The organism is Pseudomonas sp. 15A4 (assembly GCF_016925575.1).
Lineage (GTDB): Bacteria > Pseudomonadota > Gammaproteobacteria > Pseudomonadales > Pseudomonadaceae > Aquipseudomonas.
On sequence record NZ_CP068986.1, the window covers coordinates 2,838,574 to 2,953,916 of the forward strand.

97 protein-coding genes and 9 pseudogenes (2 of these 106 only partly in view) are annotated in these 115,343 nt (G+C 61.2%); 86 read left to right on the forward strand and 20 right to left on the reverse strand.

Annotation, left to right across the window (positions count from 1 at the left end; translation table 11 throughout):
- Nucleotides 1–996, forward strand: the 3' portion of a protein-coding gene (locus tag JN403_RS12800) for a tartrate dehydrogenase (protein WP_205487187.1). Its footprint begins 87 nt before the window's first position; only the last 996 of its 1,083 coding nucleotides appear in the window; its start codon lies beyond the left edge, outside the window; it ends in the stop codon at nt 994–996.
- A 439-nt stretch (nt 997–1,435) separates the two neighbouring features.
- Here the strand turns inward: JN403_RS12800 and JN403_RS12805 are convergent, their stop codons facing one another.
- From JN403_RS12805 to JN403_RS12815, 3 genes and pseudogenes are all read right to left on the reverse strand, one after another.
- The gene (locus JN403_RS12805; RefSeq protein ID WP_074887955.1) at nt 1,436–1,669 is read right to left on the reverse strand and encodes a hypothetical protein; all 234 of its coding nucleotides are present in this window, start codon (nt 1,667–1,669) and stop codon (nt 1,436–1,438) included.
- Entirely contained in the window at nt 1,666–2,676 is a 1,011-nt protein-coding gene (locus JN403_RS12810; protein WP_205487188.1) for a colicin E3/pyocin S6 family cytotoxin, read from the reverse strand. The genes JN403_RS12805 and JN403_RS12810 overlap by 4 nt, the downstream gene beginning before the upstream one ends.
- 762 nt (nt 2,677–3,438) lie before the next feature.
- Nucleotides 3,439–4,362 (reverse strand): annotated as a pseudogene (locus tag JN403_RS12815) (glyoxylate/hydroxypyruvate reductase A).
- 215 nt (nt 4,363–4,577) lie between these two features.
- Between JN403_RS12815 and gabT the strand changes: the two are divergent.
- The 6 genes from gabT (at nt 4,578) to JN403_RS12845 (ending at nt 12,075) form a co-directional block, all read left to right on the forward strand.
- Complete coding sequence (gabT, locus tag JN403_RS12820) at nt 4,578–5,882, forward strand: 4-aminobutyrate--2-oxoglutarate transaminase (RefSeq protein WP_205487189.1); 1,305 nt, start codon at nt 4,578–4,580, stop codon at nt 5,880–5,882.
- Nucleotides 5,883–5,958: 76 nt separating this feature from the next.
- Nucleotides 5,959–6,603 carry a 2-haloalkanoic acid dehalogenase gene (locus JN403_RS12825; RefSeq protein ID WP_205487303.1) on the forward strand — a complete coding sequence of 215 codons (645 nt, stop codon included), beginning with the start codon at nt 5,959–5,961 and terminating at the stop codon, nt 6,601–6,603.
- A gap of 44 nt (nt 6,604–6,647) precedes the next feature.
- Nucleotides 6,648–7,136 (forward strand): Lrp/AsnC family transcriptional regulator, encoded by a 489-nt coding sequence (locus JN403_RS12830; RefSeq protein ID WP_003174918.1) that lies wholly within the window; start codon nt 6,648–6,650, stop codon nt 7,134–7,136.
- A gap of 174 nt (nt 7,137–7,310) precedes the next feature.
- The gene (locus JN403_RS12835; protein WP_205487190.1) at nt 7,311–8,270 is read left to right on the forward strand and encodes an omptin family outer membrane protease; all 960 of its coding nucleotides are present in this window, start codon (nt 7,311–7,313) and stop codon (nt 8,268–8,270) included.
- Between the two features lie 335 nt (nt 8,271–8,605).
- On the forward strand, nt 8,606–9,667 hold the full coding sequence (locus JN403_RS12840) for a YCF48-related protein (protein ID WP_240356968.1): 1,062 nt from the start codon (nt 8,606–8,608) through the stop codon (nt 9,665–9,667).
- Nucleotides 9,668–9,693: 26 nt separating this feature from the next.
- Entirely contained in the window at nt 9,694–12,075 is a 2,382-nt protein-coding gene (locus tag JN403_RS12845; protein ID WP_205487191.1) for an RND family transporter, read from the forward strand.
- 276 nt (nt 12,076–12,351) lie between these two features.
- On the opposite strand, the gene JN403_RS12850 is transcribed toward JN403_RS12845, so the two are convergent.
- Both JN403_RS12850 and JN403_RS12855 read right to left on the reverse strand, forming a co-directional pair.
- Entirely contained in the window at nt 12,352–13,203 is an 852-nt protein-coding gene (locus JN403_RS12850) for a 3-hydroxybutyryl-CoA dehydrogenase (protein ID WP_205487192.1), read from the reverse strand.
- Between the two features lie 12 nt (nt 13,204–13,215).
- A complete protein-coding gene (locus JN403_RS12855) occupies nt 13,216–14,400 on the reverse strand; it encodes an acetyl-CoA C-acyltransferase family protein (protein ID WP_205482686.1) in 1,185 nt (394 codons plus the stop codon).
- Between the two features lie 189 nt (nt 14,401–14,589).
- Here JN403_RS12855 and JN403_RS12860 point away from each other — a divergent pair, with 189 nt between their 5' ends.
- On the forward strand, nt 14,590–15,651 hold the full coding sequence (locus tag JN403_RS12860) for an AraC family transcriptional regulator (RefSeq protein ID WP_205482688.1): 1,062 nt from the start codon (nt 14,590–14,592) through the stop codon (nt 15,649–15,651).
- Between the two features lie 87 nt (nt 15,652–15,738).
- Here the strand turns inward: JN403_RS12860 and JN403_RS12865 are convergent, their stop codons facing one another.
- From JN403_RS12865 to vioA, 8 genes are read right to left on the reverse strand one after another with little or no spacing between them, the layout of a single operon-like run.
- The gene (locus JN403_RS12865; protein ID WP_205482691.1) at nt 15,739–16,320 is read right to left on the reverse strand and encodes a methyltransferase domain-containing protein; all 582 of its coding nucleotides are present in this window, start codon (nt 16,318–16,320) and stop codon (nt 15,739–15,741) included.
- A 3-nt stretch (nt 16,321–16,323) separates the two neighbouring features.
- Nucleotides 16,324–17,073 (reverse strand): TylF/MycF/NovP-related O-methyltransferase, encoded by a 750-nt coding sequence (locus JN403_RS12870; protein ID WP_205482693.1) that lies wholly within the window; start codon nt 17,071–17,073, stop codon nt 16,324–16,326.
- Nucleotides 17,070–18,341, reverse strand: coding sequence for an ATP-grasp domain-containing protein (locus tag JN403_RS12875; RefSeq protein ID WP_205482695.1), 1,272 nt, complete (start codon nt 18,339–18,341; stop codon nt 17,070–17,072). Before JN403_RS12875 ends, JN403_RS12870 begins: the two co-directional genes overlap by 4 nt.
- A gap of 49 nt (nt 18,342–18,390) precedes the next feature.
- The gene (locus tag JN403_RS12880) at nt 18,391–20,442 is read right to left on the reverse strand and encodes a glycosyltransferase family 2 protein (RefSeq protein ID WP_205482697.1); all 2,052 of its coding nucleotides are present in this window, start codon (nt 20,440–20,442) and stop codon (nt 18,391–18,393) included.
- Complete coding sequence (locus JN403_RS12885) at nt 20,439–21,929, reverse strand: hypothetical protein (protein ID WP_205482698.1); 1,491 nt, start codon at nt 21,927–21,929, stop codon at nt 20,439–20,441. The genes JN403_RS12880 and JN403_RS12885 overlap by 4 nt, the downstream gene beginning before the upstream one ends.
- 7 nt (nt 21,930–21,936) lie before the next feature.
- The gene (locus JN403_RS12890; protein WP_205482699.1) at nt 21,937–22,935 is read right to left on the reverse strand and encodes a hypothetical protein; all 999 of its coding nucleotides are present in this window, start codon (nt 22,933–22,935) and stop codon (nt 21,937–21,939) included.
- A complete protein-coding gene (locus JN403_RS12895; protein ID WP_205482700.1) occupies nt 22,928–23,701 on the reverse strand; it encodes a WbqC family protein in 774 nt (257 codons plus the stop codon). Before JN403_RS12895 ends, JN403_RS12890 begins: the two co-directional genes overlap by 8 nt.
- 12 nt (nt 23,702–23,713) lie before the next feature.
- The gene (vioA, locus tag JN403_RS12900; protein ID WP_205482701.1) at nt 23,714–24,832 is read right to left on the reverse strand and encodes a dTDP-4-amino-4,6-dideoxy-D-glucose aminotransferase VioA; all 1,119 of its coding nucleotides are present in this window, start codon (nt 24,830–24,832) and stop codon (nt 23,714–23,716) included.
- Nucleotides 24,833–25,274: 442 nt separating this feature from the next.
- Here vioA and JN403_RS12905 point away from each other — a divergent pair, with 442 nt between their 5' ends.
- Complete coding sequence (locus tag JN403_RS12905) at nt 25,275–26,516, forward strand: glutamine synthetase family protein (protein WP_205487305.1); 1,242 nt, start codon at nt 25,275–25,277, stop codon at nt 26,514–26,516.
- A gap of 54 nt (nt 26,517–26,570) precedes the next feature.
- Nucleotides 26,571–28,049, forward strand: a complete 1,479-nt coding sequence (locus JN403_RS12910) for an MFS transporter (RefSeq protein ID WP_205482702.1) — start codon at nt 26,571–26,573, stop codon at nt 28,047–28,049.
- 283 nt (nt 28,050–28,332) lie between these two features.
- Here the strand turns inward: JN403_RS12910 and JN403_RS12915 are convergent, their stop codons facing one another.
- From JN403_RS12915 to flgA, 4 genes are all read right to left on the reverse strand, one after another.
- Entirely contained in the window at nt 28,333–29,073 is a 741-nt protein-coding gene (locus JN403_RS12915) for a flagellar brake protein (protein WP_122534840.1), read from the reverse strand.
- A gap of 75 nt (nt 29,074–29,148) precedes the next feature.
- Nucleotides 29,149–29,616: a flagellar protein FlgN gene (locus tag JN403_RS12920; protein WP_074893095.1), complete on the reverse strand. Its 468-nt coding sequence runs from the start codon at nt 29,614–29,616 to the stop codon at nt 29,149–29,151.
- A gap of 49 nt (nt 29,617–29,665) precedes the next feature.
- Nucleotides 29,666–29,983 carry a flagellar biosynthesis anti-sigma factor FlgM gene (flgM, locus tag JN403_RS12925; protein WP_122534841.1) on the reverse strand — a complete coding sequence of 106 codons (318 nt, stop codon included), beginning with the start codon at nt 29,981–29,983 and terminating at the stop codon, nt 29,666–29,668.
- Nucleotides 29,984–30,153: 170 nt separating this feature from the next.
- Nucleotides 30,154–30,915, reverse strand: a complete 762-nt coding sequence (flgA, locus tag JN403_RS12930; protein WP_205482703.1) for a flagellar basal body P-ring formation chaperone FlgA — start codon at nt 30,913–30,915, stop codon at nt 30,154–30,156.
- Nucleotides 30,916–30,988: 73 nt separating this feature from the next.
- On the opposite strand from flgA, the gene JN403_RS12935 reads away from it, so the two are divergent.
- From JN403_RS12935 to JN403_RS12965, 7 genes and pseudogenes are all read left to right on the forward strand, one after another.
- The gene (locus JN403_RS12935) at nt 30,989–31,921 is read left to right on the forward strand and encodes a chemotaxis protein CheV (protein ID WP_122534843.1); all 933 of its coding nucleotides are present in this window, start codon (nt 30,989–30,991) and stop codon (nt 31,919–31,921) included.
- Between the two features lie 44 nt (nt 31,922–31,965).
- A pseudogene (cheR, locus tag JN403_RS12940) lies at nt 31,966–32,791 on the forward strand (protein-glutamate O-methyltransferase CheR).
- 1,080 nt (nt 32,792–33,871) lie between these two features.
- Nucleotides 33,872–34,279, forward strand: coding sequence for a flagellar basal body rod protein FlgB (flgB, locus tag JN403_RS12945; RefSeq protein ID WP_074893064.1), 408 nt, complete (start codon nt 33,872–33,874; stop codon nt 34,277–34,279).
- 3 nt (nt 34,280–34,282) lie between these two features.
- The gene (flgC, locus tag JN403_RS12950) at nt 34,283–34,726 is read left to right on the forward strand and encodes a flagellar basal body rod protein FlgC (protein ID WP_133775926.1); all 444 of its coding nucleotides are present in this window, start codon (nt 34,283–34,285) and stop codon (nt 34,724–34,726) included.
- A gap of 15 nt (nt 34,727–34,741) precedes the next feature.
- A complete protein-coding gene (locus JN403_RS12955; RefSeq protein ID WP_122534848.1) occupies nt 34,742–35,461 on the forward strand; it encodes a flagellar hook assembly protein FlgD in 720 nt (239 codons plus the stop codon).
- A gap of 28 nt (nt 35,462–35,489) precedes the next feature.
- On the forward strand, nt 35,490–36,824 hold the full coding sequence (gene flgE, locus JN403_RS12960) for a flagellar hook protein FlgE (RefSeq protein ID WP_122534849.1): 1,335 nt from the start codon (nt 35,490–35,492) through the stop codon (nt 36,822–36,824).
- A gap of 256 nt (nt 36,825–37,080) precedes the next feature.
- On the forward strand, nt 37,081–38,817 hold the full coding sequence (locus JN403_RS12965; RefSeq protein WP_205482704.1) for a flagellar hook protein FlgE: 1,737 nt from the start codon (nt 37,081–37,083) through the stop codon (nt 38,815–38,817).
- A gap of 356 nt (nt 38,818–39,173) precedes the next feature.
- Here JN403_RS12965 and JN403_RS12970 read toward each other — a convergent pair whose 3' ends face one another.
- Entirely contained in the window at nt 39,174–39,353 is a 180-nt protein-coding gene (locus JN403_RS12970) for a hypothetical protein (protein ID WP_205482705.1), read from the reverse strand.
- 271 nt (nt 39,354–39,624) lie between these two features.
- Here JN403_RS12970 and JN403_RS12975 point away from each other — a divergent pair, with 271 nt between their 5' ends.
- The 63 genes and pseudogenes from JN403_RS12975 (at nt 39,625) to JN403_RS13275 (ending at nt 108,539) form a co-directional block, all read left to right on the forward strand.
- Nucleotides 39,625–40,365, forward strand: a complete 741-nt coding sequence (locus tag JN403_RS12975; protein ID WP_122534852.1) for a flagellar basal body rod protein FlgF — start codon at nt 39,625–39,627, stop codon at nt 40,363–40,365.
- Nucleotides 40,366–40,412: 47 nt separating this feature from the next.
- On the forward strand, nt 40,413–41,201 hold the full coding sequence (gene flgG / locus JN403_RS12980) for a flagellar basal-body rod protein FlgG (protein WP_122534853.1): 789 nt from the start codon (nt 40,413–40,415) through the stop codon (nt 41,199–41,201).
- Nucleotides 41,202–41,298: 97 nt separating this feature from the next.
- On the forward strand, nt 41,299–42,012 hold the full coding sequence (gene flgH / locus JN403_RS12985) for a flagellar basal body L-ring protein FlgH (protein WP_122534854.1): 714 nt from the start codon (nt 41,299–41,301) through the stop codon (nt 42,010–42,012).
- A 13-nt stretch (nt 42,013–42,025) separates the two neighbouring features.
- The gene (locus tag JN403_RS12990; RefSeq protein ID WP_074893047.1) at nt 42,026–43,135 is read left to right on the forward strand and encodes a flagellar basal body P-ring protein FlgI; all 1,110 of its coding nucleotides are present in this window, start codon (nt 42,026–42,028) and stop codon (nt 43,133–43,135) included.
- Nucleotides 43,136–43,147: 12 nt separating this feature from the next.
- On the forward strand, nt 43,148–44,434 hold the full coding sequence (gene flgJ, locus JN403_RS12995; protein WP_122534855.1) for a flagellar assembly peptidoglycan hydrolase FlgJ: 1,287 nt from the start codon (nt 43,148–43,150) through the stop codon (nt 44,432–44,434).
- A 10-nt stretch (nt 44,435–44,444) separates the two neighbouring features.
- Nucleotides 44,445–46,487, forward strand: a complete 2,043-nt coding sequence (gene flgK, locus JN403_RS13000; RefSeq protein WP_122624316.1) for a flagellar hook-associated protein FlgK — start codon at nt 44,445–44,447, stop codon at nt 46,485–46,487.
- A 13-nt stretch (nt 46,488–46,500) separates the two neighbouring features.
- Complete coding sequence (locus tag JN403_RS13005; protein ID WP_205482706.1) at nt 46,501–48,105, forward strand: flagellar hook-associated protein 3; 1,605 nt, start codon at nt 46,501–46,503, stop codon at nt 48,103–48,105.
- 123 nt (nt 48,106–48,228) lie between these two features.
- A pseudogene (locus JN403_RS13010) lies at nt 48,229–51,809 on the forward strand (glycosyltransferase).
- A 261-nt stretch (nt 51,810–52,070) separates the two neighbouring features.
- A complete protein-coding gene (locus JN403_RS13015; protein WP_240356537.1) occupies nt 52,071–54,947 on the forward strand; it encodes a TIGR00180 family glycosyltransferase in 2,877 nt (958 codons plus the stop codon).
- Nucleotides 54,948–55,023: 76 nt separating this feature from the next.
- A complete protein-coding gene (gene pseB, locus JN403_RS13020) occupies nt 55,024–56,025 on the forward strand; it encodes a UDP-N-acetylglucosamine 4,6-dehydratase (inverting) (RefSeq protein ID WP_122534860.1) in 1,002 nt (333 codons plus the stop codon).
- Complete coding sequence (pseC, locus tag JN403_RS13025; protein ID WP_205482710.1) at nt 56,022–57,200, forward strand: UDP-4-amino-4,6-dideoxy-N-acetyl-beta-L-altrosamine transaminase; 1,179 nt, start codon at nt 56,022–56,024, stop codon at nt 57,198–57,200. Before pseB ends, pseC begins: the two co-directional genes overlap by 4 nt.
- 30 nt (nt 57,201–57,230) lie before the next feature.
- Nucleotides 57,231–57,937: pseudogene (gene pseF, locus JN403_RS13030) on the forward strand (pseudaminic acid cytidylyltransferase).
- Complete coding sequence (gene pseG / locus JN403_RS13035) at nt 57,937–58,779, forward strand: UDP-2,4-diacetamido-2,4,6-trideoxy-beta-L-altropyranose hydrolase (protein ID WP_240356539.1); 843 nt, start codon at nt 57,937–57,939, stop codon at nt 58,777–58,779. The pseudogene pseF and the gene pseG overlap by 1 nt, the downstream one beginning before the upstream one ends.
- On the forward strand, nt 58,689–59,024 hold the full coding sequence (locus JN403_RS25480; RefSeq protein ID WP_240356541.1) for a nucleotide disphospho-sugar-binding domain-containing protein: 336 nt from the start codon (nt 58,689–58,691) through the stop codon (nt 59,022–59,024). The genes pseG and JN403_RS25480 overlap by 91 nt, the downstream gene beginning before the upstream one ends.
- Nucleotides 59,025–59,094: 70 nt before the next feature.
- Nucleotides 59,095–60,146, forward strand: a pseudogene (pseI, locus tag JN403_RS13040) (pseudaminic acid synthase).
- Nucleotides 60,147–61,018: 872 nt separating this feature from the next.
- On the forward strand, nt 61,019–61,951 hold the full coding sequence (locus tag JN403_RS13045) for a ketoacyl-ACP synthase III (RefSeq protein WP_122624335.1): 933 nt from the start codon (nt 61,019–61,021) through the stop codon (nt 61,949–61,951).
- A 101-nt stretch (nt 61,952–62,052) separates the two neighbouring features.
- Nucleotides 62,053–63,348 carry a 6-hydroxymethylpterin diphosphokinase MptE-like protein gene (locus JN403_RS13050; RefSeq protein WP_205482711.1) on the forward strand — a complete coding sequence of 432 codons (1,296 nt, stop codon included), beginning with the start codon at nt 62,053–62,055 and terminating at the stop codon, nt 63,346–63,348.
- Nucleotides 63,345–63,593: a hypothetical protein gene (locus JN403_RS13055; protein ID WP_205482712.1), complete on the forward strand. Its 249-nt coding sequence runs from the start codon at nt 63,345–63,347 to the stop codon at nt 63,591–63,593. Before JN403_RS13050 ends, JN403_RS13055 begins: the two co-directional genes overlap by 4 nt.
- A 288-nt stretch (nt 63,594–63,881) precedes the next feature.
- Nucleotides 63,882–65,012: a flagellin gene (locus JN403_RS13060; protein WP_205482713.1), complete on the forward strand. Its 1,131-nt coding sequence runs from the start codon at nt 63,882–63,884 to the stop codon at nt 65,010–65,012.
- Between the two features lie 295 nt (nt 65,013–65,307).
- Nucleotides 65,308–66,156: a flagellin domain-containing protein gene (locus JN403_RS13065; protein ID WP_037011586.1), complete on the forward strand. Its 849-nt coding sequence runs from the start codon at nt 65,308–65,310 to the stop codon at nt 66,154–66,156.
- A gap of 71 nt (nt 66,157–66,227) precedes the next feature.
- A complete protein-coding gene (locus tag JN403_RS13070; protein ID WP_122534869.1) occupies nt 66,228–66,617 on the forward strand; it encodes a flagellar protein FlaG in 390 nt (129 codons plus the stop codon).
- A gap of 77 nt (nt 66,618–66,694) precedes the next feature.
- Nucleotides 66,695–68,134: a flagellar filament capping protein FliD gene (gene fliD / locus JN403_RS13075; protein ID WP_205482714.1), complete on the forward strand. Its 1,440-nt coding sequence runs from the start codon at nt 66,695–66,697 to the stop codon at nt 68,132–68,134.
- Nucleotides 68,135–68,255: 121 nt separating this feature from the next.
- Nucleotides 68,256–68,651: a flagellar export chaperone FliS gene (gene fliS / locus JN403_RS13080; protein WP_122534871.1), complete on the forward strand. Its 396-nt coding sequence runs from the start codon at nt 68,256–68,258 to the stop codon at nt 68,649–68,651.
- Nucleotides 68,652–68,662: 11 nt separating this feature from the next.
- Complete coding sequence (gene fliT / locus JN403_RS13085; RefSeq protein WP_122624327.1) at nt 68,663–68,959, forward strand: flagellar protein FliT; 297 nt, start codon at nt 68,663–68,665, stop codon at nt 68,957–68,959.
- A gap of 169 nt (nt 68,960–69,128) precedes the next feature.
- Entirely contained in the window at nt 69,129–70,604 is a 1,476-nt protein-coding gene (locus tag JN403_RS13090) for a sigma-54 dependent transcriptional regulator (protein WP_205482715.1), read from the forward strand.
- Between the two features lie 120 nt (nt 70,605–70,724).
- Complete coding sequence (locus tag JN403_RS13095; RefSeq protein ID WP_205482716.1) at nt 70,725–71,996, forward strand: ATP-binding protein; 1,272 nt, start codon at nt 70,725–70,727, stop codon at nt 71,994–71,996.
- On the forward strand, nt 71,993–73,399 hold the full coding sequence (locus JN403_RS13100; protein WP_205482717.1) for a sigma-54 dependent transcriptional regulator: 1,407 nt from the start codon (nt 71,993–71,995) through the stop codon (nt 73,397–73,399). Before JN403_RS13095 ends, JN403_RS13100 begins: the two co-directional genes overlap by 4 nt.
- A gap of 250 nt (nt 73,400–73,649) precedes the next feature.
- Nucleotides 73,650–73,979 (forward strand): flagellar hook-basal body complex protein FliE, encoded by a 330-nt coding sequence (fliE, locus tag JN403_RS13105; protein WP_065987290.1) that lies wholly within the window; start codon nt 73,650–73,652, stop codon nt 73,977–73,979.
- Between the two features lie 14 nt (nt 73,980–73,993).
- Entirely contained in the window at nt 73,994–75,772 is a 1,779-nt protein-coding gene (gene fliF / locus JN403_RS13110) for a flagellar basal-body MS-ring/collar protein FliF (RefSeq protein ID WP_122534876.1), read from the forward strand.
- Nucleotides 75,765–76,781 carry a flagellar motor switch protein FliG gene (gene fliG / locus JN403_RS13115; RefSeq protein WP_122534877.1) on the forward strand — a complete coding sequence of 339 codons (1,017 nt, stop codon included), beginning with the start codon at nt 75,765–75,767 and terminating at the stop codon, nt 76,779–76,781. The genes fliF and fliG overlap by 8 nt, the downstream gene beginning before the upstream one ends.
- A 15-nt stretch (nt 76,782–76,796) precedes the next feature.
- Complete coding sequence (gene fliH, locus JN403_RS13120; RefSeq protein WP_122534878.1) at nt 76,797–77,612, forward strand: flagellar assembly protein FliH; 816 nt, start codon at nt 76,797–76,799, stop codon at nt 77,610–77,612.
- Nucleotides 77,602–78,959, forward strand: a pseudogene (fliI, locus tag JN403_RS13125) (flagellar protein export ATPase FliI). Before fliH ends, fliI begins: the two are co-directional and overlap by 11 nt.
- Before the next feature lie 6 nt (nt 78,960–78,965).
- On the forward strand, nt 78,966–79,415 hold the full coding sequence (fliJ, locus tag JN403_RS13130; RefSeq protein ID WP_122624330.1) for a flagellar export protein FliJ: 450 nt from the start codon (nt 78,966–78,968) through the stop codon (nt 79,413–79,415).
- 931 nt (nt 79,416–80,346) lie between these two features.
- Nucleotides 80,347–80,649 (forward strand): STAS domain-containing protein, encoded by a 303-nt coding sequence (locus tag JN403_RS13135; protein ID WP_205487306.1) that lies wholly within the window; start codon nt 80,347–80,349, stop codon nt 80,647–80,649.
- A gap of 2 nt (nt 80,650–80,651) precedes the next feature.
- Nucleotides 80,652–82,357: pseudogene (locus JN403_RS13140) on the forward strand (SpoIIE family protein phosphatase).
- A gap of 29 nt (nt 82,358–82,386) precedes the next feature.
- On the forward strand, nt 82,387–82,779 hold the full coding sequence (locus tag JN403_RS13145) for an Hpt domain-containing protein (RefSeq protein WP_240356543.1): 393 nt from the start codon (nt 82,387–82,389) through the stop codon (nt 82,777–82,779).
- 139 nt (nt 82,780–82,918) lie between these two features.
- On the forward strand, nt 82,919–83,749 hold the full coding sequence (locus JN403_RS25485) for a hypothetical protein (RefSeq protein WP_240356545.1): 831 nt from the start codon (nt 82,919–82,921) through the stop codon (nt 83,747–83,749).
- The gene (locus tag JN403_RS25490; protein WP_240356547.1) at nt 83,683–84,342 is read left to right on the forward strand and encodes a flagellar hook-length control protein FliK; all 660 of its coding nucleotides are present in this window, start codon (nt 83,683–83,685) and stop codon (nt 84,340–84,342) included. The genes JN403_RS25485 and JN403_RS25490 overlap by 67 nt, the downstream gene beginning before the upstream one ends.
- 236 nt (nt 84,343–84,578) lie before the next feature.
- Nucleotides 84,579–85,085, forward strand: coding sequence for a flagellar basal body-associated protein FliL (gene fliL, locus JN403_RS13155; RefSeq protein WP_122534884.1), 507 nt, complete (start codon nt 84,579–84,581; stop codon nt 85,083–85,085).
- A 9-nt stretch (nt 85,086–85,094) separates the two neighbouring features.
- A complete protein-coding gene (fliM, locus tag JN403_RS13160) occupies nt 85,095–86,063 on the forward strand; it encodes a flagellar motor switch protein FliM (RefSeq protein ID WP_074892976.1) in 969 nt (322 codons plus the stop codon).
- 62 nt (nt 86,064–86,125) lie between these two features.
- Nucleotides 86,126–86,584, forward strand: coding sequence for a flagellar motor switch protein FliN (gene fliN, locus JN403_RS13165; RefSeq protein WP_122534885.1), 459 nt, complete (start codon nt 86,126–86,128; stop codon nt 86,582–86,584).
- A gap of 78 nt (nt 86,585–86,662) precedes the next feature.
- A pseudogene (gene fliO, locus JN403_RS13170) lies at nt 86,663–87,067 on the forward strand (flagellar biosynthetic protein FliO); the annotation flags it as partial.
- Nucleotides 87,068–87,186: 119 nt separating this feature from the next.
- The gene (fliP, locus tag JN403_RS13175) at nt 87,187–87,930 is read left to right on the forward strand and encodes a flagellar type III secretion system pore protein FliP (RefSeq protein ID WP_065987303.1); all 744 of its coding nucleotides are present in this window, start codon (nt 87,187–87,189) and stop codon (nt 87,928–87,930) included.
- A 25-nt stretch (nt 87,931–87,955) separates the two neighbouring features.
- Complete coding sequence (fliQ, locus tag JN403_RS13180; protein ID WP_065987304.1) at nt 87,956–88,225, forward strand: flagellar biosynthesis protein FliQ; 270 nt, start codon at nt 87,956–87,958, stop codon at nt 88,223–88,225.
- A gap of 7 nt (nt 88,226–88,232) precedes the next feature.
- Nucleotides 88,233–89,018, forward strand: coding sequence for a flagellar biosynthetic protein FliR (gene fliR, locus JN403_RS13185; protein ID WP_122534887.1), 786 nt, complete (start codon nt 88,233–88,235; stop codon nt 89,016–89,018).
- 1 nt (nt 89,019) lies between these two features.
- A complete protein-coding gene (gene flhB, locus JN403_RS13190) occupies nt 89,020–90,159 on the forward strand; it encodes a flagellar biosynthesis protein FlhB (protein ID WP_205482719.1) in 1,140 nt (379 codons plus the stop codon).
- 589 nt (nt 90,160–90,748) lie between these two features.
- Complete coding sequence (locus JN403_RS13195) at nt 90,749–91,291, forward strand: DUF3455 domain-containing protein (protein WP_205482721.1); 543 nt, start codon at nt 90,749–90,751, stop codon at nt 91,289–91,291.
- A 111-nt stretch (nt 91,292–91,402) separates the two neighbouring features.
- A complete protein-coding gene (locus tag JN403_RS13200) occupies nt 91,403–91,966 on the forward strand; it encodes a sigma-70 family RNA polymerase sigma factor (RefSeq protein ID WP_205482723.1) in 564 nt (187 codons plus the stop codon).
- On the forward strand, nt 91,963–92,694 hold the full coding sequence (locus tag JN403_RS13205) for an anti-sigma factor (RefSeq protein WP_205482724.1): 732 nt from the start codon (nt 91,963–91,965) through the stop codon (nt 92,692–92,694). The genes JN403_RS13200 and JN403_RS13205 overlap by 4 nt, the downstream gene beginning before the upstream one ends.
- Nucleotides 92,695–93,426: 732 nt before the next feature.
- Nucleotides 93,427–95,556, forward strand: a complete 2,130-nt coding sequence (gene flhA, locus JN403_RS13210; RefSeq protein ID WP_065987309.1) for a flagellar biosynthesis protein FlhA — start codon at nt 93,427–93,429, stop codon at nt 95,554–95,556.
- A gap of 11 nt (nt 95,557–95,567) precedes the next feature.
- Entirely contained in the window at nt 95,568–96,911 is a 1,344-nt protein-coding gene (gene flhF / locus JN403_RS13215; RefSeq protein ID WP_122536796.1) for a flagellar biosynthesis protein FlhF, read from the forward strand.
- Between the two features lie 118 nt (nt 96,912–97,029).
- A complete protein-coding gene (gene fleN / locus JN403_RS13220) occupies nt 97,030–97,863 on the forward strand; it encodes a flagellar synthesis regulator FleN (RefSeq protein ID WP_062385964.1) in 834 nt (277 codons plus the stop codon).
- Entirely contained in the window at nt 97,860–98,603 is a 744-nt protein-coding gene (gene fliA, locus JN403_RS13225; RefSeq protein ID WP_122536797.1) for an RNA polymerase sigma factor FliA, read from the forward strand. The genes fleN and fliA overlap by 4 nt, the downstream gene beginning before the upstream one ends.
- A 240-nt stretch (nt 98,604–98,843) precedes the next feature.
- Nucleotides 98,844–99,218: a chemotaxis response regulator CheY gene (locus JN403_RS13230; RefSeq protein WP_172612850.1), complete on the forward strand. Its 375-nt coding sequence runs from the start codon at nt 98,844–98,846 to the stop codon at nt 99,216–99,218.
- 19 nt (nt 99,219–99,237) lie between these two features.
- Nucleotides 99,238–100,026 (forward strand): protein phosphatase CheZ, encoded by a 789-nt coding sequence (locus JN403_RS13235; RefSeq protein ID WP_122536798.1) that lies wholly within the window; start codon nt 99,238–99,240, stop codon nt 100,024–100,026.
- 143 nt (nt 100,027–100,169) lie between these two features.
- Nucleotides 100,170–102,488, forward strand: coding sequence for a chemotaxis protein CheA (locus tag JN403_RS13240; protein ID WP_205482725.1), 2,319 nt, complete (start codon nt 100,170–100,172; stop codon nt 102,486–102,488).
- Nucleotides 102,489–102,922: 434 nt separating this feature from the next.
- Nucleotides 102,923–104,080, forward strand: coding sequence for a chemotaxis response regulator protein-glutamate methylesterase (locus JN403_RS13245; RefSeq protein WP_205482726.1), 1,158 nt, complete (start codon nt 102,923–102,925; stop codon nt 104,078–104,080).
- A complete protein-coding gene (locus JN403_RS13250) occupies nt 104,080–104,820 on the forward strand; it encodes a flagellar motor protein (RefSeq protein WP_122536801.1) in 741 nt (246 codons plus the stop codon). Before JN403_RS13245 ends, JN403_RS13250 begins: the two co-directional genes overlap by 1 nt.
- A 7-nt stretch (nt 104,821–104,827) precedes the next feature.
- Nucleotides 104,828–105,709, forward strand: coding sequence for a flagellar motor protein MotD (motD, locus tag JN403_RS13255; RefSeq protein ID WP_122536802.1), 882 nt, complete (start codon nt 104,828–104,830; stop codon nt 105,707–105,709).
- Between the two features lie 36 nt (nt 105,710–105,745).
- Nucleotides 105,746–106,534 carry a ParA family protein gene (locus JN403_RS13260; RefSeq protein ID WP_122536803.1) on the forward strand — a complete coding sequence of 263 codons (789 nt, stop codon included), beginning with the start codon at nt 105,746–105,748 and terminating at the stop codon, nt 106,532–106,534.
- Nucleotides 106,535–106,646: 112 nt separating this feature from the next.
- Nucleotides 106,647–107,588, forward strand: coding sequence for a CheW domain-containing protein (locus JN403_RS13265; RefSeq protein WP_205482727.1), 942 nt, complete (start codon nt 106,647–106,649; stop codon nt 107,586–107,588).
- A 72-nt stretch (nt 107,589–107,660) separates the two neighbouring features.
- Nucleotides 107,661–108,140, forward strand: a complete 480-nt coding sequence (locus JN403_RS13270; protein WP_172612844.1) for a chemotaxis protein CheW — start codon at nt 107,661–107,663, stop codon at nt 108,138–108,140.
- Entirely contained in the window at nt 108,141–108,539 is a 399-nt protein-coding gene (locus JN403_RS13275; protein ID WP_205482728.1) for a DUF2802 domain-containing protein, read from the forward strand.
- Between the two features lie 363 nt (nt 108,540–108,902).
- Here the strand turns inward: JN403_RS13275 and JN403_RS13280 are convergent, their stop codons facing one another.
- Together JN403_RS13280 and JN403_RS13285 are read right to left on the reverse strand one after the other, a co-directional pair.
- Entirely contained in the window at nt 108,903–109,223 is a 321-nt protein-coding gene (locus JN403_RS13280; protein WP_205482729.1) for an EscU/YscU/HrcU family type III secretion system export apparatus switch protein, read from the reverse strand.
- The gene (locus JN403_RS13285) at nt 109,223–110,842 is read right to left on the reverse strand and encodes a flagellar hook-length control protein FliK (RefSeq protein WP_205482730.1); all 1,620 of its coding nucleotides are present in this window, start codon (nt 110,840–110,842) and stop codon (nt 109,223–109,225) included. Before JN403_RS13285 ends, JN403_RS13280 begins: the two co-directional genes overlap by 1 nt.
- Before the next feature lie 161 nt (nt 110,843–111,003).
- On the opposite strand from JN403_RS13285, the gene ccmA reads away from it, so the two are divergent.
- The 6 genes and pseudogenes from ccmA to JN403_RS13315 all read left to right on the forward strand — a co-directional run.
- A complete protein-coding gene (gene ccmA, locus JN403_RS13290) occupies nt 111,004–111,639 on the forward strand; it encodes a cytochrome c biogenesis heme-transporting ATPase CcmA (RefSeq protein WP_205482731.1) in 636 nt (211 codons plus the stop codon).
- On the forward strand, nt 111,636–112,307 hold the full coding sequence (ccmB, locus tag JN403_RS13295; protein ID WP_205482733.1) for a heme exporter protein CcmB: 672 nt from the start codon (nt 111,636–111,638) through the stop codon (nt 112,305–112,307). Before ccmA ends, ccmB begins: the two co-directional genes overlap by 4 nt.
- A gap of 165 nt (nt 112,308–112,472) precedes the next feature.
- Entirely contained in the window at nt 112,473–113,252 is a 780-nt protein-coding gene (locus JN403_RS13300; RefSeq protein ID WP_205487309.1) for a heme ABC transporter permease, read from the forward strand.
- Nucleotides 113,249–113,425, forward strand: a complete 177-nt coding sequence (gene ccmD / locus JN403_RS13305) for a heme exporter protein CcmD (protein ID WP_122536811.1) — start codon at nt 113,249–113,251, stop codon at nt 113,423–113,425. Before JN403_RS13300 ends, ccmD begins: the two co-directional genes overlap by 4 nt.
- A pseudogene (ccmE, locus tag JN403_RS13310) lies at nt 113,422–113,888 on the forward strand (cytochrome c maturation protein CcmE); the annotation flags it as partial. The gene ccmD and the pseudogene ccmE, both read left to right, overlap by 4 nt.
- A gap of 10 nt (nt 113,889–113,898) precedes the next feature.
- On the forward strand, nt 113,899–115,343 hold the 5' portion of the coding sequence (locus JN403_RS13315; RefSeq protein ID WP_205482735.1) for a heme lyase CcmF/NrfE family subunit. Its footprint extends 529 nt past the window's final position; only the first 1,445 of its 1,974 coding nucleotides appear in the window; its start codon is at nt 113,899–113,901; its stop codon lies beyond the right edge, outside the window.

Here is a 115,343-nt window from a genome sequence, read left to right on the forward strand (position 1 = left end):
GCCGCGAAAAAATGGGAGCTCAACCTGAGCATCGACGTGCTCGACTGGGCCCACTGCGATTACTACCTCGCCCACGGGAAGATGATGCCCGACGACTGGTTCGAGCAGCTCAAGGGCTATGACGCGATCTACTTCGGCGCCGTGGGCTGGCCCGACAAGGTGCCGGACCACATTTCCCTGTGGGGTTCGTTGCTCAAGTTTCGCCGTGATTTCGACCAATACGTGAACATCCGCCCGGTGCGCCTGTTCCCCGGCGTGCCCTGTCCGCTGGCCGGACGCAAGCCGGGGGATATCGACTTCGTGGTGATCCGGGAAAACACCGAGGGCGAATACTCCTCAGTGGGCGGCAAGATGTTTGAAGGCACCGAGCACGAATTCGTCCTGCAGGAATCGGTGTTCACCCGCCGTGGCGTCGACCGCATCCTCAAATTCGCCTTCGAACTCGCCCAGACCCGCCCGCGCAAACGCCTGACCGCCGCGACCAAATCCAACGGCATTTCCATCAGCATGCCGTACTGGGACGAACGCACGGCCTTGATGGCGGCAAATTACCCTGAGGTGACGTGGGACAAGCAGCACATCGACATCCTCTGCGCACGCTTCGTGTTGCAGCCGGACCGGTTTGACGTGGTCGTGGCGTCGAACCTGTTCGGCGACATCCTCTCGGACCTCGGCCCGGCATGCGCCGGCACCATCGGCATCGCCCCCTCGGCGAACCTCGACCCGGAACGGCGGTTTCCGTCATTGTTCGAACCGGTGCATGGCTCCGCGCCGGATATCTACGGACAAAACATCGCCAACCCCATCGCGATGATCTGGTCCGGCGCGCTGATGCTCGACTTCCTCGGCAACGGAGACGAACGCTACCGCGCGGCCCATGACGGGATATTGAAGGCGATTGAGGAAGTGATTGCAGAGGGGCCAATCACCCCGGATTTGGGCGGGAAGGGCTCAACCCAAAACGTCGGGGCGGCGATTGCCGGAAGATTGGTTTAACGGAGGGCCGTCAGGCTACGCGTTCCAATAGTGGGACCGGCTTCAGCCGGGAAGAGGCCGGTGTGTGCAATATCAATTTTTCGATATGGCCGCTGACGCCTTCCCGGCTAAAGCCAGTCCCACAGGGACGCGGAGCGTCCGGGGCTGCATTACCACGCAGAGCGTGGGAACGATCTGCATGTGTCTGGCTCACCGATTACAGGTTTTGATCTCAGTGGGACCGGCTTTAGCCGGGAAGGCGTCGGATGCTACACCGAGAAATTGATAGCGATTGCGCGAGCCTCTTCCCGGCTAAAGCCGGTCCCACTAAATGCAAGCGTTGTGTCAGTAGGACCGGCTTTAGCCGGGAAGACGTCGGATGCCACACCAACGGACCGGGGACAGATTAATTTATGGAGAAGCGCTGTAAATAAATCAGTCCCCTTTAAACGATCGAGCTTTAAGCGACATTGCATGTAAGTTGGAAGATATGAACCTCATCAAAGAATTTTCTTCCAACCAATGCCTCAATGGCTGAAGCCTGATCGCGGTTCAGGTCGTATCCTTCGTCGCCGCGTTGCGGTTCCGACCACTCCATGATTTCGCTCAATTGAGCGTCGCAACCGTCGGGCAGATTGATTTCAAGCTTGAGCTGTTCGCTCTCTCTGTCGAATACCTCAACGATGTATTTCAAGGTTCAACCTCGCGTGTGCTGTCTGCACTTTTGGTTTGAGTGTCTGTTTCTGCGTCGAACTCTCCCAAGTGTTTTCCTCGCTTGTTGTATTTTTCAATTGCCCCGTGCTGGCTGTCCCATTCGAAAATCTCGCCTGCCTGGGTTTTCCAGCGTTTGCGCAGACCTCCACCGCCCTTGACCGATGTCTTCCGGGGCGCAACCTTTGCGTCGGGAAATGCGGCGAGTTCTTTCGGAGGCGGATGATACCCATGATCCCCATTAAACGGCCTTGCATACACCACATACATCGACCTCAGCCCCGAGTCAGCGGGGAAGACGAGGATGCAGTCTTCGGCGGTGATGTCGTCGCCGGGGAGGCCTTCGAGCTGGCTGTCGGTGTCGTCCGGGATCGGGTGGACGAGGATGGTGCCTAAACGGGCATCGCTGTTTTCGGGGTAGACCAGCGGTTCCAGCGTCCCGTATCGACCCCGGCGGCGCGTCATGAGAATAGTGATGCCGTTAAGATGGGCCTCCATCGCGCTTTTGTCGGCATTCCAGCGGGCTTGCACAGTGCGGACCGAGTCGTCGCCGGATGCTTTGGAGTGAATGCCGTAGATCTGCAACTCGCCCTCTGCATCACGGCGCAGCTGAAAGCGCACCCGCGTGGTTGCCTGAGTCAGGTTGCGCAATTCGTCGTCGGTGTAGAGCGTGCCGTCGCCCATCTTCGCCGGGAGCATGCCGACGATGAACAGACTCGCCGGGCCGCCTGCTCCGCGAAGCAGCCAGGTGTGGCTGCGCTGCATGATGCCGCCACCGGCCATACGGCCCAGTCCCATGTCTGCGCCGAGTGCGGCGGCAATGGCGTCGGAGGCGGAAGGCAGCAGCATGGCGCCCGCCATCATGACCGCGCCGAAGTTGGAGGCGGGCTCTACGGTGGTACCGGCGTCGGTGCTGCACCATTCCCCGTTACAGGATTTGGCGAATACCTTGTCGGTACGCGCCTTCGGCTCGGGCCAGCGTTCAGGCATCGAAGTGGGCACCCGCACGGGTTCGGGAGGCGGGTTCCATGCGGCCCACGACGCACCTCCGTTGGGAAGCCCTTTGAAAATCGAGTCGTCCCCAAAGGGATCTTTTTGTCGTCCTTGAACATGACCTTCCTGAAGTCCGCCAATTTAGGGCGGCGGAGGATGCGGTCGGGTCGACGAGTGGTCAACGGCGTGGGGGTTACGGGATGTTGCCGGACGGAAAGGCTTTAGATTTCAGTGGGACTGGCTTCAGCAGACAAGACGTAAGGTTTCACGTCACATAATTGTGGGCGACTGGACTGGCCTCTTCCCGGCTAAAGCCGGTCCCACTAAAAAGCATGCGCGGTGTCAGTGGGACCGTCGGCGATCCCCCGTAGGACCGGCTTTAACCGGGAAGCTGTTGATCTGCTTTTGATCTGCTTCTGCTCTTCATACAAAGCTAGCCCAATCGACACCAATCGCGACTTTGGTGCAGGCTGAACGCAGGTCTCGCGGAGTGGGCCGAGCGGCATGGATGCCGCGAGAGCCGCCCCCGCCATGGATGGCGGATGGCGGCGGGCCCACGGAGCGAGACCGGAGTGAAGGAACCCTGACGAAGGAAGGGCCCAACCGAGAGCAAGCACCCTTGGTTACTTGGGGTGCTTTTCCAAGTAACTCGCCGAAGGCGAAACAGTCTGCCCCCAGGCAGACGCCCTTGATCTTGATCTTGATCTTGATCTTGATCTTGATCTTGATCTTGATCTGGCTTGTGATCTGAAAAACAACTCAATAACCGCGGTTTCGATCTATCTGACCGACCATCCGCTCCCCCGCTCAAACCGCCGAATATTCTCCAGCAACACCCCAAACGCACTCGCCGGCTGCGTCATCGCCGCCACATGCGGCGTCAACACCACCTGCGGGTGCCCCCAAAACGGATGATCAGCCGCCGCCGGCTCCACCTGCAACACATCCAGAATAGCGCCGCCCAACTGACCACTTTCCAGCGCCTCCAGCAAATCCCCTCCACCAGATGCCCGCCGCGCCCCATATTGATCAGCCCCGCACCCCGCGGCAGCAACGCAAACAGATTCCGGTCCAGAATCCCCTCCGTCTGCTCCGTCAACGGCAACACACACAGCAAAATATCGCACTGCCCCAAAAACGCCGACAACTGCGCCTGACCCGCAAAACAGTCCACCCCCTCAATCTCATGAACGCTGCGCGCCCAGCCCGACAAGGCAAACCCGAACGGCGCCAGTGTTGCCAGAATCTGCTGCGCCTGCGTGCCCAACCCCATCACACCCACACGGCGGTTCTCCGCCGGCTGCAACAGATGCGCCTGCCAGCAACGCGCCGCCTGCTGCTCGCGGTACCGAAGCATATCCCGATGCAGACTCAACACCGCCCACGTCGCGTACTCGCACATCCCCCGCGTGATGCCCGGATCCAGCAGCCGCACCACCGGCAGGTCCGCCGGCAACCGCGACAGATCCAGCTGATCGACCCCGGCCGACAGCGCGAACAGCACTTTCAGATTGGGCAGCAACTGCGTCAGATCATCCGGCGCCTGCCAGGCGGCCAGATACTCGACCTCCTCGGGATTGCCGACGTCCGGCCAGGCGCGCCATTCGATGTCCGGTGCGTGTTCGGCGAACAGCGTCTGCCAGTGTGGCGCGCGCGCGGGTCGGCTTTGTAGAGCAAGGCCATGGGCTTCTCCTGCTAAAGGGAGGCTGAAGGGAAGGGGTAGGGAGCTAGCCCACATCATCCTCCAAGCCCGACGCAGGATCTGTTGAAAGGCGGGGCCAAAACAGTTGATCCGAATTTCTCACGGGCCAAGTTCGGCTAAGTGCGTTGCCCGCACGCCGTAACCTGATCAGCATCGCAACCGCCTCCAGGTTGCCGGACTCACGATGGGAAATGCCATGAACAGCAAAGTCGACGAAACCCCTCTTTTGCTCCGTCAGCGCGAGCAATTTGTGCCCCGTGGTCTGGTCACCGCGCACCCGCTGGTGATCGACCTTGCCCAGGGCACCGAATTGTGGGACGTGGATGGCAAGCGCTACCTGGATTTCGTCGGCGGTATCGGCGTGCTCAACATCGGCCACAATCACCCGAAAGTGGTCGCCGCCGTGCAGGCTCAACTGCAAAAAGTCTCCCACGCCTGCTTTCAGGTGGCGGCCTATACGCCTTACCTCGACCTGGCACAGCGCCTCTGCGAAATGATCGGCGGGCAGGAAGCCTACAAGGCTGCGTTCTTCACCTCCGGCGCAGAAGCGGTGGAGAACGCCGTGAAGATCGCCCGTGCCCACACCAACCGTTCGGCAGTCATCGCCTTTCGGGGCGGCTTCCACGGGCGCACCTTGCTCGGCACCACGCTCACCGGCATGAGCCAACCCTACAAACAGAACTTCGGGCCGTTTGCGCCGGAGGTGTTCCATACGCCGTACCCGAACGCGTATCGCGGTGTCAGCAGTGTTGACGCAATCACTGCGCTGAATGAATTGCTCGCCACCCAAGTGGCACCGGACCGAGTGGCTGCGATTCTGATCGAACCGGTGCAGGGCGACGGCGGTTTCCTCACCGCGCCGCCGGAGTTTCTTCAGGCGCTGCGGGCATTAGCCGACAAGCACGGCATTGTGCTGATCCTCGACGAAATCCAGACCGGTTTCGGCCGCACCGGCACCTGGTTCGGCTACCAGCACGCCGGCATCCAGCCTGATCTGGTCACTGTCGCCAAGAGCCTCGCCGGTGGCCTGCCGTTATCGGGCGTGGTCGGCAAGGCGCACATCATGGATGCGCCGCTGCCCGGCGGCCTCGGCGGCACTTACGGCGGCAACGCCCTGGCGTGCGCGGCGGCCCTGGCGGTGATCGATGCGTTCGAGGAAGAGCAACTGCTGGCGCGCAGCCAACTCCTGGGCGAGCGTCTGCGCCGCGGCCTGATCGGTTTGCAGGCGCGCTACCCGCGCATCGGCGACGTGCGCGGCACCGGTTTCATGCTGGCGATCGAGCTGATCAAGGATGACGCCGCGCGCACCCCGGACGCCGACCTCAATGCACGGGTGATCGACGAAGCCCGGGCGGGTGGTTTGCTGGTTATCAAATGCGGCGTTTACCGCAACGTGCTGCGCTTCCTTGCGCCATTGGTGACGACAGAAGCCCAGGTCGATGAAGCCGTGCAGATCCTCGACGCCGCCTTGGCACGGGTCTTGAACTCGAATTTGAAGTAGTGCCTTGCCCGCTACGGGCCAGATGCATCCAGGAGGTTCAATCCACATGGGGCTGACAGAATTGGGGCTGACCGGAATCGGGCTAACAGAGTACCGAGCGTTACTGATCGATTGCGACGAAGTGCTGGTGGATCGCGATTCGGGCGTCTGGGCCGCGCTGCAACCGCTGCTCGACAGCCGCGGCGGGCAACCGGCCAAAGATGAAGTGCTGGCGGAATTCAACGCCGTCGTTGCGACCCTGTATCCGCGCTTCGCCGAGCTGGGCTTCAGCGGCCTGTTGTGCTTCGCCCATCGCCAGCTCGCCGAAAAGTGGGGCCTGCACGCCAGTTGGGAGGAGGGCATGAGCTTCGCTCGTTCGGCGGCCAACTGGTCGCTGTTCGAAGACGCACCGGGGGCGATGCTGTACTTGCGCAAGTTCTATCGGCTGCTGGTGCGCGGCGACCGCGATGCCGAGGACCGTGGCGTGCTCTGCGAGCGGCTGGGAATTGCACCGGAAGATTTCATTTCCCTGGCCGAAGGTCCGCAATGGCTCACGGATCAGGGCGATCAGGTGCAACCGGTCCTGCACGTCACGGGACCGTCGGTCGACACGTTCGCCGGTCTGGACCGCTGCCTGATCGGCCGCCACCGGGCGCGTCAGCCTTCGCCCTGCGCGGCGGAATACTGCATTAACAGCATGGCTGACCTGGTGGCGCAGCATCAGCTGTCTTTACGGCGCTGATTTTGCTAGAAGATTGTCTTACAACGGCAGTCAAGAGGTACGTGATGGAAGGGCTCGTAAAACTGGATCGGATCGACATCAGTATCCTGGTCGAACTGCAGAAGGACGGCCGGATGACCAATGTCAGCCTCGCCGATGCCGTCGGCCTGTCCGCCAGCCCGTGCCTGCAACGGGTCAAGCGGCTGGAATCGGCTGGTTATATCTCCAGCTACAAAGCGCATCTGAACCTGGCCAAGATCACCGATTCGGTCACCGTCTTCACCGAAATCACCCTCAGCGACCACAAGCGCGAAGACTTCGCCAAGTTCGAATCCAACATCCGTCTAGTGGACGAAGTGCTGGAATGCCACCTGATCAGCGGCGGCTACGACTACCTGGTGCGCTTCATGACCCGCAGCATCCAGCACTATCAGGAAGTGGTGGAAAGCCTGCTCGACAAAAACATCGGAATCTCGAAGTACTTCAGCTACATCGTCATCAAGTCGCCGGTGCTCAAGGATGGGGTGCCGTTGCGCAAATTGTTGCGTCACTGAACACACCTTCGACGGCTTTGTAGGCAATTTCCCAACGCCAACGTTTAGCTTTCACGCAGTTCCTTCAGAACCGCCCGGCAGAGATTTCCTTCGCGGCGCTTCATCCTTTCGCTCCTTGTTCAGCTGCGTGCGGCGCTGGACAAAAATCTCAATAAGAAGAGTGCGGAGTGGGTGATGAAGGGCAGGAATACGCTGTTATGGGTAGGGCTGGCTGCGTTTAACGCCGAGGCGTTGGCCGAGGCGCAGACGACCCGCGAGGAGCGGTTCCAGCTGGGGGCGGTTGGGGTGAGCCTGGGGGTCGGGCTGTTGAATGGTCAGGCGCGGGAAAAGGTGTACGACGTTGAAAGCGGGCAGAAGATCAGCCAGTTGAACTGGAGCATGAAGCAGGTGCCGACACTGCATCTGGGCGTGAAGTACCAGCCGATAAACTGGCTGTCCCTTGATCTGAACGGCTGGACGCGGGTGGCGAAGGGCGATGGGCATCTGAAGGATTACGACTGGCTGGAGGAGGATCGCGGCGACTGGAGCCACTATTCCGATCATCCGGACACTCAGGTCAGCAAAGCCTGGCAGGCCGATTTCGCCGCCACCGCGTGGGCGCTCAAGCGTGAGGATGTGGCACTGGGTGTGATGCTCGGTTATCAGCGCAACCAGTTTGGTTGGTCGGCGAAAGGCGGGCGTTATACCTATTCGTCGGACGAAGGGTTCCGCGACGAGTCCGGAGAATTTCCGGCGGGGGAGAAAGGCATTTCCTATCAGCAGACCTACGACACGCCTTATGTGGGGCTGGTCGGTCTCTACCATTTTCGCAACTGGACGCTGGAAGGCAGGTTCAAATATAGCCAGTGGGTTCGGGCGCGGGATCACGATCGGCATCATGTCACCGGCGTTACCTACGACGGTGACTACGGGAACGACGGCCGCATGCAAAGTCTGGCGGTTGCGCTCAGTTACCGCATGAGTCCGCAGCTTTCGGTGAGGGCGGGTGTGGATCATCAGGTGTACGCCGAGGCGAAAGGCAGCACGCTGATCAAGGACACCCACAGCGGCGATCGCTTCCGTATCGCAGGTGACCCGGGCAGTCAGTCCGCCAGGACGACGATGTCCACGCTGGCGCTCACTTACGCTTTCTGAGCCAAGCCGACAACCGTGCTGGTGCCGAGCGGCCCGGCACCGTTGACGCCTGAATGGGAGCTCCACGGCCCAGCGATGCTACGCACGGTGAATTCGCTCAATCACTCCCAGTGATAACACGCCAATCAGCGCCCGCTGCTTAACAAAAGATAACGTCATGTCGATTGTCATACGTTTCCAAAGCTGACTAGGATGGGGTCGCTTCGGTACGGCCACGTCGCGTGCAGGCTAGAGCATCTGCGCGGCTGAAACGGCCTTCTGAAGCACCCAATAAAAATAAAGAAAGGGGTAGCTTCATGCGTGAGCCTGTCATTCGGCGCACTCGGTTTGCGGTCATTCGGGGCCAGTTCAACGCCCGGATGCTTTTCAAGAGCCTGCCTCTCCACGCTGCTCTGTCCCTGCTTCTCTCCTCGAACTTCTGCGGCGCCGCCCTGGCCGCTGATGGCACGCCCGCTGAGGCTCCTGCCAACGCTGGCGATTCCGCCGTCTACGCCCTCGAATCCGCGAAAGCTTCCCGCAGCCTGCTGCTGGACGTAACCCATGCCGGCAAGCGCATGGTCGCGGTGGGGGATCGTGGTCACATTCTCTATTCCGATGACCAGGGCAAAACCTGGACCCAGGCCAAAGTGCCAACCCGCCAGATGCTCACGGCGGTGTATTTCGTCGATGACCAGCACGGCTGGGCGGTGGGCCACGATGCGCAGATCCTCGCCAGCAGCGATGCCGGCGCCAGCTGGACAAAACAGTTCGAAGACCTCAAACGCGAAGCACCATTACTGGATGTCTGGTTCAAGGACCTCACTACCGGGATTGCCGTGGGTGCTTATGGTGCGGTGCTGGAAACCACCGACGGCGGCCAGCACTGGGAAGACATCGGCGACCGGCTGGACAACGAAGACCAGTTCCACCTCAACGGCATTGCCTACGTGAAGGACGCCGGCCTGTTCGTGGTCGGGGAACAGGGCAGCATGTTCCGCTCCCCGGACGACGGCCAGACCTGGGAAAAGCTCGAAGGCCCTTACCAGGGCTCGCTGTTCGGTGCGCTCGGCACGGCTGAATCCAACACGCTGTTGGTTTACGGCTTGCGCGGCAACCTGTTTCGTTCAACCGATTTCGGCACCACCTGGGAGCCCGTCCCGCTGCAGGGTGAGCGCGGCCCGCTGGAGTTCAGCATCGCCAATGCCTCGCTGATGCCCGACAACGCCATCGTGCTGGTCGGCAACGGCGGCAGCGTGATGCGCAGCACAGACGATGGCAAAAGCTTCACGGTTGCCAATCGCCCCGACCGGCTTTCCTTGTCCGGGGTGGCTGAGGACGATAAAGGCAATCTGGTTCTGGTAGGACAGGGCGGCGTTCGCGTCACCTCGCCGACGGGCGCTGACAGCGCTCAACAATAAGAACAAGCAGGCGAGGAACCGTTTCTATGAGCAACCTTCAACAGCATCACGACAAGCCGACGCGCCTGGAGCAGTTGATTTTCAACAACCGCAAGACGGTGATCGGCATCTGCCTGCTGGTCAGCGTCTTTCTGTTCTGGCAAGCGACGTTGGTGCGCCCGTCCACCAGCTTCGAAAAGATGATCCCGCTGGGTCATCCGTTCGTTCAGAACATGATGGAGCACCGCAACGACCTCGCGAACCTGGGCAACACCGTGCGCATCTCGGTGGAGGCCAAGCAGGGCGACATCTTTTCCAAGGAGTACATGGAGACTCTGCGCCAGATCAACGACGAGGTGTTCTACATTTCCGGCGTGGATCGCTCCGGGCTCAAATCGTTGTGGAGCCCCAGCGTGCGCTGGACCGAGGTGACGGAGGAGGGCTTTGCCGGCGGCGAGGTGATTCCGCAGAGCTACGACGGCTCGCAACAGAGCCTCGACAAGCTGCGCAATAACGTTCTCAAGTCGGGGCAGGTCGGGCGTCTGGTGGCCAACAACTTCAAGTCGAGCATCGTCGATGTGCCGCTGCAGGAGTTCTACCCGGACCCCAACGACCAGAGCAAACTGCTGCCGCTGGATTACCGCCAGTTCTCCCACCAGCTCGAAGAAAAGATCCGCGACAAGTACGAAGCGCAGAACCCCAACGTCGAGATTCACATCGTCGGTTTCGCCAAGAAGGTCGGCGACCTGATCGACGGTCTGATCATGGTGGTGATGTTCTTCGGCATCGCGTTCCTGATTACCCTGGTCCTGCTGATGTGGTTCACCCGCTGCGCCCGCAGCACCATCGCGGTGTTGAGCACCACGTTGATCGCCGTTATCTGGCAGCTGGGCCTGATGCATGTGGTGGGTTTCGGGCTCGATCCCTATTCAATGCTCGTGCCGTTTCTGATCTTCGCCATCGGTATTTCCCACGGCGTGCAGAAGATCAATGGCATCGCTCTGCAATCCAGCGACGCCGACAGCGCCCTCACCGCAGCACGTCGCACCTTTCGCCAGTTGTTCCTGCCGGGGATGATCGCCATTCTTGCGGACGCCGTCGGCTTCATCACGCTTCTGATCATCGACATCGGCGTGATCCGCGAGCTGGCCATCGGCGCGTCCATTGGCGTGGCGGTGATCGTGTTCACTAACCTGATCCTCTTGCCGGTGGCGATTTCCTACGCCGGCATCAGCAAAAAAGCGGTTGTGCGCAGTAAAGAGGATGCCGTGCGCGAGCATCCGTTCTGGCGTCTGCTGTCGAACTTCGCCGCACCGAAAGTTGCCCGGGTTTCTGTGGCCCTGGCACTGGTCGCGCTGGTGGGTGGCCTCTGGTACGGCCATAACCTGAAGATCGGCGACCTCGACCAAGGCGCGCCGGAGTTGCGGCCGGATTCGCGCTACAACCAGGACAACAGTTTCATCATCAACAATTATTCGACCAGTTCCGACGTGCTGGTGGTGATGGTCAAGACGCCGCCCGAGGGGTGCTCGGCGTATCAGACGCTGTCGGCGATGAACGAGCTGTCGTGGAAAATGGAGAACACGCCGGGGGTGCAATCGGCGATTTCGCTGGTGACCGTGTCCAAGCAGGTCATCAAGGGGATGAACGAGGGCAACCTGAAATGGGAGTCGCTATCGCGTAACAAGGACGTGCTCAACAGTTCGATTTCCCGCGCTGACGGTTTGTACAACAACACCTGTTCCCTGGCGCCGTTGCTGATTTTCCTCAACGACCACAAGGCGGAAACCCTCGATCGGGCCGTACATGCGGTGCAGGCGTTCGCTCAGCAGAACGACAAGGACGGCTTGGAGTTTCTGCTAGCGGCGGGTAACGCCGGGATAGAGGCGGCCACCAACGAAGTCATCAAGCAGGCCGAGCTGACCATTCTGATTCTGGTTTACGTGTGCGTGGCGGTGATGTGCATGATCACCTTCCGTTCATGGGCGGCGACGTTGTGCATCGTGCTGCCGCTGGTGCTGACGTCGGTGCTGGGTAACGCGCTGATGGCGTTCATGGGGATCGGCGTGAAAGTCGCGACCCTGCCGGTGGTGGCGCTCGGGGTGGGGATCGGGGTCGATTACGGGATTTACATCTACAGCCGACTGGAGAGTTTCCTGCGGGCGGGGTTGCCGTTGCAGGAAGCGTATTACCAGACCCTGAAATCCACAGGCAAAGCGGTGTTGTTCACCGGCCTGTGCCTGGCGATCGGGGTGTGCACCTGGATTTTCTCGGCCATCAAGTTCCAGGCGGACATGGGCCTGATGCTGACCTTCATGCTGCTGTGGAACATGTTCGGCGCCCTGTGGCTGCTGCCAGCGCTGGCGCGGTTCCTGATCAAGCCGGAGAAGATGGCGGGCAAGGTCGGCAATTCGCTGTTTTCCCATTGACGCACGCAGAGCTCTTGTAGGACCGGCTTCAGCCGGGAGGAGGCCGGTAGGATCATCCCAATATTTGCGGCGTGGCCACCGACGCTTTCCCGGCTAAAGCCGGTCCTACATTCGAGTACGCCGGAAGCTCACTGGATGCATGCGCTGTCCTAGTGGGACCGGCTTCAGCCGGGAAGAGGCCGGTAGGGTCATCCCAAAATTTGCGGCGTGACCACCGACGCTTTCCCGGCTAAAGCCGGTCCTTCCAGAAACACGCCGTCCCACATCCGGATTCACTCAGTTGTAAACAAAAAACCCACGCCCGGTCTTGCGGCCCAGATACCCCGCCGCGACCATTTCCTTGAGCAGCGGAGCAGGGCGGTATTTGCTGTCGTTGAAGCCTTCGTGGAACGCTTCGACAATCGCCAGCAAGGTGTCCAGCCCGATCAGGTCAGCCAGCGCCAGCGGGCCGATGGGCTGGTTGCAGCCCAGTCGCATGCCGTCGTCGATGTCCTGAGCGGTGGCCAGACCTTCCTGCAACACCAGAATCGCTTCGTTGATCATCGGCACCAGAATCCGGTTGACCACGAACCCCGGGCGGTTGCCGGCGGTGATCGCGGTCTTGTTCAATCGCTCGGCCAGCTTGATCGCCGCGATGTGGGTGGTGTCCGCCGTCTGCAGACCGCGAATGACCTCGATCAGGCTCATCATCGGCACGGGGTTGAAGAAGTGCAGGCCGATGAACCGGTCCGGGTGTTCGACGCTGGCGGCCAGTTGGGTGATCGACAGCGACGAGGTGTTCGAGGCGATAACGCAGTCGCGGTCGACATGGCTGGCGATCTGCTTGAGCAGGCGCAGCTTCAGCTCAAGGTTCTCGGTCGCCGCCTCGATCACCAGTTGCGCGCCATTCAACTGGCCGTAATCAGTGGTGACGCCGATGCGCCCCAGCGCGGCTTCGGCAAGCTCGGCGGTCACCGTCTGTTTGGTCACCTGCCGCTCGAGGTTCTTGCGCACCGTCGCCATGCCGCGTTCCAGTGCCGTGTCGGAAATGTCCAGCAGGGTCACGTCGAAACCGGCCACGGCGCAGACCTGCGCGATGCCGTTGCCCATGGTGCCAGCGCCGATTACAGCGATGTGTTGCATGCTCATCGACAAGCCTCCTTACACACGTTCGAAAATGACGGCGATGCCCTGGCCGCCGCCGATGCACATGGTCACCAGCGCATAGCGGCCTTGAATCCGGTGCAGTTCGTGAATCGCCTTGGTGGCGATGATCGCCCCCGTCGCGCCCACCGGATGGCCGAGGGAGATGCCCGAGCCGTTCGGGTTGACCTTCGCAGGATCAAAGCCTAGCTCACGGGCGACGGCGCAGGCCTGGGCGGCGAACGCTTCGTTGGATTCGATAACGTCCAGGTCCGCCACGGTCAGGCCGGCACGTTCCAGCACTTTGCGGCTGGCCGGAATCGGCCCCAGGCCCATCATCGATGGATCAACCCCGGCATGGGCATACGCCACCAGACGCGCCATCGGTGTGAGGCCGTGCTCGCGGATCATGTCGCCATTGGCCATGACCAGCGCCGCCGCGCCGTCGTTCAGGCCGGACGCGTTGCCGGCCGTTACGGTGCCGTCCTTCTTGAACGCGGTTTTCATCTTGTCCAGCTGTTCGGCGGTCACGTCGCCACGGACGTGCTCGTCCTGGGCGAAGGTCACCGTGCCTTTGCGCGTGGCGATCTCGATCGGCACGATCTGGCCCTCGAAACGCCCTTCGGCGATGGCGTGGGCGGCGCGCTGCTGGCTGGTCAGCGCCAGGGCGTCCTGATCGGCACGGGTGATGCCGTAGTGCTCGGCGATGTTCTCGGCGGTGATGCCCATGTGGATGTTGGCGAACGGGTCGTGCAACGCGCCGAGCATGTAGTCGTACGCCTGCACGTTACCCATGCGCGCGCCCCAACGGGCCTGGGGCATGATGTACGCGCCACGGCTCATGGATTCGGCGCCACCGGCCAGCACGGCCTGGGCGTCGCCGAGCATCAGCGATTGTGCCGCCGAGACGATGGCTTGCAGGCCCGAACCGCACAGGCGATTGACGTTCATGGCAGGCGTTTCTTTGGTGAGGCCGGCGTCGAGGGCGATGACGCGGGAAAGATAGGCGTCGCGCACTTCGGTGGGGATCACGTGGCCCATGACCACATGGCCGATGTGCTCCGGTGCGATCCCGGATTTCGCCAGCGCGGCGCGGCTGACCTGGGTGCCCAGTTCGATGGGGGAGACATCCTTGAGGGAACCGCCGAATCCACCGATGGCGGTACGCAGTGCGCTGACGACGAAAACTTCGGGTGTGCTCATGGCGACTCCTGACACGTATTGGAATTGTGGGGGCCGCACCGCGAAACGGGATTTCGGCCGGTGCTGACTGCGGGCAAGTCTAGATCGGCGTTCGGGACGGGCCTATGCCGAAACTGTCCAGATGGGCTGGCGTTCTTTACCATCAGCGCCTGATCCGTGGCGCACCATTGAAAAAAGGGAAAAGCGGTCATGCGGGAAAAGGATTCAGTGTCGATCTACTTCGTCCAGTTGATCGTCCATGCGCTGCGCGACCAGCCGCTGCGTTTGCAGTCGGTTTTGCAGGCGGCGGAAATCGACATGGCGCTGCTCGACGACCCCACGGCGCGGGTCTCGGCCAGTGCGTTTGCGGCGTTGTGGCTGATTCAGATCAAGGAACTGGGCGACGAGTTTTTCGGCCTCGATTCCCACGGCATGCCCCTGGGCAGCTTCGCCCTGATCTGCCGGGGGTTGATTCAGGAACCCAACCTGGAAAAGGCCCTGCGCCAGTGCCTGAGCAATTTCGGCCTGTTCCTGCGCGACTTTCGCGGCAGCCTCATCATTCGTGGCCCTCGCGCGCTGCTCGCGGTGGACACCACGACGGACGATCCGGTCCGGCAGCGCTTCGGTGAAGAGACGTTTCTGCTGCTGATGATCAGCCTGCTGTGCTGGCTCGGCGGGCGCCGCATCAGCATCGACCGCGCGCAGTTTCGCCAGCGCCGTCAGCGGCTCAGCGACGATTCTCTGTTGTGGGGTTTCAACCTGAGTTTTGGCGAGCCGCGCACCGAGATCGAGTTTTCCAGCCACTACCTGCGTCTGCCGGTGGTGCAGTCGTTGCCGTCGCTCAAATCATTTTTGCGCACCGCGCCGCAGTGGCTGGTCATCCGCTACCGCAACCAGCGCGGGCTGGCGGCGCAAGTCTATCAACGCCTGCGCAACAGCCATTACGGACACTGGCCGACGCTGCTGGAAATGGCCGACGAGCTGAAGCTCAGCGCCACCACGTTCCGCCGTCGGCTGGAGCGTGAGGGCTGCGCGTTTCAGGGGATCAAGGACGACGTGCGGCGCGGCATCGCCCAGCAGAAGCTGCGCGACACTGAACTGAGCGTGGTCGAGATCGCGTCACTGGTGGGGTTTCAAGAGCCCAGCGCGTTCCACCGGGCGTTCAAGAAATGGACGGGGAAAGCCCAGGGGCGTATCGATCGCGGGATGCAGGGCTCACGCTCCGGGCTGTCGAGGATCACGGTCTTTCATAAACGCCGAGCCAGGAACTGATGACCTCGAGGCGCCCGTCGCTGGCGCGCCAGGCCATGTCGAAAAGCGTGTTCACCCGCTGAGTGAAGCCGTGCCACGGGCTGCTCTTTACGTAAAACGACCGCCACTTGCGGGTGCGGTATGGGTCTTTGAAAAATGGATGTCGCGCAGCACCAGTCGTTCGGAGGCGCCGAACGACAACGGCGAGCTCGACTGGCCGAACGCGTGGCGGATGCTCTGGGGGTAGTAAGGTCTGATGTGGGAGAAATCGTAGAAGAACCGTTCACCGAGCACTGGACAGACAATGATCAAGCGGCCCTTGTCGGCCAGCAGCGTGATCAGGCGATCAAGCAGGGGCATCAGTTTTTCCGGTGGCAAATGCTCGATCAAATGGCTCAGGAAAATCACGTCGAACGTCCCCGAGAAACGGGACATGTCATCTTCGTGGCTGGCGTCGATGCCCTGGCTGATGGCTTTCTCGATGTACTGGGGATTGACGTCCACGCCGCTGATTTTCATGTTGAGTGACTTGAACAGCGGCCAGTATTTGCCGGTGCCGAATCCGTAATCAAGAACCGTGAGTGGCCGGTCAGCTGCGCCGGCCCAGCCACTCAGCAACTCTTTTATGCGAATCCCTTCCAATGTCTGGTAATGGGCCGGGTGCAATCGTTCAGCGCTGTCATGAGCCATAGGTCACGCCCTCAACTTGATGAAAACGGCGTGGCCATTCAGATTCTGGAACAGAAAGAAGTCCGGATTCTTTGCAATTTCCTGTACCAGCTCGGCCACGCCCTCGCAGCCCCAGGTGCCGTAATCGTCAAACACCACCACGCCGTGCACGCTCAGGCGCGGGCTGACCCATTCGAAAACGTCCTTGGCTGACAGGTAGGTGTCGACGTCGATATGGCAGAAGGCGAACAGATTGTGCTCGATCCGGTGAGCGCTTTCTTCCGGAAAAATACCCGTGAGGATCTCGACGTTCGCCGTCACCTCCAGTTTGCCCATCAGCCCCATCACGGCCTCTATCGAGGTGTCGGCGTGTTCGCCACCCCGGTAGAGGGTGTCATTTGCGCCGGCCTTGACCACCCCTTGAAAGGTGTCGCACAGGTAGATCTTCCGGGGCGATGAAAAGCGTTTAAGCATGCTGGCGATCAAGCCACCTGTGCCGCCTTTCCAGACGCCCACTTCGAGCGCGGCGCCGGGGACGTGCTCAAGCTGGCGCACCAGCGTCCAGAGTTCGTAGCAGCGATAGATATCCACCAGCGTGGCGTGCTGGAGGGTCTCGTAGGCCTTCATGAACGCCTGATCGCTGTACCAGGGCGAGTACGTTGCACGGGAAATCAGCACCGAATGCGGGTGTTGTTCCGCCAGCGGCTTGATCTCTGTGTCACGTAACGCGCGCAGAAGATAACGGCGCAGCTTGTCGAACTTGAATGACTTCAAAGGAAAAACTCCAGGGCATCTACATCAAACACCGGGATGCCGCATGTCGTCGCCACGTCCAGTCTTTCCGGAAAGTGGTTGTCAACGAAAATGGCGCGTCCATGAATGAAAGCTGATTTCTTCTCGCCGTTGTCGAGGTGGATGATTTCGGCAAACAGATGCGGATCTATACGCGCCTCACCCAGTGCATCCAGAGGGTTGCCGACGTGGCGAGTGATCAGGATCAACCGTTTGCCTTTGGCGAGCATGCGGTAAAGGAAATACAGGGTCGAGGGAATGGCTCTGCCGTCCTTTATCACGGTCTCGTCGAAATCGATGTAGACCGTGTCGAAGTCTTCATCCAGTTCGGCCAGCGTGGTGATGCGGCGCTCGACCAGATTGACGCCAGACACGGGCAAAGCGATTACGTCGCGGCCCAGGTAATCGAGCACGGTCATAAGTGGCAGATTGATCCCTCTGGCACGCTGGGTGACCATTGCCCCGGCCACCCGACAGCTGACTTCCAGCAGTTTCCATGAGCCGGCAGTGTCTTTTTTAAGCTGGAAGAACCAGGGGCCACGCAGCGTCAGGCGTTGGTTGATCAGCTGCCCGATGGCCTCGATTTCCGCAGACAGTGCCACGGGACGACAACGCATGGCGATGCCGGCGCGAACGCGTTCGCGGGTTCGCGGACCGAGCCAGACGATACGGTGGTTTCGATCGGTGAAGCAGTCAACGGTGATTTCTTCCCCGGGCAGGTACTCTACGAGTAACGGCGCCGCCAGTTGCGCCGACGCAGCGTCGGCCTCTGCAACGGTCTGCACAATGCGCACGCCCTGGCCGCCCTGGCCCGTGTCCGGCTTGACCACCACCGGCCAATGCTCGACGTGCTCAACCGACCGGTACAGGGTCGGTGTCCACGGCTGGTCAGCAAACAGGTCGTAGGTCAGCGCTTTATGTCGGCTGGTCAGCGATGCCTCAGGGTCACCGTTTACCAGCGCCACCTTCCACCCGGTGACCCGTGTCGACAGATAATGCTGAACGCTGTCGTGGGTGGCGAATACCAGTTGAATGTCCCACTGAGCCAAGAGAGCTGCGAATCTGGCGTCGAACTCTTGCGCGTCGATGCGCGGCAGATCGCCTGCGTAGTGGGTAAACAGAAAGCGCCCATGGTCATCTACGCTGGAGGCGCCAAACAGATTGACGTGGACCGAGTGCATCAGGGCCTGGTGTATCTCCGAGGCGTTTTCCGATCCGCACGGAAAGACCAGCACATTCACGGCTGCCATGGCGTTGGTTCCTGTGCAGAGCACTCAAGGGTCTTGGGGTGCGTTGGCATCATTCAGGTAACCAGCTCTGGAGCGAGTCGCGCGCAGTACCTGGAGTGCTGATCCACGCGCTGCGCACTGCGGTGCACAACGTCTGGCCTTCCTGCCTGCCGGCTTCGCGGTCCGCCAGGCGCATGCGGATTTCGCGCACCCACAGCGCTGCCTCGTTGAGCAGGCGCGTCATGGGCAACGATCCACGCATGCCTTCGACATCGCTGGTGATCACTGGCACTGCGCAGGCCCCGTACTCAAGCGCCATCACGTTGCTGCGGCAGTGATTGGCAACGCTCAGCGTCATGGGCAGCAACGCCAGGTCCAGGCTCAGCGCGCTTAACGTCGCCGGGTCATCCTGCGTGTGGGCGTCCAGATGCATCTCGTGCGCGTACTTGCGCAAGGCGACCGGCGCCTTGCCCAAAAAGATCCAGTCGACCTCACCGGCAAGGGCTTTGACGATCGCTTCGACCATCAGGGTTTCGGCGCCTGCGGCCGCTCCCATGAAGCAGGCAACGCGAGGCCGCTGAGTCAATCGCGGCGTGCATTGAACCTGGCTCCAGCTGGCAGGCAGCAAGGTGGGCACCACGCGAATATCCTGATGACGCCCCGCGAACAGTCCGGCGAGGGCCGGCGTCGGTACCACCAGTCGGTCAACGTAGCCCAACGCTTCTTTCAACGATTGTTCGATGTCCACGCCCAGCCCGTTGACCTGACCTGTGATGTCCAGACCCGCCGGGTACTGATCCATGTCCAGCACCTTGAACGCGCCCGAGAACGCATGAATTTTGCGCATCATCTGCAGGCGCGGCGCGTCGATGCGCCGTTGCAGGACGATGACGTCCGGCCGGTACTGCTGCAATTCCACTTCGCTGAGCAACTGACGACTGATCATCCCGTCGACTTCGCCGCTGCTGCGCAGTGCGTCGAACGGCTGGGCGAGCCGCCGGCTGGCTGAGGGCTGCGAGTCCGCCGGATGCGCGAGCAGGACGGGAAGCGGTCGCCACGAAAGCGGGTTCCAGGACAAACGGGATCGGCGGTCAAAATGAAAGGCTCCGCCGCCGAGGGACAAGTTACGGTTGTACGCCGGGTCGGCGGCCAGAACAGGCAACCATTTCGAATACATGTAGGCCTGCTCGGCGGTAAATCGCTCAAGCTTGCTTTCAAACGTTGCGATGTCGACGGCGTTCTGGCTGACACTGCCTTCATGCAGCAGACACGCGTGCGGCGTCCACACCGTGAGATAGCCCAGCGCACCGACCTTCAGGCACAGGTCGACGTCGTTGTAGGAGACCGTGAGATGTTCCTCGTCGAGGCCGCCGACCTCCTCATAGACGGATTTGCGGATCATCAGGCAGGCCGCCGTGACGACGCTGTAATTCTGGTCCACCAGCAGTCGCTGCATGTAACCGGACGCGTCCGCCGCGAATCCGATGAACGGGTGAGCCGCAGGTCCTTCAAGTCCCACGATGACCCCAGCGTGTTGAATGTTGCCGCTGGGGTAGAGCAGCTTCGCACCGACGATACCGACTTCCGGCCGCAGCGCATGGTTGAGCAACGCGTCCAGCCAGTCATCCTGCAGGATCGCTGTGTCGTTGTTCAGCAGCACCAGGTATTCGCCGTTGGCATGGCGCGCTGCCAGGTTGTTGATCGCGGAATAATTGAAGGCGTGCGGATAGCGCAGCACGCGGACCTTCTGCCCGCCAATGGCTTCTATTTCGGAGAGCCAGGCCACGGCATCAGCAGCTGCGCTGTTGTTGTCGACGATGATGATTTCGTACTGAAAGTAGCGGGTTTTTTCCAGAATGCTTTCGACACAGCGCTGCAGCAGGTGCAGCTGGTCCTTGGTCGGAATGATGATCGAAACCAGAGGCTGATCGACATGGCCGTATTTGACATGGTAATGCCGGCCCGGGCCTTGCTCGATGGCATGCTGGGGATAACCACGGCGGTTCAAATGCTGGCTGAGGGCGGCGACTTCGTCGGGGTTTTCATCCAGGGTCGGCGTTTCGCAGATCAGCAGGGGTTCGGCCACGTGTTCCACGGACTGCAAGCCGTTTTGCTCGATCATGCGCAGGATCGTGTCGAATTCCAGCGCCTGCGGCAGGTCGGGATCAAACCCGCCGGCCGCAAAAACGCATCACGACGCATGAACCAGTGGCCGGCGGTAATGACAGGCAGGCTCAGCAGGAAATCCAGGTTCATATCAGGTCTGAACGCGGCGCCCAGGGTTTTGCCCGAGCGGTGAATTTCATCGCAGAAGATCAGGCTGGCCTGGGTCTCGGACAGGCGAGGTTCCAGGCATGTGATGCCGCTCGGCAGGAGCACGTCGCCGGCGCGTAACACCAGCAACCACTGCGCGTCGCTCTCTTGAAAACGCGCGTTGATCCGCGCTGCCGTTTCGCCAGCCGTTTCCCACTGAGTGCCGAACGTCAAGTCAGGCGGACAGGTCAGGGCGCTGTAAACCACTTGCTTCACGTCGCGTTCTGCCAGGCTCTGCCAGGCATCGAGGCTCGCCAGCGTCGCGTTCAGCGCTTCGGGTTCGGCGTCTGGGTCCACGACGGCAACGAGCACGTCCGGGCGCGGCAGCGTGGCCAGATGGTCAGCCATCAGCCGTCGCTGCGCAGGGGTCAGGGTGCGGTCTTTCAGCCAGTGTTCAATGGAGGGCTGCAACGTAAGCTGGCGCTCGCCGGCCGCTTGCTGCGTCAGGTCGATGAAACCCTGAAGCTGGCCCCAGAACGCGCTCTCCATTTCCAGCCAGATGCCATAGACGCCCGCAACAGTGTCACGGGCCCGTTCGAATCCGCCCGGCTCATCGTGCAACGTCGCGCCCAGGTCGCCGATGTAGCTGGTGAACGGAAGTGCCTGTATGTGCTCGCCCTTGAAGTAGATCACCGGGCAGCCGCACAACATGGCTTCCGTGCAAATGGTAGAGACTTCAAAGGAATACAGCGCTTTGGCGCACTTGAAAATCTCCGCCAGCTCGGCGAGGGTTTTGGCATTTTTGAAGGTGAGCAGTTCCACGTCTTCGGGCAGCAGGTCGAAGTCAATCTGGTCGTGGGGGTAGCGATGCAGATACAGGTAGCTTTTGGTCCGTTCGGTGGGCTGGTCAGGCGGGCAAAACAGCTGCGAATCGATCACCGGCAGGGTCAACATGTTGCCCTGGGACGTGCTGTCCATGAAGTCTTCGGCGTAATAGAAAAACAGATCGGTGTCGGCGGCGCCCACATCGCGCCCGTTCAGAAAACCTTCGCGATTGAGGATGTAACGCACGACCACCGCGCTGCCCAGCGGGTTGCCGTCGATCACCTCGGGGTAGACGGCAATGGGTACCCGGCTTGCTCGTCGGTGCTGTTCCATGATCGCTTCCGTCAGGAACGGCGTGCGCAGTTGCGGATTGACCACGTCGCAGAGCGCCACATAGGCCTCATGCCCCGAGACGTTGAGGGCGTGGCAGAGGTAATGCATCACGCAGATGCCGGAAGAGGTCTCACGGTAATTGGGTGCGTAGATGTAGTACGGGTTCGCGATTTGCTGATGCAAACTGTGGCGAGTCATTGTCGTTTTACTTCCAGGGTTTGATCGCAGGGCGCGGATAACTGTTGATGACGATTGCAGCGAGTCTGTTCATGTCTTCGGCGCCGTAGCGCTGATCAATCGGCAGCGGTAAGAGCCTGCCTGCCAGTTCTCGCTCCAGCGCCGGAGCGCCAGGGTCCGACAGCACTTCTCGCCAATAGCACGGCACATATACCCGCTCATTCAGCAACGCCTCGCGGATGCGTGCGGCCTCGTCGGGATCTTGCGCAATGAACGGGTAACAGAGCGCCGGTGCAGAGGCGAGGCTCATCGCACCGAGATCATTGACCGGGCCGAGGGCGTCGTGCAGCCGGGAGAAATTTTCCTGACGCCGACGCTTGATGTGAGGGTAGTCGATGCTGTCGAGCAGGCGCGTGGTGGCAGCAGACATCCCGCGCACACCTTCCGCACCGAGTGCGTGTTCAACGTCGAGAAAGGCCGCGTAGTGCGCTTCCGGTGGACCAGCGAGACGGCCGAGCAAGGCCTCGAACCGATCGGCCGATTGTCCAGGCGTGATCGATGGGAGATCGACCGGGCCGTTCACCAACCAGCCGCCGTCGGGCACGCCCACGAACTTGCGAGGGGAATAGAGCGTCGGGACGCCCATTTCGGCGGCGCTGAAGAGTGACTGCGAATTGTCGACGATCAAACCGTGACGGAGCCGTTTGACCAGGGTGTCGTGGATGTACGCGTCCTTGAGCCCAAAATAATTGACGTAAAGAAACGCGTCTTCGGCGGCCAGAGAGGGCAGGCTGGCAGGCTCCAGTGCGGCATCCAGGCCGTAACGCACAACCTCGACATCAATGGCTCGTGCGGCGTCGGGCATGACCGCGCACAAGTAATGCGGTAACCAGACCCTGCGAACCTTCTGCGCGAGCAGCAGCGCCTGAAACGCCGAGCGTGCGAGGTTGTAAGCACGGGCACCTGGTAGAAGCGCCTGACCGCTGCGCAGTTCCAGCTCGAAGAAGCCGCCCATGGCCTTATCCATCGATGACTTTCCCGCGCCGGGCCCAGGTGCTCACGGTGTCCAGTTCGTTGAACATCAGCAAGTCGAGGATCGAGAGCGCGGGCACGAACGGTTTACCCAGCTGCTCGTAAGCGCGAAGTTCGGGTTCGAGGAGTTCCAGCGCGTAACCGGCGTTGGCGAACTCAACGCTGTCATACATCGCGCCACCTGCAACCGGGTTGAGATAACGGGTGCCGCCGATCGCCCTGATCGTCTCGAGCACGCGCTCCTGCCCTTTGGCATGGGAAACCGGCGCCCATTCACTGGCCCGAACGATTGGGGTGTGAATGCGCAACAGGCTGCAGCACGAGCGCAGCGCCAGCTCATTGAACTCGGCGATGTTGTGTGCCGGCAATTTCAACAGCGCTTCGAGCCAGGTCAGCGTGCGCTCAGCGTGGGGTGCCTTGCGGTACGCAAACGCGAGGCGGCTCATGATGGCGTCGATATCAAAGTGTGGCGAAATCTGGCGTTGATTGATCAACTGCGAGTGACTGCCCTTTGCCAGCGGCAAGCCAAACCACTTCGGCTCGCCCTCCAGCAGGTAACGGTTGCGCTCGATCCAGCCGTTCTTGATGAACTGCACGTTGTCGTACAGCACGAAACAGTCGCTCGCGGCGATCAGCTGAAAGTAACCCAGGTAAGGAAGAAAGTACGGTTGCATCAGGGCCACACGGCCCTGATCCAGAAGTGCATGGTCGTTGGACCGCTGATCAAGCCCGGCAGGGCTATGGGTAGGGGCGATGAGCACGGGTTGCATCGGTCAGGCCCCGCGCGCGCTGAGCAGGATGTCGATAATGGAGTCCTGCTGCTCATCCGTCAGGTCCGGGTAGATTGGCAGGCACAACACGCGGCTGGAAATCAGGTGGGCATGGGTGAGCTTCGCAGCGTCCGAACTGGGCAAGCTGCGGTACATCGGGAACTCTGTGATCAACGGGTAGAAATAACGCCGCACCAGCACATCGCGCGCACGATAGCGGTTGTACATTTCGTCGCGGCTCACGCCAAACCGAGAACCGTCTATGAAAATCGGGCAATAGGCATAGTTCCAGTCCACGCCTGCGGGCTGTTCCAGCAAGGTGATGCCGGGCACGTCTGCCAGCGCCCTGGCGTAGCGATCAAACAGACGCTTGCGCGACTGCAGCGCAGAATCGATGTGGCGCAATTGGAGCATGCCGAACGCTGCCTGAATCTCGTTCATCTTGCCGTTGATGCCCGGCGCCATGATCGTAACTTCGTCGGCAAAACCGAAGTTCTTCAGGTAATCGATGCGCTGCTTGGTCTTCCTGTCGTGGCAGATGATCGCGCCGCCTTCGAAGGTGTTGAACACCTTGGTGGCATGGAAACTGAGGACCGAAAGGTCACCATGATTCAAGACGCTGGTGCCATTGTGCTGAACACCAAACGCGTGGGCGGCGTCATAGATGACCTTCAAGCCGTAGGTGTCGGCGATTTTTTGAATGGCGTCGACGTCACAGGGAATCCCGTAGCAATGAACCGGAAGGATGGCCGTGGTCGCCGGCGTGATCGCTTCCTCGATGCGCCTGGGGTCCAGGTTGTTGGTCAGCGGGTCGATGTCGACAAACACCGGCTTAAGGCTGTTCCACAATAACGAGTGGGCCGTGGCGACGAAGGAATACGGCGTGGTGATCACCTCGCCCGTGACGCGCAGCGCCTGGAGTGCGGTGACCAGCGCCAGGGTGCCGTTGGAAAACAGGCAGACATGCTCAACGCCCAAGTGCTCGGCCAGTGCGGCTTCCAGCTGTTCATGGAAAGGGCCACCGTTGGTGAGACGCTTGCTGGCCCAGATCTCCTCCAGAAACGGCATGAACTCTTCCAGCGGAGGAAGCAGCGGACTCGTGACAGGAATTGAATTCGACATGGACACCAAGGCTCATGGGCGGTTGAAAGCCCCACGACCCTTGCAGGCATCGAGATGGGGGGCATAGGGCCCTTTTAGACGGTGCCGAGAAAATGACGTCTAAAGGCGGCTTGCAGCTTGAATAGCAAAAATTCGGCCAATACCTGTCGAATCGGTAGCCGAGACGTGGCGGGGGCCTGCCCCACGGGTGCAAGACGCGGGATTGACAGTCGTCGGGACCGCGGACCCGGCAGCACCTTGATAGAGGGTTCAAGCTCGCCGCTTGATATTCCGAACGCCTGACGCTTACTTTGTACGCCTCGCCGCCCTGCGGCCTGCCCAACGAAAAAGGATTTGAGTCATGAGTAGCGATGACCACCATTCACTCGCGCAGCGACTGATGGGCATTGATGAAATTGAATGCGTCACGCCGGATTTGAATGGCGTGCCGCGAGGGAAGGTGATGACCGGCGAAGGTTTTCTCGAAGGCCGTCGGTTGCAGCTGGCGCGGGGTGTGCTGCTGCAATGCATCATGGGCGGCTACCCGCCGTCCAAATTCTATGGCAGTGACGATGGCGACCTGGCCCTGATCGCCGACCCGCAGCAGACCCATCGTCTGCCGTGGAGCGACGAGCCCCGCGCCCTCGCGATCTGCGACGCCGACGAGCTCGACGGCCAACCGTCGCCGCTGTCCACCCGCGGTCAGCTCAAATCGGTCATCGCCCGTTATGCCCGCCATGGCTGGTCACCGGTGGTGGCCACCGAACTGGAATTCTTTGTCTTCGCGGCCAACCCCGATCCGAGCCAGCCGTTCCAGCCGCCGGTCGGTCTGGACGGTCGGCGCGAGGACGGCCAGTCGGCGTTCAGCATCAGCTCCAACAACGGCCTGCGACCGTTCTTCAAGGAAATCTATGCCTGCATGGCCGCGCTGGGCCTGCCCCGCGACACCGTCATGCACGAGATGGGCGTCAGCCAGTTCGAGATCAACCTGCTGCACGGCGATCCGCTGCTGCTGGCCGACCAGACATTTCTGTTCAAACACATGCTCAAGGAAGTCGCGCTCAAGCATGGCCTGATGGTGGTGTGCATGGCCAAACCGCTGGCGCACACCCCCGGCAGTTCCATGCACATTCACCAGAGCGTGGTCGAGACCAGCACTGGCCAGAACATCTTCAGCGACGATCAGGGCGAGGCCACTGATCGCTTTCATCACTTCATCGGCGGGCAGCAGGCGGCGATGGCTGACTTCACCGCGTTGTTCGCGCCCAACGTCAATTCCTATCAGCGCCTGTGCCATCCCTTCGCTTCACCGAATAACGCCTGCTGGTCCCACGACAACCGCGCGGCGGGTCTGCGCATTCCGGCCAGCGCACCGGTCGCCCGTCGGGTCGAGAACCGTCTGCCCGGCGCCGACGCCAACCCGTATCTGGCCATCGCCGCCAGCCTGGCTGCGGGGCTGCACGGCATCGAGCACAGGCTGGAACCGTCGCCACCGATTCAAGGTGAGTTCGTTGTGCCCGATAATCTGTCGTTGCCATGTACCTTGCACGCCGCTCTGGAACGTCTGACTCGCAGCTCGCTGGCCAAGGAACTGTTTGGTGCCGAATTCATCGAAGGCTACGTCGCGTCGAAGACCCTGGAACTGACCAGCTTCTTCAACGAAATTACCCCCTGGGAGCGCCGCGTTCTGGCCGCTCAGGCTTAAGAATCGCTGTTCGGAAATCCTCTGAAATCGAGGGTTTCCGTCTTTTGGAAAGCTATGCGCCAAATCTGGAAGTCCTTTCGAGCGCTGTATTTTGCCTCGCTGATGATGTTGATCGGCTCGGGCCTGCTCAGCACCTACCTGGCCTTGCGTCTGGCCGCCGATCAGGTCGATGGCCTGTGGGTCGGTGCGTTGATGGCGGCGAACTATGTCGGTCTGGCCCTGGGCGGCAAGATCGGCCATCGGCTGATCGGCCGAATAGGGCACATCCGTGCGTACGCCACCTGCGCCGGTATTGTCGGCGCGGCGGTGCTCGGCCACGGGCTGTTCGATTACCTGCCGGCGTGGATCTTCCTGCGGATGATTGTCGGCCTGGGCATGATGTGCCAGTACATGGTCATCGAAAGCTGGCTCAACGAGCAGGCCTCGCCCAAGCAGCGCGGCACGGTGTTCAGCCTCTACATGATCGCGTCGTACCTGGGGCTGGTGCTCGGCCAGCTGATTCTGGTCATCCACCCGCAACTGGGCCCTGAACTGCTGATGCTCGTGGCGATGTGCTTCGCCCTCTGCCTCGTGCCGGTGGCCATGACCCGCAGCATTCACCCGGCGCCGATGCACCCGGCACCGCTGGAGCCGCTGTTCTTCATGCGCCGGGTGCCACAATCCCTGACCACGGTGTTAAGCGCCGGCATGATCATCGGCTCGTTCTACGGCCTGGCCCCGCTGTATGCCGCGCAACAGGGGCTGTCGACCGAGCATGTCGGCCTGTTCATGGCCAGTTGCATCGGCGCGGGCCTTATCGTCCAAGGCCCGCTGGGCAAGCTGTCGGACCGCTACGACCGTGCCTGGCTGATCCGCGGCGTGGCCGGCTTGCTGGTGCTGGCCTCGCTGCCCCTGGCGATCCTCCCGGATGTGCCGATGGAGCTGCTGCTGGCGGTGGGCTTCCTGGCGTCCCTGCTGCAGTTTTCGCTGTATCCGCTGGCGGTGGCGTTCTCCAACGACCACGTTGAAGGCGAACGCCGCGTGTCCCTGACCGCCATGTTGCTGATGACCTACGGCGTCGGCGCCAGTATCGGCCCGCTGGTGTCCGGCGTGCTGATGAAGATGTTCGGCAGCAACATGCTCTACGCCTTCGTCTGCTTGGTGGCGCTGGTGCTGGTGCTGCGTATCCGTCCGAAAGCCGTCACCAACCTGCACCAGGTCGAAGACGCCCCGCTGCATCACGTCGCCATGCCTGACAGCATGTCCAGCTCGCCGCTCGTGGTCGCCCTTGACCCGCGGGTGGATGAACAGGTGGTGCAGGATCAGATGCAGGACGTTGAGCCTGAGCCTGAGGTTTCGTCGGAGATTGTGCCGGATGTGGCAGCAGATGCCGAAGTACAGCCTGAGATGGTGGAGCGGGTTGTGGCGTCGGGTGAAGGCGTTGTGCGGCCAGTGGCGATTATGGACGAGGAAGTGGCTGCTGATTCTGGCGCGGCTGGGCTGGAGGAGACGACTGAAGTGCGGCGGGATGTCGGGGTGGATCGGCCGTTGTGATCGAGGCTGGGCTGATTGGGTATACCCCCGCAGCATCACAAACGTCTAGGAGCGACCAGGGTGGCGCTCCACCTTGCTCGCGAAGACGGAGTATCAGTGACATGGATTTCGCCTGACACGACGCATTCGCGAGCAAGCTCACTCCTGCAATTCCGGTGTTTCACCTGAGTCTCGTGCACTCAGAGCTACAGTGGGACGATGGCGGCTGTGCGAGGGGAGGCAGGGTAATTGCGGCAACCCGCCAGCACGCCATGGAGCGCACCGGCCGGGTTACCGCCAACGATCAGAAATCGTCGTCTTTGTCGAAGCGTCGCGCTTCGCGCTGCAGTTGATAGACCAGGCGCTCGACCTGACGCTGCACCAGGCCACTCATGTTGTGGAAGCGTACGCCGGCAAACGTGGTGTTGATCCTTTCTTCGAAGTGCAGGTAGCGCAGTTCAACGGGTGTGGTCATGTTGCCGAAGGGCAGGGAGGCGATAAAGCGCTCATAGACCTGACCCAGCTGCATGCGCTCGGACACATCGCCCTCGAAGCGCAGCTTGCACCCGGTGGCGGAGATGTCCAGCAGCTTGCCGCGCAACGGAGATTTAAGCCGTTCGCCACCGATCTCGACATCAATCAGGGAAGCCAGCTTAAGGGCCGCGCGAAAGGCATTGCGGCGCTGGTGATAGACGACTTCTTCAGGCAGCGGGCCGCGATAACTGCGCGGCTCTTCGATCACCGTCAGCCGGGCTTTGCTTTCCCAAGCGATGCGCACACCATCGTGAAAGCCCTCGACCCGGAACGGCTCACCGCTGGCCAGGAAACGCTCGCCGTCACGGGGGATCATCTCGTCGAAAATGACTTGATTGGTGTCGCGGTTGACATCGATCACGTAGCTCTGAAAACGCTGGGTGCGTTCGTGGAACGTGATGATCAACGGGTCATGACTTTCCATCAGCAGCCGCAGATTGGCAGCGATTTCCAGCGGGGTGGTCAGTACCTTCGGGGGCTGCGGAACATCTTCCGCGCTTGAGGCATTCACGGTCTATCCATCTCCAGGCAAATAACGGCAGCGGGCGGCATATTGCCACCACGGTGCGCACCTTGATACAAGAACTTACGCCTGGCTAAGCGGACGCGGCCTGGCCTTGCCCGACGTCGAGCCGCGGCTGTCATAAAGCGTGGGCGTGTCGCCGCCGTTGAGAATCCTCAACTGCTGTGCCGTGGTGAGTTGCTGGAGCTGGATAAGGCTGCCGTTTTGCTCATTGGCCGCCTGGCATTCACTCATCAGTGCGCTGAGTTCATCGCCTGCGGTCAACAAGGCTTCACCCACTGACGAATGTTTCGCCACTTCTTCAAGTCCCGCACGATTGGCGGGCAGACCCAGGCTGGTCATCAGCTGGGTACGTCGGCGTCCATGCTGCTCGAGCACGATCACCAGCGCCTGTTTCTGCGCCAGGATGTGTTCCATCTCGACCATATTGCGCCCATGAAGGGCCACTGATTCGGCCTTCAGGATGTCCAGCAAATGCCGGGTTGGCGCAATGTCGTCCGTGATCAGTTGAAGCAATGTAGTGTCTTGCATCGCATGCCCTGGTGTTTAAGCGTCCAGAAGCCCCTGCGCAGACCGGGGGCTAGCGCTGGGCTTCGAAGTTAAGCAGTTTGCTTGCAACACGATTGCTGTCGACCTTATAGCTGCCGTCGGCGATTGCCTGCTTCAACTCGGCCACACGGGCGCTGTTGACGACTGGCTGATCACGCAACGAATCACTGATCTTCTGCAACTGTTGAGCTTCGCTGCTCAAATGTACTGCCTCACCACTGCCCGGCACGCTGGAAGTGCCGCTGACCGCCGCCGTAGCTTCGGTTTTGCCGGCTTCCTTGGTGCTGGCGGTACGTGTTGTACCGCTGACGGGAGTGGAGCTATTCAAACGATTGAAGTCGATGACCATGATTGAAAAACCTCTGGGTTCTAGGACGCTTGCCTTGGTTTCGGCCCGACCCGGAATAACTTTAGGGCTCGTGCGAAAACAGTCTCGAATGGACTTCGCACGGAGCACTGGGGTTCCGAGTGTAGGAAAAGCGCAAGCGCAGCGCCAGAGGTCTTACCTTCACATGTCAGTTACATAGCGACCTCAACTTGTCCGGGTGCAACGATATTGGCCTTGATCACCCGCTGGGAATTCAGGTTCTTTACCCGTATTTGCTCGTTGAAACCGCCATCGGACAGGGCTTCGCCCGGCATGCGCACGCTCATCGAACCACTGCGCGCACTGATCACCACCTGGTCGCCCTTGTGAACCATTTGCGGCTGGTCGAGGTGGACCGGGGTCAGGATCTGGTCGATGACCGTTGGTCGGACAACTTTCTGCCCGACCGCCTGATCAAGCGAATCCAGGAAGCCTTGCCCCAGCAGGCTTACGTCACGTTCTCGCAGCGCCACATCGTTTTCAGTCACGATCGCGTCGCGTTTCATTGGTCGCACGCCGGTGACCACATTGCGGTAAAGATGTACTTGGGCTGGCACGAACACCGTCCACGGGGACGTGCCTTCGCAGCGCACTTTCACCGTCACGCGGCCGATGGGCTGGGCGGGGCTTTCCAGTGAGGCTGTCAAATCCTTGTCGCACACTGGCATGCGCAGACGCGGATCCAGCTGCTTGACTTCGATTTCATAGCGGCCGGCGGTTTGGTTGGTCGCCATGTAGTCTTCAACTGTGAATTCAAGAAAGCCCTGGGTCACGCCGATAAGTGTTTCAGGCAAGGTCATGTTGTCCGCGCGGCTCAGGCTGGCGGCACACAACAGACACAGCGCAACCAGCACGCAGAGAAAGCTGCGAGTTGCGGGTGCCGGGCGTCGGGATACTGTCGTTTGTGTGTTCATGATGAGTAAATAGCAAGGCCCGTGCCGCTTACCGATTCGGTAGCGCAATTGGTCGTTTTGGGAGGAGTGGTGCATGGCTGGTGTGATGGATTCAGTAAACCAGCGCACTCAACTGGTAGGGCAGAACCGCCTTGAACTGTTGCTGTTCCGGTTGGACGGCAAGCAGTTGTATGGGATCAACGTGTTCAAGGTAAAAGAGGTGCTTCAATGCCCGAAACTTACCCACATGCCCAAATCCAGTCCGATTGTGCGCGGCGTGGCAAATATTCGTGGCGGGACCATCCCGATCCTTGATCTGGCATTGGCGACCGGCGGCAAGCCGTTGAGCGACATCGCCAATTCCTTCGTGATCATCACGGAGTACAACACCAAGATTCAGGGTTTTCTGGTGCATGCGGTGGAACGCATCGTCAATATGAACTGGGAAGACATTCACCCGCCTCCCAAGGGAACCGGTCGCGACCACTACCTCACGGCGGTGACGCGTCTGGACAATCAGTTGGTGGAAATCATCGACGTCGAGAAGATCCTTGCCGAGGTAGCGCCAGTCTCCGAAAACATCTCGGTCGGCGTGGTCACGGCGGAGGTGCAGCACAAGGCGCTCTCGTTGCGCGTGTTGACGGTTGATGATTCCTCTGTGGCGCGCAAACAGGTGACGCGCTGCCTGCAGACTGTCGGCGTGGAAGTCACGGCGTTGAATGACGGTCGTCAGGCGCTCGAGTTCCTGCGCAAACTGGTAGACGAAGGCAAGAAACCGGAAGAAGAATTCTTGATGATGATCTCCGACATTGAAATGCCGGAGATGGATGGCTATACCCTCACTGCGGAGATTCGCAGCGACCCGCGCATGCAGAAGTTGCACATCGTGTTGCACACGTCGCTATCGGGCGTGTTCAACCAGGCCATGGTCAAGAAGGTCGGCGCTGATGACTTCCTGGCCAAGTTCCGGCCGGACGATCTGGCGGCGAGGGTGGTAGATCGTATCAAGGCGGCAGATATCAGCTGAGGAGGGGTGTTCCTCCTTGCTGTTCACATGATTTGAGAGGCGGCATGTCGACAGGTAATTTGGATTTTGATCAGTTCCGGGTATTCCTGGAAAAAGCCTGTGGCATTTTGCTGGGTGAAAATAAACAGTATCTGGTCTCCAGCCGCCTTAACAAGTTGATGGAGCAGCAGTCCATCAAGTCGTTGGGTGAGCTGATCCAGCGTATCCAGACGCAGCCGCGCAGCGGGTTGCGCGAGCAGGTGGTGGATGCGATGACCACCAACGAGACGTTGTGGTTTCGCGATACGTACCCCTTCGAGGTGCTGAAGAACAAGGTGTTGCCGGAGGCGATCAAGGCCAGCCCCAACCAGCGTTTGCGGATCTGGTCGGCGGCGTGCTCGTCGGGGCAGGAACCGTATTCGCTGTCGATGTCGATCGATGAGTTCGAGCGCAGTAACCCGGGGCAGTTGAAGTCGGGCGCGCAGATTGTGGCGACGGATTTGTCGGGTTTGATGTTGAACAATTGCAAGACGGGCGAGTACGACAGTCTGGCCATCGGCCGGGGCTTGTCGCCGGACCGTCTGCAGCGTTTCTTTGATCAGAAGACGCCAGGGCGCTGGACGGTGAAAGCGCCGATCAAGAGTCGTGTGGAGTTTCGTTCGTTCAATCTTCTGGACAGTTATGCGGCGTTGGGCAAGTTCGATATGGTGTTTTGTCGCAACGTGCTGATTTATTTTTCGGCGGAGGTGAAGAAGGATATTTTGCTGCGTATTCATTCGACGTTGAAGCCGGGGGTATTTGTTCCTTGGGGCGTCGGAGGCCTTGAACGGGTTGCCCGATCATTATCAGATGGTGCAGTGCAGTCCCGGGATTATTTATCAGGCCAAGTGATTGGCTGCGTTTTCGCTTTATTAGAACCCGCTTAGGCGGGTTTTTTGTTTTGTGTTGGCGCTGAGATTGTTGGCCGCCTCTTAGCCGGAGCGGCGCTTAGAGGGGTCTGCCTAACGGCAGACATTTCGCCTTCGGCGAGTTACTTGGAAAAGCACCCCAAGTAACCAAGGGTGCTTGCTCCTGGTTGGGCTCCTCCTTCGTCGGAGTACCCTCACTCCGGTCTCGCTCCGTGGGCCCGCGCCGAACGGGCATCCATGCCCTGACGGCGCTCTCGCCGCATCCATGCGGCTCGGCCCACTGCGCGAGACCTGCGTTCAGCCTGCACCCAAGTCGCGTTTTGTGTCGCCTGAACTTCCTGCGTAGGAAGATCAAAAACAGATCAAAGGCTTCCCGGCTAAAGCCAGTCCTACAGGTATTCGCGCACGGTCAGTAGGACCGGCTTTAGCCGGGAAGGGGCCCGTTTGGTCACCATAAATTCCGTGGCTTGCGCACTGACATCTTCCCGGCTAAAGCCGGTCCCACTAAAAGCACGCGGTGTCCAGTAGGACCGGCTTCAGCCGGGAAGCTGTTGATCTTGATCTTCATGCGCAGCCAGCCCAGACGACAACAATCGCGACTTGGGTGCAGGCCGAACGCAGACGACGCGGAGTGGGCCGAGCCGCATGGATGCGGCAAGAGCGCCGTCAGGACATGGATGTCCGTTCGGCGCGGGCCCACGGAGCGTCGTCGGAGTGAGGGAACCCTGAGGAACGAAGGGCCCAGCCAGGAGCAAGCACCCTTGGTTACTTGGGGTGCTTTTCCAAGTAACTCGCCGAAGGCGAAACAGTCTGCCCCCAGGCAGACGCTTGTGATCTTGATCTTGATCTTGATCTTGATCTCACGAGCGATAGCGGAATACGGCAAAAAAACGGCACCGTGCTTGCCGCTTTCCTCCCCAGGAGCGGAAATCCCTTGCCGCTTTTCTGTCATCACCCCGCACCAACATCCCTGCAGCCCGCGAAAAACGGCACTTTCAGCAAGTGGCACGCACCTTGCTATATCTCCTGCACGTACATCTGGTCAGCCCTCAAAGGTCCCGACATGAGCATCAGTTTTGAAAACGCCCTCGGCATCCACGAAAAAGCGCTCAACTTCCGCGCCCAGCGTGCTGAAGTGCTGGCCAACAACATCACCAACGCCGACACCCCCAACTACAAGGCGCGTGACCTCGACTTCTCCAAAGTCCTGGCCGCCGAAAGCGACAAAAGTAAAAACGGCCACTTCGCCCTCGACATGACCAACAACCGTCACATCGAAGCCGAAGGCATGAGCGATGGCGAAGCCAGCCTGCTCTACCGCACCCCGTCGCAGCCGTCGCTTGACCAGAACACCGTCGACTCCCAGGTCGAAAACGCCAACTACGCCGAAAACGCCATCGGTTTTCAGGCCAGCTTCACCTTGCTCAACAGCAAATTCAAAGGGCTGGTTGCAGCCCTGCGCGGAGAGTAATCCATGTCCCTATCCAGTGTTTTCAATATTGCCGGTAGCGGCATGAGTGCCCAGAACACCCGACTCAACACCGTGGCCAGCAACATCGCCAACGCCGAAACCGTGTCCTCCAGCATGGACAAGACCTACCGCGCCCGCCATCCGGTGTTCGCCACGGTCTTCCAGGGTCAGGAATCCGGTGGCAGCGCCTCGCTGTTCGAAGACCAGGGTCAGGCCGGCACCGGCGTACAGGTGTCCGGCATCGTCGAAGACGCCTCCAACCTCGAAGCACGTTACGAGCCAAATCACCCGTCAGCCGACAAGAACGGCTACGTGTATTACCCGAACGTCAACGTCGTCAACGAGATGGCGGACATGATCTCGGCCAGCCGTTCGTTCCAGACCAACGCGGAAATCATGAACACCGCGAAAACCATGATGCAGAAGGTCCTGACCCTGGGTCAGTGATAAAGGGCGAAATCCATGACGGTCTCAAACACAGACGCTACCTCGTCGTTCCTCAAAGGGCTGCAAAGCACGACCCCCGGGACCACAGGCACCAGCACCAAATCCAGCACGAGCAGCCTCACCGGGTCCAGCTCGCTGGGCAAGGATTCATTCCTGCAGTTGCTGGTCACGCAGATGCAGAACCAGAACCCGCTCGATCCTCAGGACAACAGCGAGTTCGTGGCGCAGTTGGCCCAGTTCAGCAGCCTGGAAACGATGCAGAACCTGAGCACCTCGGTCGACTCGATCAGCACCATGTACCAGTCGTCCCAGGCGTTGCAGGCCTCGTCGCTGGTTGGCCGTTCGGTGACCGTGGACGCAGGTTCGACCTACGTCGACACCAGCAAGGCCATGACCGGTTCCGTGGTGCTGCCATCGTCCAGCTCCGACACGACGGTGAAGATTTACGACAGCACCGGCACGAACGTCGTGCGCACCATCGACCTGGGCACACAGAAGGCGGGTACCACAGCCTTCAGCTGGGATGGCAAGGACGACAGCGGCGCGGCGGTGGAGGCGGGCAACTACAGCTTCGTCGCCAACGGCAAGCTGGACGGTAAAGGCACTCAGCTGAGCACCTACCTGCCGGCGACAGTGAACAGCGTGACCATGGGCACAACGGGCTCTGACATGACGTTGAACCTCGCCGGCGGCACCCAGGTGGCACTGGCAAATATCAAGCAAATCGGAATTTAGAGCCGACTAGACGGCGCAGGAGTTAATCATGTCTTTCAATGTTGGTCTTAGTGGGCTCTACGCAGCAAACAAAAGTCTGGACGTCACCGGCAACAACATTGCCAACGTCGCGACCACCGGCTTCAAATCTTCCCGTGCGGAGTTTGCTGACCAGTACGCCCAATCGATTCGCGGCACCTCCGGTGGCACCAACACCGGCAGCGGCGTCTCCACTGCCGCCGTGTCGCAGCAGTTCACCCAGGGCACCCTGAACACCGGTACCGGCCGCAGTCTGGACCTGGCGATCAACGGCAATGGCTTCTTCATGCTGAGTAACAACGGCGAGAAGCTGTACACCCGTGCGGGCGCTTTTCACACCGACACCGAAGGCTACGTCATCAACGAAGCCGGCAACAACCTGCAGGGCTACAGCGTTGACGGCCAGGGCAATGTTGCCACCGGCGTGCTGAGCAACCTGCGTGTCGACTCCTCGAACCTGGCGCCGAAAAGTACCGGTGTCATCACAGTCGCCTCCAACCTGAATTCCTCGTCCACCTCGCCGACGGTTCCGACCTTCTCGCCATCGGACACCAACAGCTACACCACGACCTACAGCACGCCGCTGTATGACAGTCAGGGCAACCAGCACACCCTGGACCAGTATTTTTCGAAGACGGGCACCAATACCTGGACCATGTACAGCCTGGTCGACGGCCGCAGCATCAACGATCCAACGTCTACCAAAGCTGACGCCACAGCCGTGACCTTCGATTCGTCGGGTGGCTTGATCACCAGCGGCGCCGGCGGCCCGGATACCACCAACTCGCCCAACGTGAGCGTGGGCACGGACGGGATCTTCTCTATCAACAACTGGGTGCCGGCTGCCAAGACCACTGTCGGCAGCACCACCACCTGGTCGAGCAATGGCGCGGCCGCGAATGCGGGCGGGATCAAGCTCAACATGCTGGCCACCACCCAGACCAACGCAGTGTCCGGTGCAATCAGCAAGACTCAGGACGGTTACGCCACCGGCCAGATCACGGCCATGAACATCGACGCCACCGGCAACATGTTCGCGACCTACACCAATGGTCAGTCGAAGGTGATCGGCCAAGTGTCGTTGACCAACTTCGCCAACGTGCAGGGTCTGGCACCGGCAGGCGGCACCAACTGGCGCGAGTCGTCCGCGTCGGGCATTCCGGTCACGGGCGCGCCGCAGTCGGGTACGCTGGGTTACTTGACCGGGCAGGCGCTGGAAGAATCCAACGTCGACCTGACCGGTGAGCTGGTCAACCTGATCAAGGCGCAAAGCAACTACCAGGCGAACGCCAAGACCATTTCGACGCAAAGCACCATCATGCAGACCATCATTCAGATGACCTGATAACGGTCGCTGGATACGCTCGATGAAGCCCCTCTTTGAGGGGCTTTTTTTATGCCTTTTTTTGGCAGGAAATATCGGGAGCCGTCCCACTCTACAACTGGAAACTTCCTACTTTCGTCTTTGCGAGAATCAAGTTCGCTGACAAATAAATGCCATTGAGCGGCGCCATCTACGGGGCCCTTTCGATTGCATTCCTTTGCCCGCGATCTCGATGCATCGACGAACGTGTCGTTGAACAACGACTCAGGGAGTGTTCATGTCATTCAACACAGCGGTTTCTGGTTTGCACGCGGCGCACAAGCGCATGGAAGTGGCCGGCAACAACATCGCCAACGTCCACACCTCCGGTTTCAAATCTTCGCGCGCCGAGTTCTCGGCGGTCTATTCCTCATCGATGCTCGGCGGCAGTCGTACGGCCGCAGGTGACGGCGTTCAACTGGCTAACGTTTCGCAGAACTTTGCACCCGGCGGGGTCATTACCAGCGAGGGCAGGGCGCTCGACATGCGCATTCAGGGCAGCGGTTTTTTTGTCATGAGCGACGCCGGTTCCATCAGCTACGGCCGGTCAGGGGCCTTTATCAAGGATGCGCAGAATTTTGTCGTCGACGCCCACGGCAGCCGCTTGCAGGGCTATGGGGTGACGGACGATGGAAAAGTGATCAGCGGCGTTCGCACGGATCTGAAGATTGACGCCGCCGGCATGTCGCCCAAGGCCACCGGCAAGATGGAGCAGACCCTCAACCTGAACGCGGCGTCGGCGTCACTCGGCGCCATCCCGCGCTTCGACCCCGGCGACCCGACCACGTACACCCGGGTCACGGGGCGCCTGATCCAGGACGCCGGCGTTCCGCCAACGGATCACGAGCTCAAGCACTATTTCGTCAAGACCGAAGACAAGAACTGGACGTCCTACCTTCTCATCGACGGCGTCAATCCGCTGGACCCCACCAGTTCGGCGCCGCTGGAGATGGGTTTGCAAGTGTCTGCGGCCGGCAGACTCTCGGTCACCGGCGCGACGGCGGCGGTGAAGATGATTTCCGACACCGAGTTGTCCCTGCAGACATGGCGCCCGGCCGTCAATGTCAACGGCACCTGGACCGCCAGCCCCGCGCCGTCTCCGGGACCGATCTCACTGCCGCTGGTGGACGGCGGCCTGCCTGTGCTCGACCCGGCCGACCCGCTCATGCCACGGCCTGTACCGGTGTTCGATCCTGCGGACATCACCACCTACACCAAGCCGTTTACCTACGGCGTGTTCGACAGCCTGGGCATGCGCCACGAGATGACCCAGTACTTTGTCAAAGACGGCAGCAACAGCTGGAAGATGCATACGCTGATCGACGGGCGCAACCCGCAGGACCCAGCCAGCACGGCGCCGTCGACGGCGAGCATGCTGTTCGACTTCGGCGGCTCGCTGCAGTCGCTGACGGGCAGCCAGTGGCTGACCGCCGCCAACAACACCCTGACGCTCAGTGGCTGGGTGCCGGCCAAGCCTTTGGATGGAAACAAGCCAGGCGGGCGTTGGGTGGCGAACGGCGCGGTGGGAAATGCCGACGGGATTGTCATGGACTTCAACAACATCAGTCAGCACAACGCCGCCACGGGCAGCAGCAACATCGTCATTGACGGGCACACGGCAGGGCAGGCGACTCAGTTGACGGTCGACAAAAGCGGCATGCTGATGATCGGGTTCAGCAATGGCGAGCATCGCAACGTCGGCCAAGTCATGCTCGCCAGCTTCGCCAACAACCAAGGGCTGCAGCCGGTGAGCGACACGCGATGGGTCGAGACCCTGGCCTCCGGCGTCGCCAATTACGACACCCCGGGTGTCGGCACGTTGGGCAGCGTCATCGGGCACTCGCTGGAGGGCTCCAATGTCACGTTGACCAATGAGCTGGTGGAGCTGATCCAGGCGCAGACGGCCTATCAGGCGAACTCGAAAACCCTGTCCACGGAGGCGGAACTGATGCAGACGTTGATACGCGCGACCTGATGCCGGATATAACGCGAGCGCGAATGTGGGACCGGCTTTAGCCGGGAAGGCGGGGTGTCAGGCGATTGATTCGTCACGGGCAAACCGCCTTCGCGAGCAAGCTCACTCCTACAGGTCTTGCGCCGAGCAAGGATATCCGGTCGTGCCGAGACCATTGTGGGACCGGCTTTAGCCGGGAAGGCGGGGTGTCAGACGATTGATTCGCCATAGGCACACCGCTTTCGCGAGCAAGCTCACTCCTGCAGGTCTTGCGTCGAGCAGGGATATCCGGTCGTGCCGAGATCATTGTGGGACCGGCTTTAGCCGGGAAGGCGGCGTGTCAGGCGATCAATCCGTCACAGGCGAAACGAAACAACTCAAATCGAACAATCCGACTTCACATACGCGGCGCTGATCCGCGTCCAGCCTTCGCCGGGGCTGGTCTGGGCGCAGACCGTGCGGTGGGCGCCTTGCCAGAGGAAATAGGGCGCCGGTGCCGCCCATGCGGCAAGCGAGCAAGCGATTGTTGTGAGGAGCAGGGCGATGCGCAGACCCATGACAGTTTTCCGTAGCGACTGAAGCGAATTCACAAAACGCTGCAAGTTTCGCACCCCATGGAAAGTTTTCTGGCGCTCGCTGCCGTCAATTTGCAGGAAACCGGCAGTCTGCTGTCGCGCGGCGCTGCGAGGAGGATCCAAGTCCGCGAAATACGACCGGAATCATTGAAGAATCAACGCTTTGTATCACCGCTGAAAAACTGGTTCGATTATTGCTATGACCTGTTCAGTACAGCTACAGGCGGCAAGCGTCTGTCGGAGGAGGAAGACTGTGGACAAGTTGCTATACGTGGCCATGAGCGGAGCGTCGGAAAACGCCATCGCCCAAAAGGCCCATGCCAACAACCTGGCGAACGTTTCGACCAACGGGTTTCAGCGCGACCTGGAGCAGGCGCGTTCCATGCCCGTGTTCGGCGAGGTCAACCCGTCCCGTGCGTACGCCATGAGCGAACGTCCAGGCACTGACTTCAGCCAGGGCGCGATGGTCGACACCGGCCGCGAACTGGACGTCGCCGTCAAAGGCGACGGCTGGATGGCGGTGCAGACGGCTGACGGCGGCGAAGCCTACACCCGCACCTCGAGCATGAACATCGACGCCCTCGGCGTGTTGCGTGATGGCAATGGTTTGCCGGTCATGGGCAACAGCGGGCCGATTGCCGTGCCTCCGCAGCAGCAGATCGAGATCGGCGCTGACGGCACCATCAGCGTTCGCTCGCTGGGCGAGAGCCCCCAGGTCATGGCCCAGATCGACCGCATCAAGCTGGTCAAGGGCGACCAGACCACCATGGAAAAAGGCCCCGACGGCCTGATGCACACCAAAAGCGGCAGACCGGCGCAAGCCGACGCTACGGTTCAGGTTGAATCCGGGTTTCTGCAGGCCAGCAACGTCAACGCCGTCGACGAGATGACCTCGGTACTGGCCTTGTCCCGCCAATTCGAATTGCACATCAAGATGATGAAGACCGCCGAGCAGGATGACGAGTCGATGGCTCGCGTCTTGCAAATGGGCTAATGACTGACAGCTTGCGCCGATAAACAGGCGCTCGAGGAGATTCAAACATGCTTCCGGCACTCTATGTTGCTAAAACCGGTCTGGCCGCCCAGGACACCAACCTGACGACCATTTCCAACAACCTGGCCAACGTTTCGACCACCGGTTTCAAAAGCGACCGTGCGGAATTCCAGGACCTGCTCTACCAGATCAAGCGTCAGCCAGGCGCCCAGTCCACTCAGGACAGCGAGCTGCCATCGGGCCTGCAACTGGGTACCGGTGTGCGCATCGTCGGCACCCAGAAAAACTTCACCGCCGGCAGCCTGCAGACCACCAATCAGCCGCTGGACATGGCGGTCAACGGTCGTGGTTTCTTCCAGATCCGTCAGCCTGACGGCACCCTGGCGTACACCCGTGACGGTACGTTTCACCTGGACAGCAACGGCCAGATCGTGACCTCCAATGGCTACGCCCTGGAGCCGGCGATCGTCGTTCCGCAGGACTCGCAGACCTTCACCGTCGGCGAAGACGGTACGGTTTCGGTCACCACATCGGCCAACGCCGCCACGCCGCAGATCATCGGCAACGTACAGACCGCCGACTTCATCAACCCGGCCGGCCTGCAGTCCCAGGGCGGCAACCTGTACCTGGAAACCGCTTCCAGCGGCGCACCCCAGGTCGGTACGCCGGGCCTCAACGGTCTGGGCGTGGTCAAGCAGAACACCCTGGAAAACTCCAACGTCAGCACCGTTGAAGAGCTGGTGAACATGATCACCACCCAGCGTGCCTACGAGATGAACTCCAAAGTGATCTCGACCGCTGACTCGATGCTGCAGTACGTGACCCAGAACCTGTAAGCCCTTCTTGAAACGACTGATGTCCTGCTGCGAAACACCTGATCAATTCCAAGGGGCGCCTGAAAAGCGCCTGCTACACCGCGAGGTTTTAAGTGTCATGAAACGGCTCTCTGTATTGCGGCTTTCCCTGTTGGCAGCTCCTGTGTGCGGTATCGCGCTGCTGACCGGCTGCGTTGCGCCTGCGGCCAAACCCAATGACCCTTATTACGCGCCGGTGTTGCCGCGTACGCCGCTGCCATCAGCGGCCAGCAACGGTTCGATTTATCAGGCCGGTTTCGAACAGAACCTGTATGGCGACCGCAAAGCGTATCGCGTGGGTGACATCATCACCATCACCCTGTCCGAGCGCATGGCCGCCAGCAAGGCCGCCAGTTCCGGCATCAGCAAGACCAGTAAAACCAGCCTCGGCCTGACCTCGCTGTTTGGCGCGGGCGTGAGCACCAACAACCCGGTCGGTGGCGGCAACCTCAGCCTGGACGCCGGCTACAGCGGCGACCGCGCTACCAAGGGCGATGGCAAGGCCGCGCAAAGCAACAGTCTGACCGGCTCGATCACCGTGACCGTCGCTGACGTGATGCCCAACGGCATTCTGCTGGTGCGCGGCGAGAAGTGGATGACCCTGAACACCGGTGACGAACTGGTGCGCATCGCCGGCCTGATTCGCGCCGACGACATCGCCACTGACAACACCGTGTCGTCGACCCGTATTGCCGATGCACGCATCACTTATTCCGGTACAGGCGCGTTTGCCGATTCCAGTCAGCCAGGCTGGTTCGACCGATTCTTCCTCAGCCCGTTGTTCCCTTTCTGATAGCGGGATAGCCATGATCACGTTCAAGCAACTGATAGCGGCAGCGCTGCTGTTCACCACCGCACTGGGCGCCCACGCCGAGCGCCTGAAGGACATCGCCAGCATTTCCGGCGTACGGACCAACCAGTTGATCGGTTACGGTCTGGTGGTGGGGCTCAACGGCACAGGTGACCAGACCACCCAGACGCCGTTCACCCTGCAGACCTTCAACAACATGCTCTCGCAGTTCGGCATCAAGGTGCCGGCGGGCTCGGGCACCGTGCAGCTGAAAAACGTCGCGGCCGTGGCCGTGTACGCCGACCTGCCGCCGTTCGCCAAGCCGGGTCAGCAGATCGACATCACCGTGTCGTCCATCGGTAACTCGAAAAGCCTGCGCGGCGGTGCTTTGTTGATGACCCCGATGAAGGGGATCGACGGCAACGTCTATGCCGTGGCCCAGGGCAACCTGGTGGTCGGCGGCTTTGATGCCGAAGGCCGCGACGGCTCGAAGATCACCGTGAACGTTCCGTCTTCCGGTCGTATTCCCGGCGGCGCATCGGTTGAACGTGCCGTGCCGAGTGGCTTCAACCAGGGCAACTCCCTGACCCTGAACCTCAATCGCAACGACTTCACCACCGCCAAGCGCATCGTCGACAAGATCAACGACATGCTTGGCCCTGGCGTGGCTCAGGCGCTGGACGGCGGCTCTGTGCGGGTCACCGCGCCGCTGGACCCCAACCAGCGTGTTGATTACCTGTCGGTGCTGGAAAACCTGGAAATCGATCCGGGCCAGACCTCCGCCAAAGTCATTATCAACTCGCGCACGGGCACCATCGTCATCGGCCAGAACGTCAAGGTCTCGCCGGCAGCCGTCACCCACGGCAGCCTGACCGTGACCATCACCGAAGACCCGATCGTCAGTCAGCCGGGCGCGTTCTCCAACGGCCAGACTGCTGTAGTCCCGCGTTCGAAGATCAACGCCCAGCAGGAAATGCACCCGATGTTCAAGTTCGGCCCGGGCACCACGCTGGATGAAATTGTCCGCGCGGTTAACCAGGTGGGCGCAGCGCCAGGCGACTTGATGGCGATTCTCGAAGCACTGAAACAGGCTGGCGCGTTGCAAGCCGACCTGATTGTGATTTAAGAGGCAATCTGAATGAGCATTCCAAGCGGCGGCGTTTCTTCCGGTGATTCAGGTGCGTATACCGACCTCAATCGTCTGACGGCCATGAAAACCGGTGATCGCGACAGCGAGGGCAACCTCAAGAAAGTCGCGCAGGAATTCGAGTCGCTGTTCGTCAGCCAGATGCTCAAGGCCATGCGTTCGGCCAACGAAGTGCTGGCCAAGGACAACCCGATGAACACCGCGGCGACGCGGCAGTATCAGGACATGTACGACCAGCAACTGTCGGTGAGCATGTCCCGGGAGGGTGGCGGCATCGGTCTGCAGGACGTGCTCATGCGTCAACTGTCGAAAAACAAAGGCGCTGAAATTGCACCGGCCAGCACTGGGCTTGTCTCCGGTGGCAAAACGGAGGCGAAGGTCGAGGGCAAAGCCGACGCGCCTGCGCAAGCCGGCCTGGCCACGCGTATCGCTCAACGGCCGCTGTGGGCCAGCCGTGCGGTGACGGCTCCGGACGCCGGCGACGGCGCGGTGCATAACGACGTGGCGGCGCTCAACTCCCGTCGCCTGTCGCTGCCAAGCAAGCTGAGCGACCGCATCATGGCCGGTATCGTGCCGAATGCATCGGGTGCCCAGGACCCTGCCGCCAGCGCCACCACACTGAAAAACCGGATTGCCGTATCCAATGCCGTGGCCGCCGCGAAAAGCGCGGGCTCCCAGGGCAATGGCGACTGGACGGTCGGGCCGCAATACGCCGCGGATGCCGACGCTTATGTGCGCAGCCGCGTGCAGACGCCGCTGGCGCCGGGCAAGAGTGCGTTCGCCAACAAAGACGACTTCGTCGCCACGATGATGCCGTTGGCCAAAGACGCCGCGGCCCGCATCGGCGTCGACCCAAGCGTGCTGGTGGCACAGGCCGCGCTGGAAACCGGCTGGGGCAAATCGATCATGCGTCAGTCCGATGGCGGCAGCAGCTACAACCTGTTCGGCATCAAGGCCCAGGGCGGCTGGAAAGGACCGGAAGCACGTGCAATTACCAGTGAGTTCCGCGACGGCCAGATGGTCAAGGAAACGGCGGATTTCCGTGCCTATGACTCGTACGCCAGCAGTTTCCACGACCTGGTGAGCTTCCTGCAGAACAACAGTCGCTATAAAGAAACCCTGAAATCAGCCGATAGCCCGGAACAGTTTGTGAAAGAGCTGCAGAAAGCCGGATACGCAACCGACCCGTCCTATGCCAGCAAGATTTCTCAGATAGCGAAACAGATGAAGAGCTACCAGACCTACGCATCCGCCTCGGGCTCTTCCACGACTTTATAAGGTTTGAACCATGTCACTGATCTCAATCGGGCTTTCGGGACTCACCGCCAGCAGCGCAGCGATGACGACGATCGGCAACAACACTGCCAACGTCGACACGCAGGGCTACTCGCGTCAGCAAGTGATGACCACCGCCGGGGCTCAGCAGAATATCGGCGTCGGCTTCATCGGCACCGGTACGACGTTGTCCGACGTGCGCCGCATCTACAACGGCTACCTCGATAACCAATTGCAGACCAGTACCTCGCTCAACGCCGATGCCACCGCGTACCTGAGCCAGGCCAGCAAGCTCGACTCGATCCTGTCGGACAGCTCGACCGGCGTCAGCACCGTGCTGGCAAAGTTTTTCACTGACCTGGGCGCCCTCGCGTCCAAGCCGACCGACAACGCGGCCCGCACGACGTTTCTGACCAGTGCATCGGCCCTGGCCGGTCAGTTCAACACCATCTCGTCGCAGATGAAGGACCAGAACGCGAGCATCAACACCCAGCTGACCACGGCAACAGGGCAGGTGAACGCACTGGCGTCGTCCATTGCCATCCTCAACAAGCAGATCACCGAGGCCCAGTCTTCCGGCGGTCAGCCCAATACGCTGCTCGATTCGCGTACCGAAGCGGTACGCCAGTTGAATGAACTGGTGGGCGCCAAGGTCGTTGAAACCAACGGCAGCTATGACGTTTATATTGGTACCGGCCAGCCGCTGGTGACGGGCACCACCGCCAACACATTGAGCGCAGTGCCGAGCGACAGCGACCCGAGCGTGTACGCGCTGAAACTGAAATATCAGAACAACGTCGTCGATGTCTCAAGCGTGGTGACCGGCGGCTCCCTGGGCGGTCTGCTGCGGTATCGCAGTGAAGTGCTGCAGCCAGCCGCCAGCGAGCTGGGCCGTCTGGCGGTGGTCGCCTCCGATCAGATCAACAGCCAGCTCAACCAAGGTGTGGACGCCAACGGCAATTTCGGCAGCAACCTGTTCGTCAGCGTCAATGACCCAAGCCTGACCAGCCAGCGCAGCCTTGCCAACAAGACCAACGATCAGTCGTCGGGCAACTTCGCGGTGTCCATTGCCAACAGCGGCGCGCTGCAGACCAACGATTATCAGGTGACCTTCACCGATGCCAGCGGCCAGTACAGCGTCAAGCGTCTGCCGGACGGCAAGGACATGGGTTCTTACAACACCGCCGCCACCTCGGCGCCGGTCATCGACGGCTTCTCGCTGAAATTCAACGGCACCTCCACCGAGGGTGACAGTTTCAAGATCAGCCCGACCAAAACCGGCGCTGACGGCATCAAGGTGGTGATGACCGACCCGAAAGCCATCGCCTCGGCCAGTCCGCTGACCGGCAGCTCCATCGTGAGCAAAGGCTCGGGCACGTTCACCCAGCCCGTGTTGTCGACCCAGGCCGACATCTACAACCCGACCGCGACGGCCGATCTGCGCAATGCGCTCACGGCTTCGACGCCGATGCGTTTGCTCATGGGCGATGTCACCAATGGTGCTCAGAGCTACTCGCTGGTCGATGCTCAAGGTGTGGCGGTCAAAGACAAGTCAGGCAACGCGATCACCGGCTCTGTGGTTCCGGGCTCGTCCAACGACATCAGTCTGGAAGTGGGCTACACCGATTCGTCGGGGGCGGCGCAGTCGTTCAAGTTAGGGATGACCATCGCCGGGAAGCCGAACAGCGGCGACACCTACAGCATCGCCATGACCGGCGCCGGGTCCTCGGACAACCGCAACGCGGTATCGGTGGGGACCCTTCAAACCAAACAGACCCTCGACACCGCAGCGGGCAACGGCACCGGCATGAGCCTGAGCGGTGCCAACGCCAACATGATCACCACGGTGGGCAGCAAGGCCGCCCAGGCCAAGAATGACACCACGGCGACGACCGCGGTGTTGACCCAGGCCAAGACCGCGCGCGACAGCGTTTCCGGTGTGTCACTGGATGAAGAAGCCGCCAACCTGGTCAAGTATCAGCAGTACTACACCGCCTCGTCGCAGATCATCAAAGCGGCTCAAGCCATTTTCAGCACGCTGATCAACAGTCTTTAAGGAATCGTAATCCATGCGTATCTCAACGACCCAGTTTTACGAAACCAGTGCGGCGAACTACTCGCGCACCTACGCCAACGTCACCAAGACCGGCGATGAAGTGGCCAGTCAGGTCAAGCTCAACACCGCTGGCGATGACCCGGTGGGCGCCGGCCGTGTGCTGCAATTGCAGCAAATGGGCACGATGCTCAATCAGTACAAATCCAACATCGACACCATCAACACCGGTGTCGTGCAGACCGAAACCGCGCTGACCGCCGTGACATCAGCGATTCAACGGGCGCAGGAACTGGTGCTGGCTGCAGGCAATGCGACGTTTACCGACAAGGACCGTCAGGCCAACGCAGCCGAGCTCAAAGAAGTCCAGACGCAGATTCTGGGCCTGATGAACAGCCAGGACGCCGATGGCACCTATCTGTTCTCCGGCTCCAAGGGCACCACGGCGCCCTACGCCCTCAGCACCGACGGCACCTACAGTTATCAGGGCGATCAGACCCGCAATCAGTTGGCGGTCGGCAGTGGCATCACCATGGCCAGCAACACCACTGGCTGGGATGCATTCGAGCAGGCGATCAACACCACGCGCACCTCAATGACCCTCACTTCACCGGCGGTCAATGACAACGTGATCGCGCTGTCCGGTGGCAGCGTGACCAACTCGGCTGAGTACAACACCAAATTCACCCCTGGCGAGCCCTACAGCATTTCGTTCCAGAGCAGCACGCAGTTCAAGATTCTCGACAAGGACGGCACCGACGTCACGGCAGAAGCCTCGTCGGCGGGCAAGTTCACGTCCACCAGCGCCGCCAACCAGACTGTCGGTTTTCGAGGGCTTCAAATTGACCTGAACGTCAATCTGACCGATGCCCAGTACGGCAACTCGGGCCAGGCCGACACCGCCGTGGCCGGCCACACGTTCACGCTGGCGGTGTCCAACAGCACCGTGAGCACGTCGCGTCTGCCGGGCAACCCGTCGACCACGGTGGTCACCGATTCCAAGGTCACCGACCAGACCAAATTCAACGAGACGTTTCCCTCGGGCGGCGCAATCATTCGCTTCAGCAGCGCCACGGATTTTGCGCTGTACGCGGCGCCCTACGATGCTGCCACCAGCAAGCCGGTGTCGAGCGGCACCCTGACCGGCACGCCGGTGGCCAATCAGGCGGTCGCGTCAGGTGTCACGTTCACCTTCAGCGGATCACCGGTGGCCCTGGCCAGCGGCGACCAGTTCACTGCGCAGCCAGCGAGCCAGCAGAACCAGAACATCCTCAACACCCTGTCCAGCGTCATCACCGCGCTGAACGGCAAGGTCGACGGTGACCCGGTGGCCAAGCAGAAACTGCAGGCCACGCTGACGTCGACCATCGGTAACCTGACCAGCGCTGCCAACCAGATCAACGACGCGGTCAGCGACGGTGGTGCGCGTGCGAAAACAGCGACCGACCAGAGCGTGACCAACCAGAACCTGCTGGACAACGGCTCCAACGAGTCCAGCAGCATCACCGCCTCTGACCCGGTTGACGCCATTGCCCGCCTGACCCTGCAGAAAACCATGTTGCAAGCGTCTCAACTGGTCTTCACCCAGCTGTCAGCGCTGAATCTGTTCAGCAAACTGTGATTGCCCCACTGGACGCGCACGGCGGTTGATCCCGGCGTTCGTGTCCGCTGAGCGTCAACCGTTATTGTCAGCGGTTAGGCCGGACCTTTGCGACAAAGGCCGGCGCCGCTCGTGAGTCTGCCCGTGAATTCAGTTCCCCTCGTCAGTATCGTCATCCCTGCCTACAACCCCCATTTTTTCCAGACGGCCCTGGCCAGCGCCTTGACCCAAAGCTACGAGCGTCTTGAAGTCATCGTTTGCGATGATTCGCGTGGCAACGAAATCAGCGACATCGTCGACAGTCTGAAAGCCCTGACCACGGTCGAACTGCGCTACGTGCGCAACCCGCAGCGCCTGGGTTTCGTCGGCAATCTGTTGAACTGCCTTTCTCAGGCCACGGGCGAGTACGTCAAGTTTCTGTGTGACGATGATCGCCTGTTTCCCGGCTGTATCACGATGCAGGCGCAGGCATTTGATGCCAATGCCGACGTCAATCTGGTGCTGGCCCAGCGCTTTCTGTGGGACGCCGACAGCATTCAGTTGCCATCCCGTCTGGAAAACACTCCGGTTGCGCCCAAGAATTCGCTGTTCCTTGGCACGGACATGCTGGCGATCTTCGAGAATTTCCCGTCCAACTTCCTGGGCAGCTTCAGCAGCGCGATGTTTCGCCGCGCGGACCTTGAAGAGCTGCTGCCCGCCCTGACTGGCAGCGCCCAGGGCTTCGTCGCCATGCTGGATCTGGCGCTTTACACCTGCCTGCTGCGTCGCGGTAATCTGATTGTGCTCAATCAAGTCCTGAGCGTCGAGCGTCTGCACCCGGAGCGCCTCAGTCGGCAGCAAGCCATGCGTACGGCGGCCGCCAACGAGCTGACCTGGCTGGTGGACATGCTCAAGGCCCGCACCAGTGAGCCTCCGCCCGCCCAGGGCTGGGTGCGTTACGTTGAGCTGGAACACGCTGACCGGCTCCCGCGGGTCTGGGAAGAACTGGCGCTGAGTCGTACGCTGGGCAGCCAGCAAGCGGTGCTGCCCCTCAAAGTGGGTGTCGACAGTCAGAGCTTTGCCGAGCTGTACGCACAGTGGCTGGCGTGCCGGACCTTCACAGATCACCAGAAAGTTCTGCTGCCAGACCGGCTGCGCCGATTGCCGATGCAGCCGAAAATCGTTGCCGTTGTCATCGACGAGCACGGCAGCAGCGCACGACGCAACCTCACGCTGGACAGCCTGGCCGCGCAGTTCTATCCCCCGGAACTGACGGTGATGCTCACGGGATCGGTCACCGAGCCTGAGCGGGACGAGCGCCTGTTCAAACTGCCATTGCAGGCCGATTGGGCCGAACAGCTGAACAGCGTGCTGGCGCAATTGGAAGGGGCCGACTGGTTTTACCTGCTGCGTGCCGGTGACCGGCTGGTCGCGCCGGCCCTGCTGACGCTGGCCGATCGGATCGCCACCTCGCCCGAGCTGCGCTGCCTGTACAGCGACGAGGGCGCGTTGCGTGAGGGTGAATCGGCAGAGCCGGTGTTCAAGCCGGCGTTCAACCTGGATTTCCTGCGCAGTTACCCGTACGTCGGCCGAGCCCTTGTATTCGAGCGCCAGCGGTTCATCTCGCTGGGCGGGTTCGATGCCGGCTTTGGCGAGCTGGCGCCCCACGATGTGATCTGGCGGCTGGTCGAAAGCGATGGCGCCGAGGTCATCGGGCATGTCGCTGATCTGCTGGTGGAAAGCCAGTTTGCACTGGGTCAGTGGCTCGGCTCGGACGGCGTCATCGAGCAAAACCCGCGGGTGGTGCAGGCGCACTTGCAGCGCTGCGGCATTGCTCACCAGATGCGCCAGGGTAACCAACCGCTGCTCAACCGCATTGATTACCTGCATGGGCAAGCGCCACGGGTGTCCATCATCGTCAGCCATCGCAACCAATTGGCGGTGCTGCAGCGCTGTTTCGAAAGCTTGCTGGAGAAAACCGCGTATGCCCATTACGAGCTGCTGATTGCCGACAACGCCAGCGACAGCCCCGAGGCACTGGCCTGGCTGAAGGGGTTGGCGAGCATGGGCAGCGACAAGGTCCGCGTGCTGTACAGCGCCGAACGTCTCAGTTTGACGGCACTGCGGAACTTCGCAGCCGGTCAGGCGCGCGGCGAGTACTTGCTGATGCTCAATCCCTACGCGGTCGTGACCCAGGGCGACTGGCTGGATGAGTTGTTGACCCACGCACAGCGCCCGGAAGTCGGGGTGGTCGGCGGCAAGCTGTTCGATGCCAATGGCGCCATCGTCCACGCCGGGGTGATCCTTGGTCTGCAGAACTCGGCAGCCACGCCTTTTTACGGTGAGTCTCTGAGTGCGTCGGGCTACATGCAACGGTTGCAAGTGGTTCAGGACTTGAGCGCGGTGGGGGTGACTGCCTGATGGTGCGCACCTCGGTGTTCAAGCAGGTCAGGGCGCTGGACGCCGACGCGTTCGCCGATTCGTTCAGCGAAGTGGACCTGTGCCTGCGCGTGCGCCAGCACGGTTATCTCGTGGTGTGGACACCGTTCGCGGTCATGGCCCTGGGCACCGCGCCGGTCGCAGCAGCCGACGATCAGGCGCAACAGCGCCAGACCCGGGAGCTGGAAACCCTTTACCTGCGCTGGCTGCCGATCATTGCGCGGGATCCTGCGTACAATCCGAGCCTGACCCTGGACGCTTACAGTTTTCGTCTGGACCCCGGCCTGCGCACCGGCTGGTCGCCGTTTTCCGAACGCTCGCTGCCCAGCGTACTGGCCTTGCCGATGAACGCCACTGCCGTCGGCCATTACCGGGTGACCCAGCCGTTCATCGAGCTGTCGGCCGCTGACAGGATCATCGGCCAGATCGCGTATGACGCCCCGACCACGATCGAACTGGAGCGCCGCACGCCCGACGTCATTGTGTTGCAGGGCCGCTATCACGAGGCGTCGATGGAGGACACGGTGCGGCTGAAGACCTTCTCCAATGCCCGGCGCATTTTCGAGCTCGATGACTACGTGATCAGCGTGCCGAAGAAAAACGCCCACGGTCGGCACATGCCGACCAACCTGGAGGCCGTGGTCAAGCGCGGCATCAGCCTGTGCGACCGTGTCGTGGTGTCCACCCATGCGCTGGGCAACGCGCTGTCGTCCATGCACCACGACATCCGCGTGGTCCCGAACATGCTGGCACCGCACCTGTGGACCGGCCGCCGGGCCCAGCGCCGGACCTCGTTCAAACCCAGGGTCGGTTGGGGCGGCGGTACCAGCCACGGCGGCGACCTGGAGGTGATCGCCCAGGTCATTCGCGAGTTGGCCGACGAGGTGGACTGGGTGTTCTTCGGCATGTGCCCGCAGGAACTGCGCCCCTATCTCAAGGAGTTCCACGCGGCGGTCAGCTTGGAGGCCTATCCGGCCAAGTTATCCAGCCTGAACCTGGACCTGGCGCTGGCGCCGCTCGAGTACCACATTTTCAACGACTGTAAGAGCAACCTGCGGCTGCTGGAGTACGGCGCCTGTGGCTACCCGGTCATTTGCACTGACACCGAAGCGTACCGTGGCTATTTGCCCTGCACCCGTCTGACGGCCAACACCACTGAGGAGTGGCTGGAAGCGATCCGCATGCACCTGGCAGACCCGCAGGCCAGCTACCGGATGGGCGACGAGTTGCACGACGTGGTGATGCGCGACTTCATGCTGCGCGGCGACAATCTGCAGTACTGGGTCAACGGCTGGCTGGCCGACTGATAAAACGTCAGGCGGCACCCGCCGGTGCCGTTGGCGGATTGAACCCTCTGCCAAATCAGTGACGCGTGGCCGCGTCAAGCTGGCGCGTTTCCTGCAATCCCACCTTCCAATCTGCTGTCCGTCGCGCTTTTCAGGCGCGAGGGAGGCGCGTGAGGCCGGTAATACCGACCTCGACTTCTATTTGGGTGGGGAAGGGCAATGTCCGGGGTTACGACCGAAGGATCCAGCGTCAAAAAAACAGCTTTGGCCAACGAGCAGAATATGTTGGTGGTGCTCACCCGGAATCAGCCTGATTTTCTACGCCGCACCCTGCAGTACTACCGGGCCTATGCCGGTCCGGTGTTGGTCCTCGATGCATCGATCGAGGCGCCTGCCGCTGATGACTCGCCGGCCACGAACGTCACTTACCTGCACGTCCCGCAATTTGCCGACGCAACCACCGCTGACACGTTCGCCCATGCACTGGGCCTGGTGACCACGCCGTTCGTCACCCTCGCCGACGTCAATGACTTCCTGATGGAAGACGCGCTGGCGCAGAGTGTCAGCTTCTTGCAGGACCACCCCGAATATGGGTTTTGCCACGGCTACTCCCTGAGCTATCGCGCCGTCGACAACCAGGTCGATTATTTCCGCCGCGACAAGAAGGTCCGCGAAGAGATCTCTGCCGAGCGAAGCGAAGACCGGATCCAGCAGGCCATGGCCGCCTTCATCTCCCCCTTGCATGCAGTCACGCGGACCGAGCTATTGCGTCACTGGTACAGCGCCGTCCCGAAAACCGCCGCTGCGGTCTGGCAGGACATCGGCCTGGGTTGGTACCTGGCCGCCAGCGGCAAGGGTCGGCTGTTGCCGCTGCCGTATGCCGTCCGGGAGGTGAGCGCCGCGCCGGCCCGTCAAAAAGGCCAGGTGATCGCCGCGCTGAGTGATGCCGACGCTGTGTCCCGCGCCGCCCGTGAGTCGTTCGCCGACTTCCTCGTGTCAATGTCACCTTCGCCCCTCGGCCTTGATTCAACCGGGGCTCGAGCTCTGGTGCTCGACAGCTTCAACACACTGCTTAAATGCGTGCGGGACGACACCGCGGCTGCCCACGAACGGATCGTCGAGTCCAGCTGGAAAAGTCCCCTGAACGGCCCAGTCCGGCGATTCGGCCCCAACCAGTACGTCGAGATGCCGTTTTATAACCAGCCCTTCTTTGATCGGTTGGCCGAGATCGAATTCCTGATCGGCGCGCTCCCCGCCGGGGCCGTACAGCATGACGAACTGGAAGGGATGTGGGTCTCGCAGCAGGAATTGCTCACGCTCCATGACAACGACACCCCGCAGACCATCACCGAGCGATTGTGGGAAGCGCTGGACATCAACGTATTCAACAAGGCTGTGGTCGCGCAGTTGGCCGAGCGACTCGCTCACCTCAACGAACCCGACGAAGCCCGCGGCATGACTGAGTGGCTGCATCGGCTGGAAGCGGTCGGCACTCAGGATCGGCAGCAACTCTTGCACGCCACCGCCTCCGGCCGCTTGCTGAACTGGCTGGAGCTGCGTCGACCAGACGCGGACGTCGTCGCCAGGGGGAATGCGCGCCTGGCGGCCGAGGGTGCTGGCCCGCAGTTCGGGATTTTTCTGCTGGACCTGGACGATGACCTGCGCAAATTGCAGGGCACCCTCGACAGCCTGATCGAGGGTGCCTGCACATCGTTCAGAATCGTTGTGTTCACCACGGGCGAGCCGCCAGTAGCCACCTCCGTGCAGAACACGCTGCACTTCGTCAAAGTCAGCAGAAGCAACTACGTCGACAAACTCAACCAGATTGCGCGGCAGATTGCCTCCGGCTGGCTGCTGCTGGTGGAGGCGGGTGACCGCTTCCTGCCAGGCGGCCTGTTGCGCGCAGCACTTGAATTACAAGGGGCCGATGATGTTCGTGCCGTGGCGGCCGACGAAATCCATCGTCAGCCCAATGGCACCCTGAAGGATGTCATGCGCCCCGGTTTCAACCTCGACCTCTTGCTGCGCAACCCTGCGCAGATGGCGCGCCACTGGCTGATCCGCAAGGAGGTGTTGCTGGAAGCAGGCGGGTATTCGCCGGACTTTACCGGCGCGCTGGAATTCGAGCTGCTGCTGCGAATCATCGAGAAGGGCGGGCCGTCGTGGCTGGCGCACCTGGACGAGCCACTGCTGATCACTGATGCCTCTGAGCCGGCCGATAACGGCGACGAACGCCTGGCACTGACGCGTTACCTGACTGCACTGGGCTACAAGGCTCAGGTCACCTCGGCTCGCCCTGGCACCTGGCAGATCGACTATCGGCACAGCGAGCGTCCATTGGTGACGGTGATCCTTCCCAGCCAGGACAATCTCGAGTCGTTGCAGCGTTGCCTGACGGCGGTCCTGCAACGCACGCGCTACATGCGCTACGAAGTGCTGATCGTCGACAACCAGAGCCAGTCGCCGCAGGTTCATGAATGGCTGGACCACCAGCAGCAAAACCCTCGCATCCGGATCTTGCGCAGCGACGTCGTGCTCAGCGAAGCCGCGCTGTACAACGCAGCCTCGCAACAGGCGCAAGGGGAATATCTGGTGCTGCTGTCGGCAGACAGCGAAGTGGTGAACCCCAACTGGATCGACGCCCTGCTCAATCACGCGATGCGCCCCGAAGTGGCCGTGGTTGGCCCCAAACTGGTCGATCGGGATGGCGCGGTGACGAACGCGGGCCTGATTTTGGGCATGAATAGCGGCGTCGGCTCGGCCTTTGTCGGTGAGCCCAAAGACGCCAGTGGTTACCTGCAGCGCCTGGTGCTGGAACACAATTACTCGGCGGTATCCGGTGCCTGCGTGATGGTGCGCAAAGCGCTTTTCGAGTCCGTGGGCGGGCTTGATGAGTCGGACTTCGGCGATGCTTACGCGGTGGTGGATTTTTGCCTGAAGATCGGCCAGAACGGCTATTTGACGGTCTGGACGCCGCAGGTCCAGGTCTACCACTCGGGCAGCACGGCCCAGGCGCCCCTGGCACTGGCACGCCTGCAGGACAAATGGGCCGGGGCCTTTGCTCATGATCTGGCCTATAACCAGAACCTGAGCCTGTCCGGTCGCGGTTTCACGGTCGACACGGCGTCCACGGCAGACTGGTCGCAACTGATCGCTTAAAGCCGCACCCGGTCCGCGCCGCATCCGGTTCGGACCGTCGCAGGCTCAATGTCGCTCCAGGTCAAAGGACTCCCTCATGTTCAACGGCAAATCAGTGTTCATCTCAGGCGCGACCGGCTCGTTCGGTCGCATGTTCATCCGCACGCTGCTGGCGCGTTATCAGCCCCGGCGCGTGGTGGTGTTCTCCCGGGATGAGCTCAAGCAGTACGAAATGCAGCAGGAATTCAACGCCCCGTGCATGCGCTACTTCCTCGGCGACGTGCGCGATGCCGACCGTTTGCAGCAGGGCATGCGCGGCATTGATTACGTGGTCCACGCGGCGGCGCTCAAGCACGTGCCGGCGGCGGAGTACAACCCGACCGAATTCATCCGCACCAACGTCAACGGCGCGGAAAACATCATTTCGGCGGCCATCGCCAACGGCGTGAAAAAGGTCGTGGCGCTGTCGACCGACAAGGCCGCCAGCCCGATCAACCTGTACGGCGCCACCAAGCTGCTGTCGGACAAGCTTTTTGTTGCCGCCAACAACATCGGTGGCGAGGAGCAGACGCGTTTTTCCGTCGTGCGCTACGGCAACGTCGCCGGCTCCCGGGGCTCTATCGTGCCGTTCTTCAGCAAGCTGCTGGCCGGGGGCGCGGCTGAACTGCCGATCACCGATCCGCGCATGACCCGCTTCTGGATCACCCTCGACCATGGCGTGGATTTCGTCATGCAGAGCTTTGAGCGCATGCACGGCGGCGAAGTGTTCGTGCCGAAGATTCCGTCGGTGCGCATCGTTGATCTGGCCCAGGCCATGGCGCCGGACCTGCCGCACAAGATCGTCGGCATCCGTCCCGGCGAGAAACTCCACGAGCTGATGGTGCCCCAGGACGACGCGCGCATGACCCTGGAATTCGACGACCACTACACCATCGTGCCGTCGATCCGCTTTAACAACGTCGACACCGATTTTGCAGTCGACGCGACAGGCGCACAGGGCAGGGCGGTTCACGATGAGTTCGAATACCGCTCCGACACCAACCCTGACTTCCTGTCGATCCGCCAGATCGGCGAGCTGCACGCTGACGTCAAGCCATGATTCCGTACGGTAGGCAGAGCGTTGATCAGGCGGATATCGATGCCGTCGTCGAGGTGCTCCAATCCGACTGGCTGACCCAGGGCCCGACCCTGGAGCGCTTTGAAGCCGCCATGGCCGAGCGCTGCGAAGCGGGTTTCGCGGTAGCGGTGTGCAATGCCACGGCAGCGCTGCACATTGCCTGTCTGGCGGCCGGACTGGGGCAGGGCGATTGGCTGTGGACCAGCCCGAATACCTTTCTGGCCTCGGCCAACTGCGGGCGCTATTGCGGCGCCGATGTGGACTTTGTCGACATCGACCCGCTGACCTGGAACCTCGACACCGACGCCCTGGCGCGCAAGCTTGAAACTGCCGAATCAACCGGCACGCTGCCCAAGGTACTGGTGGCGGTGGCGTTTTCCGGCCAGAGCTGCGACATGCGCGCCATCGCCGGGCTGGCCCGGCGTTATGGGTTTGTGGTGATCGAAGACGCCTCCCACGCGGTCGGCGCGCAGTACGCCGGGCGCCCGGTGGGCTGTGGCGAATTCGCCGACATGACAGTGTTCAGCTTTCATCCGGTGAAGATTGTCACCACCGGCGAAGGCGGCATGGTGCTGACCAACAGCCCCAAACTGGCCGAACACTTGCGCCGCCTGCGCAGCCACGGCATGACCCGTGATCCGGCGCAGATGGACGAGCCGAGCCACGGCCCCTGGTATTACCAGCAAGTCGAACTGGGCTTCAATTACCGCATGACCGACATGCAGGCCGCGCTCGGGCTTTCGCAGCTGGTGAAACTGGACGGTTTTCTGGCCCGGCGGCGCGAGCTGGTAGCGCGCTATCAAACGCTTCTGGCTGACCTGCCGCTGACCTTGCCGACCGCTCAAGCTGAGGCCGATTCCGCGTGGCACTTGTACGTCGTGCGCCTGCAGACCGGCCTGATTGCGCTGAGTCATCGTCAAGTCTTCGAAGGTTTGCGCGGGGCAGGCATCGGCGTGAACGTGCATTACATTCCGGTTCATCTGCAGCCCTATTACCGCGACCTGGGCTTCAAGCCGGGTGATTTCCCGGAAGCCGAGGCTTATTACGCCCAGGCCATCAGCCTGCCGCTGTACCCGGCGATGACCGATGCGCAGCAGGATTACGTCGTTGATCAGCTGCGTCGAGTGCTTGGCAAAACGGGCCGGGCACGCGACTGATGGGAACACATCCATGACAGGTCCACGCCCATGAGCGCCGTCGCGATTATTCCCGCGAGGGGTGGCAGCCAGCGCATCCCGCGCAAGAACATCAAGCTGTTCAACGGCGAGCCGATGATCGCCCATTCCATTCGTGCTGCGCTGGCGAGCGGGGTGTTTGATCAGGTTATCGTCAGCACCGACGATGAAGAAATCGCCAACGTCGCCCGTGCCCATGGCGCTGACGTGCCGTTCATGCGCCCGGCAGAGCTGGCCGATGCGTTTACCGGCACAGCGGCGGTGATCCAGCATGCGCTTTGTACTCTGGACGCCCTCGATCAGCGCTTTGATTACGCATGCTGCATTTACGCCACCGCGCCGCTGTTACAGGCCCGATATCTGCGTCAGGGTCTGGTAGCGCTCGACGCGGCGCCGGAAAAATCCTATGGGTTTTCAGTGTGCAGCTTCGGCTTCCCGGTGCAGCGCGCCCTCCTGATTGCCGACGACGGCAGCCTGAGCGCCATGCACCCGGAATTTCGCAGCGTGCGTTCTCAGGATCTGCCGGTGGCGTATCAGGACGCCGGCCAGTTCTACTGGGGCCGCAGCGATGCCTGGCGGCGCGGCGACACGGTTTTTCCGAACTCAGCCTGCCGGTGATTCTGCCCCGGCATCTGGTGCAGGACATCGACAGCCCGGAAGACTGGCTGCGCGCGGAGTATCTTTATGCTGCGCTCAAGGCCGGCGGGGAGCTGGACTGATGCGCGTGCTGATTCGCGCCGACGCCTCGGTGACCATCGGCAGCGGCCACATTGCTCGCTGCCTGACGCTCGCCAATGTGCTGCGCCGGGATGGCGCTGACGTGCGCTTTGCCTGCCGCGAGTTGCCTGGGCATTTGCTCCAGCGGCTGGCGGATCACGGTTATGCCACCTATGCGCTGCCGGCACGCTATGGTGCTGAAGAAGATCAGAACATCGAAGCGGCGTTGCCGTGGCAGGCTGACCTGTCTGCCTTGGCCGAAGAGATTGAGCATGAGCCGCCCTTTGACTGGCTGATCGTCGACCATTACGGCCTGGATGCGCGATGGGAAAAGGCGGCGCGCGGTCTCGCCGATCGGGTGATGGCCATTGATGATCTTGCCAATCGGCCCCACGCGGTGGATGTGCTGCTGGACCAGAATTACAGCGCTCAAGCGCTGGATCAGCCTTATGCCGCCTGGGTCGGGCCTGATTGCCAGACCTTTCTGGGGCCGCGATTTGCCCTGCTCCGCGACGAGTTTCAATGCGAGCCCATCGCGATCAAGCCGCGTGTGGAGCGGGTGCTGGTTAACTTCGGTGGCTTCGATGCGGCCGGGCAGGTCTACGCCACGATGCTGGCGCTTCAGGGGTTAGATGAGTTGCAGGTGGATTTTGTCGCCGGTTTGCATAACCCCCACTGGCAGGCGATGAGCGATCTCGCTGCTTCTAGACCTGAGTGGCATTTGCACAGCCTGACCGGAGATTTTTTGCGCGGATGCAGGCGGCTGATCTGTTTATCGGTGCCGGTGGCGGCACCACGTGGGAGCGCGCGGCGCTGGGGTTGCCGACGATCTGTATTTCGGTAGCGAACAATCAGCAGCTCAATGCGCAATTGCTGGCCGAGGCCGGCGTGCATGTGTATCTCGGGCCCCATGTGCAGCTTGAGGCCGGGCGCTTGCGCGCCGCCGTCGAGCAGCTTTGCGGGGATGCAGCCTTACGCCGGACGCTCGCCGAGCAATCGAGGTTGTTGGTCGATGGCCTGGGTGCACGGCGTATCGCTGATGCATTGGCGAAGGTGGCCGATAACGCGGCAAAGGGGCAGGGCGCATGAGCCGCTGCCCGTTCTTATTTTTAGCGTCCGACCCAGTGCCGGCCGACGTCAATGCAGCGAGTGAGCAACGATGAACTCTTTCAAGATCGGTTCGCAAACCATCGGCCCCGACGCGCCGCCGTTCATCATTGCCGAGATGAGCGGCAACCATAATCAGTCGCTGGATCAGGCATTGCGTATCGTCGAGGCGGCCGCCAAAGCCGGGGCCCATGCTCTCAAACTGCAAACCTATACCGCCGACACCATGACCCTGGACATCGCCGAGGGCGAGTTCTTCATTAAAGACCCCAACAGCCTGTGGGCCGGGACCTCACTGTATGCGCTGTACGAGCAGGCGCATACGCCGTGGGAATGGCACGCGCCGATCTTCGCCCGGGCTAAAGAGTTGGGGCTGCTGGCGTTCTCCACGCCCTTCGACGAGACCGCCGTGGACTTTCTCGAAAGCCTCGACGTGCCGGCCTACAAGATCGCCAGCTTTGAAAACACCGACATCCCGCTGATCCGCAAAGTCGCGGCCACCGGCAAGCCGATGATCATTTCCACCGGCATGGCCAGCATCGCCGAGCTGGACCACAGCGTGCGCGCGGCCCGGGCCGCGGGCTGCAGGATCTGGTGCTGCTGAAATGCACCAGCACCTACCCGGCCACACCGGCCAACAGCCACGTCCGCACGATTCCGCATTTGGCCGGGTTGTTCGGCTGCCAGGTGGGCTTGTCCGATCACACCATGGGCGTTGGCGTGTCCGTCGCTGCGGTGGCCATGGGCGCGACGGTCATCGAAAAGCACTTCACCCTGGACCGCGCCGACGGCGGGGTCGACGCCAGTTTTTCCCTGGAACCGGCGGAAATGGCCAGCCTGGTCATCGAAACCGAACGCGCATGGCAAGGCATGGGCCACGTGCAATACGGCGCCACCGAAGCCGAACAGAAATCGCTGCAATACCGCCGCTCGTTGTACGTGGTGCGGGACATCGCCGAGGGCGAGGCCTTCACCCCGGACAACATCCGCGCCATCCGCCCCGGCCTTGGCCTGGCACCCAAACACATCGATGCCGTGCTGGGGCGCAAAGCCCGGCACCCGCTGAAACGCGGGACTGCGTTGAGCTGGGATGTGGTGGGTTGAGTGAAGGCAGGACCGGCATCACTTGGGAATTGCGCTGTGAACACGAATGTGGGACCGGCTTTAGCCGGGAAGACGGCAGGCGTCACACCGCAAAAATGAGGCTGTACATCAGGGCCTCTTCCCGGCTGAAGCCGGTCCCACTAAAGCACGCGTGCGGCCAGTGAGATTGGCTGTGAACGCGAATGTAGGACCGGCTTTAGCCGGGAAGACTGCATTCGCCACACTTCAGAATCTCGGGTGCATATTAGGGCCTCTTCCCGGCTGAAGCCGGTCCCACTGAAACAATGCGTGCAGTCAGTGAGATTGGCTGTGAACGCGAATGTAGGACCGGCTTTAGCCGGGAAGGCGGCAGGCGTCACGCCGCAAAAATGAGGCTGTACATCAAGGCCTCTTCCCGGCTGAAGCCGGTCCCACTAAATCAATGCGTGCAGCCAGCGAGATTGGCTGTGGACGCGAATGTGGGACCGGCTTTAGCCGGGAAGACGGCAGGCGTCACGCCGCAAAAATGAGGCTGTACATCAAGGCCTCTTCCCGGCTGAAGCCGGTCCCACTAAAGCCATGCGGGTGTTCGCCGACCCGCCACAATCCCGTGACATCTTCATGTCAATTACCTGTCTGAGCGGCGATATGATGTTGCGCAGCACCCGTCGGTCAGCTAAAAGCTTGTAAAACTTTTGGTGACCTGTGGGTCATAACGGGCATCTTCACTGTATCGTGTTGGCGGGCCGTGACGTCGTCGGGCCGATTCCAGAGCGATTCTGGTATCGCTTTGGCGTGTACGTCGCCTTTTTTCAAGCCGCAAGCCCCGGATTTTCAACGCCCCGCTTAACCGCGCCGGGTGATGTTCAGCAGTTTTTTATTGGGAAGCCATGATGATTGGCATCAAGAGCATAGCGAGTTATGTGCCCACAGCCGGCGTCGACAATTACGCCCAGGGTGCCAAATTCGGAAAGGATGAAGACTTCATCCTTGGCAAGATCGGTTCCGCTTTTCTGCCGCGCAAAGACGACACCCAGGAAACCTCGGACCTGTGCGTTGAAGCGGTCAACCAGCTGTTCGCCAACAACCCCGGGCTGTCGCGGGACGCCATCGACGCCCTGATCGTCGTCACCCAGAACGGCGACGAAGAAGGTTTGCCGCACACGGCCGCCATCGTTCAACACAAACTCGGCCTGCCGACCCATGTCGCCGCGTTTGACATTTCCCTGGGGTGCTCGGGCTACGTCTACGGCATCTATGCGCTGAAAGGCTTCATGGAGGCAACCGGCCTGAAAAACGGCCTGCTGGTCACCGCCGACCCGTATTCCAAGATCGTCAACCCGGAAGACCGCAACACCACCATGCTCTTCGGCGATGCCGCCACCGCGACCTGGATGAGCGACGACGCCCCGTGGCAGTTGGGCAAATCCAAGTTCGGCACCGACGGCTCGGGCGCAGAGTTTCTCAAGACCACCGACGGCGCGTTCTACATGAACGGGCGTCAGGTGTTCAACTTCGCGCTGGTCAAAGTGCCTGCGCACCTCAACGAATTGCTCGAAGACTCCGGCCTGCAATCCTCCGACGTTGATGCGTTCTGCATTCACCAGGGCAGCGCGGCCATCGTCGATGCGGTCGCCCGTCGGTTCGAGGACGGCACGTCGCCAGAGAAATTCGTCAAGGATATGCTCGAGACCGGCAACACGGTGTCTTCCAGCATTCCGCTGCTGCTGGAAAAGCATGTGATGAACGCCACGTGGAAGCGCATCGCGGTCAGTGGTTTCGGCGTGGGCTTGTCGTGGGGCTCGGCGATCCTTTATCGTCCCTGACAGCGAATCACCGGGCTGCCTCCAGCCTGCACAACGGCGACGCTGATGATTCAGGTCGCCGTTTTGCTTTCTGCACCTCCCATCGGAAAAGGACTGCCGTCATGAGCGAGATTCTCCAGCGCAACCTCGCCGTGATCGAACAGCGCTGGCCCGACGTGGCCCAGCGGTTGAGCGCCGAAAATACCGAATCCATTCCTGCGCAGTTGATCGAAGGTCGACAATCGACCCTCAGCATTGGCGGCATCCAGCTCACCAGCCGCCATGATCGCCTCGGCGAAGCGCAAACCCAGGCAAAAAGCCTCCCCACCGACAGCCCCGTCGTGCACCTTTATGGCACCGGCCTCGGTGATCTGCAGAGGGTTTTGCTAGGCGAACACTCTCTGCAAGCGCTGCACGTCCATATCCTCAATGGCGCGTTGCTCTCATTGGTGCTCCAACTGCTGGAACAGGATGACTGGCTGTCCGACCCGCGCGTGAACCTCGCGTACGCCGATGCCCGCAGCGAGATTCGACTGCCGTTCTTCGCGCTGCCCGCCGAGCTGGTGCTGGCCGACGACAGCAGCGCACGGATCCGCGATCGGCTGGTCAGCGAAGTGCACGTCGCCTTCAACAACCAGGCCTTCGCCGCCGATACCCCCGACAACGCGCGCCTGCTGGAACAGGGCAGGGCACTGCTGCAAGGGGACACCGACGTCGCTGAACTGTTTGGCACTCAACCCGGGCGCGACGTGTTCGTTATCGCCACAGGGCCGAGTCTGCAACAGCATTTGCCGCGCCTCTTGATCACGTCAGACAGCACGAACCGCCCGCTGATCATTTGCGTCGACACGGCCTACGTGCCGCTGCGCAATCAGGGCATCACACCGGATGTTGTGGTGAGCATCGACCACCGCATTACCCCGCGGCATCTGCCCGCCGAGGGTTCTGCACACATCGCGCTGGTCTACGTGCCGGGCCAGGACGCCCAAATGCTGGAGGCATGGCAAGGCCCGCGCTATGTCGGCTATTCCACCAGCCCGCTGTACGCCCGGCTGCGTGAAGAAATTTCCAGAGCCACGTTGCATGTCGCCGGCAGCGTCATTCACCCGGCGGTAGACCTCGCGGTCAAAATGGGCGCTTCACGGATCACCCTGTTCGGCGCCGACTTCGCCTTCCCCGGCGGCAAGACCCACACCGGCTGGGAGGACGGCGACCTGGGGCCTGCCCTGAGCGTCGCCAAACACTGGGTCCGCGACGGCCGTGGCAACAAGGTCAAGACCCAGCTCAACTTCCGCAGCTACCTCATCGAACTCGAACGCTTCATCGCCCGCCACCCGCAGGTCACGTTCCTTAACACCAGCCGCGACGGTGCGTTGATCGCCGGCGCCCATTTCGACCCCGACTGGACCGCGCCATGACCTTGCCTGCAGACGTCATAGAAGAAGCCCGCGACTGCGCGAAGCTGTTTCGCCTGGGCCGCGATATCGAAGGCGCGCTGAAGATGGTCGAGCTGATCGACCGGTCTATGCCGCTGATGGATGGGGTCTGCGCCGAGAGACAGGCTGAGTGGGGGAGGGTGTTGGGCGCGATTCTGGCCTGCCAGGAGCGGCAGGATTGGTTGGGGGTGGCGGATTGGCTGGAAGTGGAGTTTGTTGAGATTTGATCTTTTCCGAATGCAGAAAAGCCAGAGAAAGTTCCTACGTTAGTTTCAGTTCTGTCTGAATCAAGTGGCTCGTAAGGGCCTTTTTTTTCAGTTTTTTTAATATTCAGTCCAGTGAATAACTTAGCTGTTTTATTACCCTGCAAGTGTAGTGGTAGTACAGCCTGCGGGAAGTGTTTGCTGTTAAAGCCCATGTGCAGATCGTCGATACCGGGACTGTAGGTTCTCCGGGAGAAATGGACTTCCCCGACATCAGAGAACCCTCCGTTTCTATCAACGAGGGAATTAAAAATGGCTTTGACTGTAAACACCAATATTGCGTCGCTGTCTGTTCAGCGGAACTTGAACCGGTCTTCCGATTCGCTGAGCACTGCGATGACCCGCCTGTCATCAGGGCTGCGCATCAATACTGCCAAGGACGATGCTGCTGGATTGCAACTTGCCACTCGACTGACAACTCAAATACGTGGCATGACTGTCGCGACACGTAATGCGGGGGCGGCTATATCCATTATTCAAACGGCTGAAGGAGCGTTGGATCAGTCTTTGAATAACTTGCAGCGGATGCGAGACCTCGCTGTGCAGGCCGCAAACGGTGATAAAGGCCCGAAAGAAAGGGATGCACTGAACGCCGAGTTTTTGAAGCTGACGGCCGAAGTATCCAGAACTGCCAAAGGTACAACGTTCGGCGCTGAGTTAAATTTGCTAGATGGAAGTGCGGGCGAACTGAGTTTTCAGATTGGTGCGAATGTCGGGGCTACCGAGAAGATCAGCCTTACGTTGGGGGACGATTTCTCCTCCGAATCAATCTTTGTGGCGACTGAAGATCGCGCGGCTGTTGCTGCAACTGCAACACATTCGGGCTCGGCGGCCATCGTCAAAGGTGATTACACGCCGCTCTCAATTGACGGCAGTGGGGCGCGCAACATCGTCAACACTGTCACGCCGCAGATGGCGACCGACATTGAAACGGCGAAGACCGGGCTCATTGCAGCTGAGGCTACTTTTGCAGGTATCCAAGCGCCTACCCAAGCGGAAGTCGACACCCTTAATCTCGCCAAAAAGGCGGTGACTGACGCCGAGAAAATCCTTGCTGATGCGAAGTCAGCAGATGAGGCACTTAACAAACCTGCCCGTACCGAAAACATCGAATACGCCATTAAGGCTCTTGATAAGGCGATCGGCAAGATCAACTCCGCACGCGCCGACCTGGGGGCCAATCAGAACCGCATGATGAGCGCCATGGAAAACCTCCAGAACATGACCAAAAACGCCACCGCGTCCCGAGGTCAGATTGAAGACGTCGATTTCGCTGCTGAGACCGCGGAAATGACTAAACAACAAACCCTCCAGCAAGCCTCCACAGCAGTCCTGGCCCAGGCCAACCAGCTACCAGCCGCCGTGCTGAAGCTCCTGCAATAACCCAAGCCTCTCTATAGAGAGGGCTACCACACCGGGCGCGCCGCAGGGGGCGCCCGTCTTTTGAGAACTGGTTAACAAATCGCCGGGTCAGGTTAAAGCTTCCGGGGAGTGCGCCGAAACGTTGTGTATCCCCGGACAACAAAATGCGGGGGTGGCGCTCTGGTGGCAAATAAATTTGAAAAAGCCCTCAAGCTCCTGGCAACCGCGACGATAAACATTACGTAGGTTCTCTAGGCCACACCCGGCGCTTGCCAGGGCCGGATAGCCGCAGCAAACAACTCACGAGGAATTCATCATGGCTTTAGGCGTAAACACCAACGTAGCTTCCCTGGCTGTTCAGAAGAACCTGTCCAAAGCTTCCGATGCACTGTCGACTTCGATGACTCGTCTGTCTTCCGGTCTGAAAATCAACAGCGCTAAAGACGACGCAGCCGGCCTGCAGATCGCAACCCGCGAAACGTCGCAAATCCGCGGCCAGACCGTAGCAATCAAGAACGCCAACGACGGCATCTCGATGGCTCAAACCGCTGAAGGCGCTCTGCAAGAGTCGACCAACATCCTGCAGCGTATGCGTGAACTGGCTGTTCAGTCGCGAAACGACACTAACGGCACGGCTGACCGTACCGCTCTGAACGCTGAATTCGGTCAGATGTCCGACGAACTGACTCGTATCTCGTCTTCGACCAACCTCAACGGCAAAAACCTGCTGGACGGTTCGGCTGGCACCATGACCCTGCAAGTAGGCTCGAGCACTGGCTCGGCTAACCGCATCGACCTGGTCCTGAGCTCCAAGTTCGACGCTACTTCCCTGTCGGTTGCAAGCGGTTCGGTTGCGATCACTGGCACCAGCGCCACCGCCAGCACCAACATCGACAACGCAATCACTGCAATTGACGCTGCTCTGGCAACGATCAACAGCACTCGTGCAAACCTCGGTGCTTCGCAAAGCCGTCTGACCAGCACCATTTCCAACCTGCAAAACGTTAACGAAAACGCCACTGCTGCACTGGGCCGTATTCAAGACACCGACTTCGCCGCTGAAACCGCTAACCTGACCAAACAACAGACTCTGCAACAGGCTTCCACCTCTGTTCTGGCCCAGGCTAACCAGCTGCCATCCGCTGTTCTGAAACTGCTTCAGTAATAACGGTTAGAGTTTGGCGGGGAGTATGCTTGCGTGCTCTCCCGCTTTTTACGTTCAAGAGGTGAGTGGACATGGACATAAGTAGCAGGCTCAATTTGTCTTATTCGATGGTCCAGTCGTTGCCCGCGGTGCCTGTGGTTGCTGACAAGCCAGCCGTGGCGCCTCAAGTCGTTTCTGCTCCGGCTGCTTCTGCGCAGTCCGAGACGTCGACAAGTAAAGACTCAGACCCAGGCAAGAAGTCAGAAGAACTGGAAGCGGCCGTCAAGCAAATGGAACAGTTCTTTCAGTCGGTTCATCGCAACCTGGAGTTCTCCATCGACGACAAGTCGGGGAAAGTGGTAGTGAAAGTGATCGCCACGGAAACAGGAGAAGTGGTGCGGCAATTGCCGTCCGCTGAAGCGCTGAAACTCGCCGACAGTCTGAAGAACGCAAACAGCCTGTTATTCGACGCGAAAGTTTAAATGGCATAAAACGTGAACGCTGCCTTTGGGCGTAGCGTGCTCGTCAACATGCTGACTACAACTGAAAGGAGATTCACATGGCTAGTCCAATTACACCTGCTACGGGCCTCGGCTCGGGTTTGGCAATCGGTGAAATCGTGACCGCATTGGTCAATTCCGACAAAACCGCCAAGCAAACCCAGATCACCACCCAGACCAAGCTGGTCACCACCAAGCTGTCGGGCATCGGCACGCTGCAATCGGCGATGTCGGCGTTCCAGGCGCTGGTCAATCCTCCGTCCGGCACCACCAGTAAACTGCAATTCACTGGCTACGCGGCGAAGTCTTCCGACGAAACCAAGATGACCGTGAGCTCGGATAACACCGCAGTGCCCGGCACCTATTCGATCAACGTCAAGAACATTGCCACCAGTTCGAGCGTCGCCACGGCTGCATTCGCCGGCGGTGCTACCAGTGCCATTCCGAGTGGGGACCTTACCCTCACTCAAAATGGCATTTCCAAGGCTTACACCATTCCGGAGGGGGCCACCCTGGCCTCGGTCGCGGCGCAGATCAACAAAGATACAAAAACCACCAACATCAGTGCCAACATCATCACGGACGACAAAGGCACGCGCCTGGTTTTCGGCTCGACAGTGACTGGTGCTGATTCCGAGATCACCACCAGCAGCAGCATTGCCGGTTTCACCATTGGTAAAACCGACAAGCTTGATGCGAACTCCGCTTCGTCGGCCGGTTACATTGGCGAGCCGCCAGTCAGCGCTTCTTTGACGATCAATGGACTGCAAGTCACGAGCAAAAGCAACACGGTCGACAAAACCCTTGGTGGGGTAACAATGAACTTGTTGCCCGGCAGTAACGGCACCACCACCACGGTGACGGTGAGCACCAACACCGACAACCTGAAGGCGTCACTGCAGGCCTTTGTCGATTCCTACAACGCGGTGCTCAGTGCCGTGACCACGGTGACGAAAGCTTCGGTCAGTGACACCCCGGACAAAACAACCGGCGCTACGGTCACGCCGGCCTCGCTGACCGGCGACGCAATGCCCCGTGCGATCATTTCGGCGTTGCGCAAAGAGTTGGTCACCACCGGTGCACCAGGCGAGCTGTCGGTATTGGCTCAGTTGGGCATCACGACCGGTCAGAGCGACGGCAAGCTGACACTGGACGACAAGAAATTCACCGCCGCGATGGATGCGGGGCTGGCGGGTGACGTTCAGCAGTTGTTCACCGGTACCGGAGACGGCAAGAACGGTTTGCTGGCCCGGATGAATGCGGCTGTCACGCCTTACACCCAGACTGGCGGCATTTTCGACACCCGCAAGACCAGCCTGAACAAACAGCAGAGCAACCTTCAGGATCAGCAAGCCGCGCTCGATTTGCGCGTCACGACCCTGACGGCCACCCTGACCGCCAAATACAACGCGATGGACTTGCTGGTGGGGCAGTTGAAAGCTTCGGCGACCAATATCACCTCGTTCTTCGATTCGCTTAACGCGCAGAAAAACGCGTAAACGTTGGCGCGCTGAAGATGACCCGGCCCTGGTGCCGGGTTTTTGGCATCTGGCCTTAAAGTTTTTTCAGGCCGTGTCGATACCCTCACTATAGAAACTTCGAGTTTTGCGAGGTAAGACAATGAACCGTATGGCAGCCCTTCGTCAGTATCAGAAGGTCAACTCACATGCCCAGACTGCAGTGGCCACTCCACACCGTCTGGTACAGATGCTGATGGAAGCCGGCCTTGACCGTATCGCCCAGGCCAAGGGCGCCATCGAGCGCAAGGACATCCCCGCCAAAGGGCTGTTGATTGGCAAGGCGATTGAAATCATCGGCGGTCTGCGTGAAGGTCTGGACATGGAAAAGCAGGCGGAAGCCCTGGCCCATGTCGACAATCTGTACGTGTACCTGATGAAGCGTCTGGCAGAAGCGAACATCAAATCCGATCCGAAGATCCTTGATGAAGTCAGCGGCCTGCTGACCACGGTCAAGGAAGGCTGGGACGGGATCGGCGAACAACAGCCCGTGCTCTGAAGGAGACACCCATGAGCGTTGCACTCAAGCGAATCGAAGAAACCCGTGAAGCCTTGGTCGATGCCCTCGAGCAGCGTGACTGGGAGGCAATCGGCCAGCTCGATATGGCCTGCCGGGCCTGCGTCGACGAAGTCATCAACCAGGCGAGCAACGATGAGCCTGAATTGCGAAACAATCTGGAAGAGCTGCTAGGCGTCTATCGCAAGCTTATTGACGTAGCTGTGGGCGAACGTCAAGCGATCGTCGACGAAATGTCGCAGATCCAGCGAGCGAAAAGCGCGGCAAAGGTTTACCATCTGTTCGGTTGACACTTGGTCCATAGCCAAAATATGTACGCCAAATAATTGACTGTGTACGGTTTTTTGACTTAACTAGTGAAGTTCACTAATTTCGGTGATTGACGCGTCTCAACGGACGAAACGAAAGCCAAGCTTGCCCGTGATCGGGCATCGAGTTGACTAGGGAAGTTGCTATTGCATGTGGCGTGAAATCAAAATCCTGCTGATCGATGACGATAGCCAGCGCCGCCGTGACATGGCGGTGATTCTGAATTTTCTGGGTGATGAGAACCTGTCCTGCTCCAGCACAGACTGGCAGCAAGTCGTGGGTTCGTTGACCTCCACCCGAGAAGTGCTCTGCGTGCTGGTCGGCAGCGTGAACGCCCCGGGCAGCCTTCAGGGCCTGCTCAAAACCGTGGCCGCGTGGGACGAGTTTCTCCCGGTCCTGCTGATGGGCGAGAACTCCTCGACCGAACTGGCGGACGATCTGCGCCGCCGGGTCCTCTCCACCGTCGAGATGCCGCCCAGCTACAGCAAACTGCTGGACTCCCTTCACCGCGCCCAGGTCTATCGCGAGATGTACGACCAGGCCCGTGAACGTGGGCGCCAGCGCGAACCCAATCTTTTCCGCAGCCTCGTCGGCACCAGTCGTGCGATTCAGCACGTGCGCCAGATGATGCAGCAGGTCGCCGACACCGACGCCAGCGTGCTGATTCTTGGTGAGTCCGGGACCGGCAAGGAAGTCGTTGCCCGTAATCTGCATTACCACTCCAAGCGCCGCGATGCGCCGTTCGTGCCGGTCAACTGCGGCGCGATTCCGGCCGAGTTGCTCGAAAGCGAACTGTTCGGCCACGAGAAGGGCGCTTTCACCGGCGCCATCACCAGCCGGGCAGGGCGCTTCGAACTGGCCAACGGCGGCACGCTGTTTCTCGATGAGATCGGCGACATGCCGCTGCCGATGCAGGTCAAGCTGCTGCGCGTCCTGCAGGAACGCACTTTCGAGCGCGTGGGCAGCAACAAGACCCAGAGCGTCGACGTGCGGATCATCGCCGCGACGCATAAAAATCTTGAAGACATGATCGTGATCGGCAGTTTCCGCGAGGATCTCTACTACCGTCTGAACGTGTTCCCGATTGAAATGGCGCCGTTGCGTGAGCGGGTGGAAGACATTCCGCTGTTGATGAACGAGCTGATTTCGCGGATGGAACACGAAAAACGTGGGTCGATCCGCTTTAACTCCGCCGCTATCATGTCTTTGTGCCGTCACGGCTGGCCTGGCAACGTGCGTGAACTCGCCAACCTCGTCGAGCGCATGGCGATCATGCACCCGTACGGCGTCATCGGCGTCTCCGAGCTGCCGAAGAAATTCCGCTACGTCGACGACGAAGACGAGCAATTGGTCGACAGCCTGCGCAGCGATCTCGAAGAGCGCGTGGCCATTAACGGTCATACGCCGAACTTCGGCAGCAGCGCGCTGCTGCCGCCTGAAGGCCTGGACTTGAAGGACTACCTCGGTGGCCTGGAACAGGGCTTGATCCAGCAGGCGCTGGATGACGCAAACGGAATCGTGGCACGGGCCGCCGAACGTCTGCGCATCCGCCGCACCACGCTGGTGGAGAAAATGCGCAAGTACGGCATGAGCCGTCGCGAAGGCGACGAGCAGGTCGAAGACTGACTGTCGATTGACGCGCCAAAAATAAACCGCTGATTTTTCAGCGGTTTTTTTCGGCACGAGGATTGCTATGTCTCTGGGAACATACCGTTTACTGACGGTTCGCTACCCGAGAGATCAACTATGCCCCAGGCCGCTCAGATGTCTTCCGAACCAGCTTTAGCCATGGGTTCGTTAGTGCAGCAGTCCCCGGAAGTGGCGAGCAGGCAAGGGCTTGAACAGGCCTTCGCATTGTTCAGCCAGATGTCGACTCAACTGACTGACTCCTACGGCCTGTTGGAAGCACGGGTCACTGAGCTCAAGGGCGAGCTGGCCGTGGTCAGCGCCCAGCGCATGCAGGAGCTGGCGGAGAAAGAACGCCTGGCGAACCGCCTGCAGAACCTGCTGGACCTGCTGCCCGGCGGCGTCATTGTCATCGACGGCACCGGCATGGTCCGGGAGGCCAATCCCGCCGCGCTGGATCTGCTGGGCGAGCCACTGATCGGCATGCTCTGGCGCCACGTCATCGCCCGCTGCTTTGCGCCACGCGAAGATGACGGCCACGAAATCTCCCTGAAGGACGGCCGCCGTCTGTCCATTGCCACTCGTTCCCTGGACGCCGAGCCGGGCCAACTGGTGTTGCTCAACGACCTGACCGAAACCCGCCATCTGCAAAGCCAGCTGGCGCGTCATGAGCGTTTGTCATCCCTGGGCCGCATGGTCGCGTCCCTGGCCCATCAGATCCGCACGCCGCTGTCGGCAGCAATGATCTACGCCAGCCACTTGGCCGAACAGGCCTTGAGCGTCGAAACCCAACAGCGCTTCGCCGGACGTTTGAAAGAGCGTTTGCACGAGCTCGAGCATCAGGTCCGCGACATGCTGGTATTCGCCCGTGGCGAACTGCCGCTGACTGACCGGGTGACGCCGACCGGGCTGGTCGCCGCCCTCGAATCCGCCGCCCAGACCCATGTGCGTGACGTGGCGGTGCGTTGGCAATGCGACAGCCCGACGGGTGAATTGCTGTGCAACCGTGACACGCTGGTCGGCGCGCTGCTCAACCTCATTGAAAACGCTGTCCAGGCCAGTGCCGGCCAGAGTGACGGGCGGCGCCGTATCAAGATTCATGCGTATAACCGCGGCAACACGTTGCGGCTGTGTGTGAGCGACAGTGGCAGCGGCATCGAGCCAGCGGCGCTGGCCCGCATCGGCGAGCCATTCTTCACCACCAAGGCCACGGGCACCGGCCTCGGTCTGGCGGTGGTCACAGCGGTGGCAAGGGCGCATCAGGGGCGTGTCGAATTCCGCTCGCGCCCGGGCCGTGGCACCTGCGCCATCGTGTCGTTGCCCCTGGTTCCTGGCGCCGGGACTGACCCTGGCGCTGGCGCATTGATGATTTCTTCAGGTGAGCGCCCATGACCCTCAACGTGCTGCTGGTTGAGGATGACCCTTCTCTGCGTGAAGCACTGGGCGAAACCCTGGCGCTCGCTGGCCATGCCTATGAAGCGGTCGGGTCGGCGGAAGAGGCCTTGATAGTCGCTGCCAATTCGTCGTTCAGTCTGGTGGTCAGCGACGTCAATATGCCCGGCATGGACGGCCATCAATTGCTGGGTCAGTTGCGCAGCCGCTACCCGCAGTTGCCGGTGCTGCTGATGACGGCCCATGGCACGGTCGACCGCGCGGTGGATGCGATGCGTCAGGGCGCGGCCGATTATCTGGTTAAACCTTTCGAGCCGAAGGCCCTGTTGGCATTGGTTGCCCGTCATGCGTTGGGTCGGCTCGGGCCGGCCGATGGCGAGGGGCCTATTGCGGTCGAGCCCGCCAGCGTGCAGTTGCTGAGCCTGGCCAGTCGCGTCGCGAAAAGTGATTCGACAGTACTGATCTCAGGCGAATCCGGCACCGGTAAAGAAGTGCTGGCGCGTTTCATTCATCAGCAATCGCCCCGCGCCGACAAGCCGTTCATCGCAATCAATTGCGCGGCGATCCCGGACAACATGCTCGAAGCCACGCTGTTCGGTCACGAGAAGGGCTCGTTCACCGGGGCCATTGCCTCCCAGCCTGGCAAGTTCGAACAGGCTGAAGGCGGCACCCTTCTGCTGGACGAGATTTCCGAAATGCCCATGGGCCTGCAGGCCAAGCTGTTGCGTGTGCTGCAGGAGCGGGAAGTGGAGCGGGTCGGCGCGCGCAAGCCCATCGCCCTGGACATTCGCGTAGTGGCGACGACCAACCGCGACCTGGTCGGTGAAGTGGCGGCAGGGCGTTTCCGCGAGGACTTGTTTTATCGGCTGTCGGTGTTCCCGCTCGCGTGGCAATCCTTGCGTCAGCGTCCCGCCGACATTCTGCCGCTGGCCGAGCGTCTGCTGGCCAAGCACGTCAATAAAATGAAACACGGGCCGGTGCGGCTGTCGGCCGAGGCGCAGAAGTGCCTGATCAGCTACGCCTGGCCTGGCAATGTCCGAGAGCTGGACAACGCGGTGCAGCGGGCGTTGATTCTGCAGCAGGGCGGCGTGATTCAGGCCGAGGACTTCTGTCTTGCCGGGCCGGTGACATTCGCCGCCGCGCCGGTGCCTCAGGTGCCCGCCATCGCAACCGGCGCCATGGAAGCGTCGCCCGATTCCACCGGCGGGGAAGGGGCCGGCGCCCTCGGTGAAGACCTGCGTCGCCGGGAGTTCCAGATGATCATCGACACCCTGCGGGCCGAGCGTGGCCGCCGCAAAGAGGCCGCCGAACGCCTGGGTATCAGCCCGCGTACGTTGCGCTACAAGCTGGCGCAGATGCGCGACGCGGGCATGGATGTCGAAGGGTTTTTGTTTGCCTCCTGAACCTGCCTGAAATGATCTGTGGGGAGCCGGCTTGCTGGCGAATGCCGAGTGTCAGACGCATCATTTTTGCCTGACCCGTCGCGTTCGCCAGCAAGTCGGCTCCGACGTTTATGTGTCCGTATAAATACTCATCCGAAGACTTTCATCAAACGTGGCACATTGCCGCTATTGGTCTGGCACCCTTGTTGCTAATGCTTAGGTAACCGCTGAATCCGTGTCAAAAATTTGCGGCCCTTTTGAGAGAAACGTCATGACCCAAGGTGTTGAATTTAATCGCTTGATGTTGGACATGCGCTCCATGCAGATGGATGCCATGGCTCAGCCAAAGGCAATCGCAGCGCCAGAACAGGCGGGTGCGAGCAGTTTTGCTGACATGCTCGGCATGGCGGTGAACAAGGTAAACGACACCCAGCAGGCGTCGAATCAGCTGTCGACCGCTTTCGAAATGGGCAAGAGCGGCGTGGACCTCACCGACGTGATGATCTCATCGCAGAAAGCCAGCGTTTCGTTTCAAGCGCTGACCCAGGTACGCAACAAGCTGGTTCAGGCGTACCAAGACATCATGCAAATGCCGGTTTGAGGACGATTTAAGTCATGGCCGAAGCCGTCGTCGATAACGTACCCGCCAAAACGGGTACGCCAGGAAGCAAGCCGCCGATGTTCGGGCTGGCCTTCCTGCAAAATCTCTCCGAGATGACCATGCTGCGTCAGGTCGGCCTCATGGTCGGTCTGGCTGCCAGCGTGGCGATTGGTTTCGCCGTGGTGCTTTGGTCGCAACAGCCCGATTACAAGCCGCTCTATGGCAGCCTGTCGGGCGTTGACACCAAGCAGGTGATGGACACGCTGGCCCAGGCCGACATTCCTTACACCGTTGAGCCTAACTCCGGCGCGTTGCTGGTGAAGTCCGATGACCTGTCCCGCGCCCGCATCAAGCTGGCCGGTGCCGGCATTGCGCAGACCGACGGCAACGTCGGCTTCGAAATCCTCGACAAGGATCAAGGCCTGGGCACCAGTCAGTTCATGGAGGCCACTCGTTATCGTCGTGGCCTGGAAGGCGAACTGGCGCGGACGATCTCCAGCCTCAATAACGTCAAGGGCGCTCGCGTTCACCTGGCGATTCCGAAGAGCTCGGTGTTTGTGCGTGACGATCGCAAGCCCAGCGCTTCCATTCTGGTCGAGCTGTATGCCGGTCGTTCGCTGGAGCCCGGTCAGGTGCTGGCCATCATGAACCTGGTCGCTACCAGTGTTCCTGAGCTGAACAAGTCACAGATTTCCGTCGTCGATCAGAAGGGCAACCTGCTGTCCGATCAGGCCGAGAATTCCGAGCTGTCCATGGCCGGCAAGCAATTCGATTACACCCGCCGCATGGAAAGCATGCTCACCCAGCGCGTGCAGAACATCCTGCAGCCGGTACTGGGCAATGACCGCTACAAGGCCGAAGTGTCGGCAGACGTTGATTTCAGCGCTGTTGAATCCACCGCCGAAAGCTTCAACCCGGACACGCCTGCTCTGCGCAGCGAGCAGACGGTCAACGAACAACGTTCCAGCGGCAGCGGTCCGCAAGGCGTACCCGGTGCGCTGAGTAACCAGCCTCCAGGCCCGGCAACTGCGCCACAGAACGCCGCCGCGGGTGCTGCCGGTGCCGCAGGCGCCATCGCACCGGGCCAACCGCTGCTGGACGCCAACGGTCAACAGATCATGGACCCGGCGACCGGTCAGCCGATGCTGGCGCCGTACCCGGCCGACAAGCGTAACCAGTCGACCAAGAACTTCGAGCTCGACCGTTCCATCAGCCACACCAAGCAGCAGCAGGGCAAGGTCAATCGCCTGTCGGTTGCGGTGGTGGTCGATGATCAGGTCAAGGTCAACCCGGCCAACGGCGAAACGACGATGGTCCCGTGGACCGCTGATCAACTGGCGCGCTTCACCCGTCTGGTGCAGGACGCCGTCGGCTTCGATGCCAGCCGTGGTGACAGCGTCAGCGTGATCAACGTGCCGTTCTCCACCGATCGCGGCGAAGTGATCCCGGACATTCCGTTCTACTCGCAGCCGTGGTTCTGGGACATCGTCAAACAGGCCATGGGCGTGCTCTTTATCCTGGTGCTGGTGTTTGGTGTACTGCGTCCGGTGTTGAAGGGCATCACCAATCCTCAGGGCAAGGCCGGCGACAGCGACTCCGAGCTGGGCGGCATGATCGGGATGGACGGTGAATTGGCAAACGACCGCGTCAGTCTGGGCGGTCCGCAAAGTATTCTGTTGCCGAGCCCTACCGAGGGCTATGACGCACAGCTCAACGCAATCAAGAGCCTTGTGGCCGAGGACCCGGCGCGGGTAGCCCAGGTCGTCAAAGAGTGGATCAACGCTGATGAGTGATAGAGCTGCTGCAGTCAAACTGACCCGCGTGGATAAAGCCGCGATTCTGCTCCTCACCCTGGGTGAGACGGACGCCGCTCAGGTATTGCGCCACATGGGCCCCAAAGAGGTTCAACGGGTCGGCGTGGCCATGGCGCAGATGCGCAACGTGCACCGCGAGCAGGTTGAACAGGTGATGAGCGAGTTCGTCGACGTGGTCGGCGATCAGACCGGCGTCGGCATCGGCTCGGACGGCTACATCCGCAAGATGCTCACCCAGGCACTGGGCGAGGACAAGGCAAACGGCCTGATCGACCGGATTCTGCTGGGCGGCAACACCAGCGGTCTCGACAGCCTGAAGTGGATGGAACCGCGTGCGGTAGCCGACGTCATCCGTTTCGAGCACCCGCAGATCCAGGCCATCGTCGTCGCGTACCTGGACGCCGATCAGGCCGGTGAAGTGCTGAGCCATTTCGACCACAAGGTGCGCCTGGACATCATCCTGCGCGTGTCGTCGCTGAACACCGTACAGCCGGCGGCGCTGAAAGAACTGAACCAGATTCTCGAGAAGCAGTTCTCGGGCAACGCCAACACGTCGCGTACTACCCTGGGTGGTATCAAGCGTGCGGCGGATATCATGAACTTCCTCGACAGCTCGATCGAAGGCCAGCTCATGGACTCGATCCGCGAAGTGGACGAAGACCTGTCGACGCAGATCGAAGACCTCATGTTTGTCTTCAACAACCTGTCCGATGTCGACGACCGTGGTATCCAGGCCTTGCTGCGCGAAGTCTCCTCCGACGTGCTGGTACTGGCACTGAAGGGCTCGGACGACGCCATCAAAGAGAAGATTTTCAAGAATATGTCCAAACGTGCCGCCGAACTGCTGCGCGACGACCTGGAAGCCAAAGGCCCGGTTCGCGTCAGCGATGTCGAAGGCGCCCAGAAGGAAATTCTCACCATTGCCCGTCGTATGGCGGAGGCCGGGGAGATCGTTCTTGGCGGCAAGGGTGGCGAGGAAATGATTTAAGCGTAGGTGCCGTTGATGTCCAGCTCCGATAAAGCAGCACCCAGTGAGCTCATCCGGGCACAGGATTTGCGCGGGATCGACGTCTGGGCCTTGCCCAGCTTTGACCCGCACGTGGAAGTGCCCGAGCCGGAACCGGTGGTCGAGGAGGCCGAGCTCGCCGAGAGCGAAGAAGTGCCGCTGGAAGAAGTCCAGCCCATGACCCTGGAAGAGTTGGAAAGCATCCGTCAGGACGCCTACAACGAGGGGTTTGCCATCGGTGAAAAAGAGGGTTTCCACAGCACCCAGCTCAAGGTTCGTCAGGAAGCGGAAGTGGCGCTGGCGGCCAAGCTCGACAGCATGGAAGTCCTGATGGGGCATCTGTTCGAACCGATCGCCGACCAGGACGCACAGATCGAGAAATCGATGGTGTCACTGGTCGAACATGTGGTCCGCCAGGTCATCCAGCGCGAATTGAAAACCGACTCCAGCCAGATCGGTACGGTGCTGCGCGAAGCCTTGCGGCTGTTGCCCATGGGCGCGGCCAACGTGCGCATTCTGGTCAACCCGCAGGACTTCGCGCTGGTCAAAGCCATGCGTGAGCGTCACGAGGAAACCTGGCGCATTCTCGAGGACGAAACGCTGCAGCCGGGTGGTTGCCGGGTCGAGAGCGAGCACAGCCGCATCGACGCCACCGTCGAGGCGCGGATCAGTCAGGCCCTTGGCAAAATGTTCGATCAGCTGCACGAGCAGGCCCTGCACCCGGCGCCGCCCGATGTGACCATCGAACTGGAAGAGGCGCTCCAGAGCGCCGAGAAAACCACTTACCCGCTGGGTGCTGTCGATGCGCCTTGAACGCACCAGTTTCGCCAAACGCCTGAGCACCTATCCCGACGCGATCTCGTTGCCGGCGCAGCCAATCGTCGAAGGACGGTTGCTGCGCATGGTCGGCCTGACCCTCGAAGCCGAAGGCCTGCGCGCGGCCATGGGCAGCCGTTGCATGGTGATCAACGACGGCAGTCATCACCCGGTCGAGGTTGAAGCCGAGGTCATGGGCTTCTCCGGCGGCAAGGTGTTCCTGATGCCGGTCGGCAGCGTCTCCGGTATCGCGCCGGGCGCCCGGGTCGTGCCACTCCCGGACACCGGTCGCCTGCCGATGGGCATGACCATGCTCGGCCGCGTTCTCGACGGCGCCGGTCGCCCCTCGACGGCAAGGGCGGCATGAAAGCCGAAGACTGGGTGCCGATGGACGGCCCGACCATCAACCCCCTCAAACGCAACCCGATCAGCCAGCCGCTGGACGTGGGTATTCGTTGCATCAACGGTTTATTGACGGTCGGACGCGGTCAGCGTCTGGGCCTGTTTGCCGGTACCGGCGTCGGCAAGAGCGTCCTGCTGGGGATGATGACCCGCTTCACCGAGGCCGACATTATCGTCGTCGGGCTGATCGGCGAACGGGGCCGCGAGGTGAAGGAATTCATCGAGCACAGCCTGGGCGAGGAGGGCCTCAAGCGTTCGGTCGTCGTGGCCTCTCCGGCGGATGATGCGCCATTGATGCGTCTGCGCGCCGCGATGTATTGCACGCGCATCGCCGAGTATTTTCGAGACAAGGGCAAGAACGTCCTGTTGCTGATGGATTCGCTGACCCGTTTCGCCCAGGCCCAGCGGGAAATCGCCCTGGCCATCGGCGAGCCGCCGGCGACCAAGGGCTATCCGCCGTCCGTGTTCGCCAAGCTGCCCAAGCTGGTGGAGCGCGCCGGTAATGCCGAGGCGGGCGGTGGCTCGATCACGGCGTTCTACACGGTTTTGTCCGAAGGCGACGACCAGCAGGACCCGATCGCCGACTCGGCCCGAGGCGTGCTCGACGGCCATATCGTGCTGTCGCGGCGACTGGCGGAAGAGGGGCATTACCCGGCCATTGATATCGAAGCGTCGATCAGCCGGGTGATGCCGTCCGTGGTCGATCCGCAGCACATGGTTCAGGCCCAGTATTTCAAACAGTTGTGGTCGCGGTACCAGCAGAGCCGTGATCTGATCAGCGTCGGCGCGTACGTGGCCGGCGGCGATCGCGAGACTGACCTGGCGATTTCGCTGCAGCCGCAGTTGGTGAAGTATCTGCGCCAGGGTTTGCAGGAGAACGAGAGCATGCAGAGCAGCGAGGAGCAGTTGGCGAAGATTTTCAATCCTCAGGCCGGCGGTTAATCGGTCATGGCAGTCAGTCGCGCAGGCCGTCTCGCGCCGGTGGTCGAGATGGCCGAGAAGGTCGAGAAGGCCGCCGTGCAGCGCCTGGGGCATTTTCAGGGTCAGGTGCGGCTGGCCGAAACCAAGTTGGGTGAGCTGGATAAGTTTCGGTCGGATTATCAGCAGCAGTGGATCGACAAGGGCGCCCATGGGGTGTCGGGCCAGTGGCTGATGAATTATCAGCGCTTCCTCAATCAGTTGGAGACGGCGGTGGCGCAGCAGCGTCAGAGTCTGGCGTGGCATCAGAATAATCTGAACAAGGCGCGCGATGAGTGGCAGAAGGCCTATGCGCGGGTGGAGGGGCTGCGCAAGCTGGTGCAGCGGTATATCGATGAGGCGCGTGCGCTGGAAGATAAACGCGAGCAGAAATTGCTGGATGAGTTGGTTCAGCGGTTGCCCCGGACTGAGCAGTTTTAAGAGCTTGAGATCAAGATCAAGATCAAGATCCTTAAGATCAAGAGCGTCTGCCTAAGGGCAGACATTTCGCCTTCGGCGAGTTACTTGGAAAAGCACCCCAAGTAACCAAGGGTGCCTGCTCCTGGTTTGGCCTGACTTCGTCGGGTTCCCTCGCTCCGGTCTTGCTCCGTGGGCCCGCGCCGAACGGACATCCATGTCCGCAACGGCGCTCTCGCCGCATCCATGCGGCTCGGCCCACTGCGCAAAACCTGCGCTCGGCCTGCACTCAAGTCGCGTTTTGAGGTGTCTGGGCCTTTTGCGTTTGAAGAGCAAAAGCAAAGGCAAAGGCAAAGGCAAAGGCAAAGGCAAAGGCAACGAAAATGGTGATGACGACTACATAGTGGGACCGGTTTTACCCGGGAAGGCGTCGGAAGACACACTGCAAAACTGATGGCGACCAAACCGGCCTCTTCCCGGCTGAAGCCGGTCCCACTAAGGGATCGCATGCATCCCGTGGATTGGTTGTGGCTCTGACCGTAGGACTGGCTTTAGCCGGGAAGCTCTTGATCTGTTTTTGATCTGTTTTTGATCTGTTTTTGATTTTCGTACATAGAAAGCCCAAACACCGCCAATCGCGACTTGGGTGCAGGCTGAACGGAGGTCTCGTGGAGTGGGCCGAGCCGCATGGATGCGGCGAGAGCTGCCCCCGCCATGGATGGCGGATGGCAGCGGGCCCACGGAGCGAGACCGGAGTGAAGGGACCCTGAGGAACGAAGGGCCCAACCAGGAGCAAGCACCCTTGGTTACTTGGGGTGCTTTTCCAAGTAACTCGCCGAAGGCGAAACCATCTGCCCCCAGGCAGATGATGTTGATCTTTACGACCATTTGCCATGCCTCACAAGGGCTGCTAAAACTCAAGCGTCTGGCGCTGTTTCATACAAGGAATTTGCCAATGTCAGTAACCTCCGAACGCTCCGCCGATGGCCAAGAACTGACCATCACCATCAAAGGACGCTTCGACTTTTCGACGCACCAGGATTTTCGCGGCGCCTACGAAAAAGAAAACCAGGCCAAACGCTATACGGTTGACCTGAAAGACACGACCTACCTCGACAGTTCAGCGCTCGGTATGCTCCTCCTGCTGCGCGACCATGCTGGCGGCGAGAGAGCCGAAGTCCAGTTGGTCAACTGCAACGCCGACGTCCACAAAATCCTCAGCATCTCCAATTTCTCCAAACTCTTCAAAATCGCCTGATGATGCCATCTGCCTCCGATCGCCTGACGGTGCTCATCGCCGATGACAACGTCAGCGACCGCATGCTCCTGTCCGCCATCGTCAGCCGGCAGGGCCATGACGTTCTGACCGCCAGCGACGGCGCCGAAGCCGTCGGGCTGTTCGACCGGCGGCGGCCGCAACTGGTGCTGATGGACGCCATGATGCCGGTCATGGACGGGTTCGAAGCCGCGCGCCAGATCAAGACCCTCGCCGGTGACGCGCTCGTGCCGATCATCTTCCTGACGTCCCTGACCGAAGGCGAAGACCTCGCCCGTTGCCTCGACGCCGGGGAGACGACTTTATTGCCAAGCCCTATAACCAAGTGGTGCTGGCCGCCAAGATCAACGCCATGAACCGCCTGCGCGTGCTGCAGGAAACCGTCCTGCACCAACGCGACCTGATCACTCGCCACCATAAATACCTGCTCAACGAGCAACGTGTGGCCAAGGCGGTGTTCGACCAGATCGCCCACTCCGGGTGCCTGAGTTCGCGCAACATCCGTTACCTGCAATCGCCCTACGCACTGTTCAACGGCGACCTGCTGCTGGCCGCGTGGTCGCCGTCCGGCAACATGCACCTGCTGCTGGGGGACTTCACCGGCCACGGTTTGCCGGCAGCGGTAGGCGCGATGCCGCTGGCCGAAGTGTTCTACGGCATGACCGCCAAGGGATACGGCTTGCCCGAAACCCTGCGAGAAATGAATGCCAAACTCAAACGCATCCTGCCGGTGGACATGTTCTGCTGCGCGGCGCTGCTGTGCCTGAACTTCAAGCAGCAACTGGTCGAGGTCTGGAACGGCGGCCTGCCGGATGGTTACCTGCTGCATGGTGACGGCCGGCCGCATACGCCGCTGATTTCGTCAAACGTGCCCCTCGGTGTGCTGAGCGCCGGCAGCTTTGACGACAATACCCAGGTGTATCCCTTTGGGCCGGGGGACCGGGTGTTTCTGCTGTCCGACGGCGTGGTTGACAGCACCGGCCAGGACGGCGAACTGTTCGGCGCCCGACGCCTGCAGAACGTGCTGGTGAGCAACCGCAACCCGGCGCTGCTGATCGAAGAAGTGCAGTGGGCCCTGGCGCGGTTTCGCGGGCAGGCGCGGGACGATGTGAGCATGGTCGAAGTGGCCTTCACCGAGCCTGACTTGCTCGGCCCACCCTCGGTCATTTACACCGACAGCGGCGATTCCAGTCCGCTGGATTGGTCCGCTTCGTTCGAGTACCGCGCGGCAACACTCAAGCGCTTCAACCCGCTGCCGTATCTGCTGCAGCTGCTGCAAGAAGTGCACGGCTTGCGCATGCAGAGCAGCGAGCTGTATATCGTGCTCTCGGAGCTTTACAGCAATGCGCTGGAACATGGCGTGCTCGGGCTGGACTCGGCGTTGAAACGCGATGCCGAAGGTTTTGGGCGTTACTACCAGCAACGCGCCGAACGCCTCGATCGTCTCCAGGACGGCTTCATTCGCATTGATTTCCAGATCGTCCCGAATGGCGAGGGCGGTTGCCTCACGGTGCGAGTGCAGGACAGTGGTGCGGGTTTTGATGCCGATCGCGTGCTGGCGCTGCCCCCTGCGGTCACCCAGTTGTCCGGGCGCGGCCTTGCGCTGGTCCGGCAACTCAGCGATCGTTGTCAGTGGACCGATGATGGCCGGACGGCCAGCGTGGAATTTGTCTGGGAGGGTCTGGCATAATCCGCGCGTCTTGATCAAGGAGTGAACAAGTGTCGAATAACCCTGTGGACTTCAACGTGCTCAGCACGCTGCGTGACGTGATGGAAGCTGAATACCCGGCGCTGCTGAAGGTGTTCATTTCCGATTCCACCCTTCGCGTCAACGACATGACCCTGCTGCTGCGCGACCCTTCCTTCACGACGTCCGCCACGGCATCTTTGCAACGCCTTGGCCTGATGGCCCACAGCTTCAAAGGCAGCACCGGCAACATGGGCGCAACACATTTGTCCGAGCTGTGTCTGCAACTTGAAGAGCAGGGGCGCGGGATGGTGGCAGCGGATGACGCGCAGATCCGCTCGCTGGTGTCCCAGATCAGGGAGGAGTTTTTCATGGTCCGGGCGATTTTCGAACGTGAGCTTGAACGCTGCCATGCCAATCACTGAGTTGGCTGCCTGGCGGGGCTCCAGGCCCGACGCCCTGGCCTGCCCGTTGGTCTGAAGCGCACCCTCAATCCAGCCGCGCCCAGCACTTGGCCCGCCATTTGCTTTGTCTCTCTGCAATTGTGCTCTTGCGGAGATTCACATGGCCCTCGCCACCAACCCCTTATTGACGGCTTTGACAGCGGCCAAAGCCCAGAAAGCCGGGAACAACGCCCCGGTAAAGGCGCCGGACCCCGTCAAGCACAACACTTCCAGCTTCTCCGACGTGTTCGCCAGGCAAGCGCCGTCCAAGTCCCACAGCGCGGATAATCCGGCGCCGAAGCCGGCAAGCGCCAAGAGTTCGGCAGCCGACGACAAGCCCGCCGCCAGCCATACGTCTGCCGCCGCCGACAAGACCGTTGCCGATAACGGCAATGGCTTGCCTGCCAAAGCGGTGAACGGCAAGGCTGATGACGACGCGGGCACGGGCCAGGGTCAGGCTGACGACAAGAATGACGGCACTGACGACGCGCACGACCCGACGCTGGCCGACGCACCGCCGGTAGACCCTGTAGCGGACCCGACATTGGCGGTCACGGCGCCTGTGCAAGAGCCCGTGACTGTGGAACCCGCGGTTGATCCGACGCTGCTCGCCGGCACGCTGCCGTTGCCGGTGATTCCGCCGCCGGCTGTGCAGGCGCCGACGGATGCAACCGACGTCGCGGACGACGGTTTCGATCCTTCCGCCGATCCGCTGGAAGGCTTGACCGCTGTGCAGGTCGCCTTGGAAAACAAGGCGCAGCAGACCGCGCAGAACAACGGTGTGCATGGCGACGGCAAAGACGGCAAGGGGGCGGCAAGCAGGACCCGAACGCCGACCCTTCGCAGTTGCTGGCCAATAACCTGGCGGCGCTGGGTGACCAGCCCGTGGACAAGAGCACCACCGAAGGCGGCGGCGACAACGCGTTCAGCGGTCTGCTGGCTGACGGCCTGAAAGACGTGAAAGGTGCCGCCAGCGATACGCGCATCGACAACTTCGCCGATCGTCTGGCTGCATTGTCACAGGCCGCCCAAGCAAAAAATACCTCGGCTCCGGCCGCGCCGCTGCTCAATCAGCCGCTGGCGATGAATCAGGGAGGGTGGACAGAAGGCGTGGTCAACCGCGTGATGTACCTGTCGAGCCAGAACCTCAAGCAGGCGGATATCCAGCTGGAGCCCGCTGAACTGGGCCGTCTGGACATTCGCGTCAATATGGCGGCGGACCAGCAGACCCAGGTCACGTTCATGAGCGCCCACGTCGGCGTGCGTGAAGCCCTGGAAAGCCAGATGGCGCGCTTGCGTGAGTCCTTCGTTCAGCAGGGCATGGGCCAGGTCGACGTCAACGTCTCCGACCAGTCCCGTGGCTGGCAGCAACAGGCACAACAGCAGTCGGGCGGCGACGGCCAACGCAGCGGCGGCAGCAACGCTGCCAATGGTGTCGGCGGCAGCGACCTCATCGCCGACGGCGCTCCGGTGGACGCCGCCTCGGCCGCCGCCCATGCGCCTCTGACGGTCGTGGGTTCCAGCGCGGTCGACTATTACGCCTGAAAACGCCCTGCCAACGCTGGGGCGTTTTCAGTAGAGGCAAGTGGCTAGCTGCAAGCGGCAAGTAAAAGCAGGATCAAGGGCGGCAGTGCATGGGAGACCTCGGTTTCTCGGGCTCTGCCGCCTTTTGCTTTTACTTGCCGCTCACCCTTGCAGCTTGCGGCTGCCGTTCTGGCACAACCCTTGCTCTTCCTCTGTCACGCAACACCGAACCCTTTGGATAGTGACGGATTATTGGCATGGCGAAGAGTGACGACGCAGCAGTGGCGGACCCCGCAAAAAAGGGCAAGTTGAAAGTCATCATCCTCATTGTGGTGGGGCTTCTGCTGGCCATTGGTGTGTCGGTAGGCGCGACCTGGTTCATCATGCACAAGGCCGAAAGCAAGCCGGACCCGGCTGCCGTGGCGGAAGCGGCGAATGCCAAAAAAGAGGCGATCTTCGAACCGCTGACGCCGCCGTTCGTCGTCAACTACAACGTCAATGGCCGTCAGCGCTACATGCAGGTCAGCATCACGTTGCTCGCCCGTGACAAGGCTGATCTTGAGGCGTTGAAAGCGCACATGCCGGTCATCCGTAATAACCTGGTGATGATGTTCTCCGGTCAGCCATTCGATACCATCGCAACGCCGGTGGGCATGGAAATGCTGCGCCAGAAGGCGGCAGCCGTGGTCCAGGAAGTGGGCCAGAAAGAGCTGAGCAAGAGCGTGATCGAACAGGTACTTTTCACTAACTACGTACTGCAGTAGGACCACGACATGGCCGTGCAAGACCTGCTGTCCCAGGATGAGATCGACGCGCTGCTGCATGGCGTCGACGACGGTCTGGTACAGACCGATAGCGTTGCCGACCCCGGCAGCGTAAAAAGTTACGACCTGACCAGTCAGGATCGCATCGTCCGCGGACGCATGCCGACCCTGGAAATGATCAACGAGCGTTTCGCCCGTTACACCCGCATCAGCATGTTCAACCTGCTGCGCCGCTCCGCTGACGTGGCCGTGGGTGGCGTGCAGGTGATGAAGTTCGGCGAATACGTGCACTCGCTGTACGTGCCGACCAGTCTCAACCTGGTCAAGATCAAGCCCCTGCGCGGCACCGCGCTGTTCATTCTTGACGCCAAGCTGGTGTTCAAGCTGGTGGACAACTTCTTCGGCGGTGACGGCCGTCATGCCAAGATCGAAGGACGGGAATTCACCCCGACCGAGCTGCGCGTGGTGCGCATCGTGCTGGATCAGGCCTTCATTGATTTGAAGGAAGCCTGGCAGGCGATCATGGAAGTCAATTTCGAGTACATCAACTCGGAAGTGAACCCGGCCATGGCCAACATCGTCGGCCCGAGCGAAGCGATCGTGGTGTCCACCTTCCATATCGAACTGGATGGCGGCGGCGGCGATCTTCACGTGACCATGCCGTATTCGATGATCGAACCGGTGCGCGAAATGCTCGACGCCGGTTTCCAGTCGGATGTCGACGATCAGGACGAACGCTGGGTCAATGCCCTCAAGCAGGACGTGCTCGACGTGTCGGTGCCGTTGCGCGTCGCGGTCGCCACGCGCCAGCTCAAGCTGCGCGACATCCTGCACATGCAGCCGGGGGACGTGATCCCGGTCGAGCTGCCGGAACACCTGGTCATGCGCGCCAACGGCGTGCCGTCCTTCAAGGTCAAACTGGGTTCGCACAAGGGCAATCTGGCCCTGCAAGTGGTCGAACCCATAGAACGCCGCTGACGCTCCGTCGTCGGCAAACCGAATGTGCTGCGTAAACGAATCAGAGTTCCCCGAGGACAACCATGGCTAATGACAACGAAATGACTTCCGCAGACGACCAGGCGCTGGCCGATGAATGGGCGGCGGCACTGGGTGAATCCGGGGACGGGCAAGCGGACATCGACGCGCTGCTGGCGGCCGACGCGGGCAACGCCGCCAATCGCATGACAATGGAAGAGTTTGGCGGCGTGGCGAAAAGCAACGGCGCGGTCACTCTGGACGGCCCGAACCTGGACGTGATTCTGGATATCCCGGTGTCGATTTCCATGGAAGTGGGCAGCACTGACATCAACATTCGCAACCTGCTGCAGCTCAACCAGGGCTCGGTGATCGAGCTGGACCGTCTGGCTGGCGAGCCGCTGGACGTGCTGGTCAACGGCACCCTGATCGCCCACGGCGAAGTGGTGGTGGTGAACGAAAAGTTCGGCATCCGTCTGACCGACGTGATCAGCCCGAGCGAACGTATCAAGAAGCTGCGTTAAGTGCGCCGCGTGATCAGAACCCTCGCGAGCTTGCCACTGCTGGCAGTGTCCTGGGCGGTGATGGCGGCTGATCCAGCGATGCCTGCCACGCCAGCCGCAACCACGGCGACGACGGCTGCCAACACGGCGCCTGCCGTCGCCGCGCCGGTGGCCGGTACGGTGAATGGCGGGATGGCCGGCCAGTTGCTGCAACTGGTGCTCGGCCTGCTGCTGGTGATCGGGCTGATCTTCGTCCTGGCCTGGCTGATGCGCCGGGTGCAGCGCGCGGGGCCGGCTGGCAATCAGGTCATCAAGCTGGTGGGCTCGCGCGCGTTGGGGACCCGCGATCGGCTGGTGCTGGTGCAGGTCGGCAACGAACAGGTGTTGCTTGGCGTCTCACCCGGCAGCATTACCGCGCTGCACGTCATGAATGAGCCGGTCGAGGTTCCAGAGGCGCAAAACGCGCAGCCGGAATTCGCCAGGCGCCTGCTTGAAGCGCTGGGCAACAAGGGCGCGCCCGGGCAACGCACAGGCATCAATATTTTCGGTGCCGCAGGGAAGAAGGCAGGTACGCCAGGCAAGACGGGTTTGACAGAGACTCCGGATCAGAAGGACACGAACTGATGCGCATTGTTTTGACGCTGCTGCTGTTGCTTGCAGCGCCGCTGGCGTTCGGCGCCGATCCGTTGTCGATCCCCGCGATCACGCTGGGCACCGGCGCCAACGGTCAACAGGAATACTCGGTCAGCCTGCAGATCCTGCTGATCATGACGGCGCTGAGCTTCATCCCGGCGTTCGTCATGCTGATGACCAGTTTCACGCGGATCATCATTGTCTTCTCGATTCTGCGTCAGGCCCTCGGCCTGCAACAGACGCCGTCCAACCAGATTCTCACCGGCATGGCGCTGTTCCTGACCCTGTTCATCATGGCGCCGGTGTTCGACCGGGTGAACAACGATGCCTTGCAGCCGTACCTGGCGGAAAAACTCACCGCCCAGGACGCCGTGGCCAAGGCCGAAGTGCCGATCAAGGATTTCATGCTGGCGCAGACCCGCTCCAGCGATCTTGAACTGTTCATGCGCCTGTCCAAGCGCACCGACATCGCGACCCCTGATGCGGCGCCGCTGACGATTCTGGTACCGGCGTTCGTCACCTCCGAACTGAAAACAGCGTTCCAGATCGGCTTCATGATTTTCATCCCGTTCCTGATCATCGATCTGGTGGTGGCAAGCATCCTGATGGCCATGGGCATGATGATGCTGTCGCCGCTGATCATCTCTTTGCCGTTCAAAATCATGCTGTTCGTGCTGGTGGACGGCTGGGCGCTGATCATCGGCACCCTGGCCGGCAGTTTTGGTGGCGTATGAATTCGTCTGATGTGGAGTGCGCAGCATGACCCCGGAAGTAGCCGTCGACCTGTTTCGCGAAGCGCTGTGGCTGACCACGACCATGGTTGCCATTCTGGTCGTACCGAGTTTGATCGTCGGCCTGATCGTCTCGATGTTCCAGGCCGCGACGCAGATCAACGAACAGACCCTGAGCTTCCTGCCACGCCTGCTGGTCATGCTGGTCACGCTGATCGTGGTCGGCCCGTGGATGGTGCGCACCTTCATGGAGTACATCACCAATCTGTACACCAGCATTCCTCAAGTGATCGGCTGACCCCGCGATGGATCCTGTGCTGGCGTTGACCGATACCCAGATCAGCACCTGGGTGGCGGCGTTCATGCTGCCGCTGTTCCGCATCGGCGCGTTGCTGATGACCATGCCGATCATTGGAACCACGCTGGTGCCCAAGCGGGTGCGGCTGTATTTCGCGCTGGCGATCACGGTCGTCGTCGCGCCGAGCCTGCCGCCCATGCCCGCCGTGCAGGCGCTGGACCTCAGCGGGCTGCTGCTGATCGCGCAGCAGATCCTTATCGGCGCCGGCATGGGCCTGTCGTTGCAGCTGTTTTTCCAGGCCTTCGTCATCGCAGGGCAGATCATCGGGATTCAGATGGGCATGGGCTTCGCGTCCATGGTCGACCCTGTCAACGGGGTGTCGGTGGCGACCATCGGGCAGTTCCTGACCATGCTCGTGACCCTGCTGTTCCTGGCCATGAACGCACACTTGCTGGTCTTCGAGATCCTCATCGAGAGCTTCACCACCTTGCCGGTGGGGCAGGGCATCAGTACGACGGACATCTGGCTGCTGGTGATGCGTCTGGGCTGGGTGCTCGGCGCGGCACTGCTGTTGGTGCTGCCGGCCATCGCTGCGCTGCTGGTGGTGAACATCGCCATGGGCGTAATGACCCGCGCGGCACCGCAACTGAACATCTTCTCGATCGGTTTTCCGCTGACGCTGGTGCTGGGCATGGTGATTCTGTGGATCACCCTCGGCGACATTCTCAACCAATATCAACCGCTGGCGGTCGACGCCTTGCAGTTGCTCAGAGACCTGGTCAAGGCGCGCTGACATGGCCGAAAGCGAGAGTGGTCAGGACAAGACAGAAGACCCCACGGACAAACGCAAACGCGACGCCCGTGAGAAGGGCGAGATCGCCCGCTCCAAGGAGCTCAACACGGTCGTCGTGATGATCGTGGGTGCTGCGGGATTGCTGGCGTTTGGCGGCTCCATGGCGGAAATGATGATGCAGTTGATGCGCGACAATTTCACCATCACCCGCGAGGCGATTCTCGACGAGCGCAGCATGGCGATCATGTTGATGGCGTCGGGCAAGGCGGCGCTGTTGTCGGTGCAGCCGATCCTGCTGGCGTTGACGGTAGCGGCGTTCGTCGGTCCCATTTCCCTCGGCGGCTGGTTGTTTGCCGCCGGCTCCCTGGCGCCCAAGTTCAGCCGCATGAACCCGGCTGCCGGCATCAAGCGGATGTTCTCGCCCAAGGCGCTGATTGAGCTGTTGAAGTCGTTTGCGAAGTTTTTGATTGTGCTGGCAGTGGCGCTGGTGGTGCTGATGAAGGACCAGGCCGACCTGATTTCCATTTCCAAGGAGCCGCTGGAGATGGCGGTGGTGCACAGTTTGCAGTTGGTGGGCTGGAGCACGCTGTGGATGGCGATGGGCCTTTTGATCATCGCGGCAATCGATGTGCCGGTGCAGTTGTGGGAGTCTCACAAGAAGCTGCTGATGACCAAGCAGGAGGTGCGCGATGAGCACAAGGACAGTGAAGGGCGGCCGGAGGTCAAGCAGCGGATTCGTCAGTTGCAGCGGGATATGTCGCAGCGGCGGATGATGGCGGCGATTCCGGAGGCGGATGTGATTATCACGAACCCGACGCATTATGCGGTGGCGTTGAAGTATGACGCGGAGCGGGGCGGTGCGCCGATTCTGTTGGCCAAGGGCAGTGATTTCATGGCGTTGAAGATTCGGGAGATTGCGGCGCAGCATGAGATTCTGTTGTTGCAGTCGCCGGCGCTGGCGCGGTCGATTTATTACAGTACGGAGTTGGATCAGGAGATTCCGGCGGGGTTGTATCTGGCGGTGGCGCAGGTATTGGCGTATGTGTATCAGATTCGGCAGTATCAGGCGGGGCGTGGCAAGCGGCCTGATCCGCTCAGGGATAATCTGCCGATTCCGCCGGATTTGAGGCGGGATTCGTAGGGCTTCTTCAGGATCTTCTAGATCAAAAGCGTCTGCCTGGGGGCAGACTGTTTCGCCTTCGGCGAGTTACTTGATAAAGCCCCAAGTAACCAAGGGCTTGTGCTCCTGGTTGGGCCCCTCCTGCGTCGGGGTTCCTTCACTCCGGTCTCGCTCCGTGGGCCCGCGCCGAACGGGCATCCATGCCCTGACGGCGCTCTCGCCGCATCCCTGCGGCTCGGCCCACTCCGCGAAACCTGCGTTCAGCCTGCACCAAAGTCGCGTTTTGCGGTGACTGAACCTTTTGTGTACGAAGATCAAAAGCAGATCAGGTGCAAGATCAAAGGCTTCCCGGCTAAAGCCAGTCCTACGGGTGCGCGCTGTCTGTTAGTGGGACTGGCTTTAGCCGGGAAGAGGCCTGTTCAAGCGCTGACGTTTTTTGCTCATGCCTGATCGTTCCCATGCTCCGCGTGGGCATGCATCCCATGACGCTCCGCGTCGTCTTGCACTTCACTTGGATTATTTTTTCAATCCGCTGCATCCAGTTCGTTCTCCCCGGGTAGTACAGGTAGTAGCGATGGCTGCTGACCTGTTTATCTAATGGAGAGATGGCATGAACGCTAAAACATTACTGGGCTCGTTCGGTGTTTCGTTGGCAGCCACTTGCCTGTTGGCCACGGCGCCGGCGGCTTATGCGCAGATGGCGTTGCCTGATGCGGTGAAGGTGCCGGACGGTCACAAGATTGCGATGGAAACCGTGGGTGTGGGCGAGATCACCTATGAGTGCCGCGACAAGCCCAACGCTGCGGGTCAGACCGAATGGACGTTCGTCGGCCCGAAAGCGGTGTTGAATGATCGCAGCGGCAAGCAGGTCGGCACCTATTTTGGGCCACCGGCGACGTGGCAGGCCGCTGACGGTTCGAAGATCACCGGCACCCAGCTCGCTGTCGCACCTGCCGGGACGGGCGATATTCCTTATCAGTTGGTCAAAGCCAACCCTGCGGAAGGCAAGGGCGCGATGAGCAATGTCAGTTACATCCAGCGCGTGGCGACCAAAGGCGGCATAGCGCCGAAGATGGAGTGTTCGATGGCGACCAAGGGTAAGCAGGAAATTGTGAAATACCAGGCGGACTATATTTTCTGGGCCGCCAAGTAGACCAATGTCCCACGTCCTGCTGCGTCGCTGACGCACAAAGTCATCTACGCTGCACCGACGCAACCCCGGCCTTTGGGTCGGGGTATTTCTTTTCGTTGGCGGTTGAACACTTTGTCCTTACCTGAAGACTGTTTTGACTACGAAGCCTGTCTGGCAGCCTGTGCCAAGGGCGAGCGACGGGCCTTGCACGACCTCTATACCCAGGAAAGCGCACGTCTGCTCGGCGTCGCCAAGCGCATCGCTCGCAGCGACGCGCTGGCGGAGGACATCGTGCATGACGCCTTCATTAAAATCTGGACCCGCGCGGGTAGTTTCGACCCGACGCGAGGCTCTGCTCGTGGCTGGATCTTCAGCCTGACACGGCATCTGGCGCTGAACTTCATGCGGGATAACGCGAACACCCTTCAGGTCAGCGAGCAGAGCGAAAACGCACTGCTGGCCGAGGCTGCACTGGAGTCCGCAACCGACGCCGACACCTTCGAATACAGTGCTCGCTCGGGACGTATTTTCGGGTGCCTTGAACAGCTGGAACCGGCGCGGCGCAGCTGCATTCTTCATGCGTACGTCGACGGCTACTCGCACTCGGAAATAGCGCAGAAAGTCGGCGCGCCGCTGGGCACGGTGAAAGCCTGGATCAAACGCAGTCTGGTGGCATTGCGGGAGTGCATGGGATGACAAGGTATCCGTCAACAGACAGTGCCGACGAACTGGACGCGCTGGCCAGCGAGTACGTGTTGGGCACACTGCCGGCCGAGCAGCGGCTCGACGTCCAGAACCGCCTTGGCACGGACGCCGACTTGCGCGCAGCCGTGGACGCATGGGAAGGGCGCCTGCTGACCTTGACCGAGCTCGCCGAACCGCAGACCCCAAGCCCGCAGCTGTGGGATCGCATTGCGCGCAGCGTCAGCAGCCATGACCGCCGAGCTCCTGTACAGGCGCCGGCCGTGAAGTCGCGTTCATGGTGGGATCTGCTGCCGTTGTGGCGCGGGCTGGCCGGCGCAGGACTCGTCGCGACGCTGCTGCTCGCCACAATGCTGGTGATCCGGACAGCGCCAGTGAACCCCACAACTTACCTCGTGGTGCTGGTCGCTCCACAAAACCAGGCTCCCGGCTGGGTGATCCAGGCCAATAACCCGGAAGAAATCCAGCTGATACCCCTGGGCGCCACCTCAGTCCCCGCCGACAAAGCCCTCCAGTTCTGGACCAAGGCCGACGGCTGGCAGGGCCCCGTGTCCCTGGGCCTGGTTAAACCCGGCCAGACCCTGTCCATCCCTGTCAGCAAACTGCCCCCGCTGCAAGCCAACCAACTCTTCGAACTCACCCTCGAAAACCCCAACGGCTCCCCGACCGGCAAGCCTACGGGGCCGATTCAATTTATTGGGCGGGCGGTGAAAGTGATCTAGCGGCTGGACGCGGAGCGTCGGGGGCGGCATTCCCACGCGGAGCGGGGGACGATCGGCCAATCATCTAGCGTCTGGAAGGCCGCTTTCGTGAGCAAGCTCACTCCCACATGAGCGTCGTTTGCCCTTGATGATTTGCGGTGTCACATCTGACGCCTTCCCGGCTGAAGCCGGTCCCACAAATAGCAGCGCGTGCATTCAGCGAAATGGGTGGTGGTCACACCGGCCTCTTCCCGGCTGAAGCCGGTCCTACAAGGGCACCGCGTGCAGTCAGTGGGACCGGCTTTAGCCGGGAAGCTTTTGCCTTTGATCTTCCTACGCAAAAAGTCCAGACACCACAAAACGCGACTTGGGTGCAGGCCGAACGCAGACGACGCGGAGTGGGCCGAGCGGCATGGATGCCGCGAGAGCGCCGCTAGGACATGGATGTCCGTTCGGCGCGTGCCCACGGAGCGTCGTCGGAGTGAGGGAATCCCGACGGAGGAGGGACCTAGCCAGGAGCAGGCACCCTTGGTTACTTGGGGTGCTTTTCCAAGTAACTCGCCGAAGGCGAAACCGAGGCCGTTAGGCCGACGCTTGTGATCTTGGTGTACCCAGCCACGACCCAAATTCCAGTTCTGAATACTGGCACTCTGATATTTTCAACCCGCTCCCAAATGTTGGACCCCTTCTTGCAATAACCCCGATACAACGCTTCGGCGTCAAAAGATTGATTTAACGCGCAGGTGCCCATCGGTGGAACGCTCACAACTCATCTCCCACGCCAGAACCGGATTGATCGGCCTGGGCCGTGGACAACTTGGCGTCCCGCTACTGCTCCTCGTCATGCTCGCCATGATGATGCTGCCCATGCCGCCGTTCCTGCTGGACGTCTTCTTCACCTTCAACATCGCCCTGTCCATCGTCGTCCTGCTCGTCTGTATCTACGCCCTGCGGCCCCTCGACTTCTCCGTATTCCCGACCATCCTCCTCGTCGCCACCCTGCTGCGACTGGCCCTCAACGTCGCCTCCACCCGCGTCGTCATGCTCCACGGCCAGGACGGCCACGCCGCCGCCGGTAAAGTCATCCAGGCGTTCGGTGAAGTCGTCATCGGCGGCAACTACGTCGTCGGTATCGTTGTTTTCGCCATCCTCATGATCATCAACTTCGTCGTCGTCACCAAAGGTGCCGGGCGCATCTCCGAAGTGAGCGCGCGCTTCACCCTCGACGCCATGCCCGGCAAACAGATGGCCATCGACGCCGACCTCAACGCCGGCCTCATCGACCAGCCCGAAGCCAAACGCCGCCGTCTTGAAGTCGCCCAGGAAGCCGAGTTCTACGGCTCCATGGACGGTGCCAGCAAATTCGTCCGCGGTGACGCCATCGCCGGCCTGCTGATCCTCTTCATCAACCTTATCGGCGGCATGCTGGTGGGCATCCTGCAACACGGCATGACCTTCGGCGATGCCGGCAAGGTCTACGCACTCCTGACCATCGGTGACGGTTTGGTGGCGCAGTTGCCTTCTCTGCTGCTGTCAACTGCTGCCGCGATCATGGTGACCCGTGCGTCCGGTTCGGAAGAAATGGGCAAATTGGTCGGCCGCCAGATGTTCGCCTCCCACAAGGCACTTGCTGTCTCCGCCGGGATCATGATCGTCATGGGCCTGGTTCCGGGCATGCCGCACTTCTCCTTCATCAGCCTCGGGCTGGTGGCCGCTGGCGGTGCTTACCTGCTGTGGAAGAAAGAGAACCAGGTCAAGCTCGCCGCGGTGCAAGAGGTCAAGCGTCAACAAGAGCTGCTGCCGTCGCCGACTCGGGCGCAGGAATCCAAGGAACTGGGCTGGGACGACGTCACCCCGATCGACATGATCGGCCTGGAAGTGGGCTACCGCCTGATTCCGCTGGTGGACCGCAATCAGGGTGGTCAGCTGCTGGCGCGGATCAAGGGCGTGCGCAAGAAGCTCTCCCAGGAACTGGGGTTCCTCATGCCGACCGTGCACATCCGCGACAACCTCGACCTGGCGCCCAGCGCCTATCGCCTGACGCTGATGGGCGTGACCCTGGCCGAAGCCGAGATTTACCCCGACCGCGAACTGGCGATCAACCCCGGTCAGGTATTTGGCAGCCTCAACGGCATCACTGCCAAGGACCCGGCGTTTGGTCTGGAAGCCGTCTGGATTGAAATCAGCCAGCGCGCTCAGGCGCAATCCCTCGGTTACACCGTGGTGGACGCCAGCACGGTGGTGGCAACCCACTTGAACCAGATTCTCTACAAGCACTCTCATGAATTGATTGGCCACGAGGAAGTCCAGCAATTGATGACCCTGCTGGCCAAGGGATCGCCAAAACTGGCGGAAGAACTGGTGCCGGGCGTGCTGTCCCTGTCGGCCCTGCTGAAGGTGCTGCAGGCGCTGCTTGCCGAACAGGTGCCGGTTCGTGACATCCGCTCCATCGCTGAAGCCATCGCCAACAACGCCGCGCGTAGTCAAGATACCGCCGCGCTGGTGGCTGCGGTACGGGTCGGATTGTCCCGCGCAATCGTCCAAAGCATTGTCGGCATTGAGCCGGAGCTGCCTGTGATCACCCTTGAGCCAAGGTTGGAACAGATCTTGCTAAATAGTCTGCAGAAGGCAGGTCAGGGTCAGGAAGAAGGCGTTCTCCTCGAACCGAGCATGGCTGAGAAACTTCAGCGCTCGTTGATCGAAGCGGCGCAGCGTCAGGAGATGCAGGGGCAGCCGGTTATTTTGTTGGTCGCAGGTCCGGTTCGCGCCATGTTGTCCCGCTTTGGACGGTTGGCTGTACCGAATATGCATGTTTTGGCTTATCAGGAAATTCCTGACAATAAGCAAGTCACCATCGTAGCGACTGTCGGGCCCAACGGCTGAGGTAGTGAGTCATGCAAGTTAAGCGTTTTTTCGCCGCCGATATGCGACAAGCCATGAAACTGGTTCGCGATGAGCTGGGCGCTGAAGCCGCCATCATCGGGAACCGGCGGATCGCCGGCGGCGTGGAACTGACCGCCGCTCTGGATTACAAGTTGTCTGCACTGGCGCCGCGTGTGCCGAACGTCGAACTCGAAGAAGAATTGCGCAAGACCCAGTCGCGCATCGTCACCGCTCAAGCTGAGCTGACCCACCGCAGCGAGCTGGACACTGTCGCCAATCGTCAGTTGTTCGCCGGCCTTGCGATGGATGACAGCAAGCAAATCGAACCGACGCTGGAAGAACCGTTTCGCCCGTCGATCCACGCCGCTGTGGCCGCCGAACGTGCCGAGCGCAACGCCGAGCCGGCCGTGGGCGACCGCGCCTACGAAGCGATGCGCTCTGAATTGAACGGCCTGCGCGAACTGCTGGAAGTCCAGCTGGGATCGCTGGCCTGGAACCAGCTGCAAGGCAGCCGTCCGCAGCAGGCCAATCTGTGGCGCCGTCTGCAACGCGTCGGCCTCTCCGGCCCGCTGTCCCGCGATCTGCTGGCGATGGTGCCGGACTCGAATGATCAGGCCCACACCTGGCGCATGCTGCTGGCCCACCTGGCCCGCATGATTGCCACGCCCGATGTGGAGCCACTGGAAGAGGGCGGTGTGATTGCCATGGTCGGTCCTGCCGGCATGGGCAAAACCACCACGCTGGCTAAACTGGCAGCCCGATATGTGTTGAAATACGGCGCGCAAAATATCGCGCTGGTGAGCATGGACAGTTTCCGCATTGGCGCTCAGGAACAGCTGAAAACCCTGGGCCGGATCCTCAATGTACCGGTTACCCACGTCGACCCGGGCCAGTCTCTGGCTCAGGCGCTGGAGCCGCTGTTGCGCAAGCGCGTGGTGTTGATCGACACCGCCGGCCTGCAAGCCAGCGATCCGGCCCTGCGTCTGCAACTGGAAACCCTCGCCGGCCGTGGCATCAAGGCGCGCAACTACCTGGTGCTGGCGACAACCAGCCAGAAGCAGGTGCTGTCAGCGGCTTACCACAGTTATAAACGTTGCGGCCTGGCCGGGTGCATCCTGACCAAGCTCGACGAAACGGCCAACCTGGGCGAAGTGCTCAGCCTGGCCGTGACACACGAACTGCCTGTGGCCTATCTGACCGATGGCCCACGGATACCGGATGATCTGCATTTGCCGCGTCGGCACCAGTTGGTGAGCCGGGCTGTCAGTGTGCAGATGCAGGAGGAGCCAAGCGAGGAAGCGATGGCGGATATGTTTGCGGATCTTTATCACAGCACCGGCAAGCGCGCGGGCTAGGTGAAGAAAATGACAGTGGAATTTTCCTGCATCGATGGTCTGCCAGGCATTGTTCAGACACTGAACGTGCAGCCCGACATGTGGCTTAGGTCTAAGCAAGACAAGGTAAACAATTAACATGGGCAGCATGCATCCCGTACAGGTTATCGCGGTGACCGGTGGCAAAGGTGGCGTAGGCAAGACCAACGTTTCAGTGAATCTTTCACTGGCGCTGGCCGAGCTGGGACGTCGCGTCATGTTGCTGGACGCCGATCTGGGTCTGGCCAACGTCGACGTATTGTTGGGGCTGACCCCCAAACGCACCCTGGCTGATGTCATCGAAGGGCGGTGCGAGCTGCGCGATGTCCTGCTGCAAGGCCCGGGCGGCGTCCGCATCGTGCCGGCGGCGTCGGGCACCCAGAGCATGGTCCACCTGACCCCGGCGCAACATGCCGGGCTGATTCAGGCGTTCAGTGACATCGGCGACAACCTCGACGTGCTGGTCATCGATACCGCCGCCGGCATCGGCGAGTCGGTGGTGAGCTTCGTGCGCGCCGCCCAGGAAGTGCTGCTGGTGGTGTGCGACGAGCCTACGTCGATCACCGACGCCTACGCCCTGATCAAACTGCTCAACCGCGATTACGGCATGAACCGCTTCCGCGTCCTGGCCAACATGGCCCAGAGCCCGCAGGAAGGGCGCAACCTCTTCGCCAAGCTGACCAAGGTCACCGACCGCTTTCTCGACGTGGCCCTGCAGTATGTAGGCGCCGTGCCGTACGACGAATGCGTACGCAAGGCCGTGCAGAAACAGCGCGCCGTGTACGAAGCGTTTCCGCGTTCCAAATGTGCGCTGGCGTTCAAGGCCATCGCACAGAAAGTCGACACCTGGCCGCTGCCGGCGAACCCGCGCGGTCACCTGGAATTTTTCGTAGAACGCCTCGTGCATCAAACCAGCGCAGGGCCCGTCTCATGACAGCAAGTGGCTATCGCATGTACAGCAAATCGTCCAAAGACTCCCAGTATGAGCTGATCGAGCGTTATGCCCCGCTGGTCAAACGAATCGCCTACCACTTGCTGGCGCGTCTGCCGGCCAGCGTGCAGGTCGAGGATTTGATCCAGGCGGGCATGATTGGCTTGCTCGAGGTCTCGACCAAATACGACTCCACCAAAGGGGCCAGTTTCGAGACGTACGCGGGTATTCGTATCCGTGGCGCGATGCTCGACGAAGTGCGCAAGGGGGACTGGGCACCGCGCTCGGTCCACCGCAATACGCGCATGGTCAGTGACGCGATTCGTTCAATCGAAGCAAAAACCGGCCGTGACGCTAAAGATCACGAGGTTGCTGCCGAACTTGAAATGAGTCTCGACGATTATTACGGGATTCTGAACGATACCCTGGGCAGCCGACTGTTCAGTTTCGACGACCTGTTGCAGGACGGCGAACACGAAGGGCTGCACGAGGACGGCGCGAGCCAGTCCCTGGAACCGTCGCGGGATCTGGAAGACGAGCGCTTCCAGGCTGCGCTGGCCGAGGCCATTGCCAACTTGCCGGAACGTGAACGCCTGGTGTTGTCGCTGTATTACGACGAAGAGCTGAACCTCAAGGAAATCGGTGAGGTTCTGGGTGTCAGCGAGTCGCGGGTCAGCCAGCTGCACAGTCAATGCGCGGCGCGGTTGCGCGGTCGCCTTGGCGAGTGGCGCGCACGTTCCTGAATCAGGCGCGGGCCGCGAGGCCTGCGTGTTGCTTGTAAGACCGGCTGTGCAGGACGTGAGCGGGAAGCAAAAGAGACATGGCAGGAGTCGGTCGAACCGGGTCGTGGATGATCCGGTTTCGCTGCGCTCGTCCCGGTCGATTCCACCCCTTTTCATGTTCGGCGCAGCCGGTATTGATTGAATGCGCGTTCAGGTGCTGAACGCGTTAAAGACTGCTTGGAGGTCGAATTGGACAAGAACATGAAAATCCTCATCGTTGATGACTTCTCAACGATGCGGCGGATCATAAAAAACCTGTTGCGTGACCTTGGGTTCACCAACACGGCCGAAGCAGATGACGGACTCACCGCATTGCCGATGCTGCAAAGCGGCGCCTTTGACTTCCTCGTCACTGACTGGAACATGCCGGGCATGTCCGGCATCGACCTGTTGCGTCAGGTGCGTGCCGACGAGCGTCTGCGCAGCCTGCCGGTGCTGATGGTCACTGCCGAAGCCAAGCGCGAGCAGATCATCGAAGCCGCTCAGGCCGGTGTGAACGGCTACGTGGTGAAGCCGTTCACCGCGCAAGTGCTCAAAGAGAAAATCGAAAAGATATTCGAGCGCGTCAATAGCTGATGTCCGCTGCGAGGGCGCTATGGATTCCAAAGATTCGACAATGGGTGACTTTGAGTCAACCCTGAAGAAACACGCACAAGAGCTGGTCGCGAGCCTTGAAAAAGGCAAGTTCGGCGACGCCGTGCAACTGATCCATGAGCTTAACCAGACCCGCGACCGTGGCCTGTATCAGGAAGTCGGCAAATTGACGCGCGAGCTGCACAGCGCGATCGTCAACTTCCAGATCGACCCGAACATGCCCCAGGCCGAGGAGGTCTCCCAGATCACCGACGCCACCGAGCGTCTGTCGTACGTGGTCAGGCTGACCGAAAACGCGGCCAACCGGACGATGGACCTGGTGGAGCTGAGCACGCCGCTGATGCACGGGCTGACTGACGACGCCAAGTCGTTGAGCGCCGATTGGGGACGCTTCATGCGCCGCGAGATCAGCGCCGAAGAGTTTCGTGATCTGGCCCGCCGCGTCGATGTGTTCCTGACCCGCAGCGAGAAGGAGACCACCGAGGTCTCTGCGCATCTGAACGACATTCTGCTGGCCCAGGATTACCAGGACCTCACCGGTCAGGTGATCAAGCGCGTGACCACGCTGGTCACCGAAGTCGAGCGCAACCTGCTCAAGCTGGTGCTCATGGCGAGCCAGGTGGACCGCTTCGCGGGCATCGAGCACGACCAGGAAGTGTTCCGTCAGCAAAAAGAACAAGAAAAACTTCACTCCAAGGGTGAAGGTCCGCAGATTCATGCCGATAAACGTGAAGACGTTGTATCCGGACAGGATGATGTTGACGATCTGCTATCCAGCCTCGGATTCTGATTCGGTCACTCTGTTTCGGACTTCAGGTTTTCTGTGAAAGTGGCTGCTGGACCCGCGCGCCAATGCTTCGACGAAAGCAATGCGCGCAGGCCGTCAGTGCAGCCTCCGGATCGGTTTGACGGTTAATTTTAGGAGCACCCCCAATGAGCTTCGGCGCCGATGAAGAAATCCTTCAGGATTTTCTGGTAGAGGCCGGCGAGATTCTCGAGCTGTTGTCAGAGCAGTTGGTCGAGCTGGAAAGCCGGCCAGATGATGCGGACCTGCTCAATGCAATTTTTCGCGGTTTTCACACTGTAAAAGGGGGCGCCGGCTTCCTCCAGCTCAACGAGCTGGTTGAATGCTGTCACATCGCCGAGAACGTGTTCGACATCCTGCGCAAGGGTGAACGTCGCGTTGACTCGGAGCTCATGGACGTGGTGCTCGAAGCACTCGACACCGTCAACAGCATGTTCGGTCAGGTGCGCGAGCGTTCCGCCGTCACCCCGGCCACACCTGAACTGCTGGCCGCGCTGGCACGCCTTGCGGAACCGGCCTCGGCTGAAGAAATCGCTGCAGCACCGGTGGTTGAAGAGCCGGTCGCTGAAGCGCCGTCCGAAGACATTACCGATTTCGAGTTCGAACAGCTTCTGGATTCGCTGAATGCTGTCAAGGCCCAGGCGGCTGGGGCGCCTGCGCCGGCTGCACCTGCACCTGCACCAGCGGCTCCCGTGGCAGCAGCACCTGCGGCACCGGCTGCCGCGCCGGCCGGTAATGCGGCCAGCGATGAAATCACTGACGCCGAATTCGAATCGCTCCTCGATCAGCTGCATGGTAAAGGCCAGTTCGCCGTCGATGCGGTGCAACCGCCGGCCGCTGTAGCGCCGTCTGCCGCACCGGCCAGTGACGAAATCACTGACGACGAATTCGAGTCGCTGCTGGATCAGTTGCACGGCAAGGGTTCGTTCTCGCCGGATGCCGTGGGTGCAGCTGCTCCCGCTGCTAATGCTGCCGCTGCACCTGTCGCACCGGTTGCGCCAGCTGCAGCGTCGAAAGCCGCAGCGTCGGACGAAATCACCGACAACGAATTCGAAGACCTGCTGGATCAGTTGCACGGCAAAGGCAAGTTTGAACCTGCCGTCGCTGCCGCAGCACCCGCGGCGGCACCGGCCACTAAGCCAGAACCGGCTGCCAAAGCTGAACCGGCGAAAGCGACGCCTGCTGCCGCCGCTCCGGCGAAAACGGCTCCTGCCGCTGCGCCTGCCCCGGCTCGCGCTGCTGCGCCTGCGCCTAGCGAAAAACCGCCGTCTGAAGCGGAAACCACCGTGCGCGTCGACACCGCGCGGCTGGACGAAATCATGAACATGGTTGGCGAACTGGTGCTGGTGCGTAACCGCCTCGTGCGCCTGGGCGCCAACAGCGCTGACGAAGCCATGTCCAAGGCCGTGTCCAACCTGGACGTGGTCACCGCTGACCTGCAGACCGCGGTCATGAAGACCCGCATGCAGCCGATCAAGAAAGTGTTCGGCCGCTTCCCGCGACTGGTCCGCGATCTGGCACGTCAGCTGAAGAAAGAAATCAGCCTTGAACTGATGGGTGAAGAAACCGACCTGGACAAGAACCTCGTCGAGGCCCTGGCCGACCCGTTGGTCCACTTGGTGCGCAACGCGGTCGATCACGGTATCGAGTCGCCGGAAGAGCGGGAGGCGTCGGGCAAGCCCCGTAATGGTCGTGTGATTCTGGCGGCCGAACAGGAAGGCGATCACATCCTGCTGTCGATTTCCGATGACGGCAAAGGCATGGACCCTGCGGTCCTGCGCGCGATCGCGGTCAAGCGTGGCGTGATGGACAAGGACGCAGCGGATCGCCTCAGCGACACCGATTGCTACAACTTGATCTTCGCGCCGGGCTTCTCGACCAAGACCGAGATTTCCGACGTGTCCGGCCGTGGCGTGGGCATGGACGTGGTGAAAACCAAGATCGCCCAGCTCAACGGCTCGATCAGCATCGATTCCACCAAAGGTCTGGGCTCGAAGATCATCATCAAAGTGCCGCTGACCCTGGCGATCATGCCGACGCTGATGGTCATGCTCGGCAATCAGGCCTTCGCGTTCCCGCTGGTCAACGTCAACGAGATCTTCCACCTGGACCTGTCGACCACCAACGTCGTCGATGGTCAGGAAGTGGTGATCGTCCGCGACAAGGCGCTGCCGCTGTTTTACCTCAAGCGCTGGCTGGTCAGTTCGGCGGCCCACGAGGAGCAACGCGAAGGCCACGTGGTGATCTTGTCGGTCGGCACCCAACGCATCGGCTTTGTGGTCGATCAGTTGGTCGGCCAGGAAGAAGTGGTGATCAAGCCGCTGGGCAAAATGCTGCAAGGCACGCCGGGCATGTCAGGCGCCACCATCACCGGTGACGGCCGCATCGCCCTGATTCTCGATGTGCCAAGCATGCTCAAGCGCTACGCGGCACGCCGGATTGGTTAAGCAGGGCTGGCTTGAGTAGGGCGGCTTGCGATGTTCTGTAGGACCGGCTTTAGCCGGGAAGAGGCCGGTGGGGACACCGTGAATTTTGCGGCGTGACACCCGACGCCTTCCCGCGTAGGACCGGCTTTAGCCGGGAAGGGGCCGGTTTGGACACTCTGGATTGTGCGGCGTGACATCCGACGCGTTCCCAGTAGGACCGGCTTCAGCCGGGAAGAGGCCCGCATGGACACTCTGGATTTTTCGGCGTGACACCCGACGCGTTCCCGGCTAAAGCCGGTCCTACAGGTATAGGTCCTACAGGTACAGGTCCTACAGGTCCTGTTTCAAGCGCGAAAAACGGTCTCACTGGCCTGTCTCGTCTCGCCAATGTGACCCAAGCTACGTGATTCAGGGCGCGCCGACCTTCAGGGTGACGCGCGCTCTTTGGAGTGTTTATGGCAGTCAAGGTTCTCGTCGTGGACGATTCGGGTTTTTTCCGACGTCGTGTCTCGGAAATTCTCTCTTCGGATCCCACGATCCAGGTGGTCGGTACTGCCACCAATGGCAAGGAAGCCATTGAACAAGCCCTGGCCCTCAAGCCCGACGTGATCACCATGGACTACGAAATGCCGATGATGGATGGCATTACCGCGGTCCGTCACATCATGCAACGCTGCCCGACCCCGGTATTGATGTTTTCCTCACTGACCCACGAAGGCGCCCGGGTGACCCTCGATGCGCTGGACGCTGGCGCGGTGGATTTCCTGCCGAAAAACTTCGAAGACATCTCGCGCAACCCCGAGAAGGTCAAACAGATGCTGTGCGAGAAAGTCCACAGCATTTCCCGCAGCAACCGTCGTTTCAGCGGTTACGGCAGCACGCCTTCTGCCACGTCGGCACCGGCGCCAACTGCTCCACCTGCTGCACCGCGCAGCACGGCTGCCGAAACGCGACCGTCGCGTCCGGCGCCCGCCCCTGCGCCCGCGCCTGCTCGTGCAGCGGCCCCGGCTTCTCACCACCACGCGCCAACCTCAGGTGCGCCCAAGCGCAAGGCCTACAAACTGGTGGCGATCGGCACGTCCACCGGTGGCCCGGTTGCCTTGCAGCGGGTGTTGACCCAGCTGCCCGCCAACTTCCCGGCACCCATCGTGCTGATCCAGCACATGCCGGCCGCTTTCACCAAAGCCTTCGCTGAGCGTCTCGACAAGCTTTGCCGCATCAGCGTTAAGGAAGCCGAAGACGGCGACATCCTGCGTCCCGGTCTGGCACTGCTGGCGCCTGGCGGCAAACAGATGATGGTCGACGGTCGCGGCGCGGTGAAAATCCTGCCCGGTGACGAGCGCCTCAATTACAAGCCCTGCGTCGACATCACCTTTGGCTCGGCGGCAAAATCCTACAGCGACAAAGTCCTCGCCGTCGTCCTCACCGGGATGGGCGCTGACGGCCGTGAAGGCGCGCGCCTGCTCAAGCAGAGCGGCAGCCAGATATGGGCGCAGGACGAAGCCAGTTGCGTGATTTATGGGATGCCCATGGCGATCGTCAAAGCCGAGCTGGCCGACGCCGTTTACAGCCTCGACGATATCGGTCGCCACCTGGTTGAGGCCTGCAGCTGATGGATGTCTTGACGCTTATCGGGATCATTCTGGCGTTCGTCGCGATCATCGGCGGCAACTTCCTCGAAGGCGGGCACTTGGGCGCGCTGCTCAACGGCCCCGCCGCGCTGATCGTCCTCGGCGGTACGCTGGCGGCCTGCCTGGTGCAGACGCCCATGAGCGCGTTCAAGCGGGCGATGCAGATCTTCATCTGGATTCTGTTTCCGCCGCGCATCGATCTCGCCGGCGGCATTGATCGCGTCGTGTCCTGGAGCCTCACCGCGCGCAAGGAGGGCCTGCTCGGCCTCGAAGCCGTGGCCGACTCGGAACCGGATGCCTATTCGCGAAAAGGCCTGCAGCTGCTGGTCGACGGCGCTGAGCCGGCGGCCATACGGGGCATCCTGGAAGTCGATTTCCTGACCCAGGAAAGCCGCGATATCCAGGCCGCCAAGGTCTACGAAAGCATGGGTGGCTACGCGCCCACGATCGGCATCATCGGTGCGGTCATGGGCCTGATCCATGTCATGGGCAACCTGGCCGACCCCAATCAGCTGGGCAGCGGTATCGCCGTCGCGTTCATTGCCACCATTTACGGCGTGGCGTCCGCCAACCTGTTTCTTCTGCCCGTGGCGAATAAGCTCAAGGCCGTGGCGATCCGCCAGTCGCGCTATCGGGAGATGCTCCTCGAAGGGCTGCTGTCGATTGCCGAGGGCGAGAACCCGCGCTCGATCGAACTGAAGCTGCAAGGCTTCATGGAGTGATGGACTGATGGCCCGCCGACGTCGCCATGAAGAGCACGAAAATCACGAACGCTGGCTGGTGTCCTACGCGGACTTCATCACCTTGCTGTTCGCGTTTTTCGTGGTCATGTACTCCATCTCGTCGCTGAACGAAGGCAAATACAAGGTGCTGTCCGAAGCGCTGGTCGGGGTGTTCAACGAGCCCGAGCGCAGCATCAAGCCGATCCCCATCGGCGAGCAGAAACCGCAAACTGTGCGGCCTGCCGATCCGCTGGTTCAGGACAGCGAGCAGACCGACGCTGCGCTGGGCCAGGCCGCGGACGACCCGCTGAAGTCGATTGCCGATGACGTCAACGCGGCGTTCGGCGACCTGATCGCTTCCAAACAAATGACCGTGCGCGGCAACGAGCTGTGGATCGAGATCGAGCTCAATTCCAGCCTGCTGTTCGGCAGCGGCGACGCGATGCCAAGCAATCAGGCCTTCGACCTGATCGACAAGGTCGCGAAGATCATCAAGCCGTTCGATAACCCGATCCACGTCGAAGGCTTCACCGATAACCAGCCGATCAATACCGGCCAATTCCCGACCAACTGGGAACTGTCTTCAGCACGCTCCTCGAGCATCGTGCGGATGCTGGCCATGGACGGGATCAACCCGGCGCGGCTGGCTTCGGTGGGCTACGGCGAATTCCAGCCCCTGGCCTCCAACGCCACCGCCGACGGCCGCGCGCGCAACCGTCGCGTGGTGCTGGTGATCTCGCGCAACCTGGACGTGCGCCGCAGCCTTACCGGCTCAGGCACTACCGCCAACGCAAAACCCGATGCCGCCCTTCGTCGTGCTGGCACACAAACTGCACCAGTCCCCGCCAAGCCGCCGCAAGGCGTCAAATCTTCGTCATCTGCCCCTTAAACCCGGTCGTCGCTTTGGTCGGGGGAAAACGAGTACATGAGAGTCTGGGCAGTAGCCAATCAGAAAGGCGGGGTCGGCAAGACCACCACCTCCATCGCTTTAGCCGGCTTGCTGGCAGAGGCGGGCAAGCGCGTGGTCGTGGTGGATCTCGATCCCCATGGCTCGATGACCAGCTATTTCGGGCAAGATCCCGATACGCTGGAACACAGCAGCTTCGACCTGTTCCTCAACAAAGGCGTGGTGCCGGACGGTTTGCCGGGCCAACTGCTGCTGCCCACCAGTGACAAGCGCATTTCGCTGCTGCCATCGAGCACCGCGCTGGCCACCCTAGAGCGCCAGTCGCCAGGGCAGAGCGGCCTGGGGCTGGTGATTGCCAGAAGTCTGGCCCAGCTGTGGCAGGACTTTGATTACGCGATCATCGACAGCCCGCCGTTGCTTGGTGTGCTGATGGTCAACGCCCTGGCGGCGAGCCAGCAACTGGCGATTCCGGTGCAGACTGAATTTCTCGCGGTAAAGGGCCTGGAACGCATGGTCAACACGCTGGCGATGATCAATCGCTCGCGCAAAGTGCCGCTGCCTTACACCATCGTGCCGACGCTGTTTGATCGCCGCACCCAGGCCTCGATGAGCACCCTCAAGCTGCTGCGCGACAGTTACCCGGAACACGTCTGGAATGCCTTCATTCCGGTGGACACGCGACTGCGCGATGCCAGCCGCGCGGGTCTGACCCCTTCACAGTTCGACAACAAGAGCCGTGGCGTGCTGGCCTACCGCGCGTTGCTCAAGCACCTGCTGACCGAACAGCTTGTCGGGCAGGTGGCCTAGTGTCCGCTGATCGTTATTTTTCGAGCGGCGCGCCTGCACGCTCAAGTCCATCGGCTATGCAGCCGATATCTGTATCAGGCGGTAATCGCATCACTACTTTTCGGGCTCCCGTATGAACCGCCCCCTGGACATCGCTTCACGACCACAACTGGCGCTGCAGAACTACCTGGACGCGTTGCTCTATGACGCGACCGAGGAGCTGCAGGTCGTCGAGTCCGTCGATGAATTTCAAGCGGCCGTGCTCGAAGAGCAGGCCCATGACGCACGCATGCGTTCTGCAGTAGCCGCTGCGGTGGCTGCCGCTTTGCCGGTGCCACAGCCCGCGCCGTTGAGCCGGCCTGCGCCTGTTTCGCTGGCGTATTCGGCTCAGCCGGAACCTGCCGCCGCGCGGGTGATGGAACGGCCAGTGGTCATGCCGCCGGTGATTCTGCCGCCAGCCATCGTTCCGCTGGTTGAGCCGGTTGTTGAAGCGCCTGTGGTTGAGGCTCTGGTGGACGAACCGCCAACAGCACTGGTCGAGCCGGTTGTTGACGTGCATCTGTCCGCTCAACGCACGCCAACGCCGCCGCCCACTGGCGACGAGCGCCCGGCCTGGGCGGCCGAGCCGTTCGAATGCCTGCTGTTCGACGTTGCCGGTCTGACCCTCGCGGTGCCGCTGGTGTGCCTGGGTTCGATTTACCCGCTGGCGGGCCATGACTTGACGCCGCTGTTCGGTCAGCCGGACTGGTTCCTCGGGATCCTGCCAAGCCAGGCCGGCAACCTGAAGGTGCTGGACACCGCGCGCTGGATCATGCCGGACCGGTACCGCGACGATTTTCGTCAGGGCCTGCAATACGTGATCTCGGTTCAGGGCTATGAGTGGGGGCTGGCGGTGCATCAGGTCAGCCGCTCGTTGCGCCTGGACCCCAACGAAATCAAATGGCGCACCCATCGTGGTCAGCGGCCCTGGCTTGCCGGGACGGTGATCGAACACATGTGTGCGTTGCTGGACGTTTCCGAGCTGGCCGAGCTGATTGCCAGTGGCGCGGTCAAGCAGATGAAAACGCATCAATAAACATCGTCAGATCAACACAGGGCGGCGTACGAAACGTCGACCGCACCGCACAACACGCAAGGGGTTAGGGGTATGAAGAAGTCGTCAGCACAGGGTTCCGAAGATCCGATTCTGCAATGGGTCACCTTCCGCCTGGACAACGAGTCGTATGGCATCAACGTGATGCAGGTTCAGGAAGTGCTGCGCTACACCGAGATCGCTCCGGTCCCGGGCGCGCCAAGCTACGTGCTGGGGATCATCAACCTGCGCGGTAACGTCGTCACCGTGATCGACACCCGTCAGCGCTTTGGTCTGGACCCGGTTGAAGTCAGCGACAACACCCGAGTGGTGATCATCGAGGCCGACAAGCAAGTGGTCGGTATCCTGGTCGACAGCGTCGCTGAAGTCGTTTACCTGCGTCAGTCTGAAGTCGAAACCGCGCCGAACGTGGGCAACGACGAGTCCGCCAAATTCATCCAGGGCGTCTGCAACAAGAACGGCGAACTGCTGATCCTGGTGGAACTGGACAAGATGATGTCCGAGGAAGAGTGGTCCGAGCTGGAGAGCATCTGATTGATTCTCGATGTGGCGGTTATTTTTCTGGCGGTGTTGTGGGTCGCGAGCGTCGCGATGTTCATGGCCCACACCAAGCGCTTGCGCATCCAGGCCACTCAGCAGATGGAGGCGGATTCGCTGCGTGATCAGCGCATCCGCGAGCTGGCCCGGCGCCTGGAAAATTACCAGAGCGGGACGGTGAGAATGGGTGAGGAACTGCACGAGTTGCGTTCCATCATCGCGCTGCTGCCAGACAAGATCACTGCCCTTGAGCAGCGCGATCCCTCGACCCTGTCCTTCGCCCAGGCCGCCCGCCTGGTCGGCATGGGCGCCAGCATCGACGAACTGACTCAATCCTGCGGCCTGACCCAGGCCGAAGCGCAGCTGATGACCAAGGTGCATGGGCATAATCGATAGGTGAGGTGGGCCGCTGCTGCCTTGAGCACGCTTACTGTCCTCAGCCATGACGGCGCCGCGGAAGTAGCTGCCGAGGGATGCACTGTGGGAGCCGAGCTTGCTAGCGAATTGGGCCTTTCACCCGCTGCATTTTGAGCGGATGTACCCGCTTCTTCGTGAGCAAGCTCACTCCCACAGGTTCTTCTACAGCCGAAGATCCCGAGCCTGGCCACCCTCCCGTGGGAGCGAGCTTGCTCGCGAAGACTTACTTTCAGCCCCAGAGAAAGTGGCTGAATGCCCCGGCCTCTTCGTGAGCAAGCTCACTCCCACAGGGGCAGTGTTGGCCGAGCGACCGCGTGGCGTCAGCCGCGGGCGGGCCTCTACTCAACGCGGTGTGATATCCCGCTCCACCGGCCCGGCATTCGGGTCAAACCCCACCGGGAATTTGCCTTTCAGGCGCCAGGCAAAGGCGATGATTTCGGCGATGGTCAGGTACAGCTCCTGGGGAATGCTGTCGCCCAGTTCCAGGCGGGCGAGCATTTTCACCAGTTCGGCGTTTTCATAGATCGGGACTTTGTACTCTCGGGCGATCGCCAGTATTGCTTCCGCCAGGGCGTCGTCGCCCTTGGCGGTCAGCGTCGGGGCCTGGTGGCCGTCGTAGCTCAGGGCAATGGCCTGACGCGGGTTCTGCTCGGGTGTGCTCATCAGGCGTTCTCGTCGATCCAGCGTTGTTCGAGCACGGTACGTGGGCCCTGGGGCGGCACGCCTCGGTTGCATTCCAGCGCCTTGACGTTCAAACCGCACGCCACCAACCGCGCACGCAGAGTGTCCAGCTCGCCGGAAATCAACTCAGCACTGCCTTCGCGTTCCGCCCACAACTGGCTGGCGATGCTGCCGGCCATCAGTTGCGCCTGCACGTGCAGCGGGCCGAGGGGCTCCAGATCGAATGCCAGCTCCACCCGCCAGAGTTTTTCTCGCTCCTTGGTCTCCTGCACTGGCGTGTCGGAATGCTCGTCCCGCTCAGGCGTCTCTTCGCGCTGAACCTTGACCTGCAACGGCACAATGTCGTGGGCATTGCGCATCGGGATCTCCAACTGCCATGTGGTGACCTGGGTGCCATCAGCATGGGTGCGCGTCTGCTCCAGCCCGCCCAGCTGATGGCTCTGCAGGCGCGAAATCGCCCCCGCCGCGAGCTTCAACAGCATCTCCAGATCGTCCTTGCTGCCTGGGTGCCCGAGGGTGCGCGGTGGCAATGGAAAGTTGATCGGATCGCTCGGCGGCGCCACCAGCCCCAACGTGCCGAAGGCGCTGCGCAACACGCTGGGCATGGCCCGCGCCAAGGTATTGCCGGCCGCCGCAGCGTCATAACTGACGTTGCCCGGCAGGCCCGGCATGATCTGTGTGACAAGCCGCAGCAGGTTGGCTTTCATGTCCGGCACCAGCGTCGGGTTTTGCCCGACGAGCAAGCGCGATTCCATGAACAGCCCGCTGGCATTCAGCGCCTGGGCCACGCCCTTGGCGGTGGTCATCTGCGGGACATCCGGCAGATCGGCCAGCAGTTGCTCGATGGTGGCCCGCAGCGACGGCGAAAGATTGTCGCCATCGGCAGCCGGCGCCGGCATGTTTTGCAGGGCGGCGATCAGGCCCTGCAGCGAGCCCTGACGGCTTTGCTGGGTCGATAACTGCTGGGCCAGGGCCAGTTCATCAAGGCGATTGGGCAAGGCGACGAAATTCAGCGCCTGACTGTTCTGCACCTGGGCGCTGAGCAGACTGCCGACCCGCAGCGGCTGAGGGCTGTCGACGGTCAGGCTGGTTCCGGCGAGGGCCGTGTTGAGCAGGATGACGATGGAACGGTAGCTGGTTGGCACCGTGCTGGCAGCGGACTGGCCGCTTAATTGCGCGACATTCTGCGCCGCCACTTGAGTGGTCAGTACCTTGCCCTGTAACAGCGTGCCCGCGGGCAGTTGCCGCGTGTCGATGCTGGTCAGGCTGTTGGCGGCGGCTTTCTGCAGGTCCTGCACGCTGATGGTCAGGGTATCCGCCGAACCCTGGGCGACATTGACGTTGGTGCCGGGGGTCAGCGGCAGTGAACTGCTGACGGGGAGGGTGGTTTGCCGGCCGTTGTCCATGGTCAGTTTGAGCAGCAGCTGAAAGTCCTGCCCCAGTTGCTTGAGGCTCACCACTTCAGCGCTGGCCAGCTGACCCGAGGTCAACAGCCCTTCACGCGGCTCCATCAGCTTGAGCACTTCGCCCGCCGGCACGCCTGCACGAAGCAAGGCCGTGGCCGCTGCTACTGGAGAAAGATTGGGTATATCGCCTGTCATCAGATCCCGACTCGGTAAATTTGCGCTCTGGGTGGCGGGTCCGGGTATGTATAATCCGGCACCGACTGCGTCGGCGGTCCACCGTTAAGCTGCATCAGTATAACGGCCGTCATGATCCCGACTTGAACCGCCGTGCCGCTGCTACTGAAAAGAAGGTCCCCATGCCGATCCCCGTTCTTGAAGCCGTGGCGCTGACTTGCGAGCGTGACTGGCGCCTGCTGTTCGAGCACCTCGAATTGCGGCTGAGCGCAGGTGACATGGTGCAGATCAGCGGCCCCAACGGCAGCGGCAAAACCAGCCTGCTGCGCCTGTTGTGCGGGCTGATGCAGCCCACCGCCGGCAGTGTGCTTCTGGATGGCAAGCCCCTCGCCAGTCAGCGCAGCGAGTTGACCCGTCACCTGCTGTGGATCGGCCACGCCGCCGGCATCAAAGATTTACTCACCCCTCTGGAAAACCTCGCCTGGCTCTGCGCGCTGCACACGCCCGTGGAAAACGCCGACCTCTGGCGCGCCCTCGAAGCGGTCGGCCTGCGCGGCTTTGAAGACGTGCCGTGCCACACCTTGTCGGCGGGCCAGCGCCGTCGCGTGGCGCTGGCCCGCCTGTATTTGCCGGGCCCTCGCTTGTGGATGCTCGACGAACCCTTCACGGCGCTGGACAAACAGGGCGTCGCGCAACTCGAAGCGCACCTGGCGGCGCACTGTGAAAACGGCGGCGCCGTGGTGCTGACCACCCACCACACCCTGAGCCGCACGCCTTCAGGCTATCGCGATCTGGACCTGGGGCAGTGGGCGGCATGAGTCAGGTGTTTACCCTGCTGATCGCCCGGGAAGCGCGCCTGCTGTTTCGGCGCCCGGCCGAGCTGCTTAACCCGCTGGTGTTCTTCGCCATCGTCATCGCGCTGTTTCCCCTGGCCGTCGGCCCTGACACGCAACTGCTGCAGCGCCTGTCGCCAGGGTTGGTGTGGGTGGCCGCGCTGTTGTCCGTGCTGCTGTCGCTGGACGGCCTGTTCCGCAGCGATTTCGAAGACGGCTCCCTCGAACAGTGGGTGCTGTCGTCGCAGCCGCTGGCGCTGCTGGTGCTGGCCAAAGTGCTGGCGCACTGGGCGTTTTCCGGGCTGGCGCTGGTGTTGCTGTCTCCGCTGCTGGCGCTGATGCTGGGCCTGCCCACCGCGTGTCTGCCGGTCCTGCTGCTGTCGCTGCTGCTGGGCACGCCGGTGCTGAGCCTGCTCGGCGCGGTGGGCGCGGCGTTGACCGTAGGGCTCAAGCGCGGCGGTCTGCTGTTGGCGTTGTTGATCCTGCCGCTGTACATCCCCGTACTGATTCTGGGCAGCGGCGCGTTGCAGGCTGCACTTGAGGGCATGCCCGCGACCGGTTATCTGCTTTGGCTTGGCAGCCTGACCGCACTGGCGGTAACCCTGACGCCTTTTGCAATTGCCGCTGGTTTGAAGATCAGCGTTGGCGAATAATCGCACCCTGACCGAGCGGACAGTTTTTCCGCCGGCAGGTCCTGGACGCTTCAGTCATAAGAAGCGCCTCGCCCTGATAGCGCCTCTGGCGGAGACGCACTGTGATAACGAGCACCGTGATGAAAAGGCAGCATGATGAACACAAGCGCCAAGGCTAAAGGCGGCATGAGTTGGGGCTGGTTCCACAAACTCGGTTCGCCCAAATGGTTTTACGGCATCAGCGGCCGTCTGCTGCCGTGGCTGAGCATTGCTGCCGCGCTGTTGATCGGCATCGGCGTGGTCTGGGGCCTGGCGTTCGCGCCGCCCGACTACCAGCAAGGCAACAGCTTTCGCATCATTTATATCCACGTGCCGGCGGCAATGCTGGCGCAGTCCTGCTACGTGATGATGGCCGTGTGCGGCGTAGTCGGGCTGGTCTGGAAAATGAAGATGGCCGACGTCGCGCTTCAATGTGCGGCGCCCGTCGGTGCGTGGATGACCGCCCTGGCGCTGGTCACCGGCGCGATCTGGGGCAAGCCGACGTGGGGCTCGTGGTGGGTCTGGGACGCGCGCCTGACGTCGATGCTGATTTTGCTGTTTCTGTACTTCGGCCTGATCGCGCTGGGCAACGCCATTACCAACCGCGACAGCGCCGCCAAGGCCTGCGCCGTGCTGGCCATCGTCGGCGTGATCAACATCCCGATCATCAAATACTCGGTGGAATGGTGGAGCACCCTGCACCAGGGCGCGACCTTCAGCTTGACGGAAAAACCCGCCATGCCTGCCGAAATGTGGCTGCCGCTGCTGTTCACCGGTCTGGGGTTTTACTGCTTCTTCGGTGCGGTGCTGCTGATGCGCATGCGCCTGGAAGTGCTCAAGCGCGAGGCCCGCGCCGGGTGGGTCAAGGATGAGTTGATGAAGCACTCAGGCCGCCCAGCGTCACCTCGCCATGGAGCCGAACGATGAGCTTCGAGTCTTTCAGCGATTTTCTCGCCATGGGCAAGCACGGTCTGTATGTCTGGTCGGCTTATGGCATCTGCTTCACCGTGCTGGCGATCAACGTGCTGGCACCGGTTGTCGCGCGTCGGCGTTACCTGCAACAAGAGGCGCGTCGTCTGCGCCGGGAGAGCATTACGTGAATCCGCTGCGAAAAAAGCGCCTGTTGATCATCCTGGCGATCCTCGCCGGGGTCGGCATCGCGGTCAGCCTTGCACTCAGCGCGCTGAAGGAAAACATCAACCTGTTCTACACCCCGACCCAGATCGCCGGCGGCGAAGCGCCCCGTGATACGCGAATTCGCGCCGGTGGCATGGTGGTTCAGGGCTCGCTGCAGCGCTCGCCGGATTCCCTGGACGTCACCTTTGCCGTCACCGATTTCAACAAGTCGGTGCCCATCACCTATCGCGGCATCCTTCCGGACCTGTTCCGCGAAGGGCAGGGCATCGTTGCGCTCGGCAAGCTCAATGCCGACGGCGTGGTCGTCGCCGATGAAGTACTGGCCAAACACGATGAGAAATACATGCCGCCGGAAGTCGCCAAAGCGCTGAAAGACAGCGGCCAGCTCGCGCCCGCCACGACGCCCGCCGCTCTCCCGGACAAACAGGGGTAAACGATGATTCCCGAACTCGGCCATCTGGCCATGATTTTGGCCCTGTGTTTCGCCATCGTGCAGGCCAGCGTGCCGCTGCTGGGCGCCTGGCGCGGCGACCGCCTGTGGATGAGCCTCGCCCAGCCCGCCGCCTGGGGTCAGTTTGCATTCCTGGTGTTTGCCTTCGGTTGCCTGACCCATTCGTTCATGGTCGACGATTTTTCCGTGGCCTACGTCGCTGAAAACTCCAACAGCGCGTTGCCGTGGTACTACAAATTCAGCGCTGTCTGGGGCGCACACGAAGGGTCGTTGCTGCTCTGGGCGCTGATCCTCGGTGGCTGGACCTTCGCCGTGTCTATCTTCTCCCGGCAATTGCCCCAGGTCATGCTCGCCCGCGTACTGGCGGTGATGGGCATGATCAGCGTTGGCTTTCTGCTGTTTCTGATCCTCACTTCCAACCCCTTCACCCGCATCCTGCCGCAGATTCCCCAGGACGGCCGCGACCTCAACCCGTTGCTCCAGGACATCGGCCTGATCGTCCACCCGCCGATGCTGTACATGGGTTATGTCGGGTTCTCCGTGGCCTTCGCCTTCGCCATCGCCGCTTTGCTTGGCGGTCGGCTTGATGCGGCATGGGCGCGCTGGTCGCGGCCGTGGACCATCGTTGCCTGGGCCTTCCTCGGCATCGGCATCACCCTGGGTTCGTGGTGGGCCTATTACGAACTCGGCTGGGGCGGCTGGTGGTTCTGGGACCCGGTAGAAAACGCCTCGTTCATGCCATGGCTGGTGGGCACGGCGCTGATTCACTCCCTGGCGGTCACGGAAAAACGCGGCGTGTTCAAGAGCTGGACCGTGCTTCTGGCCATCGCGGCCTTTTCGTTGAGCCTGCTCGGTACCTTCCTTGTGCGCTCCGGCGTACTAACGTCGGTGCACGCCTTCGCCTCTGACCCGGCCCGTGGCGTGTTCATTCTGATCTTCCTGCTGATGGTGGTGGGCGGCTCACTGACGCTATTTGCCATCCGCGCGCCGGTGGTGAAAAGCCATGTCGGCTTTGGCCTGTGGTCCCGGGAAACCCTGCTGCTGGGCAATAACCTCGTGCTCGTCGTGGCCGCGTCGATGATCCTGCTCGGCACGCTGTACCCATTGGTGCTGGATGCGTTGAGCGGGGCGAAGATGTCGGTCGGCCCGCCGTATTTCAATGCGTTGTTCGTGCCGCTGATGGGGCTGCTCATGGCAGTCATGGCGGTGGGCGTGCTGGTGCGCTGGAAGGACACGCCGGTCAAGTGGCTGCTGAGCATGCTCGCGCCGGTGTTGGTCGGCAGCGCGGTCTTGGCGGTCATCGCCGGTTTCGCCATGGCCGACTTCCATTGGGCGGTGCTTGCCACCTGTTTGCTGGCGGCCTGGGTGTTGCTGGCCGGCGTGCGCGACCTGTTCGACAAGACACGCCACAAAGGCCTGCTCAAGGGCGC

Excerpts from the sequence above, each read along its gene's own strand:
- JN403_RS12990 (WP_074893047.1), top strand. The coding sequence starts at position 42,026 with ATGATCACGTTCAAGCAACTGATAGCGGCAGCGCTGCTGTTCACCACC.
- JN403_RS13280 (WP_205482729.1), bottom strand. The coding sequence starts at position 109,223 with ATGAGCACACCCGAGCAGAACCCGCGTCAGGCCATTGCCCTGAGCTAC.
- flgB (WP_074893064.1), top strand. The coding sequence starts at position 33,872 with ATGAGCATCAGTTTTGAAAACGCCCTCGGCATCCACGAAAAAGCGCTC.
- JN403_RS12845 (WP_205487191.1), top strand. The coding sequence starts at position 9,694 with ATGAGCAACCTTCAACAGCATCACGACAAGCCGACGCGCCTGGAGCAG.
- JN403_RS13265 (WP_205482727.1), top strand. The coding sequence starts at position 106,647 with ATGAACCGCCCCCTGGACATCGCTTCACGACCACAACTGGCGCTGCAG.
- JN403_RS13005 (WP_205482706.1), top strand. The coding sequence starts at position 46,501 with ATGCGTATCTCAACGACCCAGTTTTACGAAACCAGTGCGGCGAACTAC.
- JN403_RS12835 (WP_205487190.1), top strand. The coding sequence starts at position 7,311 with ATGAAGGGCAGGAATACGCTGTTATGGGTAGGGCTGGCTGCGTTTAAC.
- JN403_RS12965 (WP_205482704.1), top strand. The coding sequence starts at position 37,081 with ATGTCATTCAACACAGCGGTTTCTGGTTTGCACGCGGCGCACAAGCGC.
- fliL (WP_122534884.1), top strand. The coding sequence starts at position 84,579 with ATGGCGAAGAGTGACGACGCAGCAGTGGCGGACCCCGCAAAAAAGGGC.
- JN403_RS13065 (WP_037011586.1), top strand. The coding sequence starts at position 65,308 with ATGGCTTTAGGCGTAAACACCAACGTAGCTTCCCTGGCTGTTCAGAAG.
- fliF (WP_122534876.1), top strand. The coding sequence starts at position 73,994 with ATGGCCGAAGCCGTCGTCGATAACGTACCCGCCAAAACGGGTACGCCA.
- pseC (WP_205482710.1), top strand. The coding sequence starts at position 56,022 with ATGATTCCGTACGGTAGGCAGAGCGTTGATCAGGCGGATATCGATGCC.
- flgK (WP_122624316.1), top strand. The coding sequence starts at position 44,445 with ATGTCACTGATCTCAATCGGGCTTTCGGGACTCACCGCCAGCAGCGCA.
- flgC (WP_133775926.1), top strand. The coding sequence starts at position 34,283 with ATGTCCCTATCCAGTGTTTTCAATATTGCCGGTAGCGGCATGAGTGCC.
- fliG (WP_122534877.1), top strand. The coding sequence starts at position 75,765 with ATGAGTGATAGAGCTGCTGCAGTCAAACTGACCCGCGTGGATAAAGCC.
- JN403_RS13070 (WP_122534869.1), top strand. The coding sequence starts at position 66,228 with ATGGACATAAGTAGCAGGCTCAATTTGTCTTATTCGATGGTCCAGTCG.
- JN403_RS13285 (WP_205482730.1), bottom strand. The coding sequence starts at position 110,842 with ATGACAGGCGATATACCCAATCTTTCTCCAGTAGCAGCGGCCACGGCC.
- flgE (WP_122534849.1), top strand. The coding sequence starts at position 35,490 with ATGTCTTTCAATGTTGGTCTTAGTGGGCTCTACGCAGCAAACAAAAGT.
- fleN (WP_062385964.1), top strand. The coding sequence starts at position 97,030 with ATGGGCAGCATGCATCCCGTACAGGTTATCGCGGTGACCGGTGGCAAA.
- flgG (WP_122534853.1), top strand. The coding sequence starts at position 40,413 with ATGCTTCCGGCACTCTATGTTGCTAAAACCGGTCTGGCCGCCCAGGAC.
- JN403_RS12935 (WP_122534843.1), top strand. The coding sequence starts at position 30,989 with ATGGCTGGTGTGATGGATTCAGTAAACCAGCGCACTCAACTGGTAGGG.
- JN403_RS13135 (WP_205487306.1), top strand. The coding sequence starts at position 80,347 with ATGTCAGTAACCTCCGAACGCTCCGCCGATGGCCAAGAACTGACCATC.
- ccmD (WP_122536811.1), top strand. The coding sequence starts at position 113,249 with ATGAGCTTCGAGTCTTTCAGCGATTTTCTCGCCATGGGCAAGCACGGT.
- JN403_RS13235 (WP_122536798.1), top strand. The coding sequence starts at position 99,238 with ATGGATTCCAAAGATTCGACAATGGGTGACTTTGAGTCAACCCTGAAG.
- JN403_RS13205 (WP_205482724.1), top strand. The coding sequence starts at position 91,963 with ATGACAAGGTATCCGTCAACAGACAGTGCCGACGAACTGGACGCGCTG.
- flgJ (WP_122534855.1), top strand. The coding sequence starts at position 43,148 with ATGAGCATTCCAAGCGGCGGCGTTTCTTCCGGTGATTCAGGTGCGTAT.
- fliM (WP_074892976.1), top strand. The coding sequence starts at position 85,095 with ATGGCCGTGCAAGACCTGCTGTCCCAGGATGAGATCGACGCGCTGCTG.
- fliP (WP_065987303.1), top strand. The coding sequence starts at position 87,187 with ATGCGCATTGTTTTGACGCTGCTGCTGTTGCTTGCAGCGCCGCTGGCG.
- ccmB (WP_205482733.1), top strand. The coding sequence starts at position 111,636 with ATGAGTCAGGTGTTTACCCTGCTGATCGCCCGGGAAGCGCGCCTGCTG.
- fliS (WP_122534871.1), top strand. The coding sequence starts at position 68,256 with ATGAACCGTATGGCAGCCCTTCGTCAGTATCAGAAGGTCAACTCACAT.
- JN403_RS12920 (WP_074893095.1), bottom strand. The coding sequence starts at position 29,616 with ATGCAAGACACTACATTGCTTCAACTGATCACGGACGACATTGCGCCA.
- JN403_RS12910 (WP_205482702.1), top strand. The coding sequence starts at position 26,571 with ATGCGCCAAATCTGGAAGTCCTTTCGAGCGCTGTATTTTGCCTCGCTG.
- JN403_RS12810 (WP_205487188.1), bottom strand. The coding sequence starts at position 2,676 with ATGCCTGAACGCTGGCCCGAGCCGAAGGCGCGTACCGACAAGGTATTC.
- fliJ (WP_122624330.1), top strand. The coding sequence starts at position 78,966 with ATGGCAGTCAGTCGCGCAGGCCGTCTCGCGCCGGTGGTCGAGATGGCC.
- fliT (WP_122624327.1), top strand. The coding sequence starts at position 68,663 with ATGAGCGTTGCACTCAAGCGAATCGAAGAAACCCGTGAAGCCTTGGTC.
- vioA (WP_205482701.1), bottom strand. The coding sequence starts at position 24,832 with ATGTCGAATTCAATTCCTGTCACGAGTCCGCTGCTTCCTCCGCTGGAA.
- JN403_RS25480 (WP_240356541.1), top strand. The coding sequence starts at position 58,689 with ATGCAGGCGGCTGATCTGTTTATCGGTGCCGGTGGCGGCACCACGTGG.
- fliD (WP_205482714.1), top strand. The coding sequence starts at position 66,695 with ATGGCTAGTCCAATTACACCTGCTACGGGCCTCGGCTCGGGTTTGGCA.
- JN403_RS13015 (WP_240356537.1), top strand. The coding sequence starts at position 52,071 with ATGTTGGTGGTGCTCACCCGGAATCAGCCTGATTTTCTACGCCGCACC.
- JN403_RS13270 (WP_172612844.1), top strand. The coding sequence starts at position 107,661 with ATGAAGAAGTCGTCAGCACAGGGTTCCGAAGATCCGATTCTGCAATGG.
- JN403_RS12880 (WP_205482697.1), bottom strand. The coding sequence starts at position 20,442 with ATGATCGAGCAAAACGGCTTGCAGTCCGTGGAACACGTGGCCGAACCC.
- JN403_RS13240 (WP_205482725.1), top strand. The coding sequence starts at position 100,170 with ATGAGCTTCGGCGCCGATGAAGAAATCCTTCAGGATTTTCTGGTAGAG.
- JN403_RS13100 (WP_205482717.1), top strand. The coding sequence starts at position 71,993 with ATGACCCTCAACGTGCTGCTGGTTGAGGATGACCCTTCTCTGCGTGAA.
- flhB (WP_205482719.1), top strand. The coding sequence starts at position 89,020 with ATGGCCGAAAGCGAGAGTGGTCAGGACAAGACAGAAGACCCCACGGAC.
- motD (WP_122536802.1), top strand. The coding sequence starts at position 104,828 with ATGGCCCGCCGACGTCGCCATGAAGAGCACGAAAATCACGAACGCTGG.
- fliN (WP_122534885.1), top strand. The coding sequence starts at position 86,126 with ATGGCTAATGACAACGAAATGACTTCCGCAGACGACCAGGCGCTGGCC.
- JN403_RS13095 (WP_205482716.1), top strand. The coding sequence starts at position 70,725 with ATGCCCCAGGCCGCTCAGATGTCTTCCGAACCAGCTTTAGCCATGGGT.
- JN403_RS13055 (WP_205482712.1), top strand. The coding sequence starts at position 63,345 with ATGACCTTGCCTGCAGACGTCATAGAAGAAGCCCGCGACTGCGCGAAG.
- fliE (WP_065987290.1), top strand. The coding sequence starts at position 73,650 with ATGACCCAAGGTGTTGAATTTAATCGCTTGATGTTGGACATGCGCTCC.
- JN403_RS12885 (WP_205482698.1), bottom strand. The coding sequence starts at position 21,929 with ATGACTCGCCACAGTTTGCATCAGCAAATCGCGAACCCGTACTACATC.
- JN403_RS13195 (WP_205482721.1), top strand. The coding sequence starts at position 90,749 with ATGAACGCTAAAACATTACTGGGCTCGTTCGGTGTTTCGTTGGCAGCC.
- JN403_RS12850 (WP_205487192.1), bottom strand. The coding sequence starts at position 13,203 with ATGAGCATGCAACACATCGCTGTAATCGGCGCTGGCACCATGGGCAAC.
- JN403_RS13300 (WP_205487309.1), top strand. The coding sequence starts at position 112,473 with ATGAGTTGGGGCTGGTTCCACAAACTCGGTTCGCCCAAATGGTTTTAC.
- JN403_RS12890 (WP_205482699.1), bottom strand. The coding sequence starts at position 22,935 with ATGGATAAGGCCATGGGCGGCTTCTTCGAGCTGGAACTGCGCAGCGGT.
- JN403_RS13230 (WP_172612850.1), top strand. The coding sequence starts at position 98,844 with ATGAAAATCCTCATCGTTGATGACTTCTCAACGATGCGGCGGATCATA.
- fliA (WP_122536797.1), top strand. The coding sequence starts at position 97,860 with ATGACAGCAAGTGGCTATCGCATGTACAGCAAATCGTCCAAAGACTCC.
- JN403_RS13060 (WP_205482713.1), top strand. The coding sequence starts at position 63,882 with ATGGCTTTGACTGTAAACACCAATATTGCGTCGCTGTCTGTTCAGCGG.
- JN403_RS12865 (WP_205482691.1), bottom strand. The coding sequence starts at position 16,320 with ATGGCTCATGACAGCGCTGAACGATTGCACCCGGCCCATTACCAGACA.
- ccmA (WP_205482731.1), top strand. The coding sequence starts at position 111,004 with ATGCCGATCCCCGTTCTTGAAGCCGTGGCGCTGACTTGCGAGCGTGAC.
- JN403_RS12905 (WP_205487305.1), top strand. The coding sequence starts at position 25,275 with ATGACCGGCGAAGGTTTTCTCGAAGGCCGTCGGTTGCAGCTGGCGCGG.
- flgH (WP_122534854.1), top strand. The coding sequence starts at position 41,299 with ATGAAACGGCTCTCTGTATTGCGGCTTTCCCTGTTGGCAGCTCCTGTG.
- JN403_RS12830 (WP_003174918.1), top strand. The coding sequence starts at position 6,648 with ATGGAAGGGCTCGTAAAACTGGATCGGATCGACATCAGTATCCTGGTC.
- JN403_RS12855 (WP_205482686.1), bottom strand. The coding sequence starts at position 14,400 with ATGAGCACACCCGAAGTTTTCGTCGTCAGCGCACTGCGTACCGCCATC.
- pseB (WP_122534860.1), top strand. The coding sequence starts at position 55,024 with ATGTTCAACGGCAAATCAGTGTTCATCTCAGGCGCGACCGGCTCGTTC.
- JN403_RS13260 (WP_122536803.1), top strand. The coding sequence starts at position 105,746 with ATGAGAGTCTGGGCAGTAGCCAATCAGAAAGGCGGGGTCGGCAAGACC.
- JN403_RS12955 (WP_122534848.1), top strand. The coding sequence starts at position 34,742 with ATGACGGTCTCAAACACAGACGCTACCTCGTCGTTCCTCAAAGGGCTG.
- JN403_RS13250 (WP_122536801.1), top strand. The coding sequence starts at position 104,080 with ATGGATGTCTTGACGCTTATCGGGATCATTCTGGCGTTCGTCGCGATC.
- fliH (WP_122534878.1), top strand. The coding sequence starts at position 76,797 with ATGTCCAGCTCCGATAAAGCAGCACCCAGTGAGCTCATCCGGGCACAG.
- JN403_RS13050 (WP_205482711.1), top strand. The coding sequence starts at position 62,053 with ATGAGCGAGATTCTCCAGCGCAACCTCGCCGTGATCGAACAGCGCTGG.
- JN403_RS13245 (WP_205482726.1), top strand. The coding sequence starts at position 102,923 with ATGGCAGTCAAGGTTCTCGTCGTGGACGATTCGGGTTTTTTCCGACGT.
- JN403_RS13045 (WP_122624335.1), top strand. The coding sequence starts at position 61,019 with ATGATTGGCATCAAGAGCATAGCGAGTTATGTGCCCACAGCCGGCGTC.
- pseG (WP_240356539.1), top strand. The coding sequence starts at position 57,937 with ATGCGCGTGCTGATTCGCGCCGACGCCTCGGTGACCATCGGCAGCGGC.
- flgA (WP_205482703.1), bottom strand. The coding sequence starts at position 30,915 with ATGAACACACAAACGACAGTATCCCGACGCCCGGCACCCGCAACTCGC.
- JN403_RS13090 (WP_205482715.1), top strand. The coding sequence starts at position 69,129 with ATGTGGCGTGAAATCAAAATCCTGCTGATCGATGACGATAGCCAGCGC.
- gabT (WP_205487189.1), top strand. The coding sequence starts at position 4,578 with ATGAACAGCAAAGTCGACGAAACCCCTCTTTTGCTCCGTCAGCGCGAG.
- JN403_RS25485 (WP_240356545.1), top strand. The coding sequence starts at position 82,919 with ATGGCCCTCGCCACCAACCCCTTATTGACGGCTTTGACAGCGGCCAAA.
- JN403_RS12860 (WP_205482688.1), top strand. The coding sequence starts at position 14,590 with ATGCGGGAAAAGGATTCAGTGTCGATCTACTTCGTCCAGTTGATCGTC.
- fliQ (WP_065987304.1), top strand. The coding sequence starts at position 87,956 with ATGACCCCGGAAGTAGCCGTCGACCTGTTTCGCGAAGCGCTGTGGCTG.
- JN403_RS12875 (WP_205482695.1), bottom strand. The coding sequence starts at position 18,341 with ATGGCAGCCGTGAATGTGCTGGTCTTTCCGTGCGGATCGGAAAACGCC.
- flhF (WP_122536796.1), top strand. The coding sequence starts at position 95,568 with ATGCAAGTTAAGCGTTTTTTCGCCGCCGATATGCGACAAGCCATGAAA.
- flgM (WP_122534841.1), bottom strand. The coding sequence starts at position 29,983 with ATGGTCATCGACTTCAATCGTTTGAATAGCTCCACTCCCGTCAGCGGT.
- fliR (WP_122534887.1), top strand. The coding sequence starts at position 88,233 with ATGGATCCTGTGCTGGCGTTGACCGATACCCAGATCAGCACCTGGGTG.
- JN403_RS12970 (WP_205482705.1), bottom strand. The coding sequence starts at position 39,353 with ATGGGTCTGCGCATCGCCCTGCTCCTCACAACAATCGCTTGCTCGCTT.